We start from the raw sequence: 115,343 nt of genomic DNA, 5'->3' as shown, positions 1-115,343 counted from the left end.
ACTCGATCGCTGAGCTCACCGCAGAGATCTCCGCCGCTGAGGCGGCGGGCGACGCGAAGGCGAAGCAGGCCGCGGAAGAGAAGCTCGCCACGCAGCAGTCCTGGCTCGCGGCACTCGGCGACTAGTTTGTTGCGTCCCGGCCGCCTCACCTGAGCGCGGTCGGAAAAGGAGCGCCCCGGGAACTGCACAGTTCCCGGGGCGTTCTGCGCGTATAAGACTCGTGCTCGGTGCGCGTCGCCCACACACTCAGGATCTACCGACATGCGGCAAGTTATCCACACGAGCGCTCCGAGTGCAGCTGTGTGTTGCTCAGGTCGGCGAGACTCGAGGCATGCCAGCTCTTATCGCACCGCAGCGCAGAACCGCTCCACTCCGGGTGCCGCGACACGATCTCCTGCCGGGCCCCGTGCAGCGCGCAGAGCTCATCCGCGGGACGCTCGTGCACTGTGGACCGGGTGTGCGTGGCGCTGGGTGGCCGGATACTCCCCTCGTCCGCGCTGCGGCGCTCGCGCCATGGCTCACGCCGGACCGCACGGCGATACTCCTCACCGCGGCCTGGATCTGGGGAGCAGCCCACAGCGCTGGTGCTCTGCTCGAGTTCGCCTCAGCGGCACGCGCGAACACGGGCAGTGAACGCGGTGTGCGTGTGCGTTCGCGCCAGCTCTCGCCCCGGGAGCCGGAGCTGCTGCACCTCGGTCGTGCGACGGTGACCACGCCCACGAGAACCGTCGCCGATCTCCTGCGATTGAGCGCCGTGCTCACGCGGGAGATCCACATCGCCTGCCGCGTCCTGGCGGTCTTCCGCGGTGCAGGCGCCGCGCAGGTCGCTGCGGCGCTGACCGCTGGGCCTGCGCCGCACCGGCGCAGAGCGCTCGCGCGGCTCGCGCGAGTCTCTCAACTCTGGCTCGAATCAGGCGCTGAGAGCGCCGCGCCTAGTTCGTGATCCGATAGACGTCGTAGACGCCATCAATGCGACGCACGGCGTTGAGTACGTGGTCCAAGTGGGTCGCGTTCGCCATCTCGAAGACGAAGCGACTGATCGCCAGCCGTGAACTTGACGTGTTCACCGAAGCAGAAAGGATGTTCACGTGATGCTCTGAGAGCGTGCGCGTCACGTCGGACAGCAGCCCGGAGCGGTCGAGCGCCTCGACCTGAATCTGCACGAGGAAGACGCTCTTCGAGGTGGGTGCCCACTCGACATCAACGAGCCGGTCCTGCTGGGTGCGCAGGTTCTGGAAGTTGTGGCAGTCGACCCGGTGCACAGAAACGCCCTGCCCCTTCGTCACGAAGCCCTGGATCTCATCCCCCGGAACGGGGGTGCAGCACTTCGCGAGCTTTGCAAGCACGTCGGACGCGCCCGTCACCACGACACCGCTCGAGTCGGTGTGACGCTGCGGCCGCGGTGCGTCAATGATCGGAACGGTTGCAAGCGCTGGTTCCGTGGAGCTCTGTTCGTCGAGCACCAGCGCGGTGACCTTCTCGACCACAGACTGGGCGGAGACGTGGTTGGCGCCCACCGCGGCGTACAGCGCAGTCACGTCCGCGTAGCGCAGCTGCAGCGCAACCTGCTGCAGCGCCTCCGAGTTCATGACGCGATGGAGCGGCAAGCCTTGCTTCCGGAGCGCCTTTGCGATCTCCGTCTTCCCGGTCTCGGCGGCTTCCTCACGGCGCTCCTTCGTGAACCACTGCCGAATCTTATTCTGGGCGCGCTTGCTCTTGACGAAGGTGAGCCAGTTCTTATTTGGGCCCGCATTCGGGTCCTTCGAGGTGAATACCTCGACGACGTCGCCGTTCTGGAGCGCAGTCTCGAGCGGAACGAGCCTGCCGTTGACGCGCGCGCCCATCGTGCGGTGCCCCACCTCGGTGTGCACCGCATACGCGAAGTCGACGGTCGTGCCACCGGCGGGGAGCCCGATGACGCGTCCCTTCGGGGTGAAGACGTAGACTTCCTTCGCGCCGATCTCGAAACGCAACGCGTCGAGGAACTCGCTCGGGTCCTCCGTCTCAGCCTGCCAGTCAGAGATGTGGGCAAGCCAGGCCATATCGTTCGACGACGGCGCGGCGCCCGGTGCCTGGCGCTGCTTGTACTTCCAGTGCGCAGCAACGCCGTACTCCGCACGCTGATGCATCTCAACGGTGCGGATCTGGATCTCAACGGCGCGACCATCGGGCCCGATCACCGTGGTGTGCAGCGACTGGTACAGATTGAACTTCGGCGTGGCGATGTAGTCCTTGAACCTGCCGGGAATCGGAGTCCACCGCGCATGGACCGCACCGAGCACCGCGTAGCAATCTCGAATCGACTGGACCAGTACGCGGATCCCGACGAGGTCATAGATGTCGTCAAAGTCGCGGCCCCGGACGATCATCTTCTGGTAGATCGAGTAGAGCTCCTTGGGGCGCCCCGTCACCTCGCCGCGAATTCGGGCGTCGCGAAGATCAGCCTCGATCGAGCTGATCACCACACCCACGAGCTCGTCGCGCTGGGGATTGCGCTGCGAAATGAGATTCTCGATCTCGGCGTAGAGCTTCGGCTTCAGCACCGCGAAGGAGAGATCCTCAAGTTCCGCTTTGATGGACTGAATGCCCAGGCGATGCGCAAGCGGGGCGTAAATCTCGAGCGTCTCCTGCGCCTTCCGCTTCGCGGAGTCACCAGAGACAAAGCCCCAGGTCCGGGCGTTGTGCAGGCGGTCGGCGAGCTTGATGACCAGCACCCGGATGTCCTTCGACATCGCAACGACCATCTTGCGCACGGTCTCGGCCTGCGCCGAGTCGCCGTACTTGACCTTGTCAAGCTTCGTGACGCCGTCGACGAGCATGGCGATCTCCTCGCCAAAGTCTTCGGTCAGCTGCTCGAGCGTGTAGTCCGTATCCTCCACCGTGTCGTGGAGCAACGCCGCCGCAATCGCCACGGGGGCGACACCGAGCTCGGCGAGGATCTGCGCGACCGCGATCGGGTGTGTGATGTACGGCTCACCGGAGCGACGCTTCTGTCCACGGTGCGCGCGCTCCGCTGTGGTGTACGCCCTCTCGATCACCGAGAGATCCGCGCGCGGGTAGTTGCCGCGCACAGTACGCACCAACTGGTCTACCGCACCCGGCGCGCTGCCTCGAGAGAAGATTCTGGGCACAAGTCTGCGCAGCGCGGTCGTGCCGCCGTGCGTTACATCACTCGTTGCCACCCTGCCTCCTCCTCGAATGTTTGAACGCTACACCACGGGCGCCCATTCCGACGAACTGGGCGCCCGCGCCGCGCGTGCTACTTCGATTCGGTGGGAGCAGGTACTTCCTCGACCGCGTCCTCACCACGTGCACGACGCACACGAGCGTCATGCCGCTTGATCTCGGGCTCACCCTCGCGCAGGTGTGCGTACGCCGGCGCAGCGATGAAGATCGTCGAGTACGCGCCGACCAGGATGCCAATGAAGAGCGCAAGCGAGATGTCGCGTAGCGTGCCTGCACCGAGCATAAATGCGCCGATGAAGAGGATCGAGCCGACCGGCAGCAGCGCAACGATCGATGTGTTGATCGAACGCACAAGCGTCTGGTTCACGCCCAGGTTGACGGCCTCACCAAAGGTGCGACGCTCATTGAGTTCACCCGGGAGCGTGTTCTCGCGGATCTTGTCGAAGACCACAACGGTGTCGTAGAGCGAATATCCAAGGATCGTCAGGAAGCCGATCATCGCCGCCGGAGTGATCTCGAAGCCCGAGATTCCGTAAATCCCAGCGGTGATCACGAGGTCGTGCAGCAGCGCAACGATCGCCGCGAGCGACATCTTCCAGGTACGGAAGTAGATCGCCATGACCAGCGCTGCGAAGAGGATGAACACCACGAGCGCGATGATCGCCTGCCGGGTGATGTCCTGTCCCCAAGCAGGACCAATGTAGGAGTAGGTGACTTCCTGCTCCTGGACGCCATACGCCTCAGCCAGCGCTGCGGTGACCTCGCGGTTCTCTGCTTCCTTGAGGGCTTCGGTCTGCACACGAATGTCAGTGGGGCCGAGCAGGCTCACGCGAGGCGTGCTCTTCGGCAGCACAGATGCGACGGCCTTCTCAGCCACCTGGGGATCACGTTCCTCACCCTGGGTGAGGTGCACCTGGAACTGGCTGCCACCGGTGAACTCGATACCGAAGCTGAAGCCGCCGCGGAGCATCGGTCCAACGATCGAGAGAATGATGAGCACGATCGAGATCGCGTACCAGCGCTTGCGGCGCCCCACGAAGTCAATCGACTTCTCGCCGGTGTAGAGCGCGTTGCCGAACTCTGAGAATGAGCGAGCCATGTCAGCTCTCCTTTCCGACGGTAGCGCCCGCAGCCTCGGCTGCCTTGCGCTCCGCGATCGTCTGACGGCGTTCCGCTTCCTTCTGGCTTCGAGCGACCTTCTTACCCGCACCCTTTGAAGCGATCACCGGTTCGCGGAACTGCGCACGACCGCGGTAGACCGCGCCCAAGCGCTTCGGGTCGAGGCCCGAGAACGGATGTCCGCTCTGGTAGAAGCGAGTACGCGCGAGGAGGGTCATCATCGGGTGCGTGAAGAGCGCGACCACCAGCACGTCCACGAGCGTGGTGAGACCGAGCGTGAACGCGAAGCCCTTCACGTTGCCGACCGCCAGGATGAAGAGAATCACAGCGGCGAGGAAGTTCACACCGTCTGATGCAAGGACCGTGCGGAACGCGCGCTTCCAGCCGTGCTCAACGGCCCGATCGATCGAGAACCCGTCGCGCAGGGCGTCACGAATCCGCTCGAAGTACACAATGAACGAGTCCGCCGTGAAGCCCACCGCAACGATGATGCCGGCGACGCCCGCGAGCGAAAGGCGGTATCCCTGTCGCCACGAGAAGAAGGTGAGCAGCAGGTACGTCAGCACGCCGGCGATCGCGAGCGACGCGATGGTCAGCGATCCAAGCGCGCGGTACTGGAAGAGCGAGTAGACCACAACGAGCAGCAGACCGATCAGGCCGGCGAGCAGGCCGTAGCCGAGCTGGCTTGCGCCCAGCGTCGCGGAGATGTCTTCCTGGCTCTGCACCGTGAAGTCGATCGGCAGCGCACCGAACTTCAACTGGTCCGCAAGTGCCTGCGACGTCTCCTGCGTGAAGTTGCCACTGATCGAGGGGCGACCATCAAGAATCTGCCCCTGCATCTGCGGGGCGGAGAGGACGCGGCCATCAAGCACGAACGCAAACTGGTCCTGCGGCGTCGGCGCACCGTACAGGCGAGTGCTGATCTTGCCGAAGACCTCGGTGCCCTTCTTGTTCATCGTGATCTGCACGACCCAACCACCGGTGGTCGCACCGTTCTGGTTCGTCGCCATCTGTGCGGACGCGTCTGTGATGACGTCGCCCTTCAGCTCGACCGGGCCGAGGATGTACTTCTGAGTGCCCGTCTCGTCACACGTGATGAGCGGCACATCGGGATCAGCGTTGCCGGTCTCGAGCGCGGCATCGGACTGACAGGTGAACGCGTCGAACTTTGTCTGCAAGCCGGGCGTAATCCACGCGAGGTCACCGGCGTTGTCCGGCTTGGTCTCGGGCACGAGATCCTCGGGCGTGAGCGCGTCAGCCTTGGCGCGGGCCTCGTCGGCCGCGGCGATCGCCTGCTGGCGGGTCTCCTCGGCAGCCTTCTCCGCGTCGGTGAGCTCTACCGGGTTCCCGTCCTCATCCGTTTTGGGTTCGGGCGCGGGCTGCTGCGTGAGATCGACGCCGATTCCGGTGGCGAGCACCGGGCGGAAGTCGAGCTTTGCGGAGGCCTCAATTCGGTTCAGCGTGGCCTCGTCGGCCTTGCCGGGAATCGACACCGAAATGTGCTGATTTCCCTGCGTGGTGATTTCCGCCTCGGAAACACCCGCCGCATCAACGCGCTGACGAATGATGGAGACGGCTTGCTGGAGCTGCTCACCACTGACGGTCTTGCCATCGGTCTGCTCGGCGGCGAGCAGGATCTGCGTGCCTCCCTGCAGATCGAGGGCGAGTTTCGGCGTCCACGTCGCATCGCTTCTGAACACGCCATAGGTGATCAGACCCGCGAGGCCCACGAGGAGGACCAATAGGAAGACCAGGGAGCGACGGGCTCCCCGGACGGCTGGAGTGGACGCCAAAACGACTGCTTTCTCTCAGTGCTGGGGTGGAACGGTCGCGGGTCTCCCCGCAACCACGCGGCTACGCCTTCGGCGTCTGCTCGCCACCCTGCGGGTCGGTGTCCGGGCGATCGGTGTCGCTCTCAGCCGCGGGCGTCTCGGTCTCTGCAGCGGGGGCAATCGACTCTTCAGCGGCCGCGGCAGCTTCGCCGTTCGCGTTTGTGATGCGCTCGCCGAACTCGGGATCATCATCGGGCGCAAGGGTGCTCGTCGCGTCCTCTGCGGGCGCCTCGTTGGGCGTGACGATCTGAGCGATCGCGTTGCGGTGCGCAACGAGGGTCGACGTGCCACTGCGCACGACAACCTTGTTGTCTTCCTCGTCGACCGACTCGATCGTCCCGAAGATGCCGGACTGGAGCATGACCTCCGCGCCCGGACGCAGCCCGTTCTGGAGCTCCTGCATCGCCTGCTGGCGCTTCTTCCCGTTGCGGAACATGAAGAAGATAAGCAGCGCGATCAGCGCAAACATCAGAATGGTAATCGGGTCCATCGGAACTGAGGTCCTTTCGTGGGCGTGCCCGTGCGGTTGCAGTTGGCACAATCCTTACGAGTCTAGCGCTCAGCCTCTGTACCGTGTGTGGGTTTTTCCACCGAATATGCAGCTTTAGCTGGGCGGAACGAGACCGACGTGCTCCCACCCCAGCCGCGTAGCGATTCGACCGCGAGGTGTGCGCGTCACGAGCCCGGTGCGCACCAAGAACGGCTCGACGACCGCCTCGATCGTCTCGGCTTCCTCACCCACCGAGACCGCCAGCGTGGAGAGCCCCACCGGTCCCCCACCAAAGCGCTCGACGATCGCGCGGAGCACCTCGCGGTCGAGGCGATCGAGACCGTGCTCATCGACGTCATAGAGGGCGAGAGCCGCCTGGACCGATGCCGTATCCCCTGGGGTGCCGTGGACAAGTGCGTAGTCGCGCACCCGCCGCAGCAGCCGGTTCGCGATTCGAGGGGTTCCGCGCGATCGGCCAGCAATCTCATCGATGCCGTGATCCGAGAGTTCGAAGCCGAGCAGGCCAGCGGCACGGCGCACCACACTCGCGAGCTCATGGTCCGCGTAAAACTCGAGGTGCGCCGTGAATCCGAAGCGATCGCGCAGTGGGTTCGGCAACAAACCGGATCGCGTCGTCGCGCCAACAAGCGTGAACGGTGCAAGCTCGAGCGGCACTGACGTAGCGCCTGCCCCCTTGCCCACCATGATGTCGACCTTGAAGTCTTCCATCGCGAGGTACAGCATCTCTTCGGCGCTGCGGGCCATTCGATGAATCTCGTCGATAAAGAGCACCTCGCCCGGGGTGAGCGCGGACAGCACCGCGGCGAGGTCCCCCGCGTGCTGAATCGCCGGCCCGGAGGTTTGATGCAGCGGCTTGTCGAGCTCGGCCGCAACGATCATCGAGAGCGTCGTCTTGCCGAGCCCTGGCGGACCCGCGAGGAGGATGTGATCAGGCGTCCGCTGCTGGATGGTCGCGGCATTCAGGAGGAGCGACAGCTGGCTCCGCACCTTCGCCTGACCCACGAACTCGGCGAGCGTTGCGGGCCTGAGGGCCCCCTCGTAGCCCTGCTCCGATGGGGTGGCCTGCGCGGAGAGCTCGCCGGTCACCGCGTGGCCCCGCTGTTCGCGCGGGATCCTGGCCGGCCGGCCTGGAGCAGCGCAAGTGCTGCACGCAACAAGCCCGCATGCTCCTCAGGGGCGCCCGCGGTGAGCGCATCGGCGACCGCGCCCTCCGCGTCGCCCTGACTCCACCCCAGGCCAACAAGGCCCTCGGCGACCGCCTCGGCAGCACCGGTCGCGATGGGTGCGGCCAGCTGCTCGGACTCCGCCCCGAGATCGAGCGTGTCGAGCTTCCCAGCGAGCGACACCACGATGAGCTTCGCGGTCTTCGGGCCGATACCCGACACCTTGCGAAACGGCTTCTCGTCCTCGGCGGCCACCGCGCGCGCAATCTCCGCCGGCGAGAGCCCGGACAAGACACCGAGTGCGCTTCTTGGCCCCACACCGGATACTGCGATGAGGTGTCCAAAGACGTCGAGTTCGGCCTGCTCAGCGAAGCCAAACAGCGTGAGCGAGTCCTCGCGCACCACAAGCGAGGTGTGCATCGATACCACGTCGCCTGGATGGTGCTGCGGTACGCGGCCGCTCGGCACCTCAACACGAACGCCCAGGCCGCCGAGGCCCACTACTGCCCAGCCGACACCCGAGGACAAGACCGGACCCTGAATCGATGCAATCACATCGCCCACCCTAGGGGGTGCCACCGACACGTCGGGCCCGCCACTCCGCGCCATTCGAACAAAAGTACGAATGCGCGAGTGGCGGGCCCGACGTCGGCAAACTCCCTAGACGGCCGCGGCGGCCACCTCCGACTGAGCCGCCCCGCGCACCGCGCGGTTGACCGAGGAGATGATGGCCTTGAGCGTGGCGCGGCTCGTGTCGGGGTCGATGCCGACGCCCCACAGTCGCTGCCCGTCGACCTCGAGGTCCACATAGGCCGCTGCGACGGCGTCGCCGCCGGAGCTCATCGCGTGCTCAACGTAGTCAAAGAGCGTGACGGAGTGACCATCCTCGGTCAGCGCCGCGATGAAGGCGTCGACGGGGCCGTTACCGCGGGCGGTCGCCTGCTTCTGCTCGGTACCGTCACGGTAGTCGACGACGAGTTCGGTGACTCCGTCGCCCGTGCTCGTGGCCGCGGTGCGGAAGATCTCGTAGCGGCCCCAGCGCTCAGCACCATTCCCGTTCGCGGGGAGGTACTCGTCCTGGAAAATGCGCCAGATCGCCTCGCTCGACATCTCGCCACCCTCGCTGTCGGTGACGTTCTGAACGACAGCGCTGAACTCGATCTGCAGTCGACGCGGCAGGTCGAGGTTGTGGTCCGTCTTCAGCAGGTACGCGACCCCGCCCTTCCCGGACTGCGAGTTCACGCGGATGACCGCCTCGTAGGAACGACCCAGATCCTTCGGATCGACAGGCAGGTAGGGAACCGCCCACTCGATATCGTCGATGGACTTCCCGGCGGCTTCGGCATCCTGCGCCATGCGCTCGAAACCCTTCTTGATCGCGTCCTGGTGAGATCCAGAGAACGCGGTGTAGACGAGGTCGCCCGCCCACGGGCTGCGCTCGGGGACGCGGAGCTGGTTGCAGTACTCGGCGGTGCGTCGCACCTCGTCCAGGCGCGAGAAGTCGATCATGGGATCGATTCCCTGCGTGAACATGTTGATGCCGAGCGCAACGAGATCGACGTTTCCGGTGCGCTCGCCGTTGCCGAACAGGCACCCCTCAATGCGATCCGCTCCCGCGAGGTAGCCGAGCTCTGCCGCGGCGACGCCGGTGCCTCGATCGTTGTGGGGGTGCAGCGAGAGGATGACGTTCTCGCGGTGGTTCAGGTTGCGGCCCATCCACTCGATGGAGTCGGCGTAGACATTCGGCGTTGCCATCTCGACCGTGGCGGGCAGGTTGATGATCACCTTACGCTCGGGAGTGGGCTCGAACACCTCGAGTACCGCGTTGCAGACCTCAGCTGCGTACTCGAGTTCTGTGCCGGTGTACGACTCGGGCGAGTACTCGTAGTAAATCTCGGTGCCCTCGGCAATGTGCTCCGCGGCCTTGCACATCTTGGCGCCCTCGACAGCAATCTGCTTGATGCCCTCGCGGTCGGAGCGGAACACCACATCGCGCTGAAGGATTGACGTGGAGTTGTAGAGGTGCACGATGGCCTGCTTCGCTCCGATGAGCGACTCGTACGTGCGGGTGATGAGGTGCTCTCGCGCTTGCGTCAGCACCTGAATCGTCACATCGTCCGGGATCGCGCCCTCTTCGATGAGCTGGCGAACAAAGTCGAAGTCAGTCTGGCTTGCCGAGGGGAAGCCCACCTCGATCTCCTTGTAGCCCATCTTGACGAGCAGATCGAACATGATCCGCTTGCGCTCGGGGCTCATGGGATCGATGAGCGCCTGGTTCCCATCGCGGAGATCAACTGCGCACCAGCGCGGTGCCTCGGTAATCCGCTTGGTGGGCCAGGTGCGATCCGGCAGCTCCACGGGGATGATCTCGTGGAAGGGGCGGTAGCGGTGAATCGGCATACCGGAGGGCTGCTGCGTGTTCTTCATGGGCTCGTCTTTCTCGTCGGGTTCTCATTTCGCTCAGCCAAACACGAACACCGCGACGAGGGAGGCCTGAGAATTAGGACTCGTCGCGGCAGCTAAGGAGAAGCGAGCCGAACAGCATGTGGCCACCCTATCACGGGCGCCGCACCGGCCGAGTCGCCTCGCGGATGTGCCACGCCTGCGTAGGCTGGAGTCCATGACACATCCTCGCCGGTTCGGGCTCTCGCTCTTCACCTTGCTTGGGGCCGTTGGGCTCGCACTGTTCGCACCGGGTGCTGCCTCCGCGAACGCCGATGGCGACTTGGATGCGTTCAGCTACCGCAGCTGGCACGTTGAGATTGCGCTGGATCGCACTGCTGACGGCCGTGCCACCGCGCACGTGGTTGAGCGGATCACCGCGGAGTTTCCCGATGCCGATCAGAACAAGGGGATGGTGCGCGGGATCCCGGACGTGTACCAGGGCGCCCGAACCGATCCCCGAGACTTCAGCGTGACCGACGCGGCGGGCACCCCCATCCCGTTCGAGGTCGACACCGTCAGCTCCGACTCGGGAGACGACTTCCTCGCCGTGCTCACCGGCGACGACCGCTATGTCCACGGTGCGCAGGACTACGTGATCAGTTACACGCTGGACGATGTGGTCCTCGCGCGCGACGACGGGAAGGCCGACGAGTTCTACTGGGATCTCGTACCATTTACGCGCGCTCAGCCGATCGGCGAGTTCGCCGCCGAAGTCACCCTCTCCCCCGCACTGAGCGCGGAACTCACGGGCCAGTCGCGCTGCTACGCCGGGACGGAAGGCTCGAAGTCTGAGTGCACGGTTGCTCGGATTCCCGGCAGCGATCCGGCGCTATTCCAGGTCGCACCGACGTCGCTCGCGCCCAACGAGGGGGTCTCCGTTGCGATTGGGATGGCACCCGGCACGATCACTCAGCCTGAGGAGCGATTGCCGAACTTCACGCTCGATACTTTGCCACTCATTGTTGCGGGCGGCGGCCTTGCCGCGGGCGGTGCAAGCACCCTGGCCGTGGTGCACATGCGGCGTGCGCGACGCGGCACCCGAACGGTCGTGGCCCAGTACGACGTGCCGGCTGGGCTCCCGCCGCTCCTCGCAGGACCGCTCGCGGGTGCGTCGCATCCCACCCCTCCCGCTGAGCTGGTGCATCTGGCACTGCTCGGCGCCACCCGCATTGAGGAGGTGCCACGGAAGGACGGCAAGCCCCGCAAGAAACCGCGTCTGGGCTTCCGCCTGCTCGACGCCACTCGGGTGGGCGATCCGCTGGACACCGCGGCCGTCGATACCCTCTTCGCGGGGAAGGCCGCGGGCACGCTCTTTCCGATCCCGAAGGAGAGCTCGAAGTTCTCCTCGCAGATGACTGAGCTCGCGGCTCGCGGGCCTCAGGCGGCACTCGATCGCGGCTATCAAGAGAAGGTGCGAAGTCCGCTCGGGCGGACGCTGGGCTGTGTGAGCCTCGCGACTGCCGCGGTGCTCGTGGTGTTCGTCGTGTTGGGGGCGTCCACGCGGCTCTCAGCGACGCCGGCGATCGCTGCGATCCTCGCGGTGCTGTGCCTCGGCTTCGGCATCGCCGGGGTCATCAAGCACCGAGTCCTCACCCCCGCGGGCGCGGAGGCACGGAACTACCTGTTGGGCGTCCGCGAGTTCATTCGCGTGGCGGAAGCGGATCGGATCGCCATGCTCCAGGCGGCGTCGACCGCTGAGCGACGCACGGTCGATGGCAGCGAAGTCATCGAGGTGTACGAGCGCCTGCTCCCCTACGCCATGCTGTTCGGACTCGAAAAGGAGTGGGGCAAGGCGCTCGCGACCCGCTATGAGCAGGAGCCAACGTATCTGCCGCTGTGGTACCCGGGGGTCGTTTCGGCAGGGTTCGACAACTTCGATCGCTCAATCTCGCAGCTCACGTCTTCGCTGGCCAATGCGACAAGCACATCGTCCAGCAGCGCGGGCGGTTCGAGCGGGGGTGGCTTCGCGGGCGGTGGCGGCGGCGGCGGCTTCGCCGGCGGCCGCTAGCTCGTTGATCGTCCGCTGACCGCTCCGACCGGGGTAGGTACGCAACACGGGGGTAGGTTTCCACGCATGGAAACCTACCCCCGTGTTGACAAGCGGCCCAGCGCGGGTGCGCGGGTGCGCGACTGGAAGATCTAGCCGCGCGGTCGGTACTGTGCCTCGCCGAAACCGATGATGAAGTAGCCGATCGGGTTCAATAGCCAGAGCAGGAAGATCGCGAACGCGCCACCCTTGCCAAAGCGCTCAGCCATGCGGATCGCGACGAACAGCGCGAAGATAAAGCCCACGATCGGGATGATGTAAAGCAGCGTCATCCAGGCCGAGTAGCCGGCGACCTTGACGAGGATGAAAATGTTGACGATCGGGATGAGCGCCAGAATGCCCGGGTACCCGGCCTTCGAGAAGACCCGCCATAGCGCAATTGCTGAGAGCACGTACCAAACCAGGGCGGCTGCGCCGCTCACTGCGCCGAGCGCGCTGAAGTCGGCCTGTGCGGTGATATCGTCCATCGTTCCCTTCCCCCGCTTCCCGGGGCGGAAGCGTTAGAAGCCGAGTTTACCGAGCGCCTTCGGGTCGCGCTGCCACTCCTTGAGTACTTTGACGCGCATCGACAGGTAGACCCGTCGTCCGAGGAGGGCCTCAATTTCGCGTCGGGCAGTCTCGCCGACGTGGCGCAAGCGAGAGCCACCCTTGCCGATCACGATGCCCTTCTGGCTGTCGCGCTCAACATAGAGTGACGCGTAAATCTCGAGGAGGCCCGGGGTGCCGTCCTCCTCAGGGTCACGCTCAACGCGATCGTCCACCGTGGCGGCAAGCGAGTGCGGCAGCTCGTCGCGCACACCGTCGAGGGCGGCCTCACGGATCAGCTCAGCGATCCGATCGTCCTCGCTCTCCTCGGTCGTCTCTTCCGAGTCGTAGAGCGGAGGCGACTGCGGCATAAGCTCGAGGAGCACGTCCGAGAGCACATCCAGCTGCTCACGCGTCACAGCCGAGATCGGCACCACGGCGTCCCACTCGCGAAGGGTGCCGAGGCGTGTCAACTGATCGATGATCTCGGTCTGCGATGCCTCGTCGACCTTCGTCAGGATGGCGACCTTCTTTGCCCGCGGGAAGTCATCGAGCCGCTCGTTGATGAAGCGGTCGCCGGGGCCGAGCTTCTCCGTTGCAGGCACGCAAAAGCCAATGACGTCGACATCACCCAGAGTTGCCTCCACGAGTGCGTTCAGCCGCTCACCAAGCAGCGTGCGCGGCCGGTGAATTCCGGGCGTGTCCACGATAATCAACTGGCCGTTCGGGCGGTGCGCGATGCCGCGAATGGCCCGCCGGGTGGTCTGCGGCTTCGGGCTCGTGATGGCGATCTTCTCACCCACGAGCGCGTTCGTGAGGGTCGACTTGCCAACGTTCGGGCGGCCCACAAAGGAGACGAACCCGGCACGGAAGTCAGCGTCCGCACCGCCCGCCGCGCTCACTGCGTCGCTCTCGTGCTGCTCCGTCATACTTCTTCCTCCGAGTCTGTTTCGCCCAACCAACGGGCTTCGACGGCCAGCAGTCGCTGCCGTCGACGTTCAAGTGCTGCTGCTGTGAGACCGATGCCGGCGACGGTCACGGTGTCGCCCTGTTCCGGCAAGCGGCCCAGGGTCTTCGCGAAGAGGCCACCCACGGTGTCCACCTCATCATCGTCAAGTTCGATGCCGAACAGCTCGCCCAGGTCGTCCACGGACAAGCGCGCGCTCACCAGGTAGGAGCCGTCGGCCTGCTCCGCCGCTTCAGGAACGTCCCGGTCGTACTCGTCGCTGATCTCACCGAGGAGCTCCTCGATCAGATCCTCGAGCGTCACGAGGCCGGAGATCCCACCGTACTCGTCGACAACGAGCGCCAGGTGGTTCGCCTCCTGCTGCATCTGCCGCAGGAGCTTGTCCGCACGCTGTGTCTCGGGCACAAACACCGCGGGCTTCATCACGCGGGTCACGGGCGACGAGAGCGCTTCCTCGGTGCGGCGCAGGTGGAAACCACTGAGATCACGCAGGTAGGCAATTCCCACCACATCGTCCACGTCGCCGGAGATCACTGGCACGCGTGAGTGACGCGAGGCGATCACGAAGTCGAGCGCTTCACGCACCGTCGCTGTGCTCTCAAGCGTGACCATATCAATCCGCGGCACCATCACCTCGCGCACGAGCGTGTCGCCGAACTCCATGATGGAGTGAATGTACTCGCGATCGTCGTCTTCCAGAAGTTCTTGCTCGGCGGCCTGATCCACCATCGAGAGGAGCTGCTGCTCGTCGCGGATCCGTGAGCTGCCCGCCCCACGGCCAGGCGTGACCCGATCCCCAAATCGCTTCAGCGCGACGGCGATGGGCCCGAGGATCACCGTGATCCCGCGAATCGTTGGTGCCGCGAAGCGGATAACTTGATCCGGATGGTGCGTTCCCACCGTGCGCGGGCTGGAGCCGACAAGCACGAACGTGAGCGCGGTCATCACGAGCGAGGCGAGCACCAGCTCGAGCCAGAGCTCGTCAAGTGAGTACGCAAGCACGAGGGTGATGAGCACCGCGGCGAGCGTCTCCGCGAACACACGCGCAAAACTCAGCGCGTTCGAGTGGCGATCCTCATCATCCGCGATTGCGCGAATTGCGGATCCGGTGCGCGGTGAGGCCTCAGCCAGCGTGAGGAGCTCCGCGCGCGACCGCACCCCCAGCGCGGCGTCCGCTGCGGCGAGCAGACCACCACTCGCGAGCAGAACAACCGCCGCTCCGAGCAGCAGTGCGACGAGCGCAGGGCTCATCGAGAGCGCTCGCGCATGGCGAAGGAGAGGAGCAGATCGCGCTGGAGACCGAACATCTCAGCCTCCTCATCGGGCGTCGCGTGGTCGTAACCCAGCAAATGCAGCATGCCGTGCGTGAGGAGCACGGAAATCTCTTGCGCGAGATCGTGCCCGGCTGCCTCAGCCTGGGCCTCGGCGACCTGGGGGCAGATCACGATGTCGCCCAGCAACCCAGCCGGGGTCTGCGCGTCAACACGGCCGGGGCGCAGCTCGTCCATCGGAAAGCTCAGCACATCAGTCGGGCCGGGCTCGTCCATCCACTGCACGTGGAGCTGCTCAATCGCGGCCTCGTTCACCAGCACCACACCGAGCTCCGTATCCGGATGCACGTGCATTGACTCGAGCACGAACGCGGCGAGCCGCTGCATGCGGCTCTCCTCGACCTCAATCTCCGACTCGTTGTTGATCTCCACGCTCATCGCTGTGCCTCCTCGGCAGTGTCGTTCTCTTCGGCGGGGCGCACCGCCGCCTGGCGCGCAGCGAACTGGCGCTCATCAAATGCTGTGTAGGCGTCGACGATGCGACCCACGAGGCTGTGTCGCACGATGTCATCCGCGCCGAGTTCTGCGAAGTGGATGTCCTCGACGCCTCGCAAAATCTTGTTCACCACGCGCAGACCGCTCGCCTTCGCGGGCACATCAACCTGCGTGATATCGCCCGTGACGACCATCTTCGAGCCGTACCCGAGTCGTGTCAGGAACATCTTCATCTGCTCGGGCGTGGTGTTCTGCGCTTCGTCGAGAATCACGAACGCCTCGTTCAGCGTGCGCCCGCGCATGTAGGCGAGCGGAGCGACCTCGATTGTGCCGCTCGCGAGCAGCTTGGGTACGAGCTCCGCGTCCATCATCGAGCCGATCGCGTCGAAGAGCGGGCGCAGGTACGGGTCGATCTTGTCCTCAAGGCTGCCGGGGAGGTAGCCGAGCCGTTCGCCCGCCTCAACCGCGGGGCGCGTCAGGATAATCTTCGCCACCTCGCGCCGCTGCAACGCCTGCACGGCCTTCGCCATCGCGAGGTAGGTCTTTCCGGTGCCGGCGGGCCCGATCCCAAACACGATGGTGTTCGCATCAATGGCGTCGACGTAGGCGCGCTGACCACGTGTCTGCGGGCGAATCGAGTTGCCACGCACCGAGAGAATGGGTTCGCTCAGCACCTGCGCGGCGGTCGCCCCGCTTCCCTCCTGCACCATACGAGTGACCTCTCTCACGTCGTTTCGGGAGACCGGCCCGCTGCGGCGCGCAATCTCGAGCACCTCGAGTACGACCGCCTCGGCGGCTCGCACTTCAGATGCGGGGCCGCGCAACGTGAGCACCTCGTCGCGGGCGTGGAACGTCACCGTCGGGTGCTGCGCTTCAAGGTCGCGAATGAGCTGGTCACGGTGTCCCAGGAACGAGGCCAAGTCGACGCCGCGCATCAGCAGCGTGCGTTGCAGCTGCGCCGCTTCTGGGGTGGCGTCTGCCGAGGGTGGTTCAGGCTCCACCGAGCGATCCCTCCTCGAGGCCGCCGGCGAGCACGTGCGCGTGCACGTGGAACACGGTCTGGCCGGCCGATGCACCGTTATTGAATACGAGGCGGAACTCGCCGTTGGCGTGTTCGGACGCGAGCTGCTTCGCAACCGCCACCATTTCCGCGAGCGTCTCGGGCTCGGCGGCCGCGAGCTCAACCACGTTGTCGTACGCGGTCGTCTTCGGGATCACGAGGATGTGGACGGGTGCCTGCGGGTGCATATCGGGGAACGCGATGACGCGCTCCGTCTCCGCGAGGAGCTCGACGGGGATCTCCCCCGAGACGATCTTGCCGAACACCGTATCTGCTGCCATGCCACTCATTCTACGCCAGCGCCTCGAATGAGCAGATCGGGATCGGGCCCACTGCCACCCAAACGCACGGGATTGGCACTCACCAGCGACCGAGGGCAACGTTGAGCACCGCGAGCGCGGCGGGGCCGGCGCTCGATGTGCGGAGCACCGTCTCGCCGAGCACGAGGATTGTGGCGCCGGCCGCTTCAAGCGTGTCGAGCTCGGCGTCACTGAAACCGCCCTCGGGTCCAATCACCACACGGATCTCGGCGAGCGGTAGACCCTGCGCGCCGGCGGCCCATGCGCTGAGCGCGGTTTCGCCCCGGGGGTGGAGCACCAGTACGGCGGTGTCCTCGCGTGCGGCGGCGGCCGCGAGATCATCGATCCCGAGCTGATCGGTGACTTCCGGAAGCCAGGCGCGAAGCGATTGCTTTGCGGCCTCGCGCGCAATGCGCTGCCACTTTGCGGTGCCCCGTTCGGCCTTCTCTACGCCGGTCCAGCGAGACACCGAACGCTCGGCGCCCCACGGCGAGATGCCGTCGACGCCGAACTCGGTGGCCTGTTCGACGGCACGCTCGTCGCGGTCACCCTTCGCAAGCGCCTGGACGAGCGTCAGCCGGGTCGCCGGTCGCGCGTGCTCGCGCACGCGGTCAATCTGCACCGCGAAACGCTGCTTCTCCACAACGGTGACGTCGCCCTCCGCGAGCACGCCTGCACCGTTCCCCACGAGGATTCGCTCGCCGACGCGCAGTCGGCTCACCCGCACCGCGTGGTGGGCCTCATCGCCATCGATCTCGATGGTGGCGCCGGCCGCGAACGCCGGTGCGGGCAGCCCCTCGCGATAGTAGAGGTTCGCCACGACTAGCCCTGCCGGAAGAAGCGGTCTCGAATCTTGCCGAAGAAGCCCTGGTGGAACTCACCAAGGTGGGGCGGATCGTCCTTGCGCAGCGTAGCGAACTGGCGCACAAGATCCTTCTCGCGACCCGAAAGCTTCTGCGGGGTCTGTACCTGCACCGCGATCTTCAGGTCGCCCCGGGTCGTGCTGCGCAGACCCTGGATGCCGCGCCCGCGAACCGTGATGACGTCGCCCGACTGTACGCCGGCGGTGACCTCGGTTTCTACCGTGCCGTCGAGGCCTTCGAGGCTCGCCTCGGCGCCGAGAATTGCGTCGGCCATCGACACCTGCATCGTGCAGAGCAGGTCGTTGCCATCGCGGCTGAAGATATCGTGGTGCATCACGCGGAACTCAATGAAGAGATCACCGTTCGGCCCGCCGCCGGGGCCCACCTCGCCGCCGCCCCGCATCTGCAGGCGGGTCCCGGTGTCAATTCCGGAGGGCACGTCGACGTTGAGGGTGCGGCGCTCGCGCACGCGCCCCTTGCCCGCGCACTCCACACAGGGGTGTTCGATGATGGTGCCGTAGCCCTGGCAGCTGCCGCACGGGTGCATCGTCATGACGTTGCCGAAGAGCGAACGAACCTGGCGCTGCACCTGCCCCTGGCCGCCGCACACGTCACAGGTGACGGGGTGCGTACCGGGCTGCGTGCAGCTGCCCTGGCACACCGAGCACAGCACGGCGGTGTTGATCGTCACCTCGCGCTGCACGCCAAAGATGACGTCCTCGAGCGACACGTCGACGCGGATCATCGCGTCGTCGCCGCGCTCGGCGCGCGACCGAGGGCCGCGCTGACCGCCGCCGAAGCCGCCGCCGAAGAAGGTCTCGAAGATGTCCCCGAAGCCGTTCGCGCCGCCCTGGCCGCCGCCCATGTCGTAGCGCTGACGCTGCTCAGGATCGCTCAGCACGTCGTACGCGTGGGTCACGCCCTTGAAGCGCTCCGCCGCATCCTCGCTCGGGTTCACGTCGGGGTGGAGCTCGCGGGCAAGCCGACGGTACGCCTTCTTGATCTCCTCGGGCGTCGCCTCGCGCGATACGCCCAGCGTCTCGTAGTGATCAGCCACGGGTGAAACTCCTCAGGTGTGTTGCTTGGGTGAGTGGAGCAGAAGCTGTACAGGCTACCGCTCCTCCCCCAGAATTCGATTCAGGTAACGGGCGACCGCCCGTACCGCGGAAATATTGCCGGCATAGTCCATGCGCAGAGGGCCAAGCACGCCGATCTTCGAGACTGAGGCGCCCTCTTCCTCATAGTTCGAAGCGATCACGGACGCCGCGGAAAGCCCGTAGGCGTGATTCTCGCGCCCGATCGACGCAGCAACGTCCCGGCCGTCTTGCACGAGCTCGTCGAAGAGCCGCAGGAGGGTGACCTGCTCCTCGATCGCTTCCAGGACCACGGGGAGCGAGCCCTGAAATTCCCCCGGGCGAGAGAGGTTCGCGGCCCCCGCCACGGCAATCCGGTCGCTGCGGTTTGCGCGGAGCTGGGTCTCAACGACTTCCAGCACGCGCCGCACCAGCTCGGCCTCGTCCGGAGTTGACCAGTCGTCAACGCGGTCGGCGAGCTCGGTGATCGCCGCTGCTGCGGCTTCCACGTCGCTCCCCACGGCGGCCGCCGCGATCCGATCGCGCAGGCCGTGTACCCAGGCCTCGGTGACCTGCGCAGCGGGCAACCAAGCGATCTGCTGCTCCACCACGCCGCTGCCAAGGATAAGCACGCAGAGCACACGATCCTCAGCGATCGCCACCAGGTCGATGTGGCGCACCACGGTTCGGCGCAGCGAGGGATACTGCGCGACCGCAACCTGGTTCGTCAGCTGGGAGAGGAGGCGTACCGTGCGACCCATGACGTCGTGCAGATCGCTCGACTCCCCGAGGAACCGCTCAATCGCGGTGCGCTGCGCGGCCGTCAGCGGGCGCACCTTCGCGAGGGTGTCAACGTATAGCCGGTAGCCCTTGTCCGTGGGCACCCGCCCCGAGGAGGTATGCGGCTGGGCGATCAACTCGTCGTCTTCGAGCAACGCCATGTCGTTGCGAATCGTCGCTGCGGACACGCCGAACTGGTGTCGATCCACGATTGCTTTGGATCCGACGGGCTCGTTCGACGAGACGTAGTCACTCACGATCGCGTGCAGGACGGCCAGGCTGCGTTCTGAAACCACTCGCCCCTCCTCGCCGTCTTGCCGGGTTGGCACTCCCAAACCCTGAGTGCTAAGTCTAGCGCAGCACCTGCGCACTGCAGCCCGCCTCGCTCAGAGCGAACCCGCGTGTCTTCCGCAGAGCTCACTCCGGGCGGCGTTCACGCACCCAGCAATCGGTGCACCACAGTGTCTGCGAGGAGTCGACCGCGCAGCGTCGGCACGATGCGGCCGCCAATCGCGGCTCGGCCGTCGATGAGCCCGTCAGCGATCAGCTGTGGCACAGCCCGGCGTTCATCTGCCGTCAGGGTGTCCGTGGAAAGGCCGTCGAAGATCCGAGTCTCAAGCAGCACGCGCTCCTCGCGACGAGCATCGTCGGTCAGCGTCTCCCGCGAGTGCGCGGGCGAAACTTCCGCGTGCACACGGCTCGCGTAGGCGCCCGGATGCTTCACGTTCCACCAGCGTACGCCGCCGACGTGGCTGTGCGCGCCCGGCCCTGCTGCCCACCAGTCCTCACCGGTCCAGTACGAGAGGTTGTGGCGCGAGCGTGTGTCCGCGGAGCGCGACCAGTTGCTGATCTCGTACCAGCTGAACCCCGCCTCGGCGAAGCGCGCGTCCGCCAGCTCGTACATCTCTGCGTGGAGATCCTCGTCCGGCTCCGCAACTTCACCGCGCTTGATCTGCGCGGCGAGCTTCGTGCCGGCCTCAACAATCAGCGCGTAGGCGGAGATATGATCCGGTTCGCTCGCGAGCGCTGCGTCAATCGAGCGCTGCCAGTCGTCGAGCGACTCCCCTGGCGTGCCATAGATCAGATCGACGCTCACCTGCAGGCCGGCTTCTTTCGCCCAGGCCACAACCTGTGGCACACGCTCCGGGGTATGGGTGCGATCGAGCGTGGCCAGCACGTGCGGCACGGCCGACTGCATCCCCACGCTCACCCGCGTAAAACCCGCCGCTGCAAGTTCGCGGAGGTAGTCGAGGTCCACCGAATCCGGGTTGGCCTCGGTGGTAACCTCGGCCCCAGGGGCGAGGCCCCACTCGCTCTGGATCGTGCTCAGCATCGAGGTGAGGTCAGACGCGGGCAAAAGCGTCGGCGTGCCTCCACCAAAGAACACCGTCGAAACTGGCCGCTCAGGAAGGCCCGATTCGCGGAGCACGCGCGCTCCGAACTCGAGCTCCCACTGCACCTGCTCGGCGTACTCATCGCGACGGGTCCCGCCGAGCTCGCTTGCCGTATAGGTGTTGAAGTCACAGTAGCCACAGCGCACCCTGCAGTACGGCACGTGGACGTAGACGCCAAAGCGGCGATCCTCGGCCCCGGCGATCACGCTCCCGGGGAGCGCTCCGTTCTCGGGTGCGGGATCGCCCTCGGGCAGCACACTCGGCATGAGCTACGCCGACCGCGGCGAGCTTGGCCGCCGCTGATGCGAGTTGCTCGCGGTGGGAGCGTCGCTCGCAGTAGACGGCACTTCTGGGCGCACTTCAGCCGCTGCTTCGGTTTCGACCTCTGTCGCTGCTTCGCCCGCAGTCTCGGCGTCAGTCTCGGCTTCCTCCGCGTCGGTCTCAGACAGCTCGATCACCGCGGTGACGGGAGCCTCATCGACGACCTCCGCGGGTGCCGCTGGTTCCTCCGATGCCTCGGCAGGGGGCGTGGGCTCGGGGGCGACGTCGGCGACAGCGTCCCCGCTGGCACCGAGCGTTGCGCTCGGCTGAGCGCCAGGCAGCAGTGCGGCAAGTTGCGCGCGCACCGCTGCAACCGCGCCGCGCACCTCGGCGCGTGCGCGCAGACCAAACAGCCCACCCTTTGGCGCAGCAAGAAAACCGCGCGCGACCGCCCACACCGTGTCATCGTCGCGCAGCTCGACCGTGAAAAGCTGCTCGCCAACGGCACCGTTCTCGTCGCTCGTGCCCCAGGCGAAGCCGATGACGCGGGCCTCGGTGATCGTGTAGATCACCAGCACCGCTCGGTCTTCGTTGCCCGGGATGCTGAGCGTCGCACGAGTACCCGCAACCACGAACGGCTCACCATTCGGGCCGAAGTGCTCTTCAGGCTCTGCGGCGGCCTGCGGCACACCGTCGCTGTCGAACTGCGGACCCTGGTACTCGGATCCGGCGCCGCGCTCGTTCTCGGTCACCGTCGCGCCAGCACCTCGCTGGGCACCCCAGGTCATGAGCAAGCTCGAGGCCAGGATGAATCGCTCCTGGCCGCTCCCGAGACGCAGCTCCTCTCGGTACGGCGTGCTGCCCTCCGGCGGGAAGCGCAGCAAATCGGGTGCGCGCGAAGCGCCCACCGCGGCGTACGCAACGGGCATGTCGACGTGACTCTTGCGCCGGGTTCCTTCCCCAGAGCTCATCGCTTCGACTGCTCCTTGCCCTCCACATCGCCGGAAAGCGCGGCAATGAAGGCTTCCTGCGGCACCTCGACGCGACCGACCATCTTCATGCGCTTCTTGCCTTCCTTCTGCTTCTCGAGCAGCTTGCGCTTCCGGCTGATGTCGCCGCCGTAGCACTTGGCAAGCACGTCCTTGCGGATGGCGCGGATGTTCTCTCGAGCAATAACGCGCGCGCCAATCGCCGCCTGAATCGGGACCTCGAACTGCTGACGCGGGATCAGCTTCCGCAGGCGCTCCGTCATCATCGTGCCGTAGTGGTACGCGTTGTCGCGGTGCACGATCGCGCTAAATGCGTCGACCTTGTCGCCCTGCAGCAGGATGTCAACCTTCACGAGGTCGGCTTCCTGGTCTCCCATGGGCTCGTAGTCGAGGCTCGCGTAGCCCTGCGTGCGGCTCTTCAGGTGATCGAAGAAGTCGAACACGATCTCACCGAGCGGAATGCTGTAGCGCAGCTCGACGCGCTCGCCCAGGTATTCCATGCCCAGCAGGCTGCCGCGACGGCTCTGGCACAGCTCCATGATCGCGCCAACGTAGTCCTTCGGCGCGAGGATGGCGGTCTTGACGACGGGCTCACGCACGCTCGAGATCTTGCCATCGGGGTACTCGGACGGGTTGGTCACAGTGACGGTGCCGCCGTCCTCGGTGACCACCTGGTAGACCACGCTCGGCGCGGTCGCGATCAGGTCGAGATCGAACTCACGGCGCAGACGCTCCGAGATGATCTCAAGGTGCAGGAGGCCCAGGAAGCCACAGCGGAAGCCGAAGCCAAGCGCCACAGACGTCTCGGGTTCGAACTGCAGCGCGGCGTCCTCAAGCTTCAACTTGTCGAGCGCCTCGCGCAGAATCGGGTAGTCGCTCCCGTCGAGCGGGTACAGCCCCGAGAACACCATCGGCTTCGGATCGGTGTAGCCGGGCAACGCCTCCGTTGCAGGGTTGCGCTTCGCGGTGACCGTGTCGCCCACCTTCGACTGACGCACGTCCTTCACGCCGGTGATCAGGTAGCCGACCTCGCCAACGGCAAGGCCCTTGGTTGGCGTGGGCTCAGGCGAGGACACACCGATCTCGAGCGCCTCAAGATCCGATCCGTTCGACATCATCTGGATCTTCTCGCGCGGGCTGAGCTTTCCGTCGACCATGCGCACGTAGGTCACAACGCCGCGGTACGGGTCATACACGGAGTCGAAGATCATCGCGCGCGGCGGCGCATCAGCGACACCGACGGGAGCCGGGATGCGTGCGACCACAAGGTCGAGCAGTTCCTCGACGCCGGCGCCGGTCTTGCCCGAAACCTTCAGGATCTCGTCGGGGTTGCCGCCGATCAGTTCGGCGATCTCGCGCGACACCCGTTCGGGGTCGGCGGCGGGAAGATCAATCTTGTTCAGCACGGGAATGATCTCGAGATCGTTCTCCATCGCGAGGTACAGGTTCGCGAGAGTCTGAGCCTCGATGCCCTGCGCTGCGTCGACGAGGAGGATCGCACCCTCGCACGCGGCGAGTGAGCGAGATACCTCGTAGCTGAAGTCGACGTGACCGGGCGTATCGATCATGTTGAGGGCGTAGGAGTTGCCATCGGCATCCCAGTGCATGCGCACTGCCTGCGACTTGATCGTGATGCCGCGCTCGCGCTCGATATCCATGCGATCGAGGTATTGCGCCCGCATCTCGCGGTCAGGGACAGTGCCCGTGACCTGCAGCATACGGTCGGCAAGCGTCGACTTGCCGTGATCGATGTGCGCGATGATGCAGAAGTTGCGAATGCGCGCGGGGTCGGTCGACGCCGGGACTGGGGGGTTGACGCTGCGTGGAGACATTGTGAGCCATTATCGCACGGCCCACGTGCGAGGTGTCCATTTCACGCGCGTGCGCGCGGCGCGTGTGATCAGGGGCATATCTTCCAGGCACGCGCTCCCCGAGGCGTCGCACTCGTGGAGGCAGAGCGCAACACACCTCCGAGAAGACGTTTCTCTGGGCCCGGGCGTCTGATAGAGTGGACTCTTGGCTTGCGTGTGGCTCACACCACACAACCCGCAAGGTGCCCTCTCTCGCCGCGCGGATCCATCTGTTTCACCCGTACCGGATAAGGACACACCACAACGTGGCAAACATCAAGTCGCAGATCAAGCGCATCAAGACCAACCTGAAGGCGACTGAGCGCAACAAGGCGTACAAGAGCGAGCTCCGCACCGCCGTGCGCGCTACCCGCACCGCGATCGCCGCTGGCGACAAGGCGCTTGCGCAGGAGAAGCTGCAGCTTGCCACCCGCAAGCTCGACAAGGCTGTCTCCAAGGGCGTCATCCACAAGAACCAGGCTGCGAACCGCAAGTCGGCTCTCGCTGCGAAGGTTGCTGCGCTCTAAGCTTCTGGCTTTCTGACCCACACGGGTCACGAAGGGGCTCCGCTTCGGCGGGGCCCCTTTTGCATGCCCCGGGGTTCGTTCAGTACCACCCCGTCCACCCCGCGCAGAGCCGGTTGCCTGCGCGGGGTAGTGAGTTAGCGGGCGCGGCCGCGCCGCGCAACGAGCAGCACGAACTTCTCGAGCGCGTACTCCGGGTCGCGGGTGCCGCCCTTGAGCATCCATTCCGTTTCGGCAGCCTGGTCAATACAGCGGGCAAGGTCACCCTCGCGCCAACCGCGAACCTCCCGCTGCGCGCGCTCAACCTGCCACGGTGCCATGCCGAGCTCCTTCGCGAGCTGACCGCTGCTGCCGCTCGCGCCGTAGACACGAGCGAGCGCTCGCACCTTCATGTTGAGCGCGGCGAGCAGCGGGATCGGGTCCGTGCCCGTGGAGAGCGCCTGGCGCAGCAGCACGAGCGCATCTGCGCCACGACCCGCCGTCGCTGCATCGGCCACCCGGAACGCGTTCGTCTCCACGCGCCCCTCGGTTGCGCGGTTCACCTCATCCTCACCAATGCGCGCGCCGACATCAGAGACAAGCTGCGCACACGCACCCGCGAGCTCACCGATACCGCCGGAGTACGCTGCCGCGAGCATGCGTGAGGCCCCAGGGGTCGCTTGCGCGCCCAGGCGCCGGAACTCCGCCTGCACAAAGGCGAGGCGGTCTGCGTCCTTCTTCACTTCGGGGCAGGCGATCTCGATGGCACCCCCCGTGCCCTTGCGGAGGAGGTCCAGGAGCGCCTTTCCGCGCTGACCCCCCGCGTGGCGAAGCACCAGCACGGTGTCCTCTGCAGGCTCAGCGACGTAGCGCTTCGCGTCTTCGAGGAACGCATCAGAGCACTTCTCAACGGCCTCAACACGGATGAGACGCGGCTCCGCGAACAGCGAGGGGCTCGCTACCGTGAACAGCTCGCCCGCGGCGTAGCTCGCCGCATCAATGTCGTGCACCTCAAGGTCGGGGTGCGCTTCAAGGAGCTGAGCGCGGATCGACTGACCAGCACGGTCCGCGAGAAACGCCTCGGGCCCGCTCACGAGAACAACCGGGGCCGGCCGGGCCTCGGACCACTCGATCTGCGGGGACTTCGCTGGGGTACTTCGTGCTGCTGCCACCTACTCAGCCTAGCTGGGACCGGTGACACTCGGACGCTGCCTCACGGCTGCTCGGGCTTCCCATCGGGGTACTCGGCCCACACCACGATCCGGCCTGGCTCACCACTGAGCGCGAGCGTGCCGGCCGTGTCGGTGCGCCACACCGCAGTTCCTGCGCTCTCGAGCTGACGCAGCGTTTCTCCCGCCGGGTGCCCATACCGATTTCCCGCTCCCACCGAGATCACTGCAAGCTCGGCACTAGCCGCCGCGGCAATGCACGGGTGTTGATCACGCGAGCCGTGGTGCGCAACTTTCAGCACGTCAGCGCGCACGGCTCCGACCAAAGCCGCGCATGCGGTGGCTTTTGCGTCAGGTACTCCATGCCCAGTCAGCAGCGCACGCTGTGCGGCGCGTCCCGTATCTCCCGTGAGCAGCACCGTGAGTTCACCCGCGTACACCTGCAAGACCACGCTTGCACCGTTCGCATCCGGGGGCGTGATCCCGCGACGTGGACCAAGGGCACGCCAACGCACTGCATCGCCGCCAAGGTCGCCGTCCCAGAGCATCGTGAGTGGCACTCGCGCTGCCACAAGCTCGGCAACGAGCGACCGCTGTTCGCCGTCCTCTTGATTGGGTGGTGCAATCAACGCCTGTTCCGTGCGGTCGAGCACCTCGCGAAGTGCGCCGATGTGATCGCGGTGATCGTGGCTGAGGACCAGCCAGGCGAGTGAGCGCACCCCAAAGCGATCGAGGCACGCGCGAAGAGCCGCTGGATCGTCCCCGGTGTCCACCAGCATGACCTCGCGTGGCGCGCTCGGATTGCGGATGAGGATCGCATCCCCCTGCCCCACATCGCACACGACGACGCTCCAGTCCTGAGGCACCGCGAGTCGGCACACCGCGGGCACCAGGAGCGTCGGGGCGACAAGTGCCCCCATGCCCACACCGACGAGCATCGCCGACGCTCGGCGCGTACTCGCCCTCGGCTTGGGTGGGTCGCGCCAGGGTGCGCGGCGGTGCGGCCTGCGAACAGAACTCCGAACCGCCAGCACACACCCGAGTAGCAGGAGGGACTCCGAGGCCGCGAGGAACACCGCCCCCGGCCAGCCGGCAGGCCACGGGAGACGCGCGAGCGGGAGCCCCGCGCTCACCGCCGCAGTGCCCATCACCCATCGTGCGGGGAGCGTTGCGAGGCTGAGCAGCAGGGTCCCGAGCGGCGTTGAGAGCGGAAGCATGAGGAGCGCAAGCAGGCCAAGCCCTGTTCCCACCGGCGCCGCTGGGGCAGCGAGCACATTCGCGAGCACGGCGACGGCCGAGATCTCCGGCTGGAGGAGAATGAGGAACGGCGCGCAGGCAAGCTGCGCGACGAGCGCGACCGCCACCGGTAGCGCGACCCACCCGGGCAGTCGCACGCGATGCCTGAGCACACCGGCGACCGGCGTGGCGGCGAGCAAGATCGCAAGGGTCGCGACCACCGACAACACGAATCCCGGGTGGAGCGCCTGCCACGGGTCGCGGACGAGCAGCACGAGAACGGCGACGCCGAGCGCGGGCAATGAGATCGCACGACGCCCACCAAAGCGCGACAGGAGTATCACCGTCGCCATGGCTGCCGCGCGGTACACGCTGGGCTCCGGGCCCACGACGATGACGAAGAGCAGCAGCGAACCTGCCTGCACGGTGATCCGCGTACGCCGTCCAAGCCGAAGCCAAGCAGCGAGCTGGCCGACCCCGCCAGTGACGAGCGCACAGTTTGCACCGGACACCGCCACGAGGTGGGTGAGGCCGCTCGCCCGCATCTGCGAGCTGAGCGTCTCGCTCACGAGGGAGGTGTCGCCGACTGCGAGGCCGGGAACGAGCTCGGCACCGGGGAAATCGTCAGCTCGGACGTTCAGTGCAGCGCGCAATGCTGCCGCGGTTCGCTCCGCTGGTGGCGCGGGCTCACTCAGTTCGACCTCACGCACACGGATGCCCGCAGCGGCGGACGAGCTGGGCTCAAGGGCCACGAGTCGTCCTCGAACACGCAGCTGCGCCCCGGGCGCCCACTCGGCAGTGCCACACCCGTGGACGCGCTCGCCGCACCAGAGGAGCACCGGCGCGATCCCACGGGTTGTCTGCGTGGTGCCGGCGGCCCAGGGAAGCCCCGTTGATCCGAGGGAGACAAAGCCCGTGAGGCGCACCTCGCGTACCGCATCGGCTGGGCCCTGGCGAAGTTCGGACCGCGCCGCCTCGCCGGCGCTGAGCTGGACGCCGAGCAGTACCAGACACGCAGCTGCGATCAGCACGGACACAAGGGCGCTCCCCCGCCGAACCCCTCGGTGTCGACGCTCGCGCCACAGCACGGCCGCGAGGGCGCTCACGCCGAGCCCCGTACCCACCCAACTCAGCCAGGCACCACCGCCGAGTGGCAGCACGATTGCGGTGGCGAGCCACACGGCAAGCGCCGGCGCGAGCACACGCCAGTGGCCCGGCGTCACGGCACCACGTACTCTCGCAACCCGTCGAGGGTCTTATCGCCAATCCCCGGGACCTCAAGGAGCTGCTCGACGGACGCGAAGCCGCCATTCGACTCGCGCCACTCGAGGATTCTCGCCGCGAGCGCCGGCCCGATGCGCGGAAGCGTTTCCAGCTCCGCGGCGCTCGCGCGGCTCAGGCTCACGAATTGCGCGGTCGGCTGCGCGGCTCCCCCGCCAGGCTCACCCCTTGCAGTCCCATCCGTTCCGGGCGCAATCCCGTCGGCCGCGCCTGGCGGCCCGGCAGCAGCAGCCTCCTGCGCGTTCGGTACGCGCAATTGCTCTCCGTCTTGTAGCGTGCGCGCGAGATTCACCCCTGCGAGCTCCGCGGCTGCCGTCGCCCCACCGGCGGCAGCAATCGCATCAGCAACGCGGGCAGCGGCTGCCAGCTCGACGAGCCCGGGGTCACGGACCTCTCCCACTACGTGGATCCACAGCGTCGCGCCACTCCCTGCTGCGTCGCTCGGTGGGCTGTCACCCGCCGCCGGGAGCGCGTGCGGTTGTGCTCCCTCGGCAGAAGTCTCGCCGGGCGACGCGTTCGCCACTTGTTTGCCTGGCGCCCCTGGACTCACTCGACTCACTGGACTCGCCGCGCCACCGCTGCGCACGGCAGCCACACCAACCGCCACCAGCACGACAATGACGAAGACGGTGACCCCTGCCCAGACAGGAGCCCGCAGCGCGCGGAGCACGCGCTCGCGCCAGGGCAGCGTCGGATCCCGACGCAACGCCGGCCGCGCATCCTCATGGCTCGCGGCGACGCGCAGGCTCTCCGGTGCAGCCCGCTCAGCTCCCCGGTGGCCTGCCGGGTCCGGTGCCCTTTCCGTGACGGGTGCTTCCTCCGGAGCGTATTCGGGTGCGCGCTCGCTGAGTTCCGCAAGCACCCGTTCAGCGCTCCACGCGCGCGTAGCCACACGGTCACGCCGAGGCGGTCCCGTCGCCTGAAGCGGGGCAGGGTGCTGAGTCATGCCGCCACGTTAGGCGCGTCACTGCGCGCGAGCGGAACCGTCTCGCCAGGAGCCTACTTCTGTGGAATAGCGTCGACCAGAGGATGATGTGGGCGAGGCGACAACTCCCCAGAGGCGCCGGCACTCCCAGCAGAATCGCGAACATCTGACTAAAGTTAGGTGACACTAACAACGCTTCCACAAAGGTTTCCATGCTCTCCCTCGCTCCGCGCCCCACGCTCGCCATGCCCGGCCCCCACCTCACCGCCGGTCTTGAGCGCAACGTCGCGCACCCCTACCTCCTCACCACGAGCGTGCACGAGCCGGAGCACCCCGTGATCTGGACGCCACACACGCACCCCGAGCACGAACTGCTGTGGACAGACCGCGGCGTCGCGACTATGCACGTCGCGGGACGCCAGTGGACCGTCACCCCGGGCATTGGCCTGTGGATCCCCGCCGGCGTGGAACACGAGGGCCAGACCCGGGACCGTACCGCCGTGCGCGCCACTTATTTCACAACGGCGGGGTGGGCGGAGAGCTGGCACCGTCCGGTCGCGGTACGCCTTGTCCCAGCAGTGCGCGAACTACTCATTCACCTGAAGCGCGCACAGATGACCGTCGAGCAGCGCGTGCGTGCCCAGCGCGTCTGCGTCGACATGCTCGAGACGACCGAGACGATCGAGCTCGATGTGCCCATCCCGAGCGACCCGCGCCTGGCGATGCTCGTCGAGATGATCCTCCACGATCCCGCCGACGACCGCTCGCTCGAGCAGTGGGCGTCCCTGCTCAACATGACGGCGCGTACGCTGACGCGCGCGTTCTCCGCGGAGATCGCATTGAGCTTTGCGCAGTGGCGACGCCTGGTACGGATGCGCGCGGCGCTCGGCCTGCTCGCCGACGGCATGAGCGTCAAGGTCGTCGCGCGGGAGGTCGGCTACAGCACTCCCAGTGCCTTCGTCACAGCGTTTCGAAAGACGGTCGGCGCGACCCCGGGCGAGTACGCGGGCCGGCTCTGATCCCGCACTGTCCGGATCTCGACACGGCCTGTCCCCCGATCGCACACCCCGCCCCGTAGCGTCGTTCTCGTGCCTGCTCCAGCTGTCTCTGCCGCTCCATCGGCACCCTCGCCCCCACGAACCCGGGCATCGAACTCCGCCACAGCTTCCCGACCTCGACGCGGCCTTCCCGGCGGCGCGCTGAGCCGCTCGGCTGGGCTTGCGGTCGCACTCGCGGCGCTCGTCGCGGTCGCCGTGCTCAGCATCCTCATCGGTGCGCGCGGGATCTGCATCGCGACGGTGTGGGAGGCGCTCACCGCCCCCGCAAACCTCGAGGCGCACCACGTGATTCGCGAGCTGCGGCTGCCACGAACCGTTGTCGCGATCGTGGTGGGTGCGGCCCTCGGCATCGCGGGTGCCCTCATCCAGGCGCTCACCCGCAACCCGCTCGCGGATCCCGGCATCCTCGGGGTGAACTCGGGCGCCTCATTCGCGGTTGCGGTGGGAATCGGTATCTTCGGTGCACGCTCCCTCTCGGCCACGATGTGGTGGGCGTTCGCCGGTGCGCTCATCGTGACCATCGGCGTGTACGCGATCGGCGCTGCCGGGCGCGGCGGCGCCGATCCGCTCCGGCTTGTGCTCGCCGGTGTTGCGCTTGGCGCGGTGTTGAGCGGGCTCACAAGTGCGATGACGCTCCTCGATCCGCAGGCCTTCGACGCCATGCGCAACTGGGGCGCCGGATCCGTCGTCGGCCGTGAACTCGCCCAGATCTGGCCCGTGCTCCCCTGCCTCGGCGTGGGGCTCGTGCTCGCCCTCGTGGCGGCGCGCCCCCTCAACGCGATCGCACTCGGCGAAGACCTCGCCGCCGCGCTCGGCGCGAACGTGCTGCGCACCCGGGTGCTCGTGGTCATCGCGGTCACGCTCCTCGCAGGCGGTGCCACCGCTATCGCGGGCCCCATCGGCTTTGTCGGGCTGATGATCCCCCACGTCGCACGTTGGATCGTCGGACCAGACCAGCGCTGGATCATGGCGTACACCGTCGTGCTCGCGCCGATCTTGCTCCTCGTCTCCGATATCGCCGGGCGCCTGATCATGCGCCCCGCGGAGATCCCCGTCGGCATCGTCACCGCCTTCGTCGGCGCACCCGTGCTGATCGTACTGATTCGCCGGAAGCGGGTGAGCGCGCTGTGAGCGCTGGGCGGAGCTACTGGCGCATCCAGAATGACCGCGTGGGATTCCGGCTCGACACCCGCACTGTGTGGGTGAGCATCATCCTCGCGGGCGTCTGCCTGGTGCTTGCGGTGCTCGGGCTTACGGTGGGCGAGCTGCCGCTCACGATCAGCGAGGTTTGGCAGGCGCTCACCGGCGCCACCGCGGACTTCACCAGCACCGTCGTCGTCGAATGGCGCCTCCCCCGCGTACTCGCCGCCATCGTGTTCGGCGCGGCACTGGGGGCGAGTGGGGCGGTCTTCCAGTCGCTCACCCGCAACCCGCTCGCGAGCCCCGACATCCTTGGATTCTCGGCGGGTGCGTACACGGGCGCGCTGCTCGTGATCATCGTGCTCGGCGGCGGCTACCTCGCGGTCGCAGCCGGCGCGCTCGCTGGCGGACTCGCCGCGGCCGCGGTGGTCTCGCTGCTCGCATTCCGTGGCGGAATGCAGGGGTTCCGCCTCATCGTCGTGGGAATCGCGGTCTCCGCTATGCTCAGCTCCGTCAACACCTGGCTGACGCTCACCGCAGATCTTGAGACCGCGCTCGTCGCCGCGGTGTGGGGCGCTGGTTCGCTCAACGGCATGACCTGGCAGCAGGCCGGCACCGGAAGCGCGCTCGTCGCGATCCTGCTCGCGATCACCCTGCTGCTCTCCCGTCCGCTCCGCCAGCTCGAGCTCGGCGATGACGCGGCGCAGGCGCTCGGTGTGCGCGTCGAGCGCACCCGGCTGCTCCTCATGCTCGTCTCCGTGGGGCTCATCGCCGTGGTGACCGCCGCCGCGGGGCCCATCGCCTTCGTCGCGCTCGCGGCCCCGCAAATCGCGCGGCGCGTGACCCGCAGCCCCGGCGTTTCAGTTCCCGCGTCGGCGCTCATGGGCGCGGCGCTGCTCGCCGCCTCCGACTTCGCAGCGCTCAACGCGTTCCCCGTCATGCTGCCGGTCGGCACCGTGACGGTGGTGTTCGGCGGCGCCTACCTGCTCTGGCTCCTCGTCCACGAGGCGCGAAAGCGCTGGTAAACACCAAGCGCGTCCCAAACGCGAACCCGGTCGTCCGCCTCGCGCAGGCCCACGCTTCTAGCGTGGAATCGAGCGGCGGACCCCACCCGCCCCGAACCCATATCCGTGTGTCGCACGCACGCGCACACCCGAACGCTAGGAGCCGAATGCCCTCCCTGTCTGATGCCACCCAGGCCTCTCTTCCTGCCACCGCACTGGCGCGCCCCCGGCTCCGCCGCTTCGTGACCGCAGGGCTTGCCACGCTCGCCGCCGCGGGCCTGCTCGCAGGATGCGCCTCGGGCCCCGCGGGCGACTCCGCCAAGGCTGACGCGGCCAAGACCGACGACACCATCGAGTTCTCCTACGAGGGCTACGAGGCGACGCTCCCCGCCGATCCGGAGCGGGTGGTGGTACTCGATAGCCGCGCCGGGCTCGAGATGGCGCTTCTCGCGGAGTACCCCATCGTCGCGACCGCGTACGGGACCGATAGCCCGCTCTCCCCGCTCGTCGATGCGGACACCGCGCACCTCAAGAACTCAGCGTTCGATCTGAACCGCGAAGAGATCGCTTCCTACAAGCCCGACCTCATTGTCGTGGGCACCGGGTGGTGGAACTACTACGAGGGTGAGGACTTCAAGCTCGGCGAGATCGCTCCCGTGCTCGCAGTGAACGACGGCATCGATGTCGCGGGCGCATCGGTCGACAAGCCCTTCGTCGCGATGACGGATCAGCTGGAGCTGCTGGGCCGCGCCGACCAGGCCGAGGCCGCCATCGCCGACTACGAGGCCGCCGTCGACTCAGCACGTGAGCGCGTGGGCGACTACGCGAAGGGCAAGACCGCCACGGTCATCCACGCCCCCGTGGACAACTTCACGGTGATCTCCCATGACTCGATCTACCAGGTGGTGCTGCCCGCGCTCGGCTTCACGATCCTCGAGAACGAGCAGATCAGTGAAGCGCCGCTGCACCCGTCGGGCGAGGGCCACACCTTGAGCTACGAGAATGCGGTGAGCGCGCTGGGTGATGCCGACATGGCGATCATCTTGAAGGCTGAGCGCGATGCCGCGCTCGACCCGCTGCTGAAGCGCGTGCCCGCGGTGGAGACCGGCAACTGGATCGACGGGAACCTTGCCGAGCGTTTCGGCTTCGCGCTCACCTACACGAGCTTCGTGAATGGCGTCGCGGACGCAATTGAGGCGTTCCCGAAGGCCTAACCGCACACCGCACGAACAACGCCCCCGGGATTCCTCCCGGGGGCGTTTCGCTTGGGGCGCGGCGGCCTAGGCGGGCTTCGTCGCGATGCTCACGATCTTCGGCACTCGGACGACGGTGTGCACGACGGTACGATCGCCGATCGCGCGCTGCACAGCGGACGAGGCACGAGCGGCAGCTTCCGCCTCCGCCTCCGAGACCGACGCGGGCAGCGTGAGGCGGTCGCGCACCTTGCCATCGACCTGCACCACCATCGTCACCTCGTCCTCAACCAGCAGATCGGGATCGGCCTTCGGCCAGGTGCTCAGCGCCACCGTCGCCTCATGCCCGAGCTTCGCCCACATGTCCTCAGCGGCGAACGGAGCGAACAGCGAGAGGATCTGCGCGATCGCCTCGGCGGACTCGCGGACGGCGGGATCAGCGACCCCAGCTCCCGAGTCGATCGCCTTACGCGTCACGTTCACCTGCTCCATGAGGCGCGCGACGACCACGTTGAACTTGTAGCCCTCGATGAGCGTAGGTGCGTCGGCGAGCAGGTGATGCGTCGCGCGCCGGAGTGCCTTGTCGCCGCCCACGGCGTCCGTGCCAACGGGCGCGCCCGCGCGCTCCACGTCGTCAGCGATACGCCAAGCGCGGGCCAGGAACTTCGCGGAGCCCTGCACGGACACGTCAGCCCAGTCGATGTCGTCCTCGGGGGGCCCAGCGAACGCGAGGGTGACGCGCAGTGCGTCGGCGCCGTGCGCCTGGAGCTCGCTCGCGAACTCAACGAGGTTGCCCTTCGACTTCGACATCTTCGCGCCGTCCTGCAGCACCATGCCCTGGTTGAGCAGCGAAGTGAACGGCTCCTCGAAGTTCAGGTAGCCGAGATCGTGCAGCACCTTCGTGATGAAGCGCGAGTAGAGCAGGTGCAGAATCGCGTGCTCCACGCCACCTGCGTACTGATCGATCGGACCCCAGGTGCGGGCCTGCTCGGGATCGAACGCCTGCGTGCTGTCGTTCGCTGACAGGAAGCGGAGGAAGTACCACGAGCTGTCCACGAAGGTGTCCATCGTGTCGGGATCGCGGGTCCAACTCTCACCGGTTTCCGGGTCCACCACGGTGGCCCACTCGGTCGCGGCACCGAGGGGCGAGGAGCCCTTCGGCTTCAGGTCGAGCCCCTCGGAGGCGGGGAGCTCGACGGGCAGCTGATCCTGCGCGACCGGGCGCATCTCGCCGTCGGCCCCGTGGAGAATCGGGATCGGGGTGCCCCAGTAGCGCTGACGCGAGATCAGCCAGTCACGCAGGCGGTACGTCGTGGCGGCGCGGCCAGTGCCGCGCGCCTCGAGTACCTCGATCGCCTTCGCGATCGCCTCGGTCTTGCCGAGCCCGTCGAGCTCGGCCGAGTTGACGAGAACGCCCTCACCGGCGGTCGCGATGCCAGACTCAGCGGGATCGGGCAGCTGCGCGCCGTCCTCGTCGCGCACGTCGACAACCACGCGCACCGCGAGATCAAACTTGCGCGCGAAGTCCAGGTCACGCTGATCGTGCGCGGGCACGGCCATGATCGCGCCGTGGCCGTAGTCGGCAAGCACGTAGTCGGATGCCCACACGGGAATGCGCTCGCCGTTCACGGGATTGATCGCGTAGCGGCCCAGGAAGACGCCCGTCTTCTCGCGCTCCGTGCTCTGGCGCTCGATCTCGGTCTGCTTCTGCGTCTGCTCGAGGTATGCCTGGAACTGCATGCGCACATCGGCGTCCGCCTCGGCGACCAGCTCTGCGGCAAGATCGGCGTCGGGAGCAACCACCATGAAGGTCGCGCCGTGCAGCGTGTCGGGGCGGGTCGTGAAGACCGGCACCTTCTCGGCGCGGCCCTCGATCTCGAACTCCACCTCGGCTCCACGCGAGCGGCCGATCCAGTTGCGCTGCATGTTCAGCACCTTGGTCGGCCACTGACCCTCGAGCTGATCAAGGTCGTCGAGCAGGCGGTCCGCGTAATCGGTGATGCGGAAGTACCACTGCGTGAGCTTCTTCTTCACGACGATGGCGCCCGAGCGCTCCGACGTCCCATCAGCGAGCACCTGCTCGTTGGCGAGCACGGTCTGGTCTACCGGATCCCAGTTGACCCAGCTCGCCTTGCGGTACGCGAGGCCCTTCTCGTACATCTTGAGGAACAGCCACTGGTTCCAGCGGTAGTACTCGGGGTCGCTCGTGTGCAGCACACGGCTCCAGTCGAACGACGGAGCGTAGAGCCGGAAGCTCGCCTTCTGCTGCGCAATGTTCGCGTAAGTCCACTCGCGGGGATCGACGCCGCGCTTGATAGCCGCGTTCTCCGCGGGAAGGCCGAAGGAGTCCCAGCCGATCGGGTGGAGCACCTCGTACCCCTGCCCGCGCCAGTAGCGCGCAAGCACGTCACCAAAGCAGAACGCCTCGGCGTGACCCATGTGGAGGTCGCCAGACGGGTAGGGGAACATGTCGAGGACGTACTTCTTGGGGCGTTCTGCGTCGCCCGAGCCCACCTCAAACGGTTTCAGCTCGTCCCAGACGGGAAGCCAGCGATCCTGAATCGCCTGAAAGTCGTAGCCCTCGGCATCACGGCCCTGCTGCTCGGTCACACACACCTCGATCTTGGTTCGCCTCGTCGCGCGACGGCGCGACACATACCCTCCAGGTTACCGCGTTCGACCGGGATCCCTGCCGCTTACTCGTTCACCGTGTCGAGCGCGCTCAGCAACGCTGCCGCCTTCAGGTGCTTCTCCGCCAACTCCGTGGCGGCGCGCGAATCTGCGGTGATCCCCCCGCCGGCGCCGATCCGTGCTTCGCGGAGGGCCCCCGTGCCGCGGAACTCGACCCCCCGAATCGTCATTGCGAGCTCCGCGTCGCCGTCCGCATCCAGCCAACCGAAACACCCCGCGTACAGCCCGCGCGGGCCCGCTTCAAGTCCCCGGAGAATCTCCACCGCCCGCCGCTTCGGTGCGCCCGTCATCGAACCACCGGGGAAGCAAGCGGCGATCACCTGCGAGGTCTGCTGCCCGGGCCGCAGCGTGCCCGACACCGTGCTGACGAGCTGATGCACGTGCGGGTGCTGCTCAACACGAAGGAACCCTGACACCGCGACAGACTCGGGAGCGCACACGCGCGAGAGGTCGTTGCGCATCAGGTCGACAATCATCAGGTTCTCCGCGCGCTCTTTCGGGTCCCGCTGCAGCTCAGCCGCCAACTGCTCGTCAGCCGCCGGAGAGTCGCCGCGCGGCCGGGTTCCCTTGATCGGGTGTGTCGCGACGCGCGCGCCCCGCACGCTGAGAAAGCGCTCGGGGCTGGCGCTGACGAGCGCGCGCCCCGGCGTGACGATGAGCCCGCCGCGCAGCGCGCCTGCCCGCTCCCGCAGCCGCAGAAACACGTCGAGCGGGCGTGCTCTCGTCGCAAGGCTGAGCGTGTCGGTGAGGCAGAGCACGTACGCCTCGCCCTCACGAATCGCGGACTTGCACGCCTCGACCGCGGCTTCGTAGCTGGGGTCGTCGTGCCGCCAGCGCCCGGTCTGCGGCGCACCGCTCGCTCGGGCGTCCGCCGCACGCGTGGCGTGAGTGGGGCGCGCAGCCATGCGAGGTTCATCGCCTGGTGCGCCCTCGCTGAGCAGCGCACCGTAGCGTGTCAGCCATTCATCGATGCTGGCCTGAGACCCGGCGCGCAATTCGCCGCGCTCACCAGCGACGGCGATCACCACGTCCGCCCGAAGCGCCAGCGCCGCGGGAGCGGTATCAGGCGTGGGATCGAGGCCGAGGAGCGCCTCGCCGAACTCGTAGCCGAGCGCGGCCACCCAGCCGGCGCAGAACCCTGCCGCGTCCCCGGCTGCTGGTCCGGTCGCGCCCGAGATTCGCTCGAGAAACTCGTGCGGCCGGCCCGCCACGGGGACAGCGAGCTCCGCCGCGATCCCGAGGTAGCTCACAGGAGGTTCACCCGGCGCCGCGGCGGCACCATCGAGCCAGAACCACGATTGCGTACGCTCATCGAGGGCCGCGCTCAATCGCTGGGCGAGCCCGATCGCACCGCCGACAATCGTCACTGCGCGCCGTGCCCGCCCCGCTTCTGTCTCCGCCACCCGCTCAGCGTAGCGCGGTGGTACGCTCGCGACATGACGGAGCAGGCTGGCGTGCGCGAACTTCTCGTCGCCGACTCGTTCCGCGTGCGCGTGCGCGACGGCGTGGCCGAGGTGCGCGGCTGGCAGGCGCACCTCGACCGCTTCCGCGGCTCCGCGGTGGAAGCGCTGGCCGCCCCGGAGTCCGTGCGTGCCGCCGAACGGGACGCACGGGAGCTCACAGCGCGGCTTGCCGACGCCGCCCGTGAGGCGCTACTCTCCCCCACACACCGTGGCGCATCGTCGTCATTCGAGGTCGCTGGCGCGCCGATCCCACTGGGTGAGAACGACCGCGCGCGGCTCACCGCGTTCCTCACGGCGGCGCGCGGCGAGATCGCCGCCGCGGGCGCGGGCTTCCCCCGACTTGAGCTGTGGCGCGAGTCAGACGGCACCACGTCGTTTGACCTCTCCCTCCGCCCGCTCCCCGAGCTGCGCGATTCCATCGAGCTGCGCACAGCAGGTCCGGTGGAACTCAAGCACGCCACCCGCAAGGGGCCGAACATCGGCGCGCTCACTCGGCTCAATCACGAGCTGGGCGCAGAGGCGCTCCTCCTCAGCCCGACGGGCACCGTGCGCGAGGGTGCGACAACGAGTCTCATCGTCTGGGGTGACGATGGCGATCGCTCTGGCAGGGTCATCGCTTCCCAGGAGCGGGTGGCCTCAGTCACCGAGGACCTGCTCGTCGAAGCGGCAGCCCGTCGACTCGTCGGCACGAAGCCCGAGCGGTCGCGGGGCGGCGCCCTCTCATGGGGTGGTTTCGGCACCCCCAGCGGCGGGCTCGGGAGCTCACACAGCGGCTCGGACCGCGGCACGGACCGCGACACAGACCCGACGCCCGAGCAGCTCCTGGGGCACGAGGTGTGGGCCGTGAACGCCCTGCACGGGATTCGACCGGTGTCGCACCTCGACGGGGTCGCGCTCCCGCTTCCGGTCGGCCCACGGCTCGCCTGGTTCCGCGCGGCGCTCGAACGGGCCTGGCAGCCCGTACGTTAGGCGGCAGGTGCCTCGAGGTGCAGACGCGTGGCCTCGATCCCGCTCGGCAGCTCGGTGTGCGTGATCAGGATCACCGCGCGATCCTCGGGCACCGCGCCGACAAGGTCGGTGAGCAACCGGTCGGCAAGCTCGCGGTCCACTCCCGCCGTCGGCTCATCGAGCACGACGATCGGGAAGTCGGCGAGGAGCGCGCGTGCGAGAGCGATGCGCTGCGCCTGCCCACCCGAGACGAGCGCTCCGTGCTCGCCCACCTGCGCGTCGAGGCCACCCCGGGAGCGGGCCCAGTCCCCCAGGCCCACGCGGTCAAGCGCGGCCATCAGCTCGTCGTCGCTCGCGGTGTCTCGCGCGAACTTCAGGTTCTGCCGCAGATCAGCGTCAAAGAGGTGCGGCTGCTGCTCGCACAGGCCCACCGTCTCACGGACCACCGCGATGGGAAGCTCACGCACTTCGCTGCCGCGCAGGCGATACGAACCGCAATAATCGAGGAATCGCACGAGCGCGAGGGCGAGCGTGCTCTTGCCGGCTCCGCTCTCTCCCGTGACGACGAGCGTCTCGCCGGCGTTCACCTCGAAGCTCACCCCGCTGACCGCGTCGCGCGCGGCGGCCGGGTGACGCACCGTGAGCGCTTCGACCGCGAGGAGCGGCGCGCAGGGCACTGCGGGCCCAGTCTTCGCGGCGGCCCCGGGGGTCTCCCACGGAATCTCAGCGGGCAGCGGCGTCTCGGTGAGTGCCGCGACGCGATCCGCGCTCGACTGCACCACCCTGCGTGCGGCGAGAGCCGCGGGCACCTGGGCGAACACTTCGAACACCGCAGCGGGAACGACCACGGCTGCGGCGAACAGGGGCGCCGAGAGGCCCGCGCCCACCGCGGGGGCGAGCGCAAGGAGCGTCACGACCGAGGCGAGTCCGGCCGCACCCGCGAGGATCGCGCCGCTCGTTCCGGCGGCGCGAGCACGGCGCAGCTGCACCGCCGAGAGCCGGGCCTCGGCCGCGGCGATTCGATCGCGCTGAGCGCCGAGCGCACCGTACGCAGCGAGCACCTCGGAGGCGGCAAAGCGCTCGAGCAGCGCGTCGACGAGGCCGGCGCGCGCGGCGCTGAGTTCGCGATCCGAGGCGCCCGCGGAGCGCTGCGCGAGCCAGACGGCAAGCGCGCCGGAGAGCACCAGGATAGCGGTGAGAATGAGGGCCGCCACGGGCGAGATGAGCGCGATCACGACGATGCTGAGCGCCACGACCGTGGCACTGACCGCGAGCGGCTGCCGCACGCGCAAGGGCTCATCCTGCAGCTGATCGACGTCGTCGACGAACGCGGCAAGCACCTCTCCACGGCGGTGCGACTCGATTGCGCCGGGAATGCGCGGAATCAGCGCGGTAAACGTGTCAGCGCGGAGCGACGCGAGCTGAGCGAGTGCGGCGTCGTGGCTGAACATCCGCTCGGTGTAGCGGAATGCGGCGCGGCCGATCGCGAGGGCACGCACGCCCACGATCGCGAAGGTGAGGTGCAGGATCGGCGGCTGCTCTCCGGCTCGCACGATCAACCACATGCTCAGGCCGAGCAGCGCGACGACGCAGCCGTCGGCGAGCACGCCAAACGCAAGCCCCGGAAAGCGACGCTGCGCGGAGGGCAGGGCCCGCGCGAGCACGCGGCGGCGTGCGGCGGTGAGGTCCGTCTGAGTGCTCATCGCGCGAGCTCCTTCGTCTCGTCGACCGGAGCCGCGGTGATGCGCACCACCCGGTCTGCCGAATCAATCACTTCGGCTCGATGACTCACCACGAGCACCGCGCGTCCGGTCTCGGCCTCAGCCCGCAGGCTCTGGCACACCGCACGCTCCGTATCTCGATCGAGCGCGGAGGTTGGCTCATCGAGCAGCAACGCGGCGTCAGGCCCCAGGGTCCACGCACGATACAGCGCTCGCGCAATCGCGATGCGCTGTGCTTGGCCGCCTGAGACTCCCGCGCCGGCGGCGCCCAGCATCAACTCGGGATCCAGCTCGGGGAGTGCCGCCGCGGAAAGCGCGCGACGCACGAGCGCGGGATCGGCGGGCGCCGCCGATCCCAAGCTCACGTTTTCGGCGACGGTGCCCTGCAGGAGGCCTGGGCGCTGCCCCGACCAGGCCACGTGCTTCGGGCGCGTGAGCCGACCAGCAACAGGCGTCACGAAGCCGAGCAGGGCAGCGAGCAGGGTGGACTTGCCCGCGCCAGAGGGGCCGGCGAGCGCGACGACCTCACCGGGCGCGACGCGAAGGTCGACCGGTCCCACGGCGATGCGGTCACCACGCGTGATGCACACGGCTGCGAGCTCGATCTCGCCCCCCGCTGCGGCGGCGACAGTGCCGGCCGCGCCCGGCTGCGTCTCATTCTCTTCGCCCTCAATCAGCGCGAAGACGTCTGCCGAGGCAGAGAGCCCCTCGGTTGAGGCGTGGAAGGCAGCGCCGACCTGGCGAATGGGGATGAACACCTCGGGCAGAAGAAGCAAGACGAAGAGGCCGAGTCCGAGTGGGAACTCAGCGCTCACGAGGCGCGTTCCCACCGTCACGGCGACCAGCGCAATCGAGAAAGTGCCTGCGAGATCGAGCACGAAGCCGGACAGGAATGTGACGCGCAGCACCTTCATGGTGCGCGAGCGATATTCGTTCGTGGCACGCGCGATCCGCGTCGATTGCCGATCTTCGCGGCGGAAGATCTTCAGGGTTGCGAGACCTGACACGGCGTCGAGGAACGAGGTGGAGAGGTGCTGCAGCTGTTCCCACTGCCGGTCCTGCACGCTCTGGGTTGCCATGCCGATAAGGATCATGAAGACGGGGATGATCGGGAAGACGATGAGCACCGTGATCCCGCTCACCGGGTCTGCGATCAACACCGCGAGAATCAGGATCGGCGTCGCAATCGCGGTGAGGATGAGCTGCGGCACGTAGCCGGAGAAGTAGCCGTCGAGCGCGTCAAGACCACGGCCCAGTACGGTGGCAAGCTCGGCGTCGGAGCGGCCATCACCGCGCTCGGGGGTCCGCGCGTCGATCGCGGTGAGCGCGGCGGCGCGCAGCTCGGACTTCACGCGTACCGCGCCGCGCGCGGCAACCGTGTCCATCCCCCAGGCAGCGAGCGAGCGGACGCACAGCGCGAGGACGGCCCCGCCCACGAGCAGCGGAAGGTGATCCTGCGCGAACGCTCCCTCGGCGATGCGCCCCGAGCCCCCACCCTCGCCCGCGAGCGCGGGAAGCGCGACGACCGTGATGGTCTGCGCGAGGAACCAGCTCCAGGCGAGAATCGCGAGTGTGCGGATCAGACCGAGCACTCCCCCAAGCAGGAACACGCTGCGCGCAGCGCGGGCGTGACGAAGCAGACGCGGATCGAAAGGTTTCACGAGCATCCTGTTGCGGTCGGAGGGGCGAGAACGAGCTGAGAGCGCGCCGTACTCGAGTCTATGGGAGCGGCGCGGCGTACATCTGATGAAACCCCGGGTGGAAGCGCACGGCCCCGGGAAGTGACGATCACCTCCCGGGGCCGTGTGCGCGGCGTGCACTGGGCGCGTGACGAAACCACGCGCCCAGCGAGCACCTAGTGTGCGCCCGCGGGGATGACGTCCCGCGAGAGGCGCTTGCGGAACACCCAGTACGTCCACGCCTGGTAGGCGAGCACAAGCGGCAGGGTGAACACGGCAACCCAGGTCATCAGCTCGAGGGTCTTCTGCGAGCTCGCAGCACCCTCAATCGACATCGAGTACGCGGGATCGATGCTCGAATGCATCAGGTTCGGGAACAGCGCCATGAAGATGGTCAGCAGCGCGAACGCGATTGCAACGGCGTTGCCCGTGAATGCCCAGCCTTCGCGACCCCGGAGGTTCGCAACCCACGCACCAATCAGTGCCACTGCGGCAACAACCGCGCAGGTGACGATCAGCCACAGGGTGTCGCTCTCGAGGTGCTGCACGATCGTCCAGATGAGGAACGCAGCGCCGGCGACGATCGCCGCGATGCCGACCTTGGTCGCGAGTGCCCGAGCGCGCTTACGCATGTCTCCAACCGTCTTCAGCGCTACGAACACGAGTCCGTGCGTGAAGGTGATGAGCAGCATGGTGAGGCCGCCAAGCAGGCCGTACGGGTTCAGCAGCGTCAGCAGCGTGCCCTCGTAGATCCAGCCCCCGCCCTCGAGCGGCGCGATCGGCACGCCCTGCACGAGGTTCGCAAACGCGACACCCCAGAGCAGCGGCGGCAGGACGGAGCCCCAGAAGATGAACTGATCAAACCAGCGGGTCCAGTTGCGGCCCTTGCCCTGGTGACGGTACTCGAACGAGACACCGCGGAGGATCAGCGCGACCAGGATGAGCAGCAGCGCGAGGTAGAACCCCGAGAACATCGTCGCGTACCACTCAGGGAACGCTGCGAAGAGCGAGGCGCCAGCCACAATCAGCCAGGTCTCGTTGAGGTCCCAAACCGGGCCGATCGTGTTGATCAGCAGGCGGCGGTCGGTGTCGTCCTTGCCGAGGAACGGCAGGGACATGCCCACGCCGAAGTCGAAGCCGTCGAGCACGAAGTACCCGATGAGCATGACACCGACAATCAAGAACCAGAGTGTGGTGAGTTCCATGTTGGCTTCGCCTCCTTAGTAAACCGTGGCCAGGGCCTGCTGGTCGGGCTCGCCTTCGGCGTCATTCTCGATCGCCGGCGGTCCCTCCTTCGCGGCCTTCGTGATGAGCTTGAACTCGACGACTGCAAGCGCACCGTACACGATCGTGAAGACGATCAGTGACACGAGCACCGCCCAGCCGGGCACACCCGGCGACACGCCTTGTTCGGTGGTCATCACCCCGAACACGATCCAGGGCTGGCGGCCCATCTCGGTGAAGATCCAGCCGACGAGCGAGGCGAGCATCGGGATCGGTGCCGTCCAGATGGCGACCTTCCACGTCCACGCCGGCAGCTCGGTGTTCTTGCGGGTGAGCCACAGGCCCACGGCAGAGACGAGCGCCGCGATCGCGCCAAGTCCGATCATCCAGCGGAACGCCCAGTAGGTCACCCAAATGATGGGGGCGAACTGGCCGTCCGTCGGACAGGTCATCATCGAGTCAGCACCGCAGTACATGGCCTCGTAGTCGCTCTGCAGGTTGCGGATGCCCTCGACCGAGCCGTCGAACGTGCCGGTCGAGAGGAACGACAGCAGGTACGGGATGCGGATCGAGAAGATCTCGTGCGCGCCGTCCGGGGTACCCAGGCTGAAGATCGAGAACGATGCGTCGGCACCCGAGGCGTTCTCATAGAGCGCCTCGGCGGCAGCCATCTTCATCGGCTGCGTTTCCGTCATCACCATGCCGAGCGAGTGGCCGGTGAGGCCCACGCCCAGGAACGCGATGATGTTCGTCCACGCGCCGAAGCGCAGCGCCGTGCGCATCTCGTCAACAAACTGGTTGCGCTTCAGGTGCCAGGCAGCGACCGCCACCATGACCGTACCGGCGAACATCAGCGCCGCGAAGATCGTGTGCGGGAATTGCGTGATCGCGACGGGGTTGAGGAGCACATCGCCGATGCTCTCAAGCTCGGCACGCCCCTTCTCTTCGTTCAGGTTGTAGCCGACCGGGTTCTGCATGAATGCGTTCGCCGCGAGGATGAAGTACGCAGAGAGCACCGTGCCGATCCAGACGAACCAGATGGTCATCAGGTGGATCTTCTTCGGCAGCTTGTCCCAGCCGAAGATCCAGAGCCCAATGAAGGTCGCCTCAAAGAAGAAGGCGATGAGGCCCTCCATCGCAAGCGGTGCACCGAAGATATCGCCGACGAAGCGCGAGTAGTTCGACCAGTTCATACCGAACTGGAACTCCTGGACGATGCCAGTGACGACACCCATCGCGAAGTTGATCAAGAAGATCTTGCCGAAGAGGCGCGTCAGCTTCAGGTACTTAACCTTGCCGGTGCGAACCCAGACCGTCTGCAGAATCGCGACGAGCAGGCTCAACCCGATGGTCAGCGGCACAAAGATGAAGTGGTACAGCGTTGTCAAGCCGAACTGCCATCGAGCAAGCGTCAACGCGTCGAGGAATTCGTTCATGTATCGCTCCTGAACGAAGGAGGTGGTACCCCACACATGGAGCCACACTCCCGTAGTGAGATCCGCCACGAGATGTAATTCTCGCCGGAGCTCCCGATCGGCGATCGGGTCTTCACAGAATACCAATATCTGTGAATCACCTGCGAATCAATTTTGATATCAACAAACTTTTACCTCGGGCACAAGGTACTTTTTTCTCGACGCCAAACAAACTCGCGGCACGCACGATGTTGGGAAGTTACCAGAGCGTCGGGGCCCAGGGAATGGGCCCACGGTACCGTCAGCGGATCCACGGGAACGCTGGGATCACCGCTCACTACACTCGGTGAAATGACGGAGCTCCTCGACACGATCATCGCCGCGCTACGCGACCTCGATCCGGCGATCCGCACCCTGATCGCGGGGATCGGGATCCTGCTCGAGACCTCAGTGTTCGTGGGCCTCATCGTGCCAGGTGACACCATCGCGCTCGTGGCCGCGCTCGGCGTGGACGGCACGACGCAGTTCGCCTGGCTCGTGTTCGCCCTCGTAGCGGGTGCGCTCGCCGGCGAGAGTATCGGTTTCGCGCTGGGCCGCTGGGTCGGGCCGAGGCTGCGTGCGAGCCGCCTCGGGCAGCGGCTCGGGGAAGACAAGTGGCGCCTCGCTGACCACTACCTCGGTGAGCGGGGCGGGGTCGCGGTGTTCCTCTCCCGCTTTCTTCCCGTGCTGCACTCGCTGATCCCGCTCACCGCGGGCATGACCGGCATGAGGTACCGCACGTTCTTGAAGTGGACCGCGGCCGCGAGCGTGCTCTGGTCGCTCATCGTCGTCTCCCTCGGCGCGGGCGCGGCGGCGGGCTATGAGCAGCTCGCGGGGCGCGTGAAGGGCGCCGGCTACATCTTCGTTGGCGCTGCAATCCTCGTTCTACTGATTCTCTGGGCCCTCAAGCGCGCGTTCTTCTCCCGGGAGCGTCGCCACCTCGAGTCCGGTGAGGATGCGGCGTAGCGCGCAGCGCATCAGCCAAACGCTCTAGAATGTCTTAGGTGACTGCCCCCGACCAGCCCGACTCCCGCCCCCGCTTCGCGGCGCGACTTGAGGACTGGATCCATGTCCGCCGTGCCCGCCGTGCCGTCTCGCGCGGAAAATCGCCGTCGGTCATCCCGTACATCGGGTATGGCAGCACCGAGTGGGTGCGCGTGCTCGGCCGAGTGCTGTACCTGAAACCCGACACTCGCGAGCACACTCGCTTCCGGCCCGATGTCGCGCAGGTCTCGCGTGTGCGCGGCTGGCGCACCTTCACGAGCTTGTCGGCGCCGCACGAGCGCGTTCGCGTACACATCGACGGACAGTTCGTCGCGGAGGTGACCGCCGATCGCGGCGGCGTCATTGACTCCATTGTTCCGGTGCAGCTCTCCCCGGGCTGGCACACGGTCTCACTGCAGACCGGCGACAGCGAAGTCGCCGACGCCCCCGTCAACATCGTTGATCCTGCCGCGAAGTTTGGGGTGCTCTCGGACGTGGACGACACGATCCTCATCACGGCGCTCCCCAAGCCCTTCGTTGCCGCCTGGAACAGCTTTGTGCTCGATGAGCATGCCCGCTCGGCCACCCCCGGCATGGCCGTGATGCTCGACCACCTGGTCGCCCGGCACCCCGGCTCCCCCGTTGTGTACCTCTCGACGGGCGCGTGGAACGCCGCTCCCGCGCTCAGCCGGTTCCTCGCACGCAATCTGTACCCGATGGGCCCGCTGCTGCTCACGGATTGGGGCCCCACGCACGATCGCTGGTTCCGCAGCGGGCGCGAGCATAAGCAGCGTGAGCTGAAGCGCCTCGCTGCCGAGTTTCCCGAGGTCCGCTGGGTGCTCATCGGTGACGATGGTCAGCACGACGAGTCGCTGTACCACGAGTTCGCGACCGCGCACCCGCAGAACGTGGCCGCCGTTGCGATCCGACAGCTCTCGATTGGCGAGGCCGTGCTCGCGGGTGGTCGTTCGAAGGCTCGACTCAACCGAACCACGAGCGGTGTGCCGTGGGTGTACGGACCCGACGGGGCGACGCTCCGCGAGGAGCTGCGCAAGCTCGGCGTGCTGTGAGCGGGCCCACCACTCACCCGTTCCGGAGGTTCGAACGTAACCTCACCGGGCGCTTCACGGTGGCTGTCCGCCCGTCCTGGTACCAACTTGCGAAGGCGGCCGCGGCGGCGATCCTCACCTGGTTCACCTGCCTGCTCATCTTCCCCGAGCAGCTGCCCATCTTCGGCGCGATTGCTGCTCTGATCGTCATGCAGGACAATGTCGATCTTTCGCTCACGCGCGGCATCGAGCGCGTCGTGGGCGTGCTCGTCGGCATCTCGGTCGCGCTCGGCGCCGGGGCGCTCTTCGGCCCCCAGTCGTGGCTGTTCATCGCGGCGATTGTCGTCGCGATGGCAGTGGGTTGGCTGCTGCGCATGTCGCCGTCGTCCACAAACCAGATCGCGATCACCGCACTCCTCATGATCGCGCTCGGCGGCCTCGAACTGCACTATGGGGCCGAGCGGCTCATCGAGACCGCGATCGGCGCGGCCATCGGTGTCGCCCTCAACGCGCTCGTCGTTGCCCCCGTGAAGAATTCCTCGGTCAACGAGGCGATTGTGGCGCTCACCGATCACTCAGCCCGTGTGCTCACGCGCATCGCCGACGCGCTCGACGAGCCCCGCGATCGCGCGTGGCTGGCCGAGATGCTTGCCGAGGCCCGCACGCTGCAGGATGAGCGCGGCCGTGTCCACGATCTGCTCCGTCAGGCCCGCGAGAGCCTGCGCTTCAATCCCCGGAGTCGCCGCTACCGCCAAGGCCTCGCCGACGACGACGCACTCTTCCAGCGCCTCCAGCGCATCGTGACGCAAATCATCGGTATGGCTCGAGCGACGGCAGACCTCTACGATCCCGAACTGGTGACCGATCCATCCGTGATCGGCATGGTCGAGGAGATGCGGCGGGCCGCCCACGATCTTGAGCGCCTCGGGCACCTCACCTCCGACGTGGCGGCCACGAGCCCCATCGAACCTCCCGCGCTCACACAGCCCTACACGATCCCGCAGCCCCACCCCGAGCACTGGGTGTTGATTGGCTCGCTCATGGAGGATCTCCGGCGGGTGCGGGGTCGCATCACTGGCGAGCTCGACTGAGGCCAGGCCCCCAGACGTGCGAGGGGCGGGGCACCACCCGGAAGGTGATGCCCCGCCCCGCTCGCCCGGCGCACTGCGGCGCCGCGCAGGCACGCTTACGCCTGGAGTGCCGCCTGAACGTCGATGTTGATCGTCACGTCAGAGCCGAGCAGCAGGCCGCCCTTCTCGAGGGGCGCGTTCCAGCTGAGACCGAAGTCCTCGCGCTTCACGGTCGTGGTTGCGGTGAAGCCGGCCTTGTAGTTGCCGTAGCCGTCCTCGCCGAAGCCACCGAACTCAAAGTTGAAGGTGACGGGCTTCGTCACGCCGCGCATGGTGAGCTCGCCGTCGACCTTGAAGTCGCCGTTCTCCTCGCGCGCACCGGTCGAGACGAAGGTGAGCTGCGGGAACTCTTCGGCAGCGAAGAAGTCGCCGGTGCGCAGGTGGCCGTCGCGGTTCTTCTCGTTCGTGTTCACCGATGCAACGTCGGCAGACGCGGTGACAGTCGACTCGAGGGGGTTTTCGGCGGTCACGAAGGTCGCGTCGAAGTTCTCGAACTTGCCCTTGACCTTGCTGATGGCGAGGTGGCGCACAGAGAAGCCGACCTCGGAGTGGGTGGGGTCGATCACCCAGGTGCCTACGCGGTAGCCGGGGATCTGCTCAGCGGTGATGGTCATGCTCTGCCTTTCGTTTGGGGGCGGTACACGGGGTGCAACAGATACATGCAAACGAATATTCCTTGTTTCCCGAAAAACTTTTCCGCCGGGCGCGTCGGCACTGCGTCTGCCGTCATTCGCTACCCTGGAGCCATGTCTCAGCGCCGGCCCTCACCCCTCGGCGGAGCGCGGCCGCGCCGCGAGGAACTCGCCCGCTTCGCCAGCCACGCCCCAGGAGCAGCCGACGAGCCTGGCACGCTCGATGACGTGCTCCCGGATGGGCCCGGCGATCCCGCGCTGCGATTGCTCATCGTTGGCGTCAATCCGGGGCTCTGGACCGCGGCCGTAAACGCCCCATTCGCGTACCCGGGAAATCGTTTCTGGCCCTCGCTCCACCGAGCTGGCCTCACAGACACCCTCGTCGACGCAAGCCGGGGGCTCTCGCCCGCTGACGAGCGTCAGCTCATCGACCGCGGGATCGGGATCACCAACCTAATTGGGCGCGCCACGGCTGCCGAGCGCGACCTCACGCGGGAGGAATATCCCACTGCGGGGCGACGCCTCGTGGAGCGGATCAGCGAGCTCCGTCCGCACACGGTCGCAATTGCCGGCATTGGTGCGTTCCGCAAAGCGTTTGCGCAGCCCCGGGCCGCGCTCGGCAGGCAGGACATCGAGCGCATTCCTGGGTGGCCCACCGACATCCAGCTCTGGGTGGTCCCCCAGCCCAGCGGCCTCAACGCACACGAGACCGTCGAATCGCTCGCGGAGAAGTGGCGGGCGGTGTGGGCCGACAGCGCTGAACAGAACTGGGGTTCCAGCGGAGAGGTGCGCTCTTAGCGGGGTCGCCGCTTTGCGCTCTCGCGGGCGCGGAGCACCGTCTCGCCGACCACGGCGCGCGGCTCGAAGCTGCCGTAGCGTCGGCGAGCCGCTTCGCCAATGAGGAAGTCGCTCAGCGCCGGGTTCTTCGGGAGGAGCGAGCCGTGCAGATAGCTGCCGATCACGTTGCCCGTGCGGGCGCCCTCGACCCCATCGTTCGGGTTGTTTCCCGCTCCCTGCACCACGCGGCCCAGCGGCTCGGAGCCCGGCCCCAGTGTGGTGTTGCCGCTGTGATTCTCGTAGCCGATGATCTCACCGAACTCGGCGGTGTCGAGCACGATGTTGCCGATCATGCGCTCGGTGCCGCCGCGAGTCTCGACGTCCAGCACGCCAATGCCAGCGAGCTCTTCGCCCGTGTGCGTGATGAAGCGGTGGCCAAAGAGCTGGTAGAGCCCACACACCATCAGCATGGGGACCCCGTCCGTGGCGAGCGCACGGATCTCATCCGCGCGCGCGGCGAGGTCGGCAGCAACACGGCCCTGGCCTGAGTCCTGGCCACCGCCGCCGACCACGATATCGATCTGCTGCGGCAGGACGTCGCCCGGGTTGATCTCCACCACGCGGGGCGCAAAGCCGTGCGCGCGTGCGCGACGCTCGAGAGCGAGCACGTTGCCGCGATCCCCGTAGATGTTCATGTCGCGCGGATAGAGCGACACGATCACGAGTTCGCGAGAGCCCTCCCCCGCAGAAACTGCTGCGCTCACCAGATGTCCTCCACATCAGTCAGCTCCGCGAGTGCGCGGCGGAGTTCGAGCATGGCCGTATAGGTGCAGTAGATGCGTCGCGGCTGACCCATGGTGCGCTCCCGGAACGCTGCGAGTGCACGGCCGAGATCCTCCTCGACTGCGCCGACCGGAACATCATCGTGCTCGAGCCGCAGCGCCATGTCCCACGCGCGGGCACCGCTCACGGTGTCCACGCCCGCGGGGGCGAGCGAGCTGAAATCCACGTCCCACAGCCAGGACATGTCGCGCCCATCCGCGTACTGGTCGTTGATTGCGATCATCGCGGCGACGCCGTCGGCGGCAAATGATGCGAGGCCGAGCCGGAACCCCGCGGGATTCTTCACGAGGACGAGCTCAAGCGGCTGGCCGTCGAGCTCCAGTTGCTCGCCGCGACCAAACGCGGGGCGCACCTCGGCGAGCGCCTCGACAATGCGCGCGGTGTCCGCGGGCGGGGCGATCCGGGCCGCGCGATCCGGCAGTGGGCCAGCGGCGAGCACCTGCCGCACGACCGCGAGCGCGGCTGCCGCGTTAAACGTGTTGTACAGGCCCTCGAGTTTCAGGCTGGTCCGATGCGACGCATCGTCGATTTGGAACACCGCCTCGTGGTCACCCAGCTCCACGAGCGTCACGTCGGCGCCGCCAGCCGGGCCCTCGCGCACGGCGGGAGCTCCCGCGTGGAAGTCGTCGTCGCTCGGGAACGTCGCCAGAAGGTCGTCGGACAAACCGAACTCACGCACATCGACGGCGGCGGACCGCTGGCGCGTGCGCTCCCCGATCTCGCGGATCAGCCGATCCTCGCGGTTGACCACGAGCCCTTCGCTTGTCGCGTCCGCGATGCGCTGCAGCAGCTTCGCAGTCGTGTCGATTTCGCCGAAGCGGTCGAGCTGATCTCGCAGCACATTGAGCAGCAGCGTGAAGCGCGGCGGCACGCGGTCGATGAAGTACATCGCGTGCGCCTCATCGAGTTCGAGCACGGCGATGTCTGCGTCGAGGCGGCCGGCGAGCGACCCCTCGGCAACCGCCGCGGCGACGACTCCGCGCGAGAAGTTCGAGCCCGTGCGGTTTGTGAAGACCCGAAGCCCCTGGGCCTCGAGCATCTCGACGATCATCTTCGTGGTCGTCGTCTTGCCGTTCGTTCCGCTCACCGCGACCACCCCGTAGGGCAGCCGGCCGAGCACACGGCCGAGGAAGCCCGGATCAAGCTTCTCGACGACAAGCCCGGGGATTGCCGAGCCGCCACCGCGCAGGCGCGCCGCCTGCCGAACGCTCTTCCCGATGAGGGCGGAGATCACATCACGCATGGAGCAAGCCTAGTGGAGAGGGACTAGTCGTCCGCTGCGTGGCGGCCGGCGGACTCGCCGCGCTGCTCGCGCGTGAGGAGCTCGGGGCGCACGCGGCGCGTACGCTCAACGCTCTGCTCGGTGCGCCAGGCCGCAATCGCGGCGTGGTTGCCGCTCAGCAGGACCGGCGGTACGGCACGACCGCGCCACTCGGCGGGCTTCGTGTAGCTCGGGTACTCCAGCAGGCCGTCCTCGTGCGATTCCTCGACGAGGCTCTCGGGGTTGCCCACCACGCCCGGCACGAGGCGCGCGATGGCCTCGATCATGGCGATCGTCGCGACCTCGCCGCCGTTCAATATGTAGTCACCGATGCTGACGAGCCGCACGCGACCCCGCTCGGCATACTCCTCGAACACACGCTGGTCGATCCCCTCGTATCGACCACAGCCGAACACCAGGTGCGGTTCCTCCGCGAGCTCACGCGCCATGCGCTGGGTAAACACCTCGCCAGCGGGCGACGGGAAGATGATGAGCGGATCGGGATCAGCCCCATCCTCTGCGAGCACCGCGTCCAGCGCAGTGCCCCACGGTTCCGGCTTCATGACCATGCCCGCGCCGCCACCGCTTGGCGTGTCGTCAACGGTGCGGTGCTTGTCGTGCGCGTGCTCGCGCAGATCGTGGACGCGCACGTCCACGATGCCGCGCTGCTTTGCCTTGCCGAGCAGTGAGAGCTCGAGCGCGTCAAAGTAGCCGGGGAAGATCGAGACGACGTCGATCCTCATGCGCCGGTCTCCTCATCGCGCACGCGCGCCGCGGGTTGCCCGGCGTCCGGACCGCCCGCGATCTCGGCTTCGCGCTCCACGAACAGGCCGGCAGGCGGGGTGACGTGCACCACGCCGGCCTCGATATCGACGCTCGGCACGATCTGTTCGACGAACGGCACGAGCACCGCGCCGGTCTCGGTGGTGACGACCAAGAGGTCCTGCGCCGGGAAGTGCTGCACCTCGGCCACGACGCCGAGCTTCCGCTCGCCTTCGACAACGTCAAGCCCAACGAGCTGGTGGTGATACCAGGCGTTCTCTTCCTCGCCATCGGCCACGGCATCTTCGTCAATCCAGAGGATTGCCCGCACGATGCCCTCGGCAGCGGTGCGGTCGGGGAGCTCCGCGAAGAAGCCGACCGGCGAGTCGTTAAACCAGCGCAGCTCGCGCAGCGTGATCGTGCGCCCAAACCAGGGCGACTCCTCGGGGACCTGAAGGTAAAACTCGGCGCCCGGCACGAAGCGCAGCTCCGGGTTGTCCGTGAAGAGCTCGAGCTTGATGCCGCCCTTCAGGCCGTGCGGCTTCGTCAGACGGCCAACACGCAAACTCCCCGCCCCGCTAGCGGGACGGGGAGCATGCGCGCGCCCGGAGGCGCCGGCCATCAGGCGTCGCTTCCGGTCGAGACGGCCTCGGCGGCGTCGTCAGTATCGACGACGTCAACGCGCACGCGCTCACCCGCGGCAAGCGAGTTCACGACGGTGCGCAGCGAGGAGGCGGTGCGGCCGCCACGGCCGATCACGCGACCGAGATCCCCGGGGTGCACGCGCACCTCGAGCACCTCGCCGCGCGATCCACCGCGGGCGTCAACCCGCACTCGATCCGGATGGTCAACGATTCCTCGGACGAGATGTCCGAGGGCGTCAGCGAGCGCCTGTTCAGCCAAGAGGATTAGTCCTCGGTGGTCTCAGCGGCCTCGGTGGCCTCCTCGGCGGGAGCCTCAGCAGCCTCCTCAGCGGGGGCCGCAGCCGGCTTCTCAGCCTTGGGACGGAGAACGGCCTTCTTCGAAGCGTCTGCCTCGAAGACAGCCTTCGCCTCGGGAGCCTTGACCTGCGACTCGGTCGAGCCCTCGCCCGAGAACTTGCCCCAGTCACCCGTGAGCTTGAGGATCGCTGCAACCTGCTCGGTCGGCTGTGCGCCGACGCTCAGCCAGTACTGTGCACGATCCGAGTCAACCTCGATGAAGGAGGGGTTCTCGGTGGGGTGGTACTTGCCGATCTCCTCGATCACACGACCGTCGCGCTTGGTGCGCGAGTCGGCAACGACGATGCGGTAGTAGGGTGCGCGGATCTTGCCGAGGCGCTTGAGGCGGATCTTGACTGCCATGAGATGACTCCTTGATTGTGAAACGACGACACGCGACGAAACTGGGCCGCTGCGCGAAAGCCTGGGCACGCGAATGCGTGAACTCGTCTATTTTGCCACAGCGACACCCTGTTTCGCAATTTTTGCTGGGACCAGGAGTTTTAGAGTCCACCTCCGAGCTGATCCGCCATCCAGGCCTCAATTCCTGCCGCGTCAATGGGCAGTGCGTCGCTCAGCACCTCGGTGCCGCTGTCGGTGACGATGAGGTCGTCCTCGAGCCGCACACCGATCCCGCGCAGCTCAGGCGGCACGGTCTCGTCCCACGCGTGGAAGTAGAGTCCCGGCTCAACGGTCAAGGCCATGCCTGCCTGCACGGTACCCCCGAGATACGCCTCGTAGCTCGAGCCGTCGCAGTCGTGCACGTCGAGACCGAGGTGGTGGCCGACGCCGCACACGATGTACCGACGATGCTGTTGGCCGTGCTCCGAGAGCGCCTCATCGACCGACACGGGGAGCAGCCCCCAATCTGCGAGTCCGCGTGCAATGACTTCCATGCTTGCCGCATGGAAGTCCGCCCACGGCCGCCCGGGGCCAACCGCCGCGAGGCCAGCGCGGTGCGAGCGCTCAACGAGGTCGTGCACCTCGCGCTGCACCGCACTGAAGGTGCCGCTCGCGGGGAGCGTACGCGTGACGTCTGCCGTGTAGCCCGAGCGTCCTTCCACACCCATGTCGAGAAGCAGGAGTTCTTCGGGCAGGATCTCGCCGTCCGCACGCACCCAGTGCAGCACGGGCGCGTGCGCTCCGGACCCGACGATCGTCGAGTACCCCGGCGCCTGACCCACCGTGCGGGCGTGGCGATCAAAGGTGCCCTGCAGCCAGCGCTCTCCCCCGCGCTCGATGGCGCGCGGGATTTCACGACGCACCTCGGCGAAGCCGTCCACCGTGTCAAGGATGGCACGGCGGAGTTCGGCGACCTCCCACGCGTCCTTGAACATGCGCAGCTCGGAGAGCACGCGTGCGAGCTCGGCAGAGCGCGGCGTCCCCTCGAGGCGCGCTCCCGCCCCCGCCGCCACGACAGCGGCGCCCGCGACGAGCGCGCCCACCGGGAGTCGCAGCTCGGCGATCGGCTTCACGGTGAGGCCCAGCGCTGCCTGCAACTCGGCGACTCCCGGCTGCGGCCCCACCCACAACTCGCCGTGCGCGGCAGACGCATGGAACGCTGCCTCCCCGGGGCGCGCGGGCGGCGTGACGTAGAGCACCGCGTCATGGCCGCCCGCCGCGGGCGTGAGCACGAGGACACCGTCTTCGACGCCGTACCCAACGAGCCAGAGGAAATCGCTGTCGGCACGGAACTCGAAGAAGTTATCGTTCACGCGCAGCTGCGCACGACCCGCCGTGATCACGAGCGCCTGGCCGGGCAGCTCGGCAGAGAGCCGGGCGCGGTGCGCTGCCGCAGCTTCTGCCGCCCCAGTTTCCACGCGCGGCGTGCGATCCGCCTCCCCCCAGCCGGTACTGATCCACTCCGTGAAACCCGGCGTGGTGGAGAGCAGCGGCATGCGCGGATCGCGCCGTACCGCGCGCGAGTTCGGCATTCCGGACTCCCAGTCAACAGTGCGGACCGCGGCGCCGAGCCCGGACAGGCTCGTGGCGTGGGGTGCGTGGGAGGCGTGCGAGGCGTGGGACATCAGTGATTCTCCTCCTGAGAACTAGTTGCGGGTGCTGGGGGTGCCGCCGAGCCGATGCTCGAGGGCGGTGAAGAGCCGCTCGGCGACACCGTCGTGGTGAACGCCATCGTGCTCGAATTCGTTCGTGACCCAAGCATGCAGCGCAGACACGCGCGCCGCGGTGTCGAGCGACAGCCCCGCGTCGACGTACATATCGTCGAAGTAGACGGCCGCCTCCACCGGCACAGCGTTCTGCGCAAGCTGTGCGGTGTCGTACATTTCGATCGGCCATTCTCGCGCAGCGAGTATTTCAACTCCCGCGCGGAAGCCGCGGAGCGCGCGGATCTCCTCGAACATCCAGGGGAATACCATCTCGCCCGTGAAGAGCAGTGACCTGGCGTCGGGAGCGAACTCGGGCCGCGCATCGCGCTCGCGCTGCGCCGCCCAGGCGGAGGGACCCGGCCCGTAGATGCTCTCCTGCAATGCAATGAAGAGCGGATTCGTGGCAAACCCCGTCGCCTCACCCACCGTCTCGAGGAAGGTGTCGCTCAAGCGTGTCTCGTCCGCGTCGGCGAAGGCTTCGTCGAGGAGCCAGTGCACCCGGTCGAAGCCCGGGGCCATACCGAAGTCGAGTCCCAGCGTCTGGAATCGCTGCACGGTGAGGCGATCCCCATCCGCGAGTCGCACGTCCTCCGCCTCGAGCAGGTCCGCGATCCGGTCCACCCGACCCGTGAGGTGCGGGGCCCGCTCTCGGAACACCCGATTCTTCTCGAGCACGCGCGGGAAGGTGCGGCGGTACACCTCTGCGGGATCAGGCTCGAGCGCGGCGAGCCCACCCGTCACTGCCGAAGCCACGAGCGCCTCCGGCGCGGTGGAGAGGTAGTGCAGCGTGAGGAAGCCGCCATAGCTCTGCCCAATCGACCACCACTGGCGCCCGGCGTAATGCGTCGCGCGCACCGCCTCAAGATCTCGCACAATCGAGTCCGCACGGTGGAGCGACAGCCGCCGTGCTGATTCTTCGGCTGGCAGCTCGGCGAAGTCTCTGCCGGAGAGCGGTGTGGAGCGGCCCGTCCCCCGCTGGTCCGGGATCACGAGTCGGAACCTGCGGAGCGCTGCCCCCACCCACGAGCTTCGGGCGAGCGGGCGCGTTCCCTTGCCGCCAGGACCACCCTGCAGGTGGACGAGGAGCGGCAGGTCCTCCGAGCGGCGCTCAGCGGCGACGAGCTCGCGTGCGTACACGCGGATCGTTTCACCCTCTGGGTCGTTCCAGTCAAGCGGCACCGTCGTCCACACGTCGCGCGCGACGATGTCCGTGCCAATCAGGTACTCAGCGCTTCGCTGCATGGGGTATCCGTCCTTCCAATGGTGGGTCACTCGAGCTACTTGCCGGCGGTGCGAACGCGCGAGTCGAGCAGCGCGTACAGCGTATCGACCACGAGGTTTGAGATGACCACGAAGACACCGCCGAGCAGCACGATCGCGATCACCACGGGCCGATCCTGCATTGCCACGCTGGTGACTGCGAGAGCGCCCACGCCCTGGAGGCCGAACACCTGCTCGATCACAATCACGCCACCGAGCAGCATGCCGATGTCGATCCCGAGCTGGGTGACGAGCGGCGGCATGGCACTGCGGAAGGCGTGCACGTACGTCACCCGCCGCTCCGTGAGGCCCTTCGCGCGCGCGGTGCGCACGTAGTCCTGCCCGAGCACCTCAAGCATCTGGCCGCGGGTGAGCCGCGCGTACACAGCGCTCGTAACGAGCGCGAGCGTGCACCAGGGCAGGATCAGGTGCCACACCCACTGCAACGGATCCTGCGCGAAGGGCACGTAGCCGGAGGGCGGGAAGAGCGTAATCCCCAGCTTTGTCGGCAGGAAGTAGAGCGTGTAGAGCGCGAGCATGCCGAGCACGAACGTGGGGAAACTGATGCCCACAATGGCAAAGCCCTGACCCAGTCGATCCCGCACGCTGCCGGGCCGCTTCGCCGATGCAATGCCGATCGGGATGCCAATGAGGAGCCACACGATGACAGCGCCAAACACGAGCGACATCGTGATCGGGATCCGGGTGAGCACGATGTCCGCGACCGGCAGGTTGGTCCGGTACGAGTATCCCAGGTCGCCCTGCACGAGGTTGCCGATGAACATGAGGTACTGCTCAAGCATCGGCTTGTCGAGACCGAGATTCGTGCGGATCTGCGCCATCAGCTCCTCGGTCGCCTTGTCGCCCGCGATAATGCGCGCGGGGTCGGAGGGCGTGACGTAGAACAGCACGAAGACGAACACGCTGAGGAGAAACAGCACGAGCACACCAAAGCCGATGCGCGAGGCGAGGAAGCGAACCATCACTTCCCTCCCTTCGTGGAGGACGGGTCGAGCGCATCGCGCAGACCGTCACCGAGCAGATTGAACGCGAGGGTCAGCGCGAGGAGGGCGAGACCGGGAACGAGCACCATCCACGGCGCCACCATGTACATCGAGCCGTTCGCCGCGTCCGCGAGCATGTTGCCCCAGCTGGGCGTCGGCGGCACGATGCCGAGGCCGAGGAACGACAGGGTGGCCTCGAACACGATCGCCGCGGGGATCATGAGCGTGGTGTAGACGATGATCGGCACCACGAGGTTCGGCAGCACACCCGTGAACATGATGGACATCGGTGACTCGCCGAGGGAGCGGGCAGCCTCCACGAACTCGCGCTCGCGGATGGCGAGCACCTGACCGCGGATCACGCGTGCGAGCCCGGTCCAGCTGAAGAAGACGATGACGGCGATGGAGAGTTGCAGACTCGGGCCGAGCACCGACACCGTGGCGATTGCGACGAGCAGGAACGGCACGCTCATCACCAGGTCAATCACCCGGCTGAGGATCGTGTCGACCACGCCGCCGAAGAAGCCGGCGATCATTCCGATGAGAATGCCGATCGCCGACGCAATGAGCGATGCAACAACGCCGACCAGCAGCGACACGCGTGCACCATAGGCAAGTCGGACCAGGATGTCGCGGCCGAGCTGATCGGTGCCGAGGATGAACTCACTGCTCGGTCCCACCGGTATGCCCGCCGACGACAGCCCGGACTCGCGGAACTGCTCGGTTGGCCCGTGCCCGGTCCACTGTGCCACGAGCGGCGCGCCCAGCGCGAACGCCACGATCAGCACAATGACGATCGCGGAGACGATGCTCGCGGGATCACGGACGAGGCGCGCGGCAGTGAGCTGCCAGGAGCTGCGCGCCTTGACCTCCGCGGCACGCCGAGCGGCAGCCGCCGGGGTGATGAGCACCTTGGTCTCTTTTGAGAAAACGCGGTTCATGCGTGGGCCTCCGTCCCAGAGACCGCCGCCGCGGCAAGGAGCTCTCGCTCGCGCGGACGGCGGGGAATCTCGGGCGCCGCCGCGGCAAGCAGGCGCTGCGTAAAGGGCTGCTGCGGGGCGCCGTAGACGGCTTCCGCTTCACCAAGCTCGATGATGCGGCCGCCCTCCATCACGGCGATGCGGTCGCACACGTGCCGCACCACGGCGAGGTCGTGGGAGATGAACAGGTAGGTGAGTCCCAGCTCGCGTTGCAGCTCGTCGAGGAGGTTCAGCACCTGGGCCTGAATCGACACGTCGAGCGCCGAGACCGGTTCGTCCAAGATCACGAGCTCAGGCCGAAGCGCAATCGCACGCGCGATGCCGATCCGCTGCCGTTGGCCCCCCGAGAACTGAGACGGGAAGCGGTTGAAGTGTTCGGGGTTGAGACCCACCAGCTCCATCAGTTCCTGCACCCGAGCCTGGCGCTCGCGACCAGACGCGACCCCGTGGATCCGAAACGGGTCCCCAATAATCGCGCCGACGCGACGCTTCGGGTTCAGTGACCCGAAAGGATCCTGGAACACGACCTGCACGCGCCGCCGCTGGGCACGCCACTCCTCACCGCGCAACTCCGACGTATCGCGGCCGTCGAAGTGAACCGTTCCACTCGTCTGCGGGATGAGGCCCGCAATCGCGCGGGCAAGGGTGGTCTTCCCACAGCCACTCTCTCCCACGAGGCCGAGCGTTTCACCACGCCGCACCGACAGGCTGATGCCGTCGAGCACGCGCTTGGGCGCTGCCCGTCGTTGCCGAAATTCGAGCGCCAGATCACGCACTTCCACAATCGCGTCGTCCTCGGAGATCGCCAGCGCAGGCAGCTTGGGATCGGGCGGTGCGGGGGCGCTCGGCGGCGTCTCGAGCCAGCACAGTGCCTCGGTGCCGTCGGAAAACTCGCGCAGCGGCGGACGCTGGCCACAAATCTCCATCGCATCCGGGCAGCGGCTCTGGAACACGCAGCCGCTCGGCGGTGTCAAGAGGCTCGGCGTGCGTCCAGCGATCGGCACGAGCGGCGCGCCCGGAGCCGTATTGAATGAAGAGGAGCGCAGCAACCCGGCCGTGTAGGGGTGGGCCGGGTTGCCGAGCACCTGGGCGCTCTCCCCCAGCTCAAGGCGACGCCCCCCGTACATCACCATGACGCGATCGGCGACGCGCGCCAGCACGCCGAGGTCGTGGCTGATCATGATGACCGTAGCCCCCAGGTCCGCGCGCATCTCTGCGAGCAGATCGAGGATCTGTGCCTGCACGGTCGAGTCCAGAGCGGTGGTGGGCTCGTCGGCGATGATGATCGCCGGCCCCAGGGAAAGCGCCATCGCAATCATGACGCGCTGGCGCATCCCGCCTGAGAACTGGTGCGGGTATGCGTCGAAGCGCTCCGCCGCGTTCGGGATCCGCACCTTCTCGAGCAGCTCGATCGCCCGCGCCTTCGCCTCAGCCTTCGTCACCTGCTCGTGGGCGCAGATCTGCTCAACGATCTGCCACCCGATGGTGTACTGCGGGTGCAGGCTCGAGAGCGGATCCTGGAAGATCATGCTGATCTCCTTGCCGCGGAGCCTGCGAAGCCCATTGGCACCGAGAGTCAGCAGGTTTTGCCCTCGAAACGACACCGTCCCGGACGTCTTCGCCTGCGGGATCAACCCCATGACTGACTGCACGAGTACGGACTTCCCGGAGCCAGACTCGCCCACGATGCCGAAGAACTCGCCCTCCCGCACGTCAAATGAGACATCCTGCACAGCGTGCACATCGCCATCCTCTGTGGGGATGTCCACCACGAGATTCGACACTTCAAGAATCGTCATCCGATTCACCTTTCCCAGGCGCGGGTGGGGCGGTGCGACCACACAGGAGCACCGCCCCACCCTGCTACCGAGTTGTTACTTCGTGAGCCAGACGTTCGTCCAGTCGCCGTTCTGGGCGAGCGCATAGATCTCGAAGTTCTCGACGCGCGCTGAGTGGTAATTGGCCTTCTTTCGAGCGACAATGCTCACAATGGGCGAGTCCTGCATCACGGTCTCGTCCACCTGGTGCCAGAGCTTGCCTGCCTCCTCAGGGGTCGCTGCTGACAGCGCCTCGGTGGCGAGCTTGTTTGCCTCATCGTTGTTGTAGTCGACGTAGTTGTAGGTCTGCGGGGTCCCGTCGAACGTGAACTGCGGCTGGAACACCGAGCGCGCAGCGCCGCCTACCCAATCCGGGGACCAGCCCACCAGTGCAACGTCCCACTCGCCGCCGGTCGTGTTCTCCACGTTTGACATGAAGTTGGCGTAGTAGTCCGTCGGCGGGACTGGGAAGAGCTCAACCGTAATACCCGCGGCCTCGAGGCTCGCCTGTACCGTCTGTGCGATGTCGGGCTGGGTGCCTAGGTTTCGGTAGGGGAACTTGAGCGTGAGGTTCTCGACTCCCGCTTTCGCCAGCAGCTCCTTCGCCTTCTCCGGGTCCGCCTTGCCCGACTTGTCGCCGTACAGCGAGAAGTCCTCGTAGCCGTTAACGCCAGGGCCGAAGATACCGTTCGTTACGGTAGCGATGTCCTCGCCGCCCATCACCTGCACGACTGCGGGCTTGTCGATGGCGTACTGAATAGCCTGACGCACCTCGAGCTTCTGCAATGCGCCGCCGTTGTTGTCGGTTTTCGTGTTGAACCAGAGGAACTGATCGATGCCACCGTTCTCCATAGTGGAGAACTTCTCATCGTTCGCGGTTGTGAGCTGCTGAATGTTCGCGGGGCTCGGTTGGAGGTCGAAAAGAAGATCCGCGGAGCCAGCCTGCAGCTGCTGCATGGCGGCGTCGGCCTCGAGACCCATGGTCATCTGGATCTCGTCGACGTACGCGCCGCGGAGCGGATCGCTCTTCGCGTCCCAGGCCTCGTTGCGAACGAACTTCATCGAGACGTCGGGCTTGTGCTCGGCCACCGTGTACGGGCCTGAAGCAATGAAGTTGTTGCGGTACTCGGGTGAGTCCGGCAGGTAGTCGAGCACCTCAATCGGCGCGGGGTTGGCCGTCGGCAGGCTGAGCATCGAGGTGAAGTCGGATGCGGGCTCAGTGAGTGTAAACACCACGGTCTTGTCGTCGGGCGTCTCAATGCCGGAGATGTCGTTCTTCTCGATGTAGTCCTTCATCGGCCCGACCTCGGGAGCCACCTTCGCGAAGCCATCGCAGAAGCTCTCCATGCCGTCGATCAGATTGATGAAGTACCCACCGAGCGCCGCCCCGATATGCGGATTGCAGATGCGCTTGATCCCGCGCTCGACGTCGCTCGCCACGATCGCGCGAGCGCCGTCTGGAGCACCCCACTGCGCACCGTCGCGCAGTGTAATCGTGTAGGTGAGTCCATCGTTTGTGGGCTCTGGAACCTCGGTCGCGAGATCACCGGTCAACTCCACACGCTTGTCGACCTCGTTCGACGACTCGTAGCCCAGGATCGAACGGGAGATCGCGCGGACCACGCTGTTCACCGGCACATAGGCCGTGAGCTGCGGGTCGAGCCGATCCACATCGCCGTTCGCGAGCACCTTGAGGGTGCCGCCCGTCTGGGGTTCACCGGCAGCGTCGCCACCGCCCCCGCCACCGCTCGCGCAGCCGGTGAGGCCGATCGCGGCAACGGCCACCATGGCCGCGCCTGTCAGGATCTTGTTCCGAGTCATTGAGTCACCCTTGATTCGTTGAGTCGCACAGCACCGCTCGGCCTGTGGTCGGGATCAGGGAGAAGCCCCATCACCCGGTTAGTACAATAGTACATGTCAGAGTGTACATGGCGCAGAAAAATCACGGCTCGGTCACGATCCGAGAGACCGGGCGGGCGGAAGCCAGAACAGCTAGCTCAGGTCGAGCAGCCACCCCAGCACAAAGGGGAAGGTGAAGAACGCCGCACCGAGGGCGCACACGAGCGCTACGGTCCACACACGCGAGCCGCGCGCGAGCCGCTGCCCAGGCGCGGCGACCTGCAGGCGCGGACGCGCAGCGCGCGGGTCGGTGTAGTGGCGGGCCTGGTGGCTGAGCTCCGCGCCCAGCACCTCCGCGAAGAGCAGCAGCGCCGTGGTCTCCGAACGGTCCCAGCGCCGCCCCACGCGGCGCGACACAATGAGGATCCGATCTTCGACAACCTCGATATCCCAGTGCTTCCCGTGATCGATGAGCACTGCCATCACATCGGGCGTGAGGAGCTCAAGCGCGTCGCGCGCGTAACCCTTGGGGGCATAGCTCGCGAAGTAGCGGTCGAAGTCGCCCTCCAAGGAGAGTCGTTGCGCCCCTGCAAGGAACTCTCTGAGCCGTCCGTTCGACAGCGAATCAATGACGAGGTGCGGGAGGGCACGGGGAGCACGGAGCTGGAGGTAGCGGAAGCCGAGGAGCGGGCCTCGCGCATCGTTCTTCCCCCCAGAATACGACGCGATCGCGAGCTGAAGCGACGGCTCCGCCCCCAGCCAGGCGGGCTGCTCCGCAGGGGAAAGCGAGAAGTTGGCGCGGAAGCGCGCCGCATCGCCCGGCACCGCGAGCATGCCGAGCCGTCTGCGTCGCGCCGCCCCGCGCGCTGTCCCATCGTTCGGCTCCGCAAAGAAGATCCCGCGCGCGGGCGGCGCAGCACCCAGCCGGGCGTAGCTCAAGCCACGAGCGGCGGCGAAGCTTCGAAACGCGAGCTCGCGGCGCAACTCACGCGGCCGATCCAACAGGATCACCGCGAACACGCCGAGCATGAGGACCAACCAGAAGCCCCCAACCACGAGGCCGCCGCGCATCCACTCAAGCCACGCGGGGAGAGATATTGGTGCGGGGAACTCGCCAGCGAGCGAGGTCCACAGCAGCAGTGCGGCGATCGTGGGAACCACCAGCGCGGCGCCACCCGCCGCCCGCCAGAAGACGCGCGGCTCCTCGGCGCGCACTTGGCCCCAGCTGATCCGCGCGGGCCACTCGCGTCGGAAGAGCGTGAGACGCTCGGCTGCCGCAGCGCCGTGCGGCAGCGAACTCACTTAGCGCATGCCCTTCCCCAGCATCTGCTGCAGCTTCGCCATATCTTCCTCGGTCGGCTGCGCGCCCGCACCCTTCCCCAGGCCGAAACCGGAACCCGTGGGCGTCTCGGCCTGCTTCGCGGCCACGCCCGCGGCTTCCTGGGCACGCTTCGCGGGGTTGCCGGAGCGCTGCTTGCCCTTACTCTTGGCCTGCTGCTTCTTCTTCCCGCCGTGGCCGCCCATGCCGGGCATCGGGCCCATTCCGGGAATCTGCGGGACACCGCCGCGGGCAACAGTCTTCATCATCTTCGCGGCCTGCTCGAAGCGCTGCACGAGCGCGTTCACATCGGTCACGGTCATCCCAGAGCCCTTGGCGATGCGCAGACGTCGCGACCCGTTGAGGATCTTCGGGTTCTGCCGCTCAGCCTTCGTCATCGACTGGATGATTGCCTCGGTGCGCACGATCTCGCGCTCATCGAAGTTGTCGAGCTGCTCCTTCATCTTCCCCATGCCGGGAAGCATGCCCATCATCTTCTTGATGGAGCCGGCGCCACGAAGCTGCTGCATCTGGCCGAGGAAGTCGTCGAGCGTAAACTCGTCCTTCGCGATCTTCTCGGCGACCTTCCGCGCCTCGTCCTCATCGAACGCGCTCTGTGCCTGCTCGATCAGCGAGAGGATATCGCCGAGGTCAAGGATGCGGCTCGCCATCCGGTCGGGGTGGAACGGCTCGAAATCCCCAAGCCCCTCACCCGTCGAGGCGAACAGGATCGGGCGTCCGGTCACGCCGCGGATCGACAGCGCCGCGCCACCGCGGGCGTCGCCGTCGAGCTTCGTCAGCACGACACCGGTGAAGTCCACGCCCTCCTGGAAGGCCTGCGCGGTTGCAACGGCGTCCTGGCCGATCATCGCGTCAATCACGAAGAGGACCTCGTCGGGTTCCACCGCCTTGCGGATGTCCGCAGCCTGCTGCATGAGCTCCTGGTCAACACCCAGTCGACCAGCCGTGTCGACGATCACGAAGTCGTGCTGCTTCGCGCGCGCCTCGGCAACACCCCCCTTGGCCACCTTGACGGGATCGCCAACGCCATTGCCCGGCTCGGGCGCGTAGATTGCCACGCCGGCCTGCTCAGCGACCACGCCAAGCTGTGTCACGGCGTTCGGTCGCTGCAGGTCACACGCAACGAGCATCGGCGTGTGGCCCTGATCCTTCAGCCACTTCGCCAGCTTGCCCGCGAGGGTCGTTTTACCCGCGCCCTGCAGGCCGGCGAGCATGATGACCGTCGGCGGCTTCTTCGCGAACTGCAGCCGGCGCTGCTCACCACCAAGAATCGCGACGAGCTCTTCGTTGACGATCTGCACGACCTGCTGAGCGGGGTTGAGCGCAGCATTGACCTCGTCGCCGAGGGCACGCTCACGCACCTTCCCCGTGAAGTCCTTCACGACGTCGAGCGCGACGTCTGCTTCGAGCAGCGCGCGTCGAATCTCGCGGACGGTGCTGTCAACGTCAGACGCGGAGAGCTTGCCCTTCGCACGCAGGTTCTTGAAGGTGTCGGTGAGCCGCGCAGAGAGGTTTCCGAAAGTAGCCATGATGGGTCGATTCTAGCTGTTTGCACGACGCAGGTGCGCATCATGCAGCGGTGGCCCGGGTCGTGTCGACCCGGGCCACCATGAGTGGATGTGAACTACTTCGCGCTGTAGTCGTAGAAGCCGCGTCCTGCGCCCTTCCCGAGCCAGCCCTTGTCGATGTACTCACGCTTGATGTGCGCGGCGAACTCCTGCATCTCGGGATCCTCGCTTGACGCCCCCAGCTGGTAGGGCGTCATCATGCCGACGACGTCGTAAATCTCGAACGGGCCGGTCGGTGCTCCCGTTGCGATCTTCCAGGTCTTGTCGATGTCCTCGGGCGTTGCGACGCCGCGCACGAGCAACCGTGCACCGGCATTCAAGAACGGGACCAGGAGGGAGTTCAGCACGTATCCCGGCTGCTCCTTGTGGATGCGGATCGGCACCATTCCGATCTCTTCCGCGAACTGGGCGACCGCTTCGAACACCGCGGGATCGGTGCCCTCGTGCCCCATCACCTCGCCGACATTGAACTTCCACACCTCATTTGCGAAGTGGAGCGCAAGGAACTTCTCGGGGCGGCCGGTGAAGGGCGCGATGTCGCTCGGCAGGAGGGTCGAGGAGTTCGTGGCGAAGATCGTCTTCGCGGGTGCGAGCTCTCCCACCCGCTCCCAGGTGCTCTGCTTGATGTCGAGCCGCTCAGGAACCGCCTCGATCACGAGATCAGCATCGGCGAGCGCGTCGGCGAGATCCGAGGACGTCCGGATTCGAGCCACCGCCGCATCGAGCTTTTCGGGCGTGGCGTCGGGCAGGTCGCGCAGGTAGAGCGGCTTCAGGTACTCCCAGCGCTCGGCGAGCTTGCCGAGAATCTCATCGCTGAGGTCGTACGCGACCACCTGCTTGCCCGAATACGCCGCCTGGAAGATGATCTGGGAGCCGAGGACGCCGGTTCCCAAGACGGTGAGGTTCTGCATGTCTACCCTTTCTCGAACGCCCCGCCTGGTTGGCGTGGCTTTCGGTCCGGCGGCCGCAGCTCGTGGCTCAGCCGTCAGGCCTCGTTCTTCTAGGTATACCGCACTTTTGCACTCAGCGGTCAGTTTTTCGCGACGGGCGGAAGAAACTGCGCCGCACGCGGCTATCCGACGAGCTGCTGGGCAAACACGTGCGGGGTGAAGCCCGTGAGGTCAGTGATGCCCTCTCCCTGACCGACCAGCTTGATCGGCAGCCCCGTCTTCTCCTGTACTGAGAGCACGAAGCCCCCCTTCGCCGAACCGTCAAGCTTCGTGAGCACGAGTCCCGTCACCCCTGCGTGTTCGATGAACGCTTCCGCCTGCGCGAGCCCGTTCTGGCCCGTCGTTGCGTCGAGCACCAGCAGCACCTCAGCCACGGGCGCCTGCTTCTCGATCACGCGGCGCACCTTGCCGAGCTCGTCCATGAGGCCGCCCTTGGTCTGCAGGCGCCCCGCGGTATCGATGATCGCGATCTCGAAGTCCTCCTCGATGGCCCGCTGCACGGTCTGGAACGCAACCGAGGCGGGATCCTGGCCCTGCTGCTGCGGCTTCACGATGTCCACGCCCGCGCGATCAGCCCACGTGGCGAGCTGCTCAACCGCGGCCGCGCGGAAGGTGTCTGCGGCACCGACAATGATCCGCTTGTCGAAATTCTTGAGGTAGTTGGCAAACTTCCCAATGGTCGTCGTCTTGCCGACCCCGTTCACCCCCACCACGAGAATCACGGCCGGCCGCTCGGAGAGCCGAAGCGTCGGATCGTACTTGGCGAGGCGCTCCTCGACGGCGTCGCGGAGCATACTGCGGAGCTCCTTGACCTCGGTGACACGGTGCCGATCGACGTCCTCACGGAGCTGGTCGAGGATGCTCTCCGTGACGTCGGGGCCGAAATCTGCGGTGATGAGGGCGGTCTCCAGATCGTCCCACGTGTCTTCAGTGATCAGCGCGGGGCCGCTGAAGATGTTGCGGAATGCCTTCGAGAAAGACCAGGATCGCTCAGCCATACCCTGAGTCTAGTGGTGGGGTCTCGTGGTGGGCTCTCGTGGTGGGCTCTCGTCCGCTTCAGACGGCTCAGTCCTCGCGGGTGATGCGCTGACCGACCACGGCGGAGATCCCGTCCTGCCGCATCGAGACCCCGTAGAGCGCGTCGGCGATCTCCATGGTGCGCTTTTGGTGCGTGATGATGATGAGCTGCGAGTTCTCGCGCAGCCGCTCAAACACCTGCAGCAGTCGCCCGAGGTTTGCGTCGTCGAGCGCCGCTTCAACCTCGTCGACGATGTAGAACGGGCTCGGCCGCGCCTGGAAGATCGCGATGAGCCACGCCACCGCCGCCAGCGAACGTTCTCCGCCGGACAGCAGCGAGAGGCGTTCGACTTGCTTGCCGGCGGGCCGGACCGTCATTTCGATCCCCGTGCCGAGCAGATCCTCGGGCGCACTCAGCGCGATCTCGCCAGAGCCGCCCGGGAAGAGGATCGGAAACACCTCGGCAAACGCGGCCCGGGTGTCCTCGAACGCCGCCGCAAAGATTCCCTGCATCTTCTCGTCGAGTTCGCTGATGATCGCGAGCAGGTCGGCGCGCGTCTTCGTGAGGTCAGCGAGCTGTTCGGTGAGGAACGAGTGGCGCTGCTCTAGCGCCGCGAACTCCTCGAGAGCAAGGGGGTTGATTCGCCCGAGCTCCGCCAAGCGCTTCTCCGCCTTGGCCAGTCGCCTCTCCTGCTCCGCACGCACAAACGGACGCGTCCTGACCTGCTGCACCGCCTCGTTGACGGTGGCAGTGTCGCTCGCGGCAGCCGGCTGGTCGAGGCCAAGCTCCGCGGCAAGCTCGGCCTCGAGGGCATTCGCGAACCGCGGCTCGGGATCGGCTCCGTCGGAAGCCAGCGCCTGCGTCTCAACGTCGGCGACGGCGTTGGCGTCTGGCTCGGGAATCGGCTGTTCGGGGCCATACTCCGCGATCAGCACGTCCTCGACGAGCCCGAGCTCGTTGCCCGCCCGCTCGAGAAGGCCGGAGAGCTGCAGCTTCCGCTCGTAGCTTTTCAGTTCAGCGCCGTGCACGCGCTCGGTGAGGCCGTGCAACGTGTGCCGCAGCTCCGCGTCTTCGGCGCGCAGGAGCGTGAGTTCCTGGCTGTGCCTCGCGCGTTCGGCCTCCGCCTGTTGCTGCGCAAGCCGCGCCTCGGCGAGCGAGCGATCGCAGGCGTCGAGAATCCCCGGCAGCGCCTCCGCAACGCGCTCCGCCTGTGCCACTTGCCGCGCCCGCAGCACGGCGCGCCTCGCCGCTTCCTCGGCAGCGCGCTGCTCTGCGGCGAGCTGCGCGATCAGCGCTTCGTGCCGCGCGACGCCGGCGCGCGCACGCTCGCGGGCCGTCTCCAAGCCGAGTCGACGCTCGAGCTCCGCAGCACGGGCCACTTCAAGCTCCGCGAGCAGGCCATCTCGCTGGCTGGCATCGAGGATCGGTCGCGGTGCCGCCTCCGCCTCGCGCAGCGCGTGCGCAGCACGGTTCGCCTCCTGCTCGAGCGGCGCTGCCGACGCTGCGACAGACGCGAGTCCCTGACGCGAACGCTCGGCTTCCGCGGCCGCGGAGTCCGCCCGGGTGGCGAGGCGGTTGCGTTCCTGCGCGATCTCCGCCAATCGAGCGTCAGCAGCGCGCAGCTGCGCGAACGACTCCTGGGTTGCGCGCTTTGCACGCGCGGCGTGCTCGCGCAGCTCGGCAAGTTCCAGTTCCGTGCCCGCGATCTGCTCAGCGACCTCGTTACGACGCTGCGTGGCCTGCTCGAGCTCCGCCGTAAGCGCGATGCGGGAAGGCGCGCCACCGGATCCACCGCTCAGCGTGTACGCGGTGAGTACGTCGCCGTCATCGGTGACCACCGTGTACCCGCCCCCGGGCAGGAGCCGACTGAGCTCGGGCGCTGCTGCCACTGCCGCGTTCAGGCTGGGCGCGACGTAGCTTCGGGCGAGGAGGCCACGTACACCGTCGGGCGCAGCGAGCAGCAGATCAACCGCGCGCGTGAGGCCGGAAACCTCGGGTGCCGCGTCCGCGAGTTCGGCGCAGTCCGAGAGCACGACCCGAAGTCTGCCGAGGTCCTGATCCCGAGCGAGATCCACGGCACGCTCCGCCGCAACCGTGTCCGCTGCAAGGAGTGCGTCGGCGTACGAGCCGAGCGCGGCGCCCACAGCGGCTTCAGCGCCCTCGCGCACGCGCACGCGCTCGGCGACCCGCCCCGTGATCCCGGGGCGCGACTCCGCGAGCAGCGCGCCTGACGCGTCCCGCTGGTCAAGCGTGCGGGCGAGCGCACCCACGCGGGCATCGAGTCCGGCACGCTCCTGCTCCAGTTCGTGTAGCCGGTCGCGCGCAGCGTCACGCAGGGCTTCGGCCTGGGTCTGGGCGTCCTGTGCGGCGCGGTGCGCATCGTCAAGCCCGCCTTCAGGTCCCTCCGCAGCCTCCTCGCGGGCGGCAAAATCCGCGAGCTGGTCGCGCGCCTCGGCGAGCCGCGCCTCAGCCTGCGCAACTGCGTGCTCGCGTCGTGCGATCTCCTCGCCCACGGTCGCATGCTTCTGCGCCGCCGCCTCTGCCCTGCCGCGCAACTGCGACAGCTCGAGGTCGTGCTTCGATACCAGTGCGCTCTGAGCCGCAATGTGCTCGTCGATCGCGTCGAGCGCCTGCTGCGCGCGGCGGGTCGCCGCTCCGGCGGCCTCCCACGCCGTCTCAGCCTCGGGCACGGCGTCCGCGAGCTGGGCCGCCTCGGCCTCGGCCTCATCCACGGCGCCCTGACCGATGCGCGACAGCTGTTCGGGAGCCTCGGCCTGCGTCGCGAGGAACGTGAGGCGCTGCTGGGTTTGGGCGAACAGTCCGCGCAGTTTCGCCTGCACCGACTCGAGCCCAATCGTCACACGCCGGGCTGCGTCAAGCTCGTCACTCTGCTGCTCGGCTTCGAGCCGCTGGATCCGAAGCTGCTTCTGCTCGGTCTGTTCCTGCAGCACGATGCGCTCGGAGTGCCGCTCCGCCTCGTCGCGAGAGAGCGCGTCGAGCTCCGCGCGCACTCGGGCAACGTCGTCGGCGAGGAGCCTGGCTTTTGCGTCACGCACCTCGGCGGCGATGCCCTGCGCCGCGCGGGCGACCTCGGCCTGGCGTCCCAGCGGCTTGAGCTGTCGCCGGATCTCCCCCGCAAGGTCGTTCAAGCGGGTGAGGTTCGCTTCCATCGCCTCGAGCTTGCGGAGCGTGCGCTCCTTGCGCCGCCGGTGCTTCAGGATCCCGGCGGCCTCTTCGATGAAGCCGCGGCGATCCTCCGGGGTGGCTCGGAGTACCGCGTCGAGCTGGCCCTGACCGACGATGACATGCATCTCGCGACCGAGGCCCGAGTCGCTCAGCAGCTCCTGCACATCGAGCAGCCGGCACGCCTCGCCGTTGATCGCGTACTCGCTCGAACCGTTGCGGAACAGCGTGCGACTGATCGTCACCTCGGTGTAGTCGATCGGCAGCGCACCGTCAGCGTTGTCAATGGTGAGGCGCACCTCTGCTCGGCCGAGCGGGCCCCGTGTCGCGGTGCCCGCAAAGATGACGTCTTCCATCTTCCCGCCGCGCAGCGTCTTCGCGCCCTGCTCACCCATCACCCAAGCGAGTGCATCAACGACGTTCGATTTCCCTGACCCGTTCGGGCCGACAATCGCGGTGACGCCGGGTTCAAACTGGAACGTGGTTGGTTGGGCGAAGGACTTGAAGCCCTTGAGCGTGAGGCTCTTCAGGTGCACGCTGCCTCCTCCCCACGCCGCATCGGCCGCTGATACTCCCCCGAGCTTAGCGGTGACCGGGTGCCGCGCCCCAGAAGGTGCGGGGCGCGGCCGAAGGAATCGCTACGCTTTCGCGACCTCAACCGAGATCGGCGTCGGGTTCGCAAAGAGGTCGTACACCGGGCAGTTCACGTCGACCGCATCGCGCAGCTGCTCGTACCGCTCCTGGGACTCCGGGCCCGTGAGCTCAATACGGAGACGGATCGCGCTGAAGCCGGGGCGCACCGTATCGTCCTTCCCGAGGAGCCGTGCAGCGTCGAGATCACCCTCCGCGGTCACATCAATGTCATCAACCTGGATGCCGAGGGCCTGTGCGTACAGTCGATACACGACCACCTGGCAGCCGATCAGCGCGCCGAGCGCGAGCTCGACCGGGCTCGGGGCGACGTCGTCCCCTGCGAGCGGCGCGGGCTCATCGATGACGAACTCGTGCTTGCCCGATCGCAGCCGAGTGGCGACCGCACCCTCGCCGCTGCCTGTCACGCGGTAGGTGAGCTTCGAGGAATCGCGGCGCGCGTCGATCCGCGCGCTCCACGCGGCGCCAGCAGCGTCGAGCCGAGTGGCACGATCCGCGGGCGCAATCTCGGGGATGTCAATGGTGGGCAGTGTGTCCGTCAGCGTCGTCATGCGGGCAACGGTACTGACGGTCGCCCGGCCGCGCACTTCTCCGCGACACAGTCGGTCACGCGAGGTCACGCGGCGTCATACGGCGCGCGGCATGCTGAGCAGCGGACCTCTACGCGGGCAGGATCGTTGTCGTTCGGATGCCGCGCACGCGTTCAGTTTCGAGCCGGAGGCCAAGCCCACGCAGTGTCGTCACGAGCGCAGCCGGAGGCAGCGGGAGGTGCTCCTCGGGCCGGTTGTTGCGGTGCAGCTGCCCCACTGTCCAGCGCTCACGCCGCCCAGCCGCATCAACCACCACCCGCGCCGGCGCACCATCGTGCACGATCACGATGCGTCGCAGTTCGGCAAGCGGGGCGACGGTGCGATCAGCGCTGTCGCCACCGATTGACACCGTTGCCGTTTCGCCCGACAGCGTCAGCGTGATCGGACGCGCCTGCGTGGAGAGGCGAAAGTACCCCACGAGTGCAGCAATGACGCCGCCGACGAGTATGGCGACGAGTACCGCGCTTGCGAGGCCCGACCCGGCGACACCCGCCACGCCGCCCGTGGTGACGCCCACGAACGCGCACACCGCCAGAAAGCCCGGTGAGTATGCCGCACGCACCCGGCTCGCCGTGAAGCGCAACTGCGCCCCGCCACTCACCAGTGTCCACTGCGCTGCATCCGTATCGCCCACGGAGCTCAGCCTAGCGATCCGGCCCCGCAGGAATTGACGAGCGGGGGCCCGGCCGAAGCCGAACCCCCGCTTTCGAGGTGCGCCCCTGGGAGGGGCGAGGTGAACCTTAGAACTGGTTCATCGTGTTGTCCTTGCCGCCAGCCTTGAGCGCTGCGTCACCGGCGAAGTACTCCTTGTGGTTGTCACCAATGTCGCTGCCAGCCATGTTCTGGTGCTTCACGGTTGCGATGCCCTGGCGGATCTCTTCTCGCTGCACGTCGCGAACGTAGGTGAGCATGCCCTCGTCACCGAAGTAGCCCTTCGCGAGGTTGTCGGTCGACAGCGCCGCGGTGTGGTAGGTCGGGAGCGTGATGAGGTGGTGGAAGATGCCGGCACGAGCCGAGCCGTCCTTCTGGAAGGTGCGGATCTTCTCGTCAGCGAGTTCAGCGAGCTCGGTGCCGTCGTACTCGACCGCCATGAGCTTCTCGCGATCGTATGCCGACACGTCCTTGCCTTCTTCGGCCAGCTGATCGAACGCCTGCTGACGGAAGTTGAGCGTCCAGTTGAAGGAGGGGCTGTTGTTGTACACGAGCTTCGCGTTCGGGACGACCTCGCGAATGCGGTCGACCATGCCTGCGATCTGCTCGACGTGCGGCTTCTCGGTCTCGATCCAGAGGAGGTCGGCGCCGTTCTGCAGCGAGGTGATGCAGTCGAGCACGCAACGGTCCTCGCCCGTGCCCTTACGGAACTGGTAGAGGTTCGAAGCGAGGCGCTTCGGGCGGAGGAGCTTGCCGTCGCGCTTGATGACGACGTCACCGTTGCCAAGATCAGCCTCAGAGATCTCCTCGACATCGAGGAACGCGTTGTACTGGTCGCCCAGGTCACCGGGGGTGTTCGTGACGGCCAGCTTCTGCGTGAGGCCGGCGCCGAGCGAGTCGGTACGGGCAACGATCACGCCATTGTCGATGCCAAGCTCAAGGAATGCGTAGCGCACCGCGTTGATCTTCGCGAGGAAGTCCTCGTGGGGAACCGTGACCTTGCCATCCTGGTGACCGCACTGCTTCTCATCCGAGACCTGGTTCTCGATCTGGATCGCGCACGCGCCCGCCTCGATCATCTTCTTCGCGAGCAGGTACGTGGCCTCGGGGTTACCGAAGCCCGCATCGATGTCGGCGATAATCGGCACAACGTGCGTCTCGTAGTTGTCGATCTGCGACTGGATGAACTCCACCGCGGTCTCGTCGCCGGCGACACGAGCGTCGTCGAGCTGCGTGAAGAGCAGGTCGAGCTCACGCGCGTCAGCCTGGCGCAGGAAGGTGTACAGCTCCTCGATCAGTGCGGGGACCGAGGTCTTCTCGTGCATCGACTGATCGGGCAGCGGGCCGAACTCCGAGCGGAGTGCAGCAACCATCCAGCCCGAGAGGTAGAGGTAGCGCTTGTTCGTGGTCTTCAGGTGCTTCTTGATCGAGATCAGCTTCTGCTGGCCGATGAAGCCGTGCCACACACCGAGCGACTGCGTGTAGACGGAGGAGTCGCCGTCGTACTCGGCCATGTCGCGGCGCATGATGTCTGCGGTGTACTGGGCAATCTCAAGACCCGTCTTGAATCGGTTCTGCGCACGCATGCGAGCGACATACTCGGGGTTGATCTGGTCCCAGCCCGAACCGCTCTGCGCCTTGAGCGCCTCCACGGCGTCGATGTCGTTCTGGAATGCAGTCATGATGACTCCTTTGTAGTGGCTGCCAGATCACTTTCGCGGTGACCTTCCTGGACTAGTTCTCACTCTGCACCCTCCGAAACCCCCTCACTGCACAAATCAAGGGGTGAAATACTCGAGTATTTCTACTCGTCGGAAAATCTGCAGCACCGACGCCGCTTTCGGTGACACTCTCGACGCAGCATGGCAGCCCATAGGCTGGAACTCCGTACCCACCGAGAGGAGTGCCATGACTCCCCCAACTCCGGACCCGCGCCCACCCCGCGCGGCAGGCACTGACCCCGAACGATCCCACGGCGAGTTCTCGCACATCGAGCGCGCTCACGGCGTCGCGCGCGTCGGCCCGCTTGTCGCCCTGGGGGTCGGGGCGGCGTTTGCGGGCGTCATCGCGTTTGCCACCGGAATCGCGGCGACCTGGCTCATCCCCCTGGCGCTGGTCACGTTCGGTGCATGGTGGGCCTGGACTGCCGCGATCTCGGTCACGGTGGACTCGGAGCGGGCCCGGTTCCGCGCCCCGCTCGTGTCTCGAGCATTATCCCGCTCCGACGTCAGCCAGATCACCGTCACCGCAGACGACGGCATGAATCCGAACATCATCAACTGGCCTGCGGCACCCGCCACCGTGGCTGGGGCCCGCATGCTCCGCTTCAGCATGGGCGGCACCGCTGCCGTGACGATCTCGACGTCCACTGGATCCGGCATCCAGTTCGTGGCAGGCGATCGGGAGGCCGCACAAAGAATTGCAGACGCCTTCCAGGCCTAGGCTCGGGCCAGAGCGACAGGGTCGTCAACGTGATGCACAGGCGCAGGCCCGATCATGGCACCATTCTCGCGTGCACGACCAAGTGATGGGCAACGGAATACGGGAGATGGTCGCGAGCACGTGACGCAGCTGCGGCCGGTGAAGTACCGCGCCTCAGCGCCCGAAGCCTGCGAACGACTGGTCGCGCTCGCTTGTTTCCCCCTTGAAGAACAGGGAGAAGCCCTGCGCAGCGAAGGCCTAGTGGTCCTGGTCTGCCTGCGTGACGTGCACGGTGCCGGGCACGTGGTGCGGAGGCGCGTAAATACTGTAGACACGCATCGGCTCATCGCCGATGTTGGTGATGTTGTGCCAGACACCGCGCGGCACGAACACTCCCCAATCTGTGCCCACCTCTTCGTCGAACGTCAGCTGCTCGGCCGAGGGGCCCATCTGCACGCGTCCGCGCCCCTGCTCAAGGCGGAGGAACTGGTCCGTGTCGCCATGAAGTTCGAGGCCAATATCGCCACCCACCGGGATCGACATCAGCGTCATCTGGAGAAACTCGCCCGTCCACAGCGTCGTGCGAAACACCTCGTTCGTGCGCGTCGCGTCCTCGAGGTTGACGACGTAGGGATTGGGTCCGTGATCCGTGTGCTCGCTCATGGCCACACGCTAACACCAGACTTTTCATTGGTCCAGCATAAAAACCTCTGAAGAGCACGGGAGGGCGCGGCACTGTGAGCCGCCGCCCCAGGCGGTCGGAGCACCGCCGGGCGAGCAAGACTGCAACGTGCACTGCTGCAATACTGGGCTTCATGCCCCCCTCCACGCCTCGACTCACGCTTCGCGAAATGACCGCGGATGATCTCCCCGCATTGCGGGCCATCTTGCAGGACGAGATCACGATGACCGCGTATGAGGGGGCGTTCGATGAGGCGCTCGTCCAGGCCTGGTTGCGTCGCGCGCTGGATCGCTACCGCGATGACGGGTTCGGGCTGTGGGCGGTGATCCTGCGCGAGACAGGCGAGTTCATCGGACAGTGTGGCCTCACACGGCAGCACATCCTGGGCGAGAATGTGATTGAGGTCGGGTATCTCTTCAATCGAGCGCACTGGCACCAGGGCTATGCTGTTGAGGCGGCAACGGCCTGCCGAGACTACGCCTTCACTCAGCTCGATGCGCGCCGCGTGTGGTCGCAGGTTCGCAACACCAATACCGCGTCGATGAATGTCGCGATCCGAATCGGTATGACGGTGCGCGGGCACTTCACCATGCAGTACCGGGGGGCCGAGCTGCCCCATCTCGCATTCGCGGTCGATCGAGCAGCGGAAGCTGCACCCTCGGACCTCAGCGAAGCTGCGTGAAATATGGCGCCTGGGCGCGCTGGGTCCTCGCGGCCTGCGGGTTCAAGTCCGAGCACCACGCGGGGTAGAGACGGAAGCCACGTTTTCCGGTTTGCGTGCTCGTGCGCACGATTCCGAGCGCGCGCAGTGCTGCAGTTGGAAAGCGAAAGACCCCAAAGCGCGATTCATCCCGGACAAACACCAGCAGCCCCGCCATACTCGCGTCCTCAGAGAACGGCCGCGTCGCGCCCACGCGGTCCCGTTCCCAGAACGCCACAAATGCACCGGGCTTGCGCGGCGTCACACGCGCGGTGCGAATGCGCCAGAGCTCCGCATCGTAGCCCACCGTGCCAGCCTCGTAGTCGCTGCCCTGTTCCTCAGCCTGCGGCTCTGCATCCGCGAACCGTAAGTCGCGTGATAGTGCGGCGTACTGAGCAAACGCGGAGAACTGCATCGTCCCAGCCTAGCGAGCACAGCAGGATTCCCCCGCCGCTAAGCTCAACGTGCCGCACACGCGCGGGTCAGTCGAAGGGGGGAAACGATGGACGATTCGGTCGCACGACTCTGGGCTCAGTATCGAGGGGTGACCCCATCAGTACCTGCGAGCCTGCCGCTGTCGTACTCGTTCAGCGACAACGCTGAAGAAGCCGACGCTCTACTCGAACTCGTACTGTCGGGCGTGAAGTGCGCAACTGCGCCGTCAGTCGCCGAACTGGAGCTCGCTGGAGACCCGATCCCGCAGCCAGGCGACTATGCCATCGTGACGGACGGGGCCGGAATCGCACGCGCCGTCATTCAAACGCGGTCGGTCGAGATTCGGCGTTTCGCCGATGTGGACGAGGAGTTTGCGCGAACCGAAGGCGAAGGCGATCGAACCCTCAGCTGGTGGCGGACTGCCCACCAGGGCTATTACTCTCGCGTACTCGCCGGCACCGCCTACGCAGTGAGCGATGATCTTGAGGTTGTCTGCGAGGAGTTCGACCTTCTTTTTGCTGCCCCGGAACTGCACACGAAGTAGTCTCGCGAAAGCGACCAGTTCTCAACGCCGACGCTGGCAGCGGGGGCAGAAATGGCTCGAGCGCCCGCCGAAGGGAATTCGCTTCAGTGGCTCGCCACATCTATGACACGGTTCTCCCCCGCGACCATATGCATTGAGCGAGTGCGCGAAATACCCCGACTACAGCACTTATTAACGTTCATCTCCGATAATGTCACAGCATGACCGTTGCAGCCGTGTATCTCCGCGTCTCCAAGTCCGACGACACCGATGACGAGTCTCTAAGCTTGGAGACCCAGCGGAGGCGAATCAGGGGGGTGTGCACGGCGCGCGACTGGGAGTACGGCCCCGAGTACATCGACGAGGGAGTCTCCGCCACGAAGGCGCGTGACGGCAATACCGAGTGGGCGCGGATGCTTTCTCAAGTCGGCACCGGCAAGTTCGACGTGATTGTCGCCCGAGATCTCGACCGCCTGCTGCGCACGCTACAGGACCTCGTGAAGCTGATCGACCTGGGTGCGAAGGTCGCCACGGCCGACGGGGACATCGACCTGACATCGGCAGACGGCGAGTTCCGCGCGACGATGCTCGCGGCGGTCGCCCGGTTCGAGATACGCCGGAAGTCCGAGCGCGCCATCGGCGCGAACGAGACCCGGCGCAAGAAGGGCGTTCCGATCATGCGAGGCCGCATCCTCGGCTATGACGACGACGGCGTGACTCAGATCGACGACGAGGCAGCGGCGGTGAAGAAGGCGTTCGAGGACTTCCTGGCAGGCGTCAAGATCACGCACATCGCCCGCGATCTGACGGCGCAGGGGTTCACCACGACGCGGGGCAGCGAGTGGTCGAACGAGAACATCCGCTCATTACTGAGCAACGCGCGCTACAAGGGCGTCATCACGAAGTGGGAGGCCGACCCCGAGAAACGGAAGGTCTCGAAGATGTCAAGCGATGAGTACCCCGGTGCGTTCGAAGCCATCGTTCCGGCCGACGTGTTTAATGCGGTTCAAGCGAAGTTGCATGCCCCTGAACGACGTCGCATTTGGGGAACCGAACCAAGATATCTACTTTCTGGATTGGCATTCTGTGGCCGGTGTAATGACAACAAGACAAAGGTCTACACGAGTTACTACCGCCGCTCTCCCCGCACCCTTGTGACTGGAGAGCATCGAGAGTACGAGCCGAAGCGCCTCTACGCTTGCATAGAACACAAGCATCTCTCACGTAACGCAGAACCCGTTGACGATTTCATCAACGCTTTGGTTCTCGGAAGGCTCACCCGCGAAGACGCTCGAGACCTTTTCACGCCGCCCGACGAAAAGGTGATCAACCGTGATTCTTTAAGAATTGAGAGGATCGCGGTACAAGATCGCCTCGATGGGCTGGCCGCACTGTTTGCCGATGGAGTGCTCGATGGAGATGGTGTACGCGAACAGTCAGCTCGACTTCGCGGGCGATTGAACGAGATCGACGGCCTGCTTGCACCTGCACCGTCGAACCCTGGCCGCGAGATTGTCGAGGCTCCGGATGTGGCCGCAGCTTGGAAGGCGCTCGATATTGCACGTCAGCGGCTTATCATCAACGAGTTGATGAGCGTCACCCTGATGCCCTCAAAGCGGGGCGCAAAAGGCTTTGACCCGTCGCTTCTCAATATTTCCTGGAAAGCATAGAGGAAATGTCCGGCGTTCCCAGGTATTCTTGTGGCCATACAGACATAACCCCACCAACGCCGTGACAGGGCTGAGCAACTCCCCCAGGGATTGCTTGGCTGAGAAGCTCGGGGACCTACAGTTGGATAGTTAGCCGGAAATCGCTGAAATACGCAGGGGCCGGAAGCAAACTCACTCGTGAGGTTCTTCCACTATGTCTGTTTTCGCAGATACCCCTGTATTCACTCTGTCTCTCAGCGAGGCAATCCACCGCAGCGGTTACTCCGAGCGGCAGTTGCGCCGTTTGAAGGATGCTGGCAAGCTCCGCGCTGCTAGGCGACACGGGCGGCTTCTGTTCGCTCCCGCCGATGTCGATGCGTTGACCGCTCCCCAGGCGAGCAGCCTCGAAGACATCGAAGTGCACATCGCTGACCTCGTCGCTCAGGCCCCCGTGCTCTCCGAGGCTCGCCGTGCGCGCATCGCCGCAGCACTCGCCTCTGCATCCTCGGGAGGTGCAGTATGAACGCCGCGCCCGCCGCCTGCATCGGGCACGAGCGTTCTCAGGAAGACCCGGTCTTCTTCCTTGAGAACCCCTGCAGGAGTTTTGCCGGGTGTGATCGGGAATGCGTTCCCTACAGGCGCGGCGAAGGGCTTGTAGATTCGCCGCGCCACCCCGAAACCGGCGTGTTTCCGCCGATTTTACCGCACCGTTCCGCTGCCTGCAGCCGCCGGTTGCATGGGGTACATCGGGGGTACATCGGGATTTCGATGCTGGCCGTTGTCCCCCACATCGGGGGTGGTTGCTGTGGCGCGTAAGGCTGCGAACCCGACCCTGGTAATGCTGGTGCAGCAGATCAAGCCGGAGTGCTGGCAGCACTCGACTGATCCAGTGTTTGCCAGGCTGTTAGAACTGGCGCACCAGGCGAACGACCTGCCGAAGGATCATCCTGCACGCATTGACATGCTGCGCGAGACGGCCGCCGCGATCTCCGAATACCTCGTTACGAGGTTGGAAGGTGAAGGCCTCGTGCTTGATGACGCTCACGGCAACTTGCACGGCGACGACACTCAGCAGGCCTGGGATGACGCGACTGCTTCGATGATCGAAGTGCTGAAGTTTCTGCATCTGCATCTGCTGCTCAAGTTCAAGAGTCGTGAGACCTCGGCAGCGGTTGCGAAACTGGCCGCGATCTTGGGTGTCGAGGTGCAATATCTCGAACTTGATAAGTCGCGTGGTGGTGCGCCGGTTGAGGTCTGCGGGAAGAAGATCACGCAGCAGCACGACAACGGTCTCGCCTATCTCACGCACGTCAAGTACCCGGAGAAGTTCCAGTACCCGCCGGAGCAGGTCGCTTCGGTGCGCGGTATGGACTATGTACAGGTGTATCGCGAGCGCTACCCGGTATGGCTGAAGGGTCGCGCCCATATCAAGGCGAAACGAGCGAAGCTGGAGTTCGAGGCGTTCCGCGAGATGGTGCTTCAGGGCGAGGTGACGCGCGATCAGATCATGCTCACCGATGATCTTTTCGACATCTACTCGCGGCATCAGCGCGAGATTGACGATGCGATCTCTGCCTTCGGGCAGAGGCGCGCATACCGGGCGGCAGCGAAGCTGCGCAACGGTGACTTCCGCACCCAGGTTGTCTACGTCTATGGCGATGCAGGGGTGGGCAAGACTCGCTTCGCTAATGGGTTCATTCAGCAGGCGATCTCGTATGCGCAGGCGCAGGGTGAACGGTGGCAGGTGTACCGGGCCGCGACCTCGAACCCGCTGGATGACTGGCGGGGCGAAGAGATCATGCTGCTCGATGATCTGCGCGCTTCGGCGATGGATGCGAACGACTGGCTGTTGCTGCTCGATCCGCACAATGCTTCGCCTGCTCGGGCACGGTATAAGAACAAGGGTGAGGTCGCGCCCCGGCTCATCGTTATCACGGCAACCATTGAACCTATCGAGTTCTTCTTCTACGCCCGGCAGAAGGGCAACGTCGATGAAGCGCTCGACCAGTTCATCCGCCGCTTGCAGTCGGTCGTGAAGGTCTACCGCGAGGACGACATTCTGCGCTACTTGGTGCAGCCCATCGGGAAGATCGAGCCGTACTCGGTGAGTATCGTCGGTTCGCAGTCGAACAGCTACTTCCCCCGCGTCGAAGTGTTGTCGTTGAGCTACGGTCCCGAGGATCGCACCGACCACGACGCCGATGGTGCCGTGTCGGAACTGCTCGGTGGTCTTGCCGGTTGCAGCAGCGACATTGCGTTGCTGCCGGCTGCACCCGCCGGCGCGATTGCTGCGCCCGGTTGTGCCGGTGAGGGGGTGGGATCGTGAACGCGATCGGGCCCCCGATCCGGGCACCCCGGAAGGTGCTCGGGTCTCCCCAGCCCGCAGTGCGCAACGCGCGCGAGGACTGGGGCCAGCGCTACTTGCGGGTGAAGAGCGATAGCTCTTCGTCCGACAAGTACCCTGCTGGCCAGACCCGTATTGTGTCGAGTGAGACACCGCGTAGCGGTGGCTCCGAGTCTCGGCACGATGGGGGTCGCGGCGTAGCGGTGTCGGGTGGTTCCCCGGTATCCGTGCAGCCGCGCGACAGCACCTTTGCCGCCGTTCCGGCGAAGGAGATGGAGCAGCACGGCGGGCATGCCCGCCATGCCAGCAGGAGCACTCGGGCGCGCCGTGACGTGTCGCTCGATGTGCGACTCACGACGGCAGAGCGCGAAGCGATCCGCGACCGGGCGCGGGCGCTCGGGGTGAAGCCTTCGGCGTGGGCGCGGGCTGTGATGCTCGATGCTCTCGACCAGCGGCACGCACTCGAAGCGGCCATGCAGCAGACCGCACGCGAGACACCGAACCCGGAGCTTGCCGGGGTGGTGGAGCAGTTGCGCCGCGTTGGGGTCAACCTCAACACCACGCTGCGCAAGGGGCAGGCTGTCGATGTCGGATTGCTGCGGGCAGTGCTCGGTGCGGTGAGCGAGGTTCGCGCTGCTCTCGGAGATCGGACAAGCGTATGAGCACGATCAATGTTCAGCCGTCGAAAGATGCCGCCGCGTCAGTCGCCTACGTGCTCTACGGAAACGACAAGCAGTTCCGTGAGCGGCTGCGCTCACGCGGGCAGACCCGCGCCGCAGCCCTCGCGCTCTCGATGCAGAACGGCAGCACCTCACCGGCTGGATTCGTGGCAGGGGCGCAACGGCTCGCCAAAGCAATGAACCGCAAGAACGAGCTCTACAGCTACGTTCTCGCGTTTCATCCCGACGAGTTCGACGTGACCTATCGAGCCGACATGGAGCGTATCAAGGACATTGCCGCGAAGCTCGCGGGCCGGATGCACTCGGCGGATTATCTCGTGGTGGTGCATTCCGACTCGGCGGGCGGGCACGGCCACGCGCACATTCTCGTAGCGAATCACGACAACCTCACCGGCAAGAGCTTGCAGAGGTTCACCTCGTGGAAACGCGGCCTGCACCAACTGAACGACGAACTCATGCGCGACGAGGGGTTGCGGGTGCTGCCTGATCCCGTGCAGCCGAAGCCCGGTTGGGAACAGCGGCGTGAAGCATTCGCGTCAGGCGGGTTCGAGCAGACCCTCGGCGATGCCGTGTTCGCTGCGCTGAGCGATTCCCGCGCCGTCGATCAGGCCGCATTCGAGCGACTGCTCGGCGAACAAGGGGTCACCCTCACGGTCACGAACCGCGACGGGTGGAGCTTCAAGATGCGCCGCGCGGACAACGGGCGTATTGGCCGCAAGAAGGCATCGGCACTCACGCCCGAGTTCACCACTGAAGCCGCCACCGAGATGTTCCGCCAGCGTGCGGCAGGCCTCACGCCCGCACTCGCGCCGGTGCCAGGGGTGGAACTCGAAACCGACGAGTTCGACGCTATCGCGCTGCGATTGAAGCGGCGCATGGCCTCGAAGACTCCGAAGACTCCCGCGCGGGAACGGTTCTTGCGCGGACACCAGCGCCAAGGCGACCGCGAATACGGCGACTAGACCAACCCTCAACGAGTCAGAAAGGACTCCCACCATGGACACCCAGCAGACCATTCATCACATGACCGTGGCCTACATCGAGCAGGCGCTCGGTGAGGTCAAGCTCCTGCACGATCCCGCGCTGATCGAGCCGACGCTCACGGAGTTCTACATCGAGCGCAGCCGCGCTCGCTTGTTCGGCCTCGCCCCAAAGCGGGGCAGGTTCCGGCCCCGCGTGGGAATGAAGCCACGCGCCGTCTACACCGTCACCGATGAGAGTGGTTCGCCGCTTGGTGATCCGATCCATGAAGACGATCTCGGCGAGCAGTACGCCGAAGCGGTGATCGAGCAGGTGATCGCCGCGAACCTGGCCGCGATGCTCACCGATCACGCCGACCTCGTCGCCCTGCACCGCGCCGGAGACGGCGGAGCCGCGCCCTCGTTCCGGTACAAGCCCGCCAGCGCGCTCGCCGAGCGCACCGACACCGAAGCCAGTCTCGAGAAGCAGAAGACCGTGCTCCGCGATGACATCATGCGCGTGCGTCAGGAACAGGAGGATGCGCGCAACGCTCTGAACATGGTGCTCCGTCAGCAGCGGGAGGCCGAGACCGCCCTCGATGATGCCAAGCGCAACACCAGTGGGGTGGTCGCCAAGGCGAAGGAGGCTCAGCAGGTCATCGACCGGGCGGCGCGCATCCAGCAGCGCGAAGCACTGAAGCGCGGCCCGCTGCCCACGCCCTGGGAAGATTCCCCCGCTACCGAGGACAACAGCCTCGAGATCGGATGATGGGCTACAACGAAGTGCCCCACGAGGACAACCTCGCGGGGCACTCTTCATGTCACCGACATGCGCACACCGATTCAGGCGCATCCAGCAAAAGCTAAACTACTCGACGATGTCGAGTGGCGGCAGGCTGTCTAAGATCTTCATAGTTTCAACACTCACAGTCACGATGCGTGCGTAGAGGTCGAGAATGTAGCGGGGGTCGCCAACCTCTCGTGACCAATCGTTCGGGTCGTTCCTAATTCCCGACTTCGCATCGACCTTGACCTGATAGCGGTCGTTCAACCACTCAATCGCTGAACGCGAGCCAAGCATGTAGCGGTAGACCTCTTCAGGAATACCTGAAAGCGTAATGTGCCTGTTGTAGACCAACTGGCTCATGTCCTTCTTCTTTCCAGTGCCTCCAAACTTCGCCTTCTCGATGGCGAAGAACTCATAGGCGTCAACTGTTGCCAGAGGCTCGACTTCTAGACCAGCGAGCGGGTATCGCTCAACAGCTTCGTAGTTCAGGTGAAGCTCGCTGAGCGCTCGGCCAGCATCAGCAAATCGTCTGAACTCGCGCACGAAAGGAACGTGAGGGAGCGTCTTTTTCAGATCAGCTTCAAACGTGGTTCGATACTCGGGTGAATGGAGTAGCCCATACACATAGAAAAACACATCATCCTTGCTCACAGTATCGCTCGGATAATGAGCTTGAAAAAGCGAGAGCGCATCATCGGTGATGTTGTCAATCTGCCTGTACCCGTCAAGTATCGTTCCCTCATCAAAGGAGAACGCACCTTGACCACTACTTAAAGCACCGGCCTTTTCATACCTGAATCTCGGGAAGAACTGACCGCCGCTACCTGCCCCCGTGTAATGCCTATCGGGAACAATGTTGGTCATAAGAGCACTGAACGGATTGGCAGAAGTCTTGCCGACCACATAGAAGCCCATGTTAGGTAGACCACCGATAGGGAAGGTCTCTTCAATGCGGTAGACGCTGTTAATCCAGGTGGAGTCGTAATACAAGTGTTGCTTGAAGAACGGCCTGTAGGAAGCAGAGCGAACTTGCTCAAGCTTCGGAGCAACTATCTTGCCTGCCGCCAAGTCCTTCTTGTTCTTTCCATCCCAGCTGACTTTGGTTTCGTCTTTGACGTCACTAAAGTCAAAGAACGCTTGGGGCCGGCTTCCAGCAGCAATATGGGTGGCGTAGCGAGGAACAAGCGAGTTGTAGTGCTCAATCATGGCAGTTACAGACTCTTGCAAAGTGGATTGCGAAGAGTTGTAGACCCATGAATCACGAGAGGTCAGCGGACAGCCTGTATTAAACCCGAAAATGGATGGCGACCTATCGTCGCTCGAAGCTGGTAAGAATTCTATGAAGTCATCACGGCGTTGATTGATCCAGTCGCCGTGAGTGTTGGGCGTAATCTGTTTTGTGTTCAGCGTCAAAATCGTTGACGTGTCAGCAACGAGTTTCAGCTTTTCCTCGCGCGTCATGTAGTCGGCTACTTCAGCGTAGTTGACCACTGTTTGGCCTTGACGAGTGGGGTTCTTGACGAGAAGAGTAATTGCTACCGTCGCTCGACTTCCACCGCCAAAGATCTTTCCGCCCTCTTTTCGAGAAAGCTCGCCAGCGGTTCTTTGATTACCCCGCAGGTTCCAGACGTAGATGCTGGTGAACTCATCGGCAAGAGACTTTCTCATGCCATCAGCACTGCTGCTGTCAATCCACCCTCCATTGGTGACATACGCAATCACTCCACAATCTTGAATGCGGAGACTCGCCCACTTAATCGCTCGAATATAGCTATCCAGCAGACTCGCCTTGTGCCTCGCTGCTGAGCGATCAGCGTAGTCCGACTTAATGCGTGAGTCGAGCGCAGGATATGACTCGTTGGCGTTGTTGTCATTGGCTGAGTCCTGACCAACTGAGTAAGGCGGGTTTCCAACAATGACCGTGATCTTGAGTTTCTTCAGCGCCTCAAGTCGCTTGTTGTTCTCTTCAAACACTTCGAGGTCAACAACATCGTTCGGTTCCCAGGACTGGAAGGTGTCAGTCAGAATGAGGCCGTCGAAGGCTTGAGCATCGCCCGTAATCTCCTGGTAGGTCGTCTCCAGGTTGACCGTCGCAATGTAATAAGCGAGCAAGAGAATCTCGTTGCCGTGAAGCTCGTTCGCATACTTCCTCGGCAGGTCTTCGGGCTTAATGAGCCCCGACTGGAGCAATCGAACTAGGAACGTGCCTGTGCCTATGAACCCATCGAGAATATGAACATTCTCGTCCGTCAGCGCTTGCCCGAACTCCTCCTTGAGCACTGCGTCAGCACTGCGAAGTATGAAGTCCACAATCTCAGTCGGTGAGTAGACAATGCCTAGCTTCTCTTGCGACCTTCTGAAGGCCGCTTTGAAGAAGTTGTCGTAAAGCTCAATGAGAATCTTCTGCTTGCCATCGCTGTTATCGACACCATCGACTCGTCTTCCAACGCTCTCGTAAAACCCTCGAAGAGTCTGGTTCTCATCATCGAGGTTCTTCTCATCCAGAACCTCCAGCATCTTCTCCATGACCTGAGCAACAGGGTTGTGTGCCGTGAAGTCGTAGCCCTCGAAAAGCTTCTCGAAGATCGGCCTCGTAATGAGATGCTGCGCAAGCATCTCAACTGCCTCTTGCTCGGTGATGTTCTCGTTGAGGTTGCCTCGCAAACCCTTCAAGAATCGCTTGAACTCGACAGCTTGCTTCGAATAGGGGTGAGCAAGCAAGCCCTCAATGCGGGTGATGTGCTTCTCTGCGATAGTGGCAACTTCGCTCGCCCACTTAGCCCAGTAGGTTCGTTCGCCCACCTTCTGAACAATGCGGGCATACATCGCGTCAATGACTTCGTCTTCTGGGAAGTCGAACTCTTGCTGCTGGAAGCGAGGGCCGCTTTCCGAGTTGTCGCTCCCATCGCCTCGGTCTTGGTCAGAAGGGTTTGTGACCGAGATAACGCTGATACGCGGCGAACGGTTCCGGTTCAGGTTGATCTTGTTTATCTCGGCATTGAAGCGATCATCGTGTGAGCGCAAAGCCTGAAGAACCTGCCAGACCACCCGATAGCGTTCGTTGTCTTGGAGTGCTTCTTCGGGCGGAATGCCCGCCGGAATGACGACAGGCAGAATGATGTAGCCCAGCTCCTTACCTGGAGCCAAGCGCATCACCCGACCGACAGACTGAACAACATCGACTTGGCTACCTCGAGGCGTGAGGAACAGCACAGCATCGAGAGCTGGCACGTCCACACCCTCTGAAAGACAGCGAGCGTTCGTCAGCACTCGGCAAACGTCTTCGTCGGTGCCTTCTTTCAGCCAGGCCAGCTTCGAGTTGCGTTCGTGAATACCCATGGTGCCGTCGACGTGATGCGACTCGACAGCGAGGGGGCGTCGGCTATCACCCTCTGAGATCGCTTCGTTGATTTTCTTGGAGACCTCGGGAAAGACCGTCGTTGCCGTCTTGCTGGAAGCAATGTCTCTCGCGAAGGCCACAGCCGTCTTCATCGGCCGCCAGTCCTTAATGGCGTCGTCAGTCTCTTTGAAGTGCTTATCCAAACCGTTCCAGCAACCAACGAGCTTGGCAATGTCATCGAGCGGTATTTCAGAGCCCCACTGCGACTGGAAGTGCTTGGCCACATAGTCTTCGTCTACAGCGAGCACGAGCACCTTGTAGTCCGTAAGCAGGTTGCTCTCAACGGCCTTGCCGAAGCCCAGACGGTGAAGTTCGGGGCCGTAGAGCTTCTCATCGCCCATGTCGAAGAGAATGGCTTCAGCATCGTCAGCGCGGCGCTTCACACTGTCGTCAAAGACTCGCGGGGTTGCCGTCATGTAGAGGCGCTTCTTCGCCTTCAGCAAGTCTTGGTCGTGAACCTTGAGGAAGTGCGAGAGGCGGGCCTCGCCCCTAACAGATACGCCACTCGTGCGATGTGCTTCGTCGCAGATAATCAGGTCGAACTCATCGAGCCCATGCTCCTGAGCTGCGATCACAACGTCGATGCTCTGATAGGTCGAGAACACGACAGTCATAGCGTCGGGTGCGGGGTTCTGCTTGTAGCGCGCAACGAGTTTCTTGGGGTCGGTCGTTGGCGGCTCGGTCAAGTCAACCGTTGACTGGTCTTGCTCATCATTGTTCACATCGCGGCGGCCAACACGAACATCGCTACAGACAGCGAACGGACGAATACCTACAGTCGTTTGCGCCATCCACTCACGAAGCGACTGCGAAAGCAGCTGAATCGACGGCACGAGGAACAGCACTCGCCCACCCTTGCCAACAAGCTCTTCAGCGATCTTGAGCGAGGTGAAAGTCTTGCCTGTGCCACAGGCCATGATGAGTTTGCCGCGGTCGTGTTCGCCGAACCCAGATCGCACGTCAGCAAGTGCTTCTCGCTGGTGGGGGCGCAGCGTCTTCGGCCCCGCATAGAGCACCTTCTCGGGCTGGTCAATTGACCAACCAGACCAGTCGATCGCGACATCGTCCAGCATCGATATGTCGATGCGTTGAACTTGGCCCCTTAAGGTTTCTTCGGCGTTGCCGCTCCATCCATCGGCTGTGTCGATAATGAAGCGTTGCGTGAAGTTGAAATCTGGACGATAGGAGATCGAGAGGAAAGAGTCGATAGCGCTCTTAGCTACCTTCGCGCCCGAATCGTAGAACTTACACTGAATCGCAGTCCAGCCTTCGTCATAACGGTTCTTTGCGACAAGATCGATGCCTATGTCCTTGCCACCCGTGTTCAACTCCCATTCGGTGAAGAACTCGACTGTTGAGAAACGTTGTTGCCACTCGGGATCGGTTTCCAGAAAGGACTTGATCAACCGCTCGAACCGGTCACCTTTGTCTCGTTCGTCGAGCGACGCTGCTCGCAGGGAATCAAGAACTTCATAGACAGTCGTACTCACACGTCATAATCTACCGTGGAGGACGAGGTGAAGACCGACGACTCACGTGAGCCGCCTGAGTCTGCGCAGATCTCACTCGCTGAGCTCACCGCAGACGCTGGCACTTCGGGCAGAAATGAGACGACCGCCCAGCGAACGGAATTCGCTCGATCTTTGTGCCGCACCTATCGCATGGTTCAGCGGTTCGGCCATATGAATGTAGATATCTGCTGAAATAACCAGCTTGCCCGTTCACGTTGACGTACTGCTCGTCGAAGCTCGTGCCGCCCTCGGCGAGTGCCTGCGCAAATACGTCGCGGAGAAGTGCGAGGAGCTCGGTGAGGCGTGCCGCGGAGATCCGGCGTCCGGGTGTCTCAGGGTGCATCCGAGCGCGCCACAACGCCTCGTCCGCGTAGATGTTGCCCACCCCGCTCACGAGCGATTGATCGAGCAAGAGCTGCTTGATCCCGGAGCCGCGACGGCGAGCCGAGGCGACGAACTCGGCATCATCAAAGTGCGGATCGAGCGGATCACGGGCAATGCGTGCAGCCTGCACGGGCAGCAACGCAGGAACTTCCGCGTCGCCCCCGAAGCCACCCGGTGCGCCGTCGGGCGTGGGTGCGAGGCGATCGAGGGCGAGCGAGCCAAAAAGACGCTGATCCGCGAAGTCAAGGCGCAGCTCGCCATGCGTGGGGTGCTCGATCCAAAGCCGAATGCGCACGTGTCGATCGTCAAGTGCCGTCGTGTCCCGGAGCAGGAGTTGACCGCTCATGCCGAGGTGAGCGAGGAGCGACCATGGCTCTGCGGTAGGCCGCTCGGCGGCAACCGGCACCCACATGAACTTCCCGCGCCGCGCCGGCGATCCCAGCGTGAGGCCGGTGACCCGGCGCTCAAAGTCGGCAGCGCGCGTTGCCGCAGCCTCAGCGGGCAGGGTGACGCCGTGCCCGCCGAGGCCATCGTCGCCGCCGAGCGGTACGTGGCGCTTGAGCGCGCGCGGATCCCGCACCTCCGCAGCAACCACGCGTGCTCCGGTAACGGCGGGGGCCAGCCCCGCACGCACCACCTCAACTTCGGGAAGCTCCGGCACGTGGGCTAGCCTGCGCGTTGCCGCAGCTTGGCGAGCGCGTCGCGCGCGGCGGCGAGCTCAGCGTTCTTCTTGCTCGTCCCCGAGCCCCGGCCCGCTACCCCGGCGATCTTGACGTGCGCGGTGTAGCGCCGGTCGTGATCGGGCCCGGTGCCGTAGGTTTCGTACGGCGGGTGCGGCAGGCCACGCTTCCCGGCTTCCTGCTGGAGCGCGGTCTTCGGATCGAGCGCATCCGTGAATCGATCGGGATCAGCGAGCAGCGTGTCCACAAGCCCGAGCACAAAGCGCTCAGCCTCCGCGGGGCCGGCCGAGAGATACACAGCACCGATGAGCGCCTCCACAGCATCCGCGAGGAGAGAATCCTTCTCACGGCCGCCGGTGAGCTCCTCACCCTTGCCGAGCAGAAGGACGGCGCCCACGCCGAGGTCGCGCGCCAACTCTGCGAGCGCCACCGAGGATACGAGCGCAGCTCGACGCTTGGCGAGTTCGCCCTCGCTCAGTTCTGGGTAGTCGCGATACAGCTTGACCGTCACTGCCTGACCAAGGATGGAGTCGCCGAGAAATTCGAGGCGCTCGTTGTGCGGGGCACCGCCGTGCTCGTACGCCCACGAGCGGTGGGTCAGAGCGAGCTGTCCGAGTTCCGGCTCAACCGCAACACCGAGTGAAACAAGAAAGCCGTCGAGGCCACCCAGAGGGGACCCCGACGGCTTCTTGCGGTCGGTGCGCGGGAGCGATGATTCGTTCCCGTTCACGCGGCAGTCTTAGATGTCAGCGACCTTGCGGCCCTTGTACTCGAGGAACAGGGGGGTGCCCTGCGAGTCCTCGACCACGCGAGCGCGGTGCGGCAGGCTGTACACGGTCTTGCCGTTCTCAACGGTCTTGACCAGCGAAGGCACAGCGGCCTTCCATGCCGAACGGCGGTGACGGGTGTTCGAGCGCGACATCTTCCGCTTGGGAACAGCCATGATGTTCTCTTTCCTACTTGCTTTCAGACCCGGGATGTTCCCCCGAGCCAGGTTCTAGTTCAGCCGTGACGGTCTCAGCACTGGCATCAAAACCAGCCAGCGCCGCCCAACGCGGATCAATTTCCACATCAGGCACCGCCGCAGCCGATGCCTCGCGCAGCTCACCGGACTCGGGATCGAGTCCCGGGCAGTCCGGGCGACACACAGGCTGGAACGGAAGTGCAAGCACTACCGCGTCTCGGAGCGGAGGTTCAAGATCCACGTGATCACCGTGAACCTCATACTCGTCGGCCTCCGTAGGAGTATACGCGAAAAGCTCCTGAAACTCGACTTGAAACGGCGTGGTGAAATCTTTCAGGCATCGACCGCACTCAGCGTGCATCGTCGTGCGCGCCTCCGCCGATACCAGGATCCCTTCGTGCACCGATTCGAGCCGCACATCGAGCTCGATCTCAGCCCCTGCGGGGATTTCAGCGAGTGCCTCGCCCCACTTTTCAGGCAGCGAGATCGTGCGTGAGCGCTCACGCATCTCGCCCGGGCGATTCAGAATGTCGCGAATGCTCTCCTGGAACACACGGCTTGCTGCCCCGCGGCCGTTCGCCACGGCCTCTCCCCCGGCCATCAGGCAGGCCGCTTCTTGTCCAGGAAGCGCGCAACCGCGGGCGGGACGTACGGGCTTACGTCGCCGCCGAGCGAGGCCACCTGCCGCACCAGTGTGCTTGACACGTGCGCGTGCGCCGGGTCGGGCAGCATGAACACCGTCTCGACACCGGCGAGGCTGCGGTTCATCAACACCATCGGCGTCTCGTACGCCACATCGATCTGGGAGCGAATGCCCTTTACGAGGACCGACGCCCCGACCTCGGTGCAGTAGTCGACCAGCAGGCCGACCGACCACGAGGCGACAAGGATGTTGTCCGGAATATCCGGGTCTTCTTCGAGGGACTTCTTGATCAAACCGACGCGCTCAGAGAGCGGCAGCATGGCGTTTTTGCCCGGGTTGTGCACGACGAGCACGTGCACCTCATCGAACACGCCGGCTGCTCGCCGGATGACATCGAGATGCCCCAGGGTCACGGGATCAAACGATCCGGGGACGACTGCGATCTTACTCATGCGACTAGCCTAGCCGCCCAGCCTCTAGAGTCCGTGCTGTTTTGCGAAGATCACGGCGTGTACACGGTCACGCAGTTGGAGCTTCGCAAGCACACGCCCCACGTGGGTCTTCACCGTAGATTCTGAGAGGAAGAGTTCCCCGCTGATCTCGCCATTGTTTTTTCCCTCAGCGATGAGCCGGAGCACATCGAGCTCCCGCTCAGTGAGCACCTCAAGCTCGGGCGCAATCCCCGCGACCGCGGGCGCCTCCATCGACATTGCGAAGCCGAAGCTGGGTGCTGCAACGCCTTCCTGGGGCAACGTGCCATTCAGGCGCAGCTGTTCAAGGAGTCGCTTCGTGACGCTCGGTGCCATCGTCGCGTCTCCCGCGGCGACACGACGGATCGCATCAACGAGCTCGGTGGGACGCGCATCCTTCAGCAGGAAGCCACTCGCACCTGCCTGGATGGCTCCGGTCGCGTACTCGTCAAGATCGAAAGTGGTGAGCACAACCACACGCACGTCTGGAAAACGCTCAACGACTGCCCGGGTCGCGTCAATGCCGTTCATCCCGGGCATGCGCACATCCATGAGCACGATGTCGCAGCCCGCGCCCGCTTGCTCGAGCCGCCCGAGGCTTGCCAGCGCCTCCTCGCCGTCGCTCGCCTCGGCGACCACGTCGATTCCGGGCTCCCCCAGCAGCACGAGACGGAATCCCGTACGAATGAGTTCTTGATCATCGACCAGCATCACGCGAATCGGGGTGTCGGTCATTCGGTCTGCTCCTCGGGTTTGCGCGGCGCACCGCGCTCGGATGAAACTTCGGGGTGCGGCGTGCGAGCGGCAGCACTCACGGGGAGAACCGCCCAGAGGCGCCAGCCGCCGCCTCCGGCCTCCGTGACCGGCCCCGATTCGATGTGGCCGCCAAACACGCGCGCGCGTTCGCTGAGACCAGCAAGCCCGCGGCCAGAGCCCACGCCCACAACGGGGCGCACGGAACCTGCTGCGCGGCCATAGTCACGTACCTCCACGCTTGTGCGGTCTGGGTAGCGCGCAACCTCGACGGTGGCTCGCGCTCCCGTGCCTGCGTAGCGCAGGACGTTCGTGAGCCCCTCCTGCACCACGCGGTACACGGCGAGCTCCTGCCCCCGGTCACCCGAGGCACTGCCTGAGACGGTGAGGGAGACTCGCAGGCCCGCACTCGTGAAGCTCTGCACCAGTTCTGGCAGCTCCTGCACGCCAGGCTGCGGGACGAGCTCTGCCCGATCCTCGGGCGCATGGAGCGCGCCAAGCAGTCGCCGCATTTCACCAAGCGCGGTGCGGCCAGTCTCCGCGCTTCGGTGCATCGCGTCAGCAGCGGCTTCCGGCGCGGCCTCCGCCGCACGTGCCGCTCCCTCCGAAAGCGCGATCATGACTGACACCGAGTGCGCCACGATGTCGTGCATCTCGCGGGCGATACGCGAGCGTTCCTCCGCCACTGCAAGTTGCGCAAGCTGATGGCGCTCGCGTGCCAGCTGGTGGGCACGGTCGATGATTGCCTCCAGGTAGCGTCGTCGGTTGCCCAGGTTGATGCCGAGCATAAGGATGGCGAGCAGCCACAGTGCGGTCAGCAGGCTGATCCCGAGAAACTCAGTGGGTGAACGCACGATGCCCATGTCTGCGCTGATCATCCCCGCGGGCCCGGTTTGCGCGAGCTGCTGCGCGGCACGGCGAGAGTCGAGCGCAAGCTGCAGCAGGCTCCCCACGACCGCGATGCCGTAGCCGAGCCAGCCCGCCGAGACGCTGCGGTAAACCGGAACCGCGTAGATCATGAAGAGCAGTGCAACCCCGTTGGCAAACCCCTGCATGCCCTGCTCGCCGAACATCACAAGCACCACAACGATGAGCCCCGCGAGCGGGTACCGGCGCCGGAAGAACAGCGCCGTCGCGACCACTGCGACACGAATCGCGGTGAGCGGCCAGAGCGGCCACTCGAGATACCTGGGCACGCCGAACCATGTTTCCGGGTCAGCGGTGCCACTCCAGTTCGCCGCCGAAAGCAGATCGAGCAGTACGCCGAACAGACTGCCCAACACGAACCAGACGACGATAAACACGTCAACGACAACGGGGTGCGCCGCGAGCGCCCGGCGTATCACGCCGGGCGCTCGCGGGAGCCGCACTTCGGCTTCGCTGATCATCCCCCTAGCCTAACTTCTTCGCCGCGAGCGGCGTCTGAGCGCTAGCGAGCGTCGCGTCGCTTGAACAAGATCGCTGCGGGCACGACCGTGACCGCGGCCCAGATGACCATTGCGGTGAGTGCCACCCAGTACCCGGGTTCCATGGGCATGGTGGTCAGGCCCTGCGAGAGGGTTCCACCGAGCGGGGTGGGGAGGTACATGCTTGCGGTGCCGACCCATTCCCAACCCGTGATGCTGAGCACCTGGAAGACAATGGGCATCACGAAGGTGATTCCAGCGACCACAGCAACGCCACCGGCGGTGGAGCGCAGCAGCGCCGCAACGCCGAATGCAAAGAGCGCGATGAGCACCAGGTACGCGATGGTTCCGAGCGCACCGGAGATCACGGGGGTGGTACCGAGCTGAGCCGCCGCGTCGGGCAGGCAGAGCACCGCGACCGCAAGCCCACCGAGCACGAGGAGCGCCGCCGTGAGTGCGGAGAGCGCCGCGAGCACGAGCGCCTTCGCCACGAACACCGGCGTACGCTTCGGCACCGCGGTCAGCGTCGACAGGATCATGCCACTTGAATACTCGCTCGAGATCGCGAAGACACCAAGCACACCAAAGATGAGTGCCAGGAATGGCGCCGACAGCGTGCTCGACATGAGGAGGTAGCTCTGAAGGCCTTCGCCCCCGGCACTAAACATTCCCGCATTGCCGTCGCGGATCTCGCCGCTCATGAGCACGGCCATGAGCGTGCTGATCCCCAGCCCGGAGAGCACGGTAATCAGAAGGGTCAGTCGCACCGAGAGGAGCGAAGACAGCTTAATACGTTCGCTGCGCAGGACGCCGCCGAACGTCTGCCCCGGACCGGGCAGCGGTACGCGGGTGGCACCAGTGGGGCCCGGCGCGGGCGCCGAGCTGCCGTCGATAATGAGCGTTGAAGTCATGATGAAAGTCCTTAGGGCTTGTCTGCCAAAGAGCTGAGGCGACGCGCGACTACGCGGTCGCGTACTCGAGCTCGGAACGGGTGAGGTCCAGGTAGGCGTCCTCGAGGCTCGCCGCAACTGGGCTAAGCTCGTGCAGCACGATGCCGTGCGCTGCCGCGACACCACCGATCTCCGGTGCAGACAGTCCCCCCACGGTGAATGACTCGTCTCCAGCCGGCTCGAGCGTTGCCGTCGTGTTCGGCACCGACATGAGCAGTGAGGCAAGCCGCGCCGCTTCGGGGCTGCGCACCGTGACGCGCTGCTGCCGCCCCGCGGAGATGAACTCGCCAATGGGGGCGTCAGCGACCACACGGCCACGGCCCAGCACAATCACGTGGTCCGCGGTCTGCGCCATCTCGCTCATGAGGTGGCTCGACAGGAGCACCGTGCGCCCCTCGCTCGCGAGGTGGCGCACGAGCTGGCGCACCCAGAGCACACCGTCGGGGTCGAGCCCGTTGACCGGCTCGTCAAGGATCAGCACGCGCGGATCACCGAGCAGTGCCGCGGCGATGCCGAGTCGCTGCCCCATGCCGAGCGAGAAGCCGCCTACCCGCTTGTTGGCGACCGCGCCGAGACCCGTCTGCTCGAGCACCTCGTGCACGCGCCGCTCCGGGATGCGGTGTGTTGCCGCAAGCGCGCGGAGGTGGCTGCGGGCTGTGCGCCCGGGGTGCACGCCCTTCGCGTCGAGGAGCGCTCCCACTTCGTGGAGCGGAGCCGGCAGGTCGACGTACCGGCGCCCATGAATCGTGACCGTGCCTGCGGTGGGCCGGTCGAGCCCAACCATGAGCCGCATGCTCGTCGATTTGCCTGCGCCATTCGGGCCGAGGAACCCCGTCACCTGGCCGGGCTGAATCGTGAAGCTCACGTCATCGACGGCAAGCTTGCCGCCGTACCGCTTGCTCAGGCCGCGTGCCTCAATCATGGTGCCTCCTTGAAATCTGCTGCCGGACTCCCGGCGATAGTTCCAAGGTAGATTCTCGTGCGGCGCCGCGCATCAGCCGTCGGTGCCTTGCCCAGTGGTACCTGGGTATGAAAGTCCGTTTCGCGGAGGCGCTAGGACTTCGCGAGGTTGTCGAGATGCCCAGCCTCGCGCTCGCTCGCAAGGATCGCGGCGAGTTCAGGGGCGGTCTCAAGCTCAGGATCGTGGTCGAGCAGCGCCGCCGCAAGTTCACGCGTGTGCACGATGAGATCCCCGTGCTCGACCACGCGCAACAGGCGGAGAGTCGAGCGGCCACCCGACTGCTCTGTGCCGAGGATGTCGCCCTCCCGACGCAGTTCGAGGTCGACCTCCGCGAGCGCGAACCCATCTGTCGTCGCCGCGATCGCGTCGATTCGTTCACGCGCAACGGAGCCCTGCTCAGCCGCAGTCATGAGGAGACACAACCCCGCGTGGGCGCCTCGTCCCACCCGGCCACGCAACTGGTGGAGCTGCGAGATGCCGAAGCGATCCGCGTCTCGAACGATCATGATGGTCGCGTTCGGCACGTTCACGCCGACCTCGATCACGGTGGTCGCGACAAGCAGTTGGATCTGGCCATCCGCGAAGGCGCGCATGATCTGATCTTTCTCGGGCCCAGGCATGCCGCCGTGGAGCCCGGCGATCGAGATCCCGGCGAAGTCCGGACGCGCTTGCAGCTCGGCTACCGTATCGGCGACATTCGCGAGGGGACGCGGAGTGGCTCCGTCACCGCGCACGCCGCTCACGGCAGACTCGCCGTCAGCTTCCGGCTCCAGCTCCTCCCCCGCTTCAACCTCGTCCGCCGCGATTGCGGGGCAGACCACGTACACCTGCCGCCCGGCATGAATGTCTTCCACCGCGCGCGCCCACACACGGGCGGCGCGCGCGGGCATCTCGAGTTCGGGCACCGTGAACGTCTCGATGCCCAATCGACCAGGCGGAAGCTCGCGAATCGTCGTCACTTCGAGGTCGCCAAATGCCGTCAGCGCGACGGTTCGTGGGATGGGTGTCGCGGTCATCGCGAGCACATGCGGCTGTGCCCCCTTCTGCCGGAGGGTTTCACGTTGCTCGACGCCGAAGCGGTGCTGCTCGTCGACGACGATGAGCCCGAGGTCCGCGAACATCACCGCATCTCCGAGCAGCGCGTGCGTGCCGACCGCGATCTGCGCAGCACCCGCCGCGATCGCGAGCAGCGTGCGCTTGCGCTCCGCGGCGGGCATACGACCGGTGAGGAGTACCGGGCTCAGCGACTCGGTGAGCTCCGGCCCGAGGGCCTCGCAGATCGAACGGAAGTGCTGCGCGGCAAGCACCTCCGTGGGCGCGAGAAGCGCGCTTTGCCCACCGCTTCCCGCGACCTGCAGCATTGCCCGCAGCGCAACGAGTGTCTTGCCCGAGCCCACCTCACCCTGCAGCAATCGGTGCATGGGATGCGGCTCCGCAAGGTCTGCAGCAATCGCCGCGCCCGCGCGCCGCTGATCGCCCGTCAGTTCGAACGGCAACTCAGCGTCGAAGCGCTCGAGTGCTGCTCCGCCCAGTGGGCGCGGGGTGCTCTGCTGGGCGGCTGCACGCCGACGCCGGTCGAGGAGCGCGAGTTGCAGCTCGAACGCCTCACGGAACCGTAGGCTCTCCCGCGCACCACGCCAGTCTGCGTCGTGCTGCGGCCGGTGCACGAGCTCGAGCGCGCGGTGGTACGGCATGAGACCCTCGCTCCGCACGAGGGCAGCAGGAAGCGGGTCGGACACTGGCGCGAGCGCGTCGAGCGCGAGCTCAACGGCGCGCTGCACGGTCCAACTGGGCATCTGCGCGGTCGCCGGGTAGATCGGTACCGGCGTCTCCGCCCATGCCTTCGCCGCGGCCTCGTCCAGCTGCTCCCCGCCTGGCGCGTCGTCGCGGTTGTCAAACAGTTCGTACTCGGGGTGCTGGAGCTGGAGCTGCCCGCGATACTCACTCACCTTCCCCGCGAAGATGCCGCGGCGCCCCGAGATGAGGTCTTTCGCCCGCCACTCCTGGTTGAAGAAGGTCAGGGTGAGAGAACCGGTCCCATCGGTGATGCGCACCTCGAGGATGCTGCCTCGCCGGCGCTGCATGAATCGGGTGCGCACATCGAGGACCTGCGCGACCACCGTGATCTGCTCACCAAGCGGCAGGCCGGAGAGCGGGGTGAGCTCGCCACGCCGGGAATAGCGCCGCGGCACGTGGAGTACGAGATCACCGACGGTCTGCATGCCAAACGACTTCTCCAGCGGCTTCGCGGTGCGAGCGCCCACAACGCCGGCGAGACTCGTCTCGAGAGTGACCTGGGACATGCCTCCAGCGTAGCGTCGACCACTGACACTGCGCGTGTGCGCGCGAGTCCACGCTACCCTCGGAGAGTGACCAGAATCATTGCGGGGGCGGCCGGTTCGCTCCGACTCGCCGTTCCGAAGGCCGGGACCAGACCGACGAGCGATCGCGTCCGCGAGGCGATCTTCTCCACCCTTGAGTCGTGGGATCTCGTGCGCGAAGCACGCGTCCTCGACCTCTACGCGGGGTCCGGTGCGCTGGGGCTCGAGGCCGCAAGTCGTGGCGCGCGGCGCATTGCGCTCGTCGAAAAACACGCGCCGGCGGCTCAGGTCGCGTCCCAGAACGTGCGCACCGTACTCGGCGCCTTTCGCGGTGGCGACTCGCCGGAAATCACGGTCGCGCGGCAGTCAGTGCAGGGCTACCTCGACGACGCGCACGCGCGCGGTGAGCGCGCCTTGTGGGACGTCGCGCTGCTCGATCCGCCCTACGACCTCGGCGAAGAAGAGCTCACCGGCAACCTGACAGCGCTGCTCCCCCTCTTGGCGCCCGATGCCGCGGTACTGGTTGAGCGCAGCTCGCGAAGCCCCGAGCCCACCCTTCCAGCAGGGCTCGTCCCCGTGCGCGAGAAGCGCTACGGAGAGACCGCACTCTGGTGGTCAGAACCCGAAGCCTCCTAGAAAGTTATGCAGAATGGGCGTAATCTTGCGCTATGCCCAATAATTTAGTCAAGCGCCGCTGGACCACGGAGCGGTGGGAAGCGCACATCGGCGAGCAGCTGCGACGCGCTCGCCGCGCCGAGCAGTGGTCACAGGCGGAGCTTGCCCGCCGAGCGAACATCAACCGCAACTCGGTGAGCGCGCTCGAGCGCGGCGAAGGGTCCAGCCTCGCGACCCTCATCAGGGTTGTCCGTGCGCTCGGCCGCAGCGACTGGCTCGATGAGCTCGCGCCAGATCCGGGCCCGAGCCCCATGTCGCTCCTCCGCGAGCAGCAGGAACGCGAGCGCGGGATCCGCCCGCGGCGGGGGGCGGAAGCATGACATTCATGCGGGTAGACGTTCTCGAAGTCCGCGCCTGGGGCGAAACCGTCGGCGCGCTCTCCAGTGGGCGCGGCGGGGTCGCCGCATTCGAGTATGCGCCCGGGTGGCGCGACCGCGAGCTCTCGCCGCTCCTCATGCCCACGATCCCGCGCGGCAGGATCTGGTCCTTTCCAGAGCTCCCAGAGGAGACGTTCCACGGACTGCCACCGCTCATCGCGGACTCGGCCCCCGATCGCTTCGGCAACTCGGTGATCGCGGCGGCGCTCGCCCGCCAGGGCATCTTGCCCAGTGACGTGCGCCCGATCGATCGGCTCGCCTACGTCGGCGAGCGGGCACTCGGCGCGCTCACGTTCCACCCCGCGCAGTCACCCGGCGCGGCGGCTTCTTCACTCGAGCTCGGGCAGCTGGTGGAGGCCGCGCGCGCCGCTGTGCACGGCTCGCTCGATCCCACCACACGCACGAGCGCCGTGAATGATCTCCTCCAGGTCGGCAGTTCGGCGGGCGGCGCACGCCCAAAAGCGATCATCGCCTGGAACCGGGAGAGCGACGAGATTCGCGCGGGTGGCATCGCTGCCCCCGCAGGCTTCGAGCAATGGCTGCTCAAGTTTGACGGCGTCGGATCGGATACTCAGCTCGGAGCGACGGGTGAGTACGGTCGAACAGAGTATGCCTACGCCCTCATGGCCGGCGCCGCCGGGATCGAAATGGCCGAGTGTCGATTGCTCGAGGAGGGCGGCCGCGCCCACTTCATGACGCGCCGCTTCGACCGACCCGGCACCACGGGCGATCGCCTGCACATGCAGTCGCTCTGTGCGCTCGCGGGCGCAGACTTCAATGCTCTGGGCACGCATGACTACGCGACGCTCTTCCTTGTGGCAGAAGAACTGGGGCTTGAAGTCGGCGAGCAGCTCTTCCGGCGCGCCTGCTTCAACGTGCTCGCCGCGAACAACGACGATCACACAAAGAATCACGCCTTCACGATGGCGCAGGATGGCGCTTGGCGGCTCTCCCCCGCGTACGACCTCACATTCGCGTACAGCCCATCGAGTGTGTGGCTACGGCAGCACCTCATGTCGGTAAATGGCCGCTTCGAGTACATCACCGCACGGGATCTCCTCACCCTCGCCGACCAGTTCGCCGTTCCCGGAGCCCGCGCGGTCCTGAGCGAGGTTGGGGATGCAGTGGCGCGCTGGCCGGAGTTTGCCGAGGTGGCTGGCATCTCGGCGGCGCGTATCTCCGAGGTGCAGGAGCGACTCGACACAGTGCGCGCCGAGCTCACCACCGCGTAGGCCGAAAGGCCGCCAGGCAGAACGCACAGCGGGCCCCGAGATCAGGTGATCCCGGAGCCCGCTGTGTTGTGACGCGACTAGCGCGGCAGCAGAGTGTACTTCGACGAGAGGAACTCGTGGATGCCCTCGAAGCCGCCCTCGCGGCCGAGGCCCGACTGCTTCAGGCCACCGAAGGGCGCTGCAGCGTTCGAGACGAGGCCCGTGTTCAGGCCCATCATGCCGCTCTCGAGCTTCTCGATCATGCGGTGCCCACGGTGGATGTTCTCCGTGAAGACGTAGCTGATGAGGCCGTACTCGGTGTTGTTCGCGATCTCAACAGCCTCCTCCTCAGTGGAGAAGCGGATCACGCCGAGGAGGGGTCCGAAGATCTCCTCGCGCATGATCGCCGACTGCGGGGTGAGGTGATCGACGACGGTGGGCTGGAAGAAGCTGCCCGGACCCTCGATCGCCTCGCCACCGGTGACGACCGTTGCGCCGGTGTCCACTGCGTCCTGCACCAGGCGCGCCGTGTTCGCGACGGCCTTCTCGTCGACGAGGGCGCCGATGTCGAAGCCCTCCTCGGCGCCACGGCCGACCGAGAAGGCAGCGACCTTCTCGCTCACGCGGCGCACGAACTCGTCCGCGACCGACTCGTGCACGATCACGCGGTTGGCTGCGGTGCAGGCCTGACCGATGTTGCGGAACTTCGCGAGCATTGCACCCTCGACCGCGCGATCCAGATCGGCGTCCTCGAACACGATGAAGGGAGCGTTGCCGCCGAGCTCCATCGAGGTCCGGAGTACGTTCTGCGCAGCAGCCTCAAGCAGCTTGACACCCACGGGGGTCGAGCCGGTGAAGCTGAGCTTGCGGAGTCGGGGATCCGAGAGGATCGCGCTCGACTGTGCGCTCGACTTCGAGGTTGCGACGACGTTGACCACACCGGCGGGGAGGCCGGCCTCTTCGAGCAGCTGCGCGAAGAAGATGGTGGTAAGCGGCGTCAGCGCGGCGGGCTTGATGACCACGGTGCAGCCAGCGGCCAGCGCCGGAGCGATCTTGCGGGTCGCCATCGCGAGGGGGAAGTTCCACGGGGTGATGAAGTAGCACGGACCCACGGGGAGGTGCGAGACGAGCATGTTGCCCGTGCCCTCGGGGTTCTGCCGGTAGTCACCCTGCACGCGGACTGCCTCTTCCGAGAACCAGCGCAGGAACTCGCCACCGTAGTTGACCTCGCCACGAGCCTCGGCGATGGGCTTGCCCATCTCCATGCTCATGAGGAGCGCGAACTCCTCCTTGCGCTCCATGAGCAGGTCGAAGGTGCGACGAAGGATGTTCGAGCGCTCGCGGGCCGGCGTTGCCGCCCAGCTGTCCTGCGCGGCGACGGCAGCATCGAGCGCGCGCACGGCGTCCTCGACAGTGGCGTCAGCGATCGACTTGATGACCTCGCCGGTGGCGGGATCGTGCACGTCGAGCGTTGCACCCGAGGTTGCGGGCTCCCAGGTGCCGCCGATACCAAGACCGGACTGGACGCGGTCGAGCAGTTCCTGCTCGTTGGGCTTCAGAGCCATAATTCAGTGTCCTTTCGGGGTGGACTTAGGCGTTCGCCTTGAGGGCGTCTGCAACGATCTGCAGGCCCTCGCGGAGCAGCTCGTCGGAGATCGAGAGCGGCGGGAGGAAGCGGACCACGTTGCCGTAGGTGCCGCAGGTAAGGAGGATGACGCCCTCGTTCGCTGCGTGCTTCGCGATCGCACCGGTGAGCGCGGCGGCGGGCTTCATGGAGCCCGACTCGACGAACTCGACGGCCATCATTGCGCCGCGGCCACGGATGTCGCCGATGCGATCGTCCGTCTTCTGCAGCTCAGTGAAGAACTCGGTGATGATTGCACCGATCTCGCTGGCACGAGCCGCGAGGTTCTCCTTCTCGTAGGTCTCGATCGTTGCGAGCGCAGCGGCGCACGAGATCGGGCTACCGGTGTAGGTGCCACCGAGGCCACCCGCGTGAGCGGAATCCATGATCTCGGCGCGGCCGGTCACAGCCGACAGGGGCAGGCCACCGGCGATGCCCTTTGCGGTGGTAACGAGGTCGGGAACGACACCCTCGTGGTTTGCAGCGAAGAGATCACCGGTACGTGCGAAGCCGGTCTGCACCTCGTCGAGGATGAAGACAACGCCGTTGGCGGTCGCCCACTCCTGCAGTGCGGGGAGGAAGCCCTCGGCGGGAGCGATGAAGCCGCCCTCACCCTGGATGGGCTCGATGATGATCGCGGCGAGGTTGGCAGCGCCGACCTGCTTCTCGATCTGCGTCAGCGCAACCTCGGCTGCCTCAGCGCCGGTCAGGCCGTCGCGGTAGGGGTAGGAGGTCGCAACGCGGGTGATCTCCGGAGCGAAGGGACCGAAGCCATCCTTGTAGGGCATGTTCTTTGCGGTCATGCCCATGGTGAGGTTGGTGCGGCCGTGGTAAGCGTGATCGAAGACGACGACGCCGTTCTTCTTGGTGTAGTGACGCGCGATCTTGATCGCGTTCTCGACTGCCTCTGCGCCCGAGTTGAAGAGCGCCGAACGCTTCTCGTGATCACCGGGGGTCAGCTCGTTGAGCTTCTCCGCAACCTGCACGTAGCCCTCGTAGGGGGTTACGGTGAAGCAGGTGTGCGTGAACTGCTGAACCTGCGCGGTCACAGCCTCGACGACGGCGGGAGCCGAGTTGCCAACACCGGTCACGGCGATGCCGGAGCCCAGGTCGATGAGCGAGTTGCCGTCGGCGTCAACCATGACGCCGCCGCCTGCTGCAACGATCGAGACGGGGAGCGCCACGCCAACACCAGCGGCAACCGCAGCGTTCTTGCGCGCGAGCAGCTCCTGCGACTTCGGGCCGGGGATGCTGGTAACGAGCTTGCGCTCCTGCGGAAGCGAGGGGCCGCCGATGACATCGACCATGAGTGATTCTCCTTGCGTAGCTGTCGCGCGGGCGGCACCCCGCTCGCGCGTCCAAATGATTCGGCTTCAGCATAACGCCATCACCCACCTCCACAATGTGCCAGAATGGCGAGTGCGCCGATCAGCTTTCGACACATCGGCATCGGCGCGTCAGTGGCACGAAAGGAGTCGTTCATGCAGCGAGAACCGGCCCGAGCAGGCGACGCCGCCACCCCGCATCCAACGATCGAACTCGGCGAGCTCCTGCACCAATACCAGTTGGGGCTGGTCCTCATCGCGGGCACGGACGAGACGACGGCGAGCCGCCCAGTGCAGTGGGTGCACGTCAGCGAGCTCGAGGATCCCACGCCGTTTCTCACGCCGCGCACTGTGCTCCTCACGACCGGCGCACGCTTCGACGTGGTGCAAGAGCAGCGCGACGCCGATGCGTACGTGCAGGGCCTCGTTGAGGCGGGCGTCACCGCGCTCGGCGTGGCCATCGGCCTGCACTGGGATCGCGTGCCCGCCCCCATCGTCGCCGCGTGCGACCGCTTCGGACTCCCGCTCTTCCGCGTCCCCTACGACACCGCATTCATCGAAATTGTGCAGACGGCCGCCCGACTCATTGACGCGCAGACCCGTGACCGCGATATTTGGGCGATCGACTCGCAGCGCGCAGTGACCGCGGCGTCCCTGCACCGAGACGGATTGGGATCCGCGGTTCGCGAGGCCGCAGCGCGACTGAACAAGTGGGTCGGCGTCACCGATCGTTCGGGGCGCCTCGTGGAGTTCGCGCCGCAGGACGCACGCTCGCAGGTGCGCGCCGAGTGGATCCAACGCGAAACTCGGCACCTGATCTCGCGCGGTCTGAGCGCCGGGCGCATCGGTGGCGAAGCCGCGGAGGGTGGCCTCCAGATGCAGACGCTTGGGCGGCAAGGGCAGGTGCTTGGCGTCCTCGTCGTCGAGGATCGCGGCGTGCCCGACAACGCCGAGCGCACCCTGCTTGGCCTTGTGGGAGCCCTCGCAACGGTGCAGCTTGAGCACCGCAGTGGCATGGACGCGGCGCAGGCCTCACTCCGTGGCGCGATCCTGCATCTGCTGGTGGCGGAGCAGTTCGCGCTCGCGGAGCGGCTCTCTGAGGGAGCCCTGATCCGGATCCCGAGCGGGGCCGTCGCCGCCGTTCGCTATCGGGGGCCGATCGAACCGGACCCGAGCTTTGCCGAGGATCTCTACTCGCTCGATGCTGGGAGCCCCGGGCTCATCGGTGCGCTCTATGCCGACGCGCCGCTCATTGTGACGGAGACCAGACACCTCCCTGCCGTGAAGCGGCTGCTCGTCGCGCATCGACTTCCCGCCGGCATCTCTGAGCGTGGCACGCTGAGCGGCGTGATTGGGCTCAGCGAGCTCGTGGGCCAGGCGGACCGAGCGCTCGAGGCCGCGCTGGGGTCTGACTCGGAGGTTCCCGTCGAGTATCGGCCGGAGCTGCACGGTGGCGTGCTGCGGCTGCTGGCCGCGCAACCCGAGGCTGGTGCACGTGCTGCCGCGCTGCTCGCGCCGGTGCGGCACCACGATGAGCGGCATGACGATCGCATCGAGGAAAGCCTCACGACGTGGCTCGCACACCACGGGCAGACGAGCCCGGCCGCGAGCGAGCTCGGTATCCACCGGCACACGCTGAAGGCACGCGTGCAGACGGCAGCGAGTCTGTTGCAGCTGGACCTCGACTCGCCTGATGCGCGTGCGGAGCTCTGGGCGGCGCTCCGGGTGCTCGCCTCGCGGGAAGTCGTCTGAGTCATTTTCGATCGGGATCAGGGCCGCAGCGTCCGCGCCCGGTCTCGTGCCTGCGGGCGCTCTCCGCGTGGGGCACCAATGTCAGTGGTCCATGCGTCAATAGGGGCATGGACACCAACGGAGGTACCCCACACGGCCGCGCAGGGCCGTCGCCCAACGTCCAGGCTGTTGACGCCGAATTCGCCGAGCTTCGCGGGCTCGAGCACGCGCGGCGCCTCGCGGACGCTGCCCGGCTGCGCGCGCTCGCGCGGATCTTGGCCCTCGCGGTACCGACCCCGGTGGGGCAGGCTGGCCCCGGAAGTGCGGGTGGCGCACACGCAGCACGCGCGCGCATGATCGCGTATCGCTCACTCCGATTTGAGCTCGCCTCGACGCTGAGTACGAGCGAGCACGTCGCGGAGCGCATGCTCGACACCGCGGCGGTGGCCAGCGAGCAGTACGCAGAGTCACTCGCCACACTCGAGGCCGGCGCGATCTCGCTCCCCCACGTGGAGGTCATCGTTGCGGAGGGCAGCGTCTTCACGACCGGTTCCCCCGAGCACGACATCCCCCTTCGCCGGCGCTACGAGCGTGAGGTGCTCGAGGTCGCGCGTCACGCACCGCCCCAGCGGCTCCGACCTATCGCCCGTCGCATTGCCGCGGAGCTTGCGGAGGTACCGCTCGCCGAGCGCCATCGGGAGGCCCGCGAGCGGCGCCACGTCAGGGTCACGGAGGAGACCGACGGTATGTCTCTCCTCACCGCGTTTCTGCCTTCCGTTGACGCGCACGCAATCCACGACGGCTTGACTCGGCGGGTGGCGGTATTGCGGAGGTCCTCGGGGTCGGCCCCGTCGATCCTGACACGGCCAGGGAACTCGCCGCGTCCGGCGACGTGTGGAATCGAGTCCGCGTCGACGACGACGGCACGGTGCTCACGGTTGGGCGCTACCGCCCGAGCCCCGAAATCCGGCGCTTCCTCGCGATGCGAGACCTGCACTGCAGGGCCCCGGGCTGTACGATCCCTGCCCAGCGCTGCGACATTGACCACACGGTCGACGCGGCGCGCGGCGGTGCGACGAGCACGGACAATCTCGCGCACCTCTGCCGGGGGCACCACACGGTGAAGCACCACGGCGGCTGGCGGCTTTCCCAAAGCGAGGGCGGTGTCGCGCACTGGACGAGCGCTTCGGGGCAAGAGTTCCGCGAGGAGCCACCCAGCCGGGTCCGCTTCCGGGCGCGCCCCGAGCGTCCGGGGAAGACCGAGCGACCGGGAAAAACCGAACGCCCGGGGAAGACCGAGCGCCCAGCCAAGTCCTCGCCACCCCGCCGCGCGGGCCGCTAGGAAGCCCCGCCGTTAGGAGCCCCCGGCCGCTAGGAAGCGCTCGCGGAGAAGTGCGCCTCAAGATCGACCGACACCGCGATGTCTTGCACGTTGACCTCGGTGGGGGCCGAATCCGCGGCCATCGCGAAGCGCGGCGCACCGATCGGGCTGATCCCGCCTCCGCCAAACTGCGTGTCGCGCAGCTCGACAAGCTCGAGAGAGCTCAGGCCCAGCGCTGCGGCGTAGTCACCGGCCGTGTCACGCGCGTCCGCGACCGCCTCAGCGCGTAGTTCGCGCAGCACCGCCGTGCGGCTCGAGTCGCTCAGCTTCCAGCTCAAGCGCGGATCGACGCCGCCCTCCGCGAGCTCGGTGGTCAGCGCGCCCACCTGGTCGAGTGCGGTCAGCTCAACGGACACGCTGACCGACGCGCGGTGCTCAATCACCTGCGCGCCGCGCTCATCGCGCCAGCTATTCGTGTAGGTGGAGAGCGCATCAGCGCTGTAGCTCGCGGCAGCGCCGCTGCCAACGAGCTCCTGGGCGCGTGCGACGAGGCGTGCATGCTCGGCAGCGGCCTCCGCAACCACCGTTTTCCGCTCGGGCCCCACGTGCGAGGTGCTGAGCGACAGCTCAACCCGGTCGGCCGGCAGGCGTCGCTCCGCGTGCCCGGAAACGGAAATCTGTGGTGCCAGCTTGCTGCTCATCGTGTCCCCTATCACGCATGCGCGGGCGCGTCCCACGCGAGGCGACCTCCGCCCTGCGGCAACTGTACTCCGCGAGCTACGCTCCCGGCCAGCGCACCACGTACGGATCCCATCCGCTCGGAGCGACGGGCGCACCATCGAGCAAGAGACCGGAGGAGTCGCCGTGCCCGGGAAGCGCTGCCGGAGATACCTCGCCGATCACCGAGAACCCGTGGGGCAGCTCCGCCGTGGGCGGGAAGGTGGCGAGCAAGCCGTGATCCTCTCCCCCGCTCAGCATCGCCTCAATCGGCACCGCGACTCCCTGCTGCACCCCGAAGGCCTCGCTGAGCCGCGCCGAAGAGAGATCGAGCCTCACCTCGCTCGCTCGCGCCATTCGGTGGGCGTCAATCGAGAGCGAGTCGGACACGTCCATCATTGCGGAGGCGCCCGCAGCCGCGGCAGCGATCCCGAGCGGAATCGGCGGGGTGGGCGCAAGCTGTGCGGAGAGAATCTCGGGCTGCGTCTCCCACAGCTCAGCCATCGGGGCGGGGTCGGCGATCCCGTCCTCGTCCGCCGCCGCTGCGAACAACAGCGAGAGGCCCATACCCGCGAGCCCGAGCTCACCCGCGTACGCAATGCGGTCACCAGCGCGGGCACCGGAGCGCGTGACCGCGGGCCGGTCCGCAAGCTCGCCGAGCGCGGTGACTGCCGCGGTGATCACGGGCGCCGTCCCCAGGTCGCCACCGACCACCCCGCAGCCGGGCGCCAGCGTGCGACACGCGGCGGTCATTCCCTCAGCGATCTGCTCGAGCAAGGAAACCGGAGTGTCACGCGGCACCGCGAGCGCGAGAGTCAGCGCCGTCGGGCGGGCCCCCATCGCGGCGACGTCGGAGAGATTCGTTGCGGCGAGCTTCCAGCCGAGCTCGAAGCCGCCGTGCCAGGCAGCGCGAAAGTCTGGCCCCTCGATCATCGTGTCGGTGGTCACTACCAGCTCGCCGCGCACACTGAGCACCGCGCAGTCATCGCCGGGTCCGAGCACGGCCGCATCCGCGACTGACAACCGAGACAGCACGCGCTGCAACACACCGCTCTCGCCGAGCTCTCCCACCGTCTGCGCCATGTTCTCAAACTACCCCAGCTAGGCTGAGGGGGTGATCTCGCACACGCTCTCTCGCCGTCCCCTCGTCCGTACGATCTCGGTCCTCGCGGCCATCGGCGGAGTTGCCACGATTCTCACGGGCTGCGCCGGCACCGTGCCGATGGACCCGGCAGCGGACGCGAACAACCCAGCGTGCGCAGACGTGATCGTGCGCCTGCCCAAGACCGTCGCGGGTGAGGAGCGTCGCTCCACGACCGCGCAGAGCACGGGTGCCTGGGGCGACAACGCCGCCGTGCAGCTGGTGTGCGGGGTGGAGCCGAGCGGTCCCACCACCGACAGCTGCGTGAACGTCAACGGCGTCGACTGGATCATCGACGAGTCCGCTGCCCCGATCTACCGCTTCGAGGCGTACGGCCGGGATCCCGGTCTCGCGGTCTTCATCGACTCCGAGCAGGTCTCGGGCACTGAGGCCGCGGTCGATCTCAGCGCTGTCGCGAAGGAGCTTCCCCAGACGCGCCAGTGCCTCGACCTGACCGACAGCCTCGATATCACCAAGCAGAAGTGAGCCGAGCGCCGCGGCCCTAGTACGCCGGGCGCTTCGCGATCGCGAGCTCGATGAGCTCGGTGATGAGCTCGGTGTAACTGAGCCCCGACTCTTCCCAGAGGCGCGGGTACATCGAGATGGGCGTAAACCCGGGAAGCGTGTTGATCTCGTTCAACACGGGACCCTCCGCCGTGAGGAAGAAATCAATCCGGGCGTGGCCTGCGCACTGCGTCACCTCGTAGGCGCGCACGGCAGCATCGCGGATCGCAGCAAACTCTTCGGCCGTCACGTCCGCCGGGAGAGCCAGCTCGACACCTGCGCCGCCGAGATACTTCGCCTCGAAGTCGTAGAAGTCGCGGCCGGTGAAGACAATCTCCCCGATCACGGAGCTCGTGCGGGGCGCGCTATCGCCGCGTCCCTCGAGCACGGCAATCTCGACCTCGCGGCCGGTAACGCCAGACTCGATCAGCACCGTGCGGTCCTCAGCGAACGCGATGTCGAGCGCGGCGGAGATCTCGTCGGCGCTCGTCACGCGGCTCACGCCCACGCTCGATCCCGCTCGGGCAGGCTTCACGAACAACGGGTAGCTGAGGCCCTCGTCGACGCGCTGGACGAGGTACGGATCAGCATCGAGCTGCTCCTTCGTCACCGTGCGCCACGGCGCAACACCAATCCCAGCATCAGCGAGAACCACCTTGACCGCGTGCTTGTCCATGCACAGCGCCGAGCCGAGTACACCGCTGCCCACGTAAGGCATGTCGACGAGGTCGAGCATGCCCTGCACGGTGCCGTCTTCGCCGTAGGGTCCGTGCAGCATCGGGAGTACCGCGTCCACATGGCCGAGGCTGCGCAGTGCGCCAGACTGATCGATCAGCGTGAGCGTGCGCGTGGCGGTCGAGGCGGGCCAGAGCACGCGGGTGCCGTTGTCGCGCACCTCAGGCAGGGCGCCGGCCTCCAGCTTGTAGCCCGCAAGGTCGTCCTCCTGCATGAGCACGGTGGCACCCTGCTTGGTCATGCCGACAAGGATCACGTCGAACAGTGCACGGTCGATCGAACGCAGCACGCCCGCGGCGGTGACGCAGCTGATGCCGTGCTCGCTCGAACGGCCACCGAACAGGATGGCAACCGTTCGCCGTGCGGGCTGCGCGCCCGCCTCAGAAGCGGCCATGGGCTGGGTGTCAGTCACGCGGGGGTTCCCTTCATACGGTTCACAAAGCGCCGCCAGCGGCCTGGCTGGCTCGTGTCCAGGCGTTGCTCGGGGCGGGGCACATCATCCTCGGTCGCGAGGTGCGGCCCGAGGTTTGCGGGCGCCATCGTGCCGCTCAGCACCATCTGCACCTGCTCGACAATGGGCATCACGATGCCCCGCTCACGCGCAAGCTCAAGCACGGGCGGCACGGAGGTGATGCCCTCGGCCACCTGCTGCATCTGCTCTTTCGTCTCCTCCTGCGAGTACCCCTGACCGATCAGGCGGCCCGCAGTGTTGTTTCGCGACAGCGGCGATTGGCAGGTGGCGATCAGGTCGCCAAGCCCAGCGAGGCCCGAAAGTGTCGCCACGTCGGCGCCCGACGCGACGGCGAACTCCGTCATCTCCGCGAGACCGCGCGTGATAATGGCTGCCTTCGTGTTCTCGCCGTAACCGACGCCATCGACGATGCCGATCGCGAGCGCGATGAGGTTCTTCAACACGCCGCCCAGCTCGGTGCCGATCACATCGGTGTTCACGTAGGTGCGGAAGTAGGGCGCCGATGCCGCAGTGGCGATCTCCTGCGCCACGCTCAGATCGACGCAGGAGGCAACCGCACCGGTCGGTTGCTCCTTCGCGATCTCGAGGGCGATGTTCGGGCCAGAGACAGCCGCGATCCGCTCCGCAGGAAGGTCAAGTGTGTCGGCGATCACTTCGGACATCCGCATGGTTGTCGAGCGCTCGACGCCCTTCACGAGGCTCACGAGCACGCTGCGGCGATCGAGGAAGGGCTCGAGGTCGAGCAAATTCTGCCGCAGCGTCTGGCTCGGCACAGCGAGGAACACGAGGCGCGCACCGCGGAGCGCGGTGGCAAGATCGCTCGTTGCCGACAGCCGCTTCGGGAGGTTGATTCCCGGCAGGTACTGCGTATTGCGCTTCGCGACCTGGATCTCCTGCGCGAGTTCCGGGCGTCGTGCCCAGATCGTCACGTCGCACCCGGCGTCGGTGAGCACCTTCGCGAAGGTGGTTCCCCAGCTCCCGGCGCCGATCACTGCGACCTTTCGGCCTCGATTTCGGCGGCCATTGACCGTGGTCGCCGTTGGTGCTGCGCTACTCAAAACGTCCCGTCTCACTCTGCTGGTGCTTACTCGGATCCCACCGCTCAGCCGGAGGGGTTTCGCCCCGCAGGTCAGCGAGGAGCGCGGTGATCGCGTCCATCAGTTCGCGCGTTGCCTCGTTGACCGTTCGCTGGTCAATGGGCTTGTTCGCGTACTTGCTGAGATCGAGCGGCTCACCGACTGAGACGTGGATCGTCTTTCGGGGGAAAGGGTGGATGCGCTTCGCATAGCGCGGCATCAGGTCCTGCGTACCCCAGTGCGCGACAGGAATCACGGGGATCCCCGATTCGAGCGCCAGGCGGATCGCGCCGCTCTTGCCGCGCATCGGCCACAGATCGGGATCGCGGGTCAGCGTCCCTTCCGGGTACACGATGACCCCGGCGTCGCGGGCGATGAGCTCGGACGCGGCGCCGATCGGATTCGCGCCTCCCGTGCTCGGACGTGCGGCGCCGACGCGCTCTACGGGGATCTGTCCCGAGGCGCGAAGCAGCCAGCCGAACACGGGCACCTTGAAGAGACTCGCCTTCGCCATGAAGCGCGGCAAACGTCCCAGGTGCCACACTGCGGCACCGACCGCGATCGGGTCGATCTCGCTGTAGTGATTCGGCGCGAGGATGAAGGGGCCTGTCTGCGGCAGCTTCGACTGCGGAGTGAAGCGATACCGCACCATGAGCGACCACAGCGGCAGGACAAGGCCCGCCAGCAGCCAGAACACGGATGGGCGTCGTTGCTCCGCAGAAGAGCGGCCGCGAATCTTTACCGTGTCAGTCATAACTCACATTATCCCGGAGGCTCGGTCCGACAGCGGTATGCCGGACCGAGTCTGCCGCAGAAGCTTCGATCGCGTGGTCGGCCGGCTTAGCTTTCGTAGACGAAATCTGCGCCGAGCAGGCGAAGCTTCTCAATGAAGTTCTCGTAGCCGCGCGAGATGATGCCGAGGTTCGTGACCTTCGACTGTCCCTCGGCGGTGAGCGCCGCGATGAGGTGGCTGAAGCCGCCGCGCAGATCCGGAACCTCGATGTCCGCCGCGGTGAGCGGGGTCGGGCCGGTGATCACTGCAGCCTGCTCGAACTCGCGGCGCATGACGCGGCGCTCGTCTGCGGCAAGCCCGTTCTTGTGCACCACGATGTTCGCGCCCATCTGGTTGAGCGCATCGGTGAAGCCGAAACGATTCTCGTAGACGGTCTCGTGGATGGTCGAGGTCCCCTGCGCCTGGGTGAGGGCGACCACGAGCGGCTGCTGCCAGTCGGTCATGAAGCCGGGGTGCACATCGGTCTCGATGGTCACAGGCTTCAACTCGCCACCCGGGTGCCAGAAACGAATGCCGTCGTCGTGCACGTCGAAATCGCCGCCGACCTTGCGGAAGACGTTCAGGAAGGTCATCATCTCTTCCTGCTTCACGCCGCCGACGAAGACGTCGCCCTTGGTCGCAAGTGCCGCAGCGGCCCAGCTTGCGGCCTCGTTGCGGTCGAAGATGGCGCGGTGGTTGTATCCGCGGAGCGACTCGACGCCCTCAATGAAGATGACGCGGTTCGGCTCCATCGAGATGATGGCGCCCATCTTCTGCAGGATGCAGATGAGGTCGACGATCTCGGGCTCGATCGCGGCGTTGCGCAGCTCGGTCTGCCCCTCGGCGAGCACCGCGGTGAGCAGCACCTGCTCGGTCGCACCGACCGAGGGGTAGGGCAGCTCGATGTTGGCGCCCTTGAGGCCGTTCGGGGCCGTCAGGCTAATGCCGCTCGGGAGCTTCTCGATGACCGCACCGAACTCGCGCAGCGCGTCGAGGTGGAAGTCAATCGGGCGATCACCGATGCGGCAGCCACCGAGATCGGGGATGAAGGCCTCGCCGAGGCGATGCAGCAGCGGTCCACAGAAGAGGATCGGAATGCGCGAGGAACCCGCGTGCGCATCGATGTCGGCCTTGTGCGCCATCTCCACGTTCGAGGGGTCGAGGCGCCACTCGCCGGGCTCTTCGCCTCGGGTGATAAGCACGCCGTGGAGCGCGAGCAGGCCGGCCACCACGCGTACGTCCGAGATGTTCGGCACGTTGCGGAGCACGCTCGGGGTCTGACCGAGGAGCGCGGCGACCATCGCCTTGGTGGCAAGGTTCTTCGCGCCGCGCACCTCGACACGGCCCTGCAGCGGACGCCCGCCGTTAATGATGATCTCGTCAGAGGTCAGGCCCACGCGGGCACCAGCTTTTTGGGCGTCGCGCTTCCGGCCCTCCGCGGCTTCCTCCTCAGGGCTGCGCTTCAGCGCATCCTCGGGAAGCTCCGCGTCGTCTACGGGGGTGTTCACTGCTTCGGTCACTCGGTGTCTCCGAACTCTATGCGGTCTGGGCCAGCGGCGTCGTAGTCGGCATCCACGCCGGGCGGCGGGATTCGAACTCGGCGATCGCGTCCTCGTTGCGGAGGGTCAACGAAATATCGTCGAGCCCTTCCATGAGGCGCCAGCGGGTGTAGTCGTCAATGTCAAAGGGAACGGTGAGGTCGCCGACCGTCACCGTGCGATCTTCCAGGCTCACCGTGAGCTTGACGCCGGGCTCGGCGTCCATCGCTGCCCACAACTGCTCCACGTCGCTCTCGGTCACCTGCGCGGCGAGCAGGCCCTGCTTGCCGGAGTTCCCGCGGAAGATGTCCGCGAAACGCGGCGAGATAACCACCTTGAAGCCGTAGTCGCGAAGCGCCCACACGGCGTGCTCACGCGACGAGCCGGTGCCAAAGTCAGGCCCGGCGACAAGGATCTCGACGCCGCTGTACTCGGGCTGGTTTAGCACGAAGCTCTCGTCCTGGCGCCAGTGGTGGAAAAGCGCGTCGTCGAACCCGGTCTTCGTGACCCGCTTCAGGAAGACTGCGGGGATGATCTGGTCGGTGTCGACGTTCGAGCGCTTGAGCGGAGCGGCAATGCCCGTGATGGTGGTGAACTTTTCCATGGTGAATTACGCCTCCGCCTTCTCGCTCGCGTCGTGGGTGATGCCGTTTGCGGCATCAGTCTGCAGGTCCCAGGGACTCGACAGCGTGCCACGAATCGCGGTCGCTGCGGCAACCAGCGGCGACACGAGGTGTGTCCGGCCGCCCTTGCCCTGTCGTCCTTCGAAGTTACGGTTCGAGGTCGACGCGCAACGCTCGCCGGGCTCGAGCTGATCAGGGTTCATCCCCAGGCACATTGAGCAGCCCGCGAAGCGCCACTCACCACCGAACGCCTCGACGATCTTGTCGATGCCCTCGGCCTCAGCCTCAAGGCGCACACGCGCCGAGCCGGGAACCACCATGAGACGAACGCCCTCGGCCTTCTGCTTCCCCTTGATGAGGTGTGCAAAGGTGCGCAGGTCGTCGAGCCGGCTATTCGTGCACGACCCCATGAACACTGCGTCCACCGCGATGTCCTTCATGGGCATGCCCGCGGTGAGATCCATGTACTCGAGCGCACGCTCAGCGGCGGCACGCTCGTTCGGATCCGCAATCTCTGCGGGGTTCGGCACAGTGTCACTGAGCAGCACGCCCTGGCCCGGGTTCGTTCCCCAGGTCACGAAGGGCTCGAGCTCGTTCGCGTCGATGAACACCTCAGCGTCGAACGTGGCGCCCTCGTCCGTGGGGAGGGTCTTCCAGTACTCGACGGCAGCGTCCCAGTCGGCACCCTGCGGGGCGTGTTCGCGACCCTGCACGTAGTCGAAGGTGATCTGATCGGGCGCAACCATTCCGGCACGAGCGCCAGCCTCAATCGACATGTTGCAGATCGTCATTCGGCCATCCATGGACAGCGAACGGATCGCCGAGCCGCGGTACTCGAGCACGTAGCCCTGCCCGCCGCCCGTGCCAATCTTCGCGATCACTGCGAGGATGATGTCCTTCGCGGTGACTCCGGGGCGCAGCTCGCCCTCGACGTTGATCGCCATCGTCTTGAACGGCTTCAGCGGGAGCGTCTGCGTCGCCATGACATGCTCGACCTCGCTCGTGCCGATGCCGAACGCAAGTGCACCGAACGCGCCGTGGGTCGACGTGTGGCTGTCACCACACACCACGGTGATTCCCGGCATCGTGAGGCCTAGCTGCGGACCCATCACGTGGACGATGCCCTGCTCCTTGTCGCCCAGCGGGTGAGCGCGGACACCGAACGCCTCAACGTTCTGGCGAAGGGTGTCGATCTGCAGACGGCTCGTCGGGTCTTCGATCTGACGCGTGATGTTCAGCGTCGGGGTGTTGTGGTCCTCGGTGGCGATCATGAGATCGACACGGCGCAGCGGCCGATCCGCCGCACGGAGCCCGTCGAACGCCTGCGGGCTGGTGACCTCGTGGATCAGGTGGAGGTCGATGTAGATCAGGTCAGGCTCGCCATTCTCGCCCTTGACGACGACGTGGTCGTCCCAGAGCTTCTCGGCCAGCGTGCGCGGCTGCTTCGCCGCGGCAATGCCGGATCCTGATGCGTTCTGATCGCTCATTCTTGCTTCTCTTCTCAGTCTCTACGCTGTACAAGCAGTGCGCGGCACGAATTATTCCTTCGCACCAACGCGGTGCAGATTCGGCCATGCGGGAACTCCGCGACGGGGCGGCCGAAGGCTAGAACCCGTCGCGGCTGTGAAGAAGCAGTCGCCGCATACGCATAGGGGCCACTCTACCACTGGCCCCCGAGAGAGC

General features: G+C 66.2%; 100 protein-coding genes and 1 pseudogene (1 of these 101 running past the window's edge). 28 read left to right on the top strand and 73 right to left on the bottom strand.

The genetic code is table 11. The features are described from left to right. Nucleotides 1-125, top strand: the end of a protein-coding gene (locus D3226_RS13545; protein ID WP_337249007.1) for a DUF349 domain-containing protein. Its footprint begins 1,111 nt before the window's first position; 125 of the gene's 1,236 nt are visible here — the last part of the coding sequence; its start codon lies beyond the left edge, outside the window; its stop codon occupies nt 123-125. A gap of 206 nt (nt 126-331) precedes the next feature. Beyond that, complete coding sequence (locus tag D3226_RS13540; protein ID WP_202383134.1) at nt 332-943, top strand: hypothetical protein; 612 nt, start codon at nt 332-334, stop codon at nt 941-943. Here the strand turns inward: D3226_RS13540 and D3226_RS13535 are convergent. The 7 genes from D3226_RS13535 to leuA form a co-directional block, all read right to left on the bottom strand. Continuing rightward, nucleotides 933-3,182 carry a RelA/SpoT family protein gene (locus D3226_RS13535; RefSeq protein ID WP_202383133.1) on the bottom strand — a complete coding sequence of 750 codons (2,250 nt, stop codon included), beginning with the start codon at nt 3,180-3,182 and terminating at the stop codon, nt 933-935. The genes D3226_RS13540 and D3226_RS13535 overlap by 11 nt on opposite strands. A gap of 77 nt (nt 3,183-3,259) precedes the next feature. Next, the gene (gene secF, locus D3226_RS13530) at nt 3,260-4,285 is read right to left on the bottom strand and encodes a protein translocase subunit SecF (RefSeq protein WP_202383132.1); all 1,026 of its coding nucleotides are present in this window, start codon (nt 4,283-4,285) and stop codon (nt 3,260-3,262) included. A gap of 1 nt (nt 4,286) precedes the next feature. After that, on the bottom strand, nt 4,287-6,047 hold the full coding sequence (secD, locus tag D3226_RS13525) for a protein translocase subunit SecD (RefSeq protein ID WP_420029102.1): 1,761 nt from the start codon (nt 6,045-6,047) through the stop codon (nt 4,287-4,289). 112 nt (nt 6,048-6,159) lie between these two features. After that, a complete protein-coding gene (gene yajC, locus D3226_RS13520; RefSeq protein ID WP_202383130.1) occupies nt 6,160-6,627 on the bottom strand; it encodes a preprotein translocase subunit YajC in 468 nt (155 codons plus the stop codon). A 114-nt stretch (nt 6,628-6,741) separates the two neighbouring features. Then, the gene (ruvB, locus tag D3226_RS13515) at nt 6,742-7,734 is read right to left on the bottom strand and encodes a Holliday junction branch migration DNA helicase RuvB (RefSeq protein ID WP_202383129.1); all 993 of its coding nucleotides are present in this window, start codon (nt 7,732-7,734) and stop codon (nt 6,742-6,744) included. Next, nucleotides 7,731-8,366 carry a Holliday junction branch migration protein RuvA gene (gene ruvA, locus D3226_RS13510; protein WP_202383128.1) on the bottom strand — a complete coding sequence of 212 codons (636 nt, stop codon included), beginning with the start codon at nt 8,364-8,366 and terminating at the stop codon, nt 7,731-7,733. Before ruvA ends, ruvB begins: the two co-directional genes overlap by 4 nt. A gap of 105 nt (nt 8,367-8,471) precedes the next feature. After that, nucleotides 8,472-10,238, bottom strand: a complete 1,767-nt coding sequence (gene leuA / locus D3226_RS13505; RefSeq protein ID WP_202383127.1) for a 2-isopropylmalate synthase — start codon at nt 10,236-10,238, stop codon at nt 8,472-8,474. Between the two features lie 193 nt (nt 10,239-10,431). On the opposite strand from leuA, the gene D3226_RS13500 reads away from it, so the two are divergent. Beyond that, nucleotides 10,432-12,264, top strand: coding sequence for a DUF2207 domain-containing protein (locus D3226_RS13500; protein ID WP_202383126.1), 1,833 nt, complete (start codon nt 10,432-10,434; stop codon nt 12,262-12,264). Between the two features lie 131 nt (nt 12,265-12,395). Here D3226_RS13500 and D3226_RS13495 read toward each other — a convergent pair whose 3' ends face one another. The 12 genes from D3226_RS13495 to lepA all read right to left on the bottom strand — a co-directional run bounded on the left by D3226_RS13495 (nt 12,396) and on the right by lepA (nt 24,112). Next, nucleotides 12,396-12,770: a DUF5684 domain-containing protein gene (locus tag D3226_RS13495; RefSeq protein ID WP_202383125.1), complete on the bottom strand. Its 375-nt coding sequence runs from the start codon at nt 12,768-12,770 to the stop codon at nt 12,396-12,398. 33 nt (nt 12,771-12,803) lie between these two features. Beyond that, a complete protein-coding gene (gene era / locus D3226_RS13490; protein WP_202383124.1) occupies nt 12,804-13,757 on the bottom strand; it encodes a GTPase Era in 954 nt (317 codons plus the stop codon). Further along, a complete protein-coding gene (locus D3226_RS13485; protein WP_202383123.1) occupies nt 13,754-15,046 on the bottom strand; it encodes a hemolysin family protein in 1,293 nt (430 codons plus the stop codon). Before D3226_RS13485 ends, era begins: the two co-directional genes overlap by 4 nt. Further along, nucleotides 15,043-15,504 carry an rRNA maturation RNase YbeY gene (ybeY, locus tag D3226_RS13480; protein WP_202383122.1) on the bottom strand — a complete coding sequence of 154 codons (462 nt, stop codon included), beginning with the start codon at nt 15,502-15,504 and terminating at the stop codon, nt 15,043-15,045. The genes D3226_RS13485 and ybeY overlap by 4 nt, the downstream gene beginning before the upstream one ends. After that, complete coding sequence (locus D3226_RS13475; RefSeq protein ID WP_202383200.1) at nt 15,501-16,496, bottom strand: PhoH family protein; 996 nt, start codon at nt 16,494-16,496, stop codon at nt 15,501-15,503. Before D3226_RS13475 ends, ybeY begins: the two co-directional genes overlap by 4 nt. Before the next feature lie 55 nt (nt 16,497-16,551). Continuing rightward, entirely contained in the window at nt 16,552-16,902 is a 351-nt protein-coding gene (locus tag D3226_RS13470; RefSeq protein WP_202383121.1) for an HIT domain-containing protein, read from the bottom strand. A gap of 79 nt (nt 16,903-16,981) precedes the next feature. Next, nucleotides 16,982-17,740 (bottom strand): 16S rRNA (uracil(1498)-N(3))-methyltransferase, encoded by a 759-nt coding sequence (locus tag D3226_RS13465; RefSeq protein ID WP_202383120.1) that lies wholly within the window; start codon nt 17,738-17,740, stop codon nt 16,982-16,984. A 2-nt stretch (nt 17,741-17,742) separates the two neighbouring features. After that, nucleotides 17,743-18,840, bottom strand: coding sequence for a molecular chaperone DnaJ (gene dnaJ / locus D3226_RS13460; protein ID WP_202383119.1), 1,098 nt, complete (start codon nt 18,838-18,840; stop codon nt 17,743-17,745). Nucleotides 18,841-18,894: 54 nt separating this feature from the next. Continuing rightward, the gene (gene hrcA, locus D3226_RS13455) at nt 18,895-19,932 is read right to left on the bottom strand and encodes a heat-inducible transcriptional repressor HrcA (RefSeq protein WP_202383118.1); all 1,038 of its coding nucleotides are present in this window, start codon (nt 19,930-19,932) and stop codon (nt 18,895-18,897) included. 137 nt (nt 19,933-20,069) lie between these two features. Next, entirely contained in the window at nt 20,070-21,296 is a 1,227-nt protein-coding gene (hemW, locus tag D3226_RS13450) for a radical SAM family heme chaperone HemW (protein WP_202383117.1), read from the bottom strand. Nucleotides 21,297-21,299: 3 nt separating this feature from the next. Continuing rightward, nucleotides 21,300-22,262, bottom strand: coding sequence for a DUF1990 family protein (locus D3226_RS13445; RefSeq protein ID WP_202383116.1), 963 nt, complete (start codon nt 22,260-22,262; stop codon nt 21,300-21,302). Continuing rightward, a complete protein-coding gene (lepA, locus tag D3226_RS13440; RefSeq protein ID WP_202383115.1) occupies nt 22,259-24,112 on the bottom strand; it encodes a translation elongation factor 4 in 1,854 nt (617 codons plus the stop codon). Before lepA ends, D3226_RS13445 begins: the two co-directional genes overlap by 4 nt. 284 nt (nt 24,113-24,396) lie before the next feature. Here lepA and rpsT point away from each other — a divergent pair, with 284 nt between their 5' ends. After that, complete coding sequence (gene rpsT / locus D3226_RS13435; protein WP_202383114.1) at nt 24,397-24,657, top strand: 30S ribosomal protein S20; 261 nt, start codon at nt 24,397-24,399, stop codon at nt 24,655-24,657. Between the two features lie 134 nt (nt 24,658-24,791). On the opposite strand, the gene holA is transcribed toward rpsT, so the two are convergent. From holA to D3226_RS13420, 3 genes are read right to left on the bottom strand one after another with little or no spacing between them, the layout of a single operon-like run. Next, nucleotides 24,792-25,805: a DNA polymerase III subunit delta gene (holA, locus tag D3226_RS13430; RefSeq protein ID WP_202383113.1), complete on the bottom strand. Its 1,014-nt coding sequence runs from the start codon at nt 25,803-25,805 to the stop codon at nt 24,792-24,794. 41 nt (nt 25,806-25,846) lie between these two features. Further along, complete coding sequence (locus D3226_RS13425) at nt 25,847-28,261, bottom strand: ComEC/Rec2 family competence protein (RefSeq protein ID WP_337249006.1); 2,415 nt, start codon at nt 28,259-28,261, stop codon at nt 25,847-25,849. Further along, nucleotides 28,258-29,265 carry a ComEA family DNA-binding protein gene (locus D3226_RS13420; RefSeq protein ID WP_202383112.1) on the bottom strand — a complete coding sequence of 336 codons (1,008 nt, stop codon included), beginning with the start codon at nt 29,263-29,265 and terminating at the stop codon, nt 28,258-28,260. Before D3226_RS13420 ends, D3226_RS13425 begins: the two co-directional genes overlap by 4 nt. Nucleotides 29,266-29,456: 191 nt before the next feature. Here D3226_RS13420 and D3226_RS13415 point away from each other — a divergent pair, with 191 nt between their 5' ends. The 4 genes from D3226_RS13415 (at nt 29,457) to D3226_RS13400 (ending at nt 33,660) form a co-directional block, all read left to right on the top strand. Beyond that, a complete protein-coding gene (locus tag D3226_RS13415) occupies nt 29,457-30,263 on the top strand; it encodes a helix-turn-helix transcriptional regulator (RefSeq protein WP_202383111.1) in 807 nt (268 codons plus the stop codon). Between the two features lie 69 nt (nt 30,264-30,332). Continuing rightward, on the top strand, nt 30,333-31,433 hold the full coding sequence (locus tag D3226_RS13410) for an iron chelate uptake ABC transporter family permease subunit (RefSeq protein ID WP_202383110.1): 1,101 nt from the start codon (nt 30,333-30,335) through the stop codon (nt 31,431-31,433). Nucleotides 31,434-31,471: 38 nt separating this feature from the next. Next, nucleotides 31,472-32,467, top strand: a complete 996-nt coding sequence (locus tag D3226_RS13405) for a FecCD family ABC transporter permease (protein ID WP_337249005.1) — start codon at nt 31,472-31,474, stop codon at nt 32,465-32,467. Between the two features lie 146 nt (nt 32,468-32,613). Beyond that, a complete protein-coding gene (locus tag D3226_RS13400; protein WP_202383108.1) occupies nt 32,614-33,660 on the top strand; it encodes an ABC transporter substrate-binding protein in 1,047 nt (348 codons plus the stop codon). Nucleotides 33,661-33,726: 66 nt separating this feature from the next. On the opposite strand, the gene leuS is transcribed toward D3226_RS13400, so the two are convergent. Both leuS and D3226_RS13390 read right to left on the bottom strand, forming a co-directional pair. Beyond that, the gene (gene leuS / locus D3226_RS13395; protein WP_202383107.1) at nt 33,727-36,249 is read right to left on the bottom strand and encodes a leucine--tRNA ligase; all 2,523 of its coding nucleotides are present in this window, start codon (nt 36,247-36,249) and stop codon (nt 33,727-33,729) included. Between the two features lie 86 nt (nt 36,250-36,335). Further along, nucleotides 36,336-37,733, bottom strand: coding sequence for an anthranilate synthase component I family protein (locus tag D3226_RS13390; protein WP_337249004.1), 1,398 nt, complete (start codon nt 37,731-37,733; stop codon nt 36,336-36,338). 33 nt (nt 37,734-37,766) lie between these two features. Here D3226_RS13390 and D3226_RS13385 point away from each other — a divergent pair, with 33 nt between their 5' ends. Continuing rightward, on the top strand, nt 37,767-38,762 hold the full coding sequence (locus tag D3226_RS13385; RefSeq protein WP_202383106.1) for an aminotransferase class IV: 996 nt from the start codon (nt 37,767-37,769) through the stop codon (nt 38,760-38,762). Here D3226_RS13385 and cydC read toward each other — a convergent pair. From cydC to D3226_RS13365, 4 genes are all read right to left on the bottom strand, one after another. Further along, nucleotides 38,759-40,444, bottom strand: coding sequence for a thiol reductant ABC exporter subunit CydC (gene cydC / locus D3226_RS13380; protein ID WP_202383105.1), 1,686 nt, complete (start codon nt 40,442-40,444; stop codon nt 38,759-38,761). The genes D3226_RS13385 and cydC overlap by 4 nt on opposite strands. After that, nucleotides 40,441-42,123 (bottom strand): thiol reductant ABC exporter subunit CydD, encoded by a 1,683-nt coding sequence (gene cydD, locus D3226_RS13375; protein ID WP_202383104.1) that lies wholly within the window; start codon nt 42,121-42,123, stop codon nt 40,441-40,443. The genes cydC and cydD overlap by 4 nt, the downstream gene beginning before the upstream one ends. A 194-nt stretch (nt 42,124-42,317) precedes the next feature. Continuing rightward, complete coding sequence (gene cydB, locus D3226_RS13370; RefSeq protein WP_202383103.1) at nt 42,318-43,346, bottom strand: cytochrome d ubiquinol oxidase subunit II; 1,029 nt, start codon at nt 43,344-43,346, stop codon at nt 42,318-42,320. Nucleotides 43,347-43,361: 15 nt separating this feature from the next. Next, nucleotides 43,362-44,801, bottom strand: a complete 1,440-nt coding sequence (locus D3226_RS13365; RefSeq protein ID WP_202383102.1) for a cytochrome ubiquinol oxidase subunit I — start codon at nt 44,799-44,801, stop codon at nt 43,362-43,364. A gap of 330 nt (nt 44,802-45,131) precedes the next feature. Between D3226_RS13365 and D3226_RS13360 the strand changes: the two genes are divergently transcribed. From D3226_RS13360 to D3226_RS13350, 3 genes are read left to right on the top strand one after another with little or no spacing between them, the layout of a single operon-like run. Continuing rightward, nucleotides 45,132-45,785, top strand: a complete 654-nt coding sequence (locus D3226_RS13360) for a DedA family protein (RefSeq protein ID WP_202383101.1) — start codon at nt 45,132-45,134, stop codon at nt 45,783-45,785. A gap of 38 nt (nt 45,786-45,823) precedes the next feature. Beyond that, a complete protein-coding gene (locus D3226_RS15110) occupies nt 45,824-46,873 on the top strand; it encodes an App1 family protein (protein WP_337249003.1) in 1,050 nt (349 codons plus the stop codon). After that, entirely contained in the window at nt 46,870-47,943 is a 1,074-nt protein-coding gene (locus D3226_RS13350) for an FUSC family protein (RefSeq protein ID WP_202383100.1), read from the top strand. Before D3226_RS15110 ends, D3226_RS13350 begins: the two co-directional genes overlap by 4 nt. Before the next feature lie 95 nt (nt 47,944-48,038). Here D3226_RS13350 and D3226_RS13345 read toward each other — a convergent pair whose 3' ends face one another. After that, on the bottom strand, nt 48,039-48,596 hold the full coding sequence (locus tag D3226_RS13345) for a YceI family protein (protein WP_202383099.1): 558 nt from the start codon (nt 48,594-48,596) through the stop codon (nt 48,039-48,041). A 132-nt stretch (nt 48,597-48,728) separates the two neighbouring features. Between D3226_RS13345 and D3226_RS13340 the strand changes: the two genes are divergently transcribed. Continuing rightward, nucleotides 48,729-49,412, top strand: a complete 684-nt coding sequence (locus D3226_RS13340) for a mismatch-specific DNA-glycosylase (RefSeq protein WP_202383098.1) — start codon at nt 48,729-48,731, stop codon at nt 49,410-49,412. Here the strand turns inward: D3226_RS13340 and D3226_RS13335 are convergent. From D3226_RS13335 to D3226_RS13240, 20 genes are all read right to left on the bottom strand, one after another. Further along, entirely contained in the window at nt 49,409-50,155 is a 747-nt protein-coding gene (locus D3226_RS13335) for a type 1 glutamine amidotransferase (protein WP_337249002.1), read from the bottom strand. The genes D3226_RS13340 and D3226_RS13335 overlap by 4 nt on opposite strands. Beyond that, nucleotides 50,152-51,477 (bottom strand): Mur ligase family protein, encoded by a 1,326-nt coding sequence (locus tag D3226_RS13330; RefSeq protein ID WP_202383097.1) that lies wholly within the window; start codon nt 51,475-51,477, stop codon nt 50,152-50,154. Before D3226_RS13330 ends, D3226_RS13335 begins: the two co-directional genes overlap by 4 nt. Nucleotides 51,478-51,500: 23 nt before the next feature. After that, nucleotides 51,501-52,238: a tRNA (guanosine(37)-N1)-methyltransferase TrmD gene (trmD, locus tag D3226_RS13325; protein ID WP_202383096.1), complete on the bottom strand. Its 738-nt coding sequence runs from the start codon at nt 52,236-52,238 to the stop codon at nt 51,501-51,503. Then, entirely contained in the window at nt 52,235-52,879 is a 645-nt protein-coding gene (gene rimM, locus D3226_RS13320; protein WP_202383095.1) for a ribosome maturation factor RimM, read from the bottom strand. Before rimM ends, trmD begins: the two co-directional genes overlap by 4 nt. Next, nucleotides 52,879-53,160, bottom strand: coding sequence for an RNA-binding protein (locus tag D3226_RS13315; RefSeq protein WP_202383094.1), 282 nt, complete (start codon nt 53,158-53,160; stop codon nt 52,879-52,881). The genes rimM and D3226_RS13315 overlap by 1 nt, the downstream gene beginning before the upstream one ends. 5 nt (nt 53,161-53,165) lie before the next feature. Further along, nucleotides 53,166-53,600 (bottom strand): 30S ribosomal protein S16, encoded by a 435-nt coding sequence (gene rpsP / locus D3226_RS13310; RefSeq protein WP_202383093.1) that lies wholly within the window; start codon nt 53,598-53,600, stop codon nt 53,166-53,168. A gap of 140 nt (nt 53,601-53,740) precedes the next feature. After that, nucleotides 53,741-55,264, bottom strand: a complete 1,524-nt coding sequence (locus D3226_RS13305) for an aminopeptidase P family protein (protein WP_237462890.1) — start codon at nt 55,262-55,264, stop codon at nt 53,741-53,743. 21 nt (nt 55,265-55,285) lie between these two features. Next, nucleotides 55,286-56,587 carry an alpha/beta fold hydrolase gene (locus D3226_RS13300; protein ID WP_202383092.1) on the bottom strand — a complete coding sequence of 434 codons (1,302 nt, stop codon included), beginning with the start codon at nt 56,585-56,587 and terminating at the stop codon, nt 55,286-55,288. Between the two features lie 35 nt (nt 56,588-56,622). Then, complete coding sequence (locus tag D3226_RS13295; protein WP_202383091.1) at nt 56,623-57,588, bottom strand: ABC transporter permease; 966 nt, start codon at nt 57,586-57,588, stop codon at nt 56,623-56,625. Next, complete coding sequence (locus D3226_RS13290; RefSeq protein WP_202383090.1) at nt 57,588-58,550, bottom strand: ABC transporter permease; 963 nt, start codon at nt 58,548-58,550, stop codon at nt 57,588-57,590. The genes D3226_RS13295 and D3226_RS13290 overlap by 1 nt, the downstream gene beginning before the upstream one ends. After that, nucleotides 58,547-60,388, bottom strand: a complete 1,842-nt coding sequence (locus D3226_RS13285; protein WP_202383089.1) for an ABC transporter ATP-binding protein — start codon at nt 60,386-60,388, stop codon at nt 58,547-58,549. The genes D3226_RS13290 and D3226_RS13285 overlap by 4 nt, the downstream gene beginning before the upstream one ends. Nucleotides 60,389-60,463: 75 nt before the next feature. After that, nucleotides 60,464-62,227 (bottom strand): ABC transporter substrate-binding protein, encoded by a 1,764-nt coding sequence (locus D3226_RS13280; protein ID WP_202383088.1) that lies wholly within the window; start codon nt 62,225-62,227, stop codon nt 60,464-60,466. Nucleotides 62,228-62,398: 171 nt separating this feature from the next. Next, entirely contained in the window at nt 62,399-63,547 is a 1,149-nt protein-coding gene (locus D3226_RS13275) for a hypothetical protein (protein ID WP_202383087.1), read from the bottom strand. Beyond that, nucleotides 63,548-65,113: a signal recognition particle protein gene (ffh, locus tag D3226_RS13270; RefSeq protein WP_202383086.1), complete on the bottom strand. Its 1,566-nt coding sequence runs from the start codon at nt 65,111-65,113 to the stop codon at nt 63,548-63,550. Between the two features lie 95 nt (nt 65,114-65,208). Then, nucleotides 65,209-66,063 (bottom strand): 3-hydroxyacyl-CoA dehydrogenase, encoded by an 855-nt coding sequence (locus tag D3226_RS13265; RefSeq protein ID WP_202383085.1) that lies wholly within the window; start codon nt 66,061-66,063, stop codon nt 65,209-65,211. A gap of 161 nt (nt 66,064-66,224) precedes the next feature. Beyond that, the gene (gene ftsY, locus D3226_RS13260; protein WP_202383084.1) at nt 66,225-67,100 is read right to left on the bottom strand and encodes a signal recognition particle-docking protein FtsY; all 876 of its coding nucleotides are present in this window, start codon (nt 67,098-67,100) and stop codon (nt 66,225-66,227) included. Nucleotides 67,101-67,167: 67 nt separating this feature from the next. Next, the gene (locus D3226_RS13255; RefSeq protein ID WP_202383083.1) at nt 67,168-70,839 is read right to left on the bottom strand and encodes an AAA family ATPase; all 3,672 of its coding nucleotides are present in this window, start codon (nt 70,837-70,839) and stop codon (nt 67,168-67,170) included. Nucleotides 70,840-70,941: 102 nt separating this feature from the next. After that, nucleotides 70,942-71,505 carry an OsmC family protein gene (locus D3226_RS13250; protein WP_202383082.1) on the bottom strand — a complete coding sequence of 188 codons (564 nt, stop codon included), beginning with the start codon at nt 71,503-71,505 and terminating at the stop codon, nt 70,942-70,944. Nucleotides 71,506-71,614: 109 nt separating this feature from the next. Then, complete coding sequence (locus D3226_RS13245) at nt 71,615-72,178, bottom strand: hypothetical protein (RefSeq protein ID WP_202383081.1); 564 nt, start codon at nt 72,176-72,178, stop codon at nt 71,615-71,617. A gap of 106 nt (nt 72,179-72,284) precedes the next feature. Beyond that, the gene (locus tag D3226_RS13240) at nt 72,285-73,877 is read right to left on the bottom strand and encodes an isocitrate lyase (protein ID WP_202383080.1); all 1,593 of its coding nucleotides are present in this window, start codon (nt 73,875-73,877) and stop codon (nt 72,285-72,287) included. 226 nt (nt 73,878-74,103) lie between these two features. Between D3226_RS13240 and D3226_RS13235 the strand changes: the two genes are divergently transcribed. After that, the gene (locus tag D3226_RS13235; protein WP_202383079.1) at nt 74,104-74,637 is read left to right on the top strand and encodes a hypothetical protein; all 534 of its coding nucleotides are present in this window, start codon (nt 74,104-74,106) and stop codon (nt 74,635-74,637) included. A 237-nt stretch (nt 74,638-74,874) separates the two neighbouring features. Here D3226_RS13235 and D3226_RS13230 read toward each other — a convergent pair whose 3' ends face one another. Then, complete coding sequence (locus D3226_RS13230) at nt 74,875-75,279, bottom strand: cupin domain-containing protein (RefSeq protein ID WP_202383078.1); 405 nt, start codon at nt 75,277-75,279, stop codon at nt 74,875-74,877. Nucleotides 75,280-75,431: 152 nt separating this feature from the next. Between D3226_RS13230 and D3226_RS13225 the strand changes: the two genes are divergently transcribed. Next, on the top strand, nt 75,432-75,980 hold the full coding sequence (locus D3226_RS13225) for a GNAT family N-acetyltransferase (RefSeq protein WP_202383077.1): 549 nt from the start codon (nt 75,432-75,434) through the stop codon (nt 75,978-75,980). On the opposite strand, the gene D3226_RS13220 is transcribed toward D3226_RS13225, so the two are convergent. Beyond that, nucleotides 75,964-76,413 carry a MepB family protein gene (locus tag D3226_RS13220; protein WP_202383076.1) on the bottom strand — a complete coding sequence of 150 codons (450 nt, stop codon included), beginning with the start codon at nt 76,411-76,413 and terminating at the stop codon, nt 75,964-75,966. The two genes, D3226_RS13225 and D3226_RS13220, sit on opposite strands and share 17 nt — an antisense overlap. A gap of 129 nt (nt 76,414-76,542) precedes the next feature. On the opposite strand from D3226_RS13220, the gene D3226_RS13215 reads away from it, so the two are divergent. Beyond that, on the top strand, nt 76,543-76,977 hold the full coding sequence (locus D3226_RS13215) for an ASCH domain-containing protein (protein WP_202383075.1): 435 nt from the start codon (nt 76,543-76,545) through the stop codon (nt 76,975-76,977). 21 nt (nt 76,978-76,998) lie between these two features. Here the strand turns inward: D3226_RS13215 and D3226_RS13210 are convergent. Then, nucleotides 76,999-77,136, bottom strand: a pseudogene (locus D3226_RS13210) (zinc finger domain-containing protein); the annotation flags it as partial. 41 nt (nt 77,137-77,177) lie between these two features. Here D3226_RS13210 and D3226_RS13205 point away from each other — a divergent pair. From D3226_RS13205 to D3226_RS13180, 6 genes are all read left to right on the top strand, one after another. Next, the gene (locus tag D3226_RS13205) at nt 77,178-78,626 is read left to right on the top strand and encodes a recombinase family protein (protein WP_202383074.1); all 1,449 of its coding nucleotides are present in this window, start codon (nt 77,178-77,180) and stop codon (nt 78,624-78,626) included. Nucleotides 78,627-78,819: 193 nt separating this feature from the next. After that, nucleotides 78,820-79,128 carry a MerR family transcriptional regulator gene (locus tag D3226_RS13200; protein ID WP_202383073.1) on the top strand — a complete coding sequence of 103 codons (309 nt, stop codon included), beginning with the start codon at nt 78,820-78,822 and terminating at the stop codon, nt 79,126-79,128. Nucleotides 79,129-79,383: 255 nt separating this feature from the next. Further along, nucleotides 79,384-80,931: an RNA helicase domain-containing protein gene (locus D3226_RS13195; RefSeq protein WP_237462887.1), complete on the top strand. Its 1,548-nt coding sequence runs from the start codon at nt 79,384-79,386 to the stop codon at nt 80,929-80,931. Next, nucleotides 80,928-81,611, top strand: coding sequence for a plasmid mobilization protein (locus D3226_RS13190; protein ID WP_202383072.1), 684 nt, complete (start codon nt 80,928-80,930; stop codon nt 81,609-81,611). The genes D3226_RS13195 and D3226_RS13190 overlap by 4 nt, the downstream gene beginning before the upstream one ends. Beyond that, nucleotides 81,608-82,591: a relaxase/mobilization nuclease domain-containing protein gene (locus D3226_RS13185; protein ID WP_202383071.1), complete on the top strand. Its 984-nt coding sequence runs from the start codon at nt 81,608-81,610 to the stop codon at nt 82,589-82,591. Before D3226_RS13190 ends, D3226_RS13185 begins: the two co-directional genes overlap by 4 nt. A 34-nt stretch (nt 82,592-82,625) precedes the next feature. Then, nucleotides 82,626-83,357, top strand: a complete 732-nt coding sequence (locus tag D3226_RS13180) for a hypothetical protein (RefSeq protein ID WP_202383070.1) — start codon at nt 82,626-82,628, stop codon at nt 83,355-83,357. 99 nt (nt 83,358-83,456) lie between these two features. On the opposite strand, the gene D3226_RS13175 is transcribed toward D3226_RS13180, so the two are convergent. The 11 genes from D3226_RS13175 to D3226_RS13125 form a co-directional block, all read right to left on the bottom strand. Further along, nucleotides 83,457-88,265: a type ISP restriction/modification enzyme gene (locus D3226_RS13175; protein ID WP_202383069.1), complete on the bottom strand. Its 4,809-nt coding sequence runs from the start codon at nt 88,263-88,265 to the stop codon at nt 83,457-83,459. 85 nt (nt 88,266-88,350) lie between these two features. Then, the gene (gene mutM, locus D3226_RS13170; RefSeq protein ID WP_202383068.1) at nt 88,351-89,331 is read right to left on the bottom strand and encodes a bifunctional DNA-formamidopyrimidine glycosylase/DNA-(apurinic or apyrimidinic site) lyase; all 981 of its coding nucleotides are present in this window, start codon (nt 89,329-89,331) and stop codon (nt 88,351-88,353) included. Nucleotides 89,332-89,336: 5 nt separating this feature from the next. Beyond that, the gene (gene rnc / locus D3226_RS13165) at nt 89,337-90,020 is read right to left on the bottom strand and encodes a ribonuclease III (protein WP_237462909.1); all 684 of its coding nucleotides are present in this window, start codon (nt 90,018-90,020) and stop codon (nt 89,337-89,339) included. 69 nt (nt 90,021-90,089) lie between these two features. Continuing rightward, complete coding sequence (gene rpmF / locus D3226_RS13160; RefSeq protein WP_202383066.1) at nt 90,090-90,293, bottom strand: 50S ribosomal protein L32; 204 nt, start codon at nt 90,291-90,293, stop codon at nt 90,090-90,092. Between the two features lie 13 nt (nt 90,294-90,306). Further along, complete coding sequence (locus tag D3226_RS13155; RefSeq protein WP_202383065.1) at nt 90,307-90,915, bottom strand: YceD family protein; 609 nt, start codon at nt 90,913-90,915, stop codon at nt 90,307-90,309. Then, nucleotides 90,915-91,409: a pantetheine-phosphate adenylyltransferase gene (gene coaD / locus D3226_RS13150; protein ID WP_202383064.1), complete on the bottom strand. Its 495-nt coding sequence runs from the start codon at nt 91,407-91,409 to the stop codon at nt 90,915-90,917. The genes D3226_RS13155 and coaD overlap by 1 nt, the downstream gene beginning before the upstream one ends. A gap of 24 nt (nt 91,410-91,433) precedes the next feature. After that, a complete protein-coding gene (locus D3226_RS13145; RefSeq protein WP_202383063.1) occupies nt 91,434-92,162 on the bottom strand; it encodes a response regulator in 729 nt (242 codons plus the stop codon). Continuing rightward, nucleotides 92,159-93,568 carry a sensor histidine kinase gene (locus tag D3226_RS13140; RefSeq protein WP_202383062.1) on the bottom strand — a complete coding sequence of 470 codons (1,410 nt, stop codon included), beginning with the start codon at nt 93,566-93,568 and terminating at the stop codon, nt 92,159-92,161. The genes D3226_RS13145 and D3226_RS13140 overlap by 4 nt, the downstream gene beginning before the upstream one ends. 41 nt (nt 93,569-93,609) lie before the next feature. Beyond that, nucleotides 93,610-94,497, bottom strand: a complete 888-nt coding sequence (locus tag D3226_RS13135) for an ABC transporter permease (protein ID WP_202383061.1) — start codon at nt 94,495-94,497, stop codon at nt 93,610-93,612. A 49-nt stretch (nt 94,498-94,546) separates the two neighbouring features. Next, nucleotides 94,547-95,458: an ABC transporter ATP-binding protein gene (locus D3226_RS13130; RefSeq protein WP_202383060.1), complete on the bottom strand. Its 912-nt coding sequence runs from the start codon at nt 95,456-95,458 to the stop codon at nt 94,547-94,549. Nucleotides 95,459-95,589: 131 nt separating this feature from the next. Further along, the gene (locus tag D3226_RS13125) at nt 95,590-97,800 is read right to left on the bottom strand and encodes an ATP-dependent DNA helicase RecG (RefSeq protein ID WP_202383059.1); all 2,211 of its coding nucleotides are present in this window, start codon (nt 97,798-97,800) and stop codon (nt 95,590-95,592) included. A 66-nt stretch (nt 97,801-97,866) separates the two neighbouring features. Between D3226_RS13125 and D3226_RS13120 the strand changes: the two genes are divergently transcribed. The 3 genes from D3226_RS13120 to D3226_RS13110 are packed head-to-tail and all read left to right on the top strand — an operon-like array spanning nt 97,867 to nt 100,102. After that, entirely contained in the window at nt 97,867-98,454 is a 588-nt protein-coding gene (locus D3226_RS13120) for an RsmD family RNA methyltransferase (RefSeq protein ID WP_202383058.1), read from the top strand. A 32-nt stretch (nt 98,455-98,486) separates the two neighbouring features. Further along, nucleotides 98,487-98,813 carry a helix-turn-helix transcriptional regulator gene (locus D3226_RS13115; RefSeq protein WP_202383057.1) on the top strand — a complete coding sequence of 109 codons (327 nt, stop codon included), beginning with the start codon at nt 98,487-98,489 and terminating at the stop codon, nt 98,811-98,813. A 5-nt stretch (nt 98,814-98,818) separates the two neighbouring features. Further along, nucleotides 98,819-100,102: a type II toxin-antitoxin system HipA family toxin gene (locus D3226_RS13110; protein WP_202383056.1), complete on the top strand. Its 1,284-nt coding sequence runs from the start codon at nt 98,819-98,821 to the stop codon at nt 100,100-100,102. Between the two features lie 77 nt (nt 100,103-100,179). On the opposite strand, the gene D3226_RS13105 is transcribed toward D3226_RS13110, so the two are convergent. Then, on the bottom strand, nt 100,180-101,646 hold the full coding sequence (locus tag D3226_RS13105; protein WP_202383055.1) for an NAD-dependent succinate-semialdehyde dehydrogenase: 1,467 nt from the start codon (nt 101,644-101,646) through the stop codon (nt 100,180-100,182). 25 nt (nt 101,647-101,671) lie between these two features. Then, nucleotides 101,672-103,012 (bottom strand): 4-aminobutyrate--2-oxoglutarate transaminase, encoded by a 1,341-nt coding sequence (gene gabT, locus D3226_RS13100; RefSeq protein WP_202383054.1) that lies wholly within the window; start codon nt 103,010-103,012, stop codon nt 101,672-101,674. Between the two features lie 174 nt (nt 103,013-103,186). Here gabT and D3226_RS13095 point away from each other — a divergent pair, with 174 nt between their 5' ends. Both D3226_RS13095 and D3226_RS13090 read left to right on the top strand, forming a co-directional pair. Beyond that, nucleotides 103,187-104,782: a PucR family transcriptional regulator gene (locus D3226_RS13095; protein ID WP_202383053.1), complete on the top strand. Its 1,596-nt coding sequence runs from the start codon at nt 103,187-103,189 to the stop codon at nt 104,780-104,782. A 107-nt stretch (nt 104,783-104,889) separates the two neighbouring features. Beyond that, nucleotides 104,890-105,885: a DUF222 domain-containing protein gene (locus D3226_RS13090; protein ID WP_202383052.1), complete on the top strand. Its 996-nt coding sequence runs from the start codon at nt 104,890-104,892 to the stop codon at nt 105,883-105,885. 247 nt (nt 105,886-106,132) lie between these two features. On the opposite strand, the gene D3226_RS13085 is transcribed toward D3226_RS13090, so the two are convergent. Further along, nucleotides 106,133-106,783 carry an SIMPL domain-containing protein gene (locus D3226_RS13085; RefSeq protein ID WP_202383051.1) on the bottom strand — a complete coding sequence of 217 codons (651 nt, stop codon included), beginning with the start codon at nt 106,781-106,783 and terminating at the stop codon, nt 106,133-106,135. 76 nt (nt 106,784-106,859) lie between these two features. After that, nucleotides 106,860-107,882 carry a thiamine-phosphate kinase gene (thiL, locus tag D3226_RS13080; RefSeq protein WP_202383050.1) on the bottom strand — a complete coding sequence of 341 codons (1,023 nt, stop codon included), beginning with the start codon at nt 107,880-107,882 and terminating at the stop codon, nt 106,860-106,862. A 31-nt stretch (nt 107,883-107,913) separates the two neighbouring features. On the opposite strand from thiL, the gene D3226_RS13075 reads away from it, so the two are divergent. Beyond that, nucleotides 107,914-108,426: a DUF3515 family protein gene (locus tag D3226_RS13075; RefSeq protein WP_337249001.1), complete on the top strand. Its 513-nt coding sequence runs from the start codon at nt 107,914-107,916 to the stop codon at nt 108,424-108,426. A gap of 16 nt (nt 108,427-108,442) precedes the next feature. On the opposite strand, the gene D3226_RS13070 is transcribed toward D3226_RS13075, so the two are convergent. The 6 genes from D3226_RS13070 to leuC all read right to left on the bottom strand — a co-directional run bounded on the left by D3226_RS13070 (nt 108,443) and on the right by leuC (nt 115,147). Then, nucleotides 108,443-109,573 carry a D-alanine--D-alanine ligase family protein gene (locus D3226_RS13070; RefSeq protein ID WP_202383192.1) on the bottom strand — a complete coding sequence of 377 codons (1,131 nt, stop codon included), beginning with the start codon at nt 109,571-109,573 and terminating at the stop codon, nt 108,443-108,445. Between the two features lie 14 nt (nt 109,574-109,587). Further along, nucleotides 109,588-110,709, bottom strand: a complete 1,122-nt coding sequence (locus D3226_RS13065; protein ID WP_202383049.1) for an NAD(P)H-dependent glycerol-3-phosphate dehydrogenase — start codon at nt 110,707-110,709, stop codon at nt 109,588-109,590. Continuing rightward, nucleotides 110,702-111,481, bottom strand: a complete 780-nt coding sequence (locus D3226_RS13060; RefSeq protein ID WP_202383048.1) for a lysophospholipid acyltransferase family protein — start codon at nt 111,479-111,481, stop codon at nt 110,702-110,704. Before D3226_RS13060 ends, D3226_RS13065 begins: the two co-directional genes overlap by 8 nt. Nucleotides 111,482-111,567: 86 nt before the next feature. Further along, on the bottom strand, nt 111,568-112,896 hold the full coding sequence (murA, locus tag D3226_RS13055) for a UDP-N-acetylglucosamine 1-carboxyvinyltransferase (protein WP_202383191.1): 1,329 nt from the start codon (nt 112,894-112,896) through the stop codon (nt 111,568-111,570). A gap of 139 nt (nt 112,897-113,035) precedes the next feature. Further along, entirely contained in the window at nt 113,036-113,641 is a 606-nt protein-coding gene (leuD, locus tag D3226_RS13050) for a 3-isopropylmalate dehydratase small subunit (RefSeq protein ID WP_202383047.1), read from the bottom strand. Nucleotides 113,642-113,647: 6 nt separating this feature from the next. Next, entirely contained in the window at nt 113,648-115,147 is a 1,500-nt protein-coding gene (gene leuC, locus D3226_RS13045; protein WP_202383046.1) for a 3-isopropylmalate dehydratase large subunit, read from the bottom strand. Between the last annotated feature and the right edge of the window lie 196 nt (nt 115,148-115,343).

This window comes from Leucobacter chromiireducens subsp. chromiireducens, from assembly GCF_016758255.1.
In the GTDB taxonomy this organism is placed as follows: Bacteria; Actinomycetota; Actinomycetes; order Actinomycetales; family Microbacteriaceae; genus Leucobacter; species Leucobacter chromiireducens.
This window is presented reverse-complemented; position numbering and strand designations above follow the sequence as displayed.

Bases quoted from the DNA above. Each gene is read 5' to 3' on its own strand.
- D3226_RS13415 (WP_202383111.1), top strand. From the start codon at position 29,457: ATGCTCTCCCTCGCTCCGCGCCCCACGCTCGCCATGCCCGGCCCCCAC.
- secF (WP_202383132.1), bottom strand. From the start codon at position 4,285: ATGGCTCGCTCATTCTCAGAGTTCGGCAACGCGCTCTACACCGGCGAG.
- ffh (WP_202383086.1), bottom strand. From the start codon at position 65,113: ATGGCTACTTTCGGAAACCTCTCTGCGCGGCTCACCGACACCTTCAAG.
- D3226_RS13085 (WP_202383051.1), bottom strand. From the start codon at position 106,783: ATGAGCAGCAAGCTGGCACCACAGATTTCCGTTTCCGGGCACGCGGAG.
- D3226_RS13130 (WP_202383060.1), bottom strand. From the start codon at position 95,458: ATGATTGAGGCACGCGGCCTGAGCAAGCGGTACGGCGGCAAGCTTGCC.
- D3226_RS13285 (WP_202383089.1), bottom strand. From the start codon at position 60,388: ATGACGATTCTTGAAGTGTCGAATCTCGTGGTGGACATCCCCACAGAG.
- D3226_RS13140 (WP_202383062.1), bottom strand. From the start codon at position 93,568: ATGATCAGCGAAGCCGAAGTGCGGCTCCCGCGAGCGCCCGGCGTGATA.
- D3226_RS13090 (WP_202383052.1), top strand. From the start codon at position 104,890: ATGGACACCAACGGAGGTACCCCACACGGCCGCGCAGGGCCGTCGCCC.
- D3226_RS13340 (WP_202383098.1), top strand. From the start codon at position 48,729: ATGTCTCAGCGCCGGCCCTCACCCCTCGGCGGAGCGCGGCCGCGCCGC.
- rimM (WP_202383095.1), bottom strand. From the start codon at position 52,879: ATGGCCGGCGCCTCCGGGCGCGCGCATGCTCCCCGTCCCGCTAGCGGG.
- thiL (WP_202383050.1), bottom strand. From the start codon at position 107,882: ATGGCGCAGACGGTGGGAGAGCTCGGCGAGAGCGGTGTGTTGCAGCGC.
- D3226_RS13540 (WP_202383134.1), top strand. From the start codon at position 332: ATGCCAGCTCTTATCGCACCGCAGCGCAGAACCGCTCCACTCCGGGTG.
- D3226_RS13485 (WP_202383123.1), bottom strand. From the start codon at position 15,046: ATGAGCCCTGCGCTCGTCGCACTGCTGCTCGGAGCGGCGGTTGTTCTG.
- rpmF (WP_202383066.1), bottom strand. From the start codon at position 90,293: ATGGCTGTTCCCAAGCGGAAGATGTCGCGCTCGAACACCCGTCACCGC.
- D3226_RS13420 (WP_202383112.1), bottom strand. From the start codon at position 29,265: ATGACTCAGCACCCTGCCCCGCTTCAGGCGACGGGACCGCCTCGGCGT.
- D3226_RS13135 (WP_202383061.1), bottom strand. From the start codon at position 94,497: ATGACTTCAACGCTCATTATCGACGGCAGCTCGGCGCCCGCGCCGGGC.
- yajC (WP_202383130.1), bottom strand. From the start codon at position 6,627: ATGGACCCGATTACCATTCTGATGTTTGCGCTGATCGCGCTGCTTATC.
- trmD (WP_202383096.1), bottom strand. From the start codon at position 52,238: ATGAGGATCGACGTCGTCTCGATCTTCCCCGGCTACTTTGACGCGCTC.
- D3226_RS13360 (WP_202383101.1), top strand. From the start codon at position 45,132: ATGACGGAGCTCCTCGACACGATCATCGCCGCGCTACGCGACCTCGAT.
- D3226_RS13185 (WP_202383071.1), top strand. From the start codon at position 81,608: ATGAGCACGATCAATGTTCAGCCGTCGAAAGATGCCGCCGCGTCAGTC.
- D3226_RS13265 (WP_202383085.1), bottom strand. From the start codon at position 66,063: ATGCAGAACCTCACCGTCTTGGGAACCGGCGTCCTCGGCTCCCAGATC.
- D3226_RS13060 (WP_202383048.1), bottom strand. From the start codon at position 111,481: ATGACTGACACGGTAAAGATTCGCGGCCGCTCTTCTGCGGAGCAACGA.
- leuD (WP_202383047.1), bottom strand. From the start codon at position 113,641: ATGGAAAAGTTCACCACCATCACGGGCATTGCCGCTCCGCTCAAGCGC.
- cydB (WP_202383103.1), bottom strand. From the start codon at position 43,346: ATGGAACTCACCACACTCTGGTTCTTGATTGTCGGTGTCATGCTCATC.
- D3226_RS13105 (WP_202383055.1), bottom strand. From the start codon at position 101,646: ATGGCTCTGAAGCCCAACGAGCAGGAACTGCTCGACCGCGTCCAGTCC.
- D3226_RS13180 (WP_202383070.1), top strand. From the start codon at position 82,626: ATGGACACCCAGCAGACCATTCATCACATGACCGTGGCCTACATCGAG.
- D3226_RS13070 (WP_202383192.1), bottom strand. From the start codon at position 109,573: ATGGCCGCTTCTGAGGCGGGCGCGCAGCCCGCACGGCGAACGGTTGCC.
- D3226_RS13330 (WP_202383097.1), bottom strand. From the start codon at position 51,477: ATGCGTGATGTGATCTCCGCCCTCATCGGGAAGAGCGTTCGGCAGGCG.
- D3226_RS13400 (WP_202383108.1), top strand. From the start codon at position 32,614: ATGCCCTCCCTGTCTGATGCCACCCAGGCCTCTCTTCCTGCCACCGCA.
- D3226_RS13155 (WP_202383065.1), bottom strand. From the start codon at position 90,915: ATGGCCGGGGGAGAGGCCGTGGCGAACGGCCGCGGGGCAGCAAGCCGT.
- D3226_RS13110 (WP_202383056.1), top strand. From the start codon at position 98,819: ATGCGGGTAGACGTTCTCGAAGTCCGCGCCTGGGGCGAAACCGTCGGC.
- D3226_RS13500 (WP_202383126.1), top strand. From the start codon at position 10,432: ATGACACATCCTCGCCGGTTCGGGCTCTCGCTCTTCACCTTGCTTGGG.
- D3226_RS13365 (WP_202383102.1), bottom strand. From the start codon at position 44,801: ATGAACGAATTCCTCGACGCGTTGACGCTTGCTCGATGGCAGTTCGGC.
- D3226_RS13200 (WP_202383073.1), top strand. From the start codon at position 78,820: ATGTCTGTTTTCGCAGATACCCCTGTATTCACTCTGTCTCTCAGCGAG.
- D3226_RS13145 (WP_202383063.1), bottom strand. From the start codon at position 92,162: ATGACCGACACCCCGATTCGCGTGATGCTGGTCGATGATCAAGAACTC.
- D3226_RS13470 (WP_202383121.1), bottom strand. From the start codon at position 16,902: ATGGCAGCAGATACGGTGTTCGGCAAGATCGTCTCGGGGGAGATCCCC.
- D3226_RS13115 (WP_202383057.1), top strand. From the start codon at position 98,487: ATGCCCAATAATTTAGTCAAGCGCCGCTGGACCACGGAGCGGTGGGAA.
- rpsP (WP_202383093.1), bottom strand. From the start codon at position 53,600: ATGGCAGTCAAGATCCGCCTCAAGCGCCTCGGCAAGATCCGCGCACCC.
- D3226_RS13475 (WP_202383200.1), bottom strand. From the start codon at position 16,496: ATGCGCGGCGTCGACTTGGCCTCGTTCCTGGGACACCGTGACCAGCTC.
- D3226_RS13445 (WP_202383116.1), bottom strand. From the start codon at position 22,262: ATGAGCTCTGGGGAAGGAACCCGGCGCAAGAGTCACGTCGACATGCCC.
- ftsY (WP_202383084.1), bottom strand. From the start codon at position 67,100: ATGGCTGAGCGATCCTGGTCTTTCTCGAAGGCATTCCGCAACATCTTC.
- D3226_RS13495 (WP_202383125.1), bottom strand. From the start codon at position 12,770: ATGGACGATATCACCGCACAGGCCGACTTCAGCGCGCTCGGCGCAGTG.
- cydC (WP_202383105.1), bottom strand. From the start codon at position 40,444: ATGAGCACTCAGACGGACCTCACCGCCGCACGCCGCCGCGTGCTCGCG.
- lepA (WP_202383115.1), bottom strand. From the start codon at position 24,112: ATGTCTCCACGCAGCGTCAACCCCCCAGTCCCGGCGTCGACCGACCCC.
- D3226_RS13290 (WP_202383090.1), bottom strand. From the start codon at position 58,550: ATGAACCGCGTTTTCTCAAAAGAGACCAAGGTGCTCATCACCCCGGCG.
- D3226_RS13235 (WP_202383079.1), top strand. From the start codon at position 74,104: ATGACTCCCCCAACTCCGGACCCGCGCCCACCCCGCGCGGCAGGCACT.
- leuC (WP_202383046.1), bottom strand. From the start codon at position 115,147: ATGAGCGATCAGAACGCATCAGGATCCGGCATTGCCGCGGCGAAGCAG.
- D3226_RS13385 (WP_202383106.1), top strand. From the start codon at position 37,767: ATGACGGAGCAGGCTGGCGTGCGCGAACTTCTCGTCGCCGACTCGTTC.
- D3226_RS13295 (WP_202383091.1), bottom strand. From the start codon at position 57,588: ATGGTTCGCTTCCTCGCCTCGCGCATCGGCTTTGGTGTGCTCGTGCTG.
- coaD (WP_202383064.1), bottom strand. From the start codon at position 91,409: ATGAGTAAGATCGCAGTCGTCCCCGGATCGTTTGATCCCGTGACCCTG.
- hemW (WP_202383117.1), bottom strand. From the start codon at position 21,296: ATGCCGAGTGTGCTGCCCGAGGGCGATCCCGCACCCGAGAACGGAGCG.
- D3226_RS13305 (WP_237462890.1), bottom strand. From the start codon at position 55,264: ATGTCCCACGCCTCGCACGCCTCCCACGCACCCCACGCCACGAGCCTG.
- D3226_RS13250 (WP_202383082.1), bottom strand. From the start codon at position 71,505: ATGACGACGCTGACGGACACACTGCCCACCATTGACATCCCCGAGATT.
- gabT (WP_202383054.1), bottom strand. From the start codon at position 103,012: ATGGTCGATGTCATCGGCGGCCCCTCGCTTCCGCAGGAGCGCAAGCTC.
- era (WP_202383124.1), bottom strand. From the start codon at position 13,757: ATGACGGAGCAGCACGAGAGCGACGCAGTGAGCGCGGCGGGCGGTGCG.
- D3226_RS13280 (WP_202383088.1), bottom strand. From the start codon at position 62,227: ATGACTCGGAACAAGATCCTGACAGGCGCGGCCATGGTGGCCGTTGCC.
- D3226_RS13220 (WP_202383076.1), bottom strand. From the start codon at position 76,413: ATGCAGTTCTCCGCGTTTGCTCAGTACGCCGCACTATCACGCGACTTA.
- D3226_RS13225 (WP_202383077.1), top strand. From the start codon at position 75,432: ATGCCCCCCTCCACGCCTCGACTCACGCTTCGCGAAATGACCGCGGAT.
- D3226_RS13095 (WP_202383053.1), top strand. From the start codon at position 103,187: ATGCAGCGAGAACCGGCCCGAGCAGGCGACGCCGCCACCCCGCATCCA.
- D3226_RS13125 (WP_202383059.1), bottom strand. From the start codon at position 97,800: ATGTCCCAGGTCACTCTCGAGACGAGTCTCGCCGGCGTTGTGGGCGCT.
- D3226_RS13240 (WP_202383080.1), bottom strand. From the start codon at position 73,877: ATGACTGCATTCCAGAACGACATCGACGCCGTGGAGGCGCTCAAGGCG.
- leuA (WP_202383127.1), bottom strand. From the start codon at position 10,238: ATGAAGAACACGCAGCAGCCCTCCGGTATGCCGATTCACCGCTACCGC.
- D3226_RS13300 (WP_202383092.1), bottom strand. From the start codon at position 56,587: ATGCAGCGAAGCGCTGAGTACCTGATTGGCACGGACATCGTCGCGCGC.
- D3226_RS13205 (WP_202383074.1), top strand. From the start codon at position 77,178: ATGACCGTTGCAGCCGTGTATCTCCGCGTCTCCAAGTCCGACGACACC.
- D3226_RS13230 (WP_202383078.1), bottom strand. From the start codon at position 75,279: ATGAGCGAGCACACGGATCACGGACCCAATCCCTACGTCGTCAACCTC.
- D3226_RS13345 (WP_202383099.1), bottom strand. From the start codon at position 48,596: ATGACCATCACCGCTGAGCAGATCCCCGGCTACCGCGTAGGCACCTGG.
- ybeY (WP_202383122.1), bottom strand. From the start codon at position 15,504: ATGAGCGTGGAGATCAACAACGAGTCGGAGATTGAGGTCGAGGAGAGC.